The organism is Bradyrhizobium sp. BLXBL-01, assembly GCF_051853025.1.
GTDB lineage: Bacteria > Pseudomonadota > Alphaproteobacteria > Rhizobiales > Xanthobacteraceae > Bradyrhizobium.
This window is the reverse complement of record NZ_CP182471.1, coordinates 1,577,892-1,693,234: the sequence shown is the minus strand read 5'-3', so window position 1 is coordinate 1,693,234 and position 115,343 is coordinate 1,577,892. Positions and strand designations below refer to the sequence as shown.

The 115,343-nt window shown below is 59.1% G+C and carries 90 protein-coding genes, 1 tRNA gene and 3 pseudogenes (2 of these 94 cut by a window edge); 31 read left to right on the top strand and 63 right to left on the bottom strand.

Going from position 1 to position 115,343, the window contains the following annotated elements:
* Positions 1 to 1,770: the 3' portion of a type III secretion system export apparatus subunit SctV gene (gene sctV / locus ACNJYA_RS07930; protein ID WP_439402380.1), read on the top strand. The gene continues 330 nt to the left of window position 1, outside the view; 1,770 of the gene's 2,100 nt are visible here — the last part of the coding sequence; its start codon lies beyond the left edge, outside the window; the stop codon is at positions 1,768 to 1,770.
* 30 nt (positions 1,771 to 1,800) lie between these two features.
* Entirely contained in the window at positions 1,801 to 2,391 is a 591-nt protein-coding gene (locus ACNJYA_RS07925) for a tetratricopeptide repeat protein (protein WP_439402379.1), read from the top strand.
* 109 nt (positions 2,392 to 2,500) lie between these two features.
* Here ACNJYA_RS07925 and ACNJYA_RS07920 read toward each other — a convergent pair whose 3' ends face one another.
* On the bottom strand, positions 2,501 to 2,755 hold the full coding sequence (locus ACNJYA_RS07920; protein WP_439402378.1) for a hypothetical protein: 255 nt from the start codon (positions 2,753 to 2,755) through the stop codon (positions 2,501 to 2,503).
* Between the two features lie 497 nt (positions 2,756 to 3,252).
* Between ACNJYA_RS07920 and ACNJYA_RS07915 the strand changes: the two genes are divergently transcribed.
* The 4 genes from ACNJYA_RS07915 (at position 3,253) to ACNJYA_RS07900 (ending at position 8,703) form a co-directional block, all read left to right on the top strand.
* Positions 3,253 to 4,701 carry a M16 family metallopeptidase gene (locus ACNJYA_RS07915; RefSeq protein ID WP_439402377.1) on the top strand — a complete coding sequence of 483 codons (1,449 nt, stop codon included), beginning with the start codon at positions 3,253 to 3,255 and terminating at the stop codon, positions 4,699 to 4,701.
* A 59-nt stretch (positions 4,702 to 4,760) separates the two neighbouring features.
* Positions 4,761 to 6,161, top strand: a complete 1,401-nt coding sequence (locus ACNJYA_RS07910) for a M16 family metallopeptidase (protein ID WP_439403394.1) — start codon at positions 4,761 to 4,763, stop codon at positions 6,159 to 6,161.
* A gap of 1,014 nt (positions 6,162 to 7,175) precedes the next feature.
* Complete coding sequence (locus ACNJYA_RS07905; protein ID WP_109145653.1) at positions 7,176 to 7,925, top strand: hypothetical protein; 750 nt, start codon at positions 7,176 to 7,178, stop codon at positions 7,923 to 7,925.
* A 58-nt stretch (positions 7,926 to 7,983) separates the two neighbouring features.
* The gene (locus ACNJYA_RS07900; RefSeq protein ID WP_439402376.1) at positions 7,984 to 8,703 is read left to right on the top strand and encodes a hypothetical protein; all 720 of its coding nucleotides are present in this window, start codon (positions 7,984 to 7,986) and stop codon (positions 8,701 to 8,703) included.
* A 275-nt stretch (positions 8,704 to 8,978) separates the two neighbouring features.
* On the opposite strand, the pseudogene ACNJYA_RS07895 reads toward ACNJYA_RS07900, so the two are convergent.
* Positions 8,979 to 10,621: pseudogene (locus tag ACNJYA_RS07895) on the bottom strand (NEL-type E3 ubiquitin ligase domain-containing protein).
* Between the two features lie 1,164 nt (positions 10,622 to 11,785).
* On the opposite strand from ACNJYA_RS07895, the gene ACNJYA_RS07890 reads away from it, so the two are divergent.
* From ACNJYA_RS07890 to ACNJYA_RS07870, 5 genes are all read left to right on the top strand, one after another.
* A complete protein-coding gene (locus tag ACNJYA_RS07890) occupies positions 11,786 to 12,115 on the top strand; it encodes a hypothetical protein (RefSeq protein WP_439402375.1) in 330 nt (109 codons plus the stop codon).
* Positions 12,116 to 12,427: 312 nt separating this feature from the next.
* Positions 12,428 to 12,628: a hypothetical protein gene (locus ACNJYA_RS07885; RefSeq protein WP_370142130.1), complete on the top strand. Its 201-nt coding sequence runs from the start codon at positions 12,428 to 12,430 to the stop codon at positions 12,626 to 12,628.
* 1,511 nt (positions 12,629 to 14,139) lie between these two features.
* Complete coding sequence (gene modC, locus ACNJYA_RS07880; RefSeq protein ID WP_439402374.1) at positions 14,140 to 15,333, top strand: molybdenum ABC transporter ATP-binding protein; 1,194 nt, start codon at positions 14,140 to 14,142, stop codon at positions 15,331 to 15,333.
* 1,026 nt (positions 15,334 to 16,359) lie between these two features.
* Entirely contained in the window at positions 16,360 to 16,914 is a 555-nt protein-coding gene (locus ACNJYA_RS07875; protein ID WP_439402373.1) for a peroxiredoxin, read from the top strand.
* 6 nt (positions 16,915 to 16,920) lie between these two features.
* Positions 16,921 to 17,469, top strand: coding sequence for a carboxymuconolactone decarboxylase family protein (locus ACNJYA_RS07870; RefSeq protein ID WP_439365869.1), 549 nt, complete (start codon positions 16,921 to 16,923; stop codon positions 17,467 to 17,469).
* A gap of 243 nt (positions 17,470 to 17,712) precedes the next feature.
* Here ACNJYA_RS07870 and ACNJYA_RS07865 read toward each other — a convergent pair whose 3' ends face one another.
* The 7 genes from ACNJYA_RS07865 to nifH all read right to left on the bottom strand — a co-directional run bounded on the left by ACNJYA_RS07865 (position 17,713) and on the right by nifH (position 25,552).
* A complete protein-coding gene (locus tag ACNJYA_RS07865; protein ID WP_439365867.1) occupies positions 17,713 to 18,009 on the bottom strand; it encodes a ferredoxin family protein in 297 nt (98 codons plus the stop codon).
* 38 nt (positions 18,010 to 18,047) lie between these two features.
* Positions 18,048 to 19,355 carry an FAD-dependent oxidoreductase gene (locus ACNJYA_RS07860; RefSeq protein ID WP_439402372.1) on the bottom strand — a complete coding sequence of 436 codons (1,308 nt, stop codon included), beginning with the start codon at positions 19,353 to 19,355 and terminating at the stop codon, positions 18,048 to 18,050.
* An 11-nt stretch (positions 19,356 to 19,366) separates the two neighbouring features.
* Entirely contained in the window at positions 19,367 to 20,476 is a 1,110-nt protein-coding gene (locus ACNJYA_RS07855) for an electron transfer flavoprotein subunit alpha/FixB family protein (RefSeq protein WP_439402371.1), read from the bottom strand.
* 974 nt (positions 20,477 to 21,450) lie between these two features.
* Positions 21,451 to 21,792, bottom strand: coding sequence for a nitrogenase stabilizing/protective protein NifW (gene nifW, locus ACNJYA_RS07850; protein WP_370156227.1), 342 nt, complete (start codon positions 21,790 to 21,792; stop codon positions 21,451 to 21,453).
* A 477-nt stretch (positions 21,793 to 22,269) separates the two neighbouring features.
* Complete coding sequence (gene nifV, locus ACNJYA_RS07845) at positions 22,270 to 23,475, bottom strand: homocitrate synthase (RefSeq protein WP_439402370.1); 1,206 nt, start codon at positions 23,473 to 23,475, stop codon at positions 22,270 to 22,272.
* Between the two features lie 390 nt (positions 23,476 to 23,865).
* Positions 23,866 to 24,543 (bottom strand): nitrogen fixation protein NifQ, encoded by a 678-nt coding sequence (locus tag ACNJYA_RS07840; RefSeq protein ID WP_439402369.1) that lies wholly within the window; start codon positions 24,541 to 24,543, stop codon positions 23,866 to 23,868.
* A 124-nt stretch (positions 24,544 to 24,667) separates the two neighbouring features.
* Positions 24,668 to 25,552: a nitrogenase iron protein gene (nifH, locus tag ACNJYA_RS07835; RefSeq protein WP_439402368.1), complete on the bottom strand. Its 885-nt coding sequence runs from the start codon at positions 25,550 to 25,552 to the stop codon at positions 24,668 to 24,670.
* Positions 25,553 to 26,119: 567 nt separating this feature from the next.
* On the opposite strand from nifH, the gene ACNJYA_RS07830 reads away from it, so the two are divergent.
* Both ACNJYA_RS07830 and ACNJYA_RS07825 read left to right on the top strand, forming a co-directional pair.
* Complete coding sequence (locus ACNJYA_RS07830; protein ID WP_439402367.1) at positions 26,120 to 26,533, top strand: ArsC/Spx/MgsR family protein; 414 nt, start codon at positions 26,120 to 26,122, stop codon at positions 26,531 to 26,533.
* A 451-nt stretch (positions 26,534 to 26,984) separates the two neighbouring features.
* Entirely contained in the window at positions 26,985 to 27,716 is a 732-nt protein-coding gene (locus ACNJYA_RS07825; RefSeq protein WP_439402366.1) for an OmpW/AlkL family protein, read from the top strand.
* A gap of 442 nt (positions 27,717 to 28,158) precedes the next feature.
* On the opposite strand, the gene ACNJYA_RS07820 is transcribed toward ACNJYA_RS07825, so the two are convergent.
* From ACNJYA_RS07820 to ACNJYA_RS07780, 9 genes are all read right to left on the bottom strand, one after another.
* Positions 28,159 to 28,506, bottom strand: a complete 348-nt coding sequence (locus ACNJYA_RS07820) for a (2Fe-2S) ferredoxin domain-containing protein (RefSeq protein WP_439402365.1) — start codon at positions 28,504 to 28,506, stop codon at positions 28,159 to 28,161.
* Between the two features lie 1,331 nt (positions 28,507 to 29,837).
* Complete coding sequence (locus ACNJYA_RS07815; protein WP_439402364.1) at positions 29,838 to 30,197, bottom strand: DUF3024 domain-containing protein; 360 nt, start codon at positions 30,195 to 30,197, stop codon at positions 29,838 to 29,840.
* Positions 30,198 to 30,211: 14 nt separating this feature from the next.
* The gene (locus ACNJYA_RS07810) at positions 30,212 to 30,451 is read right to left on the bottom strand and encodes a nitrogen fixation protein NifZ (RefSeq protein ID WP_439402363.1); all 240 of its coding nucleotides are present in this window, start codon (positions 30,449 to 30,451) and stop codon (positions 30,212 to 30,214) included.
* Positions 30,448 to 30,762 (bottom strand): nitrogen fixation protein NifZ, encoded by a 315-nt coding sequence (locus ACNJYA_RS07805; protein ID WP_439402362.1) that lies wholly within the window; start codon positions 30,760 to 30,762, stop codon positions 30,448 to 30,450. The genes ACNJYA_RS07810 and ACNJYA_RS07805 overlap by 4 nt, the downstream gene beginning before the upstream one ends.
* Positions 30,763 to 31,105: 343 nt before the next feature.
* Positions 31,106 to 31,330, bottom strand: coding sequence for a 4Fe-4S binding protein (locus ACNJYA_RS07800; RefSeq protein WP_439402361.1), 225 nt, complete (start codon positions 31,328 to 31,330; stop codon positions 31,106 to 31,108).
* Positions 31,331 to 31,340: 10 nt separating this feature from the next.
* Entirely contained in the window at positions 31,341 to 32,840 is a 1,500-nt protein-coding gene (nifB, locus tag ACNJYA_RS07795; protein WP_439403393.1) for a nitrogenase cofactor biosynthesis protein NifB, read from the bottom strand.
* Between the two features lie 724 nt (positions 32,841 to 33,564).
* Positions 33,565 to 33,786: a putative nitrogen fixation protein NifT gene (nifT, locus tag ACNJYA_RS07790; protein WP_439402360.1), complete on the bottom strand. Its 222-nt coding sequence runs from the start codon at positions 33,784 to 33,786 to the stop codon at positions 33,565 to 33,567.
* Positions 33,787 to 33,791: 5 nt separating this feature from the next.
* Positions 33,792 to 34,964, bottom strand: coding sequence for a cysteine desulfurase NifS (gene nifS / locus ACNJYA_RS07785; protein ID WP_439402359.1), 1,173 nt, complete (start codon positions 34,962 to 34,964; stop codon positions 33,792 to 33,794).
* A 322-nt stretch (positions 34,965 to 35,286) separates the two neighbouring features.
* Positions 35,287 to 35,607: a HesB/IscA family protein gene (locus ACNJYA_RS07780; RefSeq protein ID WP_439402358.1), complete on the bottom strand. Its 321-nt coding sequence runs from the start codon at positions 35,605 to 35,607 to the stop codon at positions 35,287 to 35,289.
* 251 nt (positions 35,608 to 35,858) lie between these two features.
* Here ACNJYA_RS07780 and ACNJYA_RS07775 point away from each other — a divergent pair, with 251 nt between their 5' ends.
* A complete protein-coding gene (locus tag ACNJYA_RS07775) occupies positions 35,859 to 36,449 on the top strand; it encodes a hypothetical protein (RefSeq protein WP_439402357.1) in 591 nt (196 codons plus the stop codon).
* Positions 36,450 to 36,458: 9 nt separating this feature from the next.
* On the opposite strand, the gene ACNJYA_RS07770 is transcribed toward ACNJYA_RS07775, so the two are convergent.
* The 33 genes and pseudogenes from ACNJYA_RS07770 to ACNJYA_RS07610 all read right to left on the bottom strand — a co-directional run bounded on the left by ACNJYA_RS07770 (position 36,459) and on the right by ACNJYA_RS07610 (position 72,054).
* The gene (locus ACNJYA_RS07770) at positions 36,459 to 36,854 is read right to left on the bottom strand and encodes a Rieske (2Fe-2S) protein (protein WP_439402356.1); all 396 of its coding nucleotides are present in this window, start codon (positions 36,852 to 36,854) and stop codon (positions 36,459 to 36,461) included.
* Between the two features lie 501 nt (positions 36,855 to 37,355).
* Positions 37,356 to 37,979: a host specificity protein gene (locus ACNJYA_RS07765; RefSeq protein ID WP_439402355.1), complete on the bottom strand. Its 624-nt coding sequence runs from the start codon at positions 37,977 to 37,979 to the stop codon at positions 37,356 to 37,358.
* A gap of 1,140 nt (positions 37,980 to 39,119) precedes the next feature.
* Complete coding sequence (fdxB, locus tag ACNJYA_RS07760) at positions 39,120 to 39,416, bottom strand: ferredoxin III, nif-specific (RefSeq protein WP_439402354.1); 297 nt, start codon at positions 39,414 to 39,416, stop codon at positions 39,120 to 39,122.
* 11 nt (positions 39,417 to 39,427) lie between these two features.
* Entirely contained in the window at positions 39,428 to 39,628 is a 201-nt protein-coding gene (locus ACNJYA_RS07755) for a CCE_0567 family metalloprotein (protein ID WP_439402353.1), read from the bottom strand.
* A 12-nt stretch (positions 39,629 to 39,640) separates the two neighbouring features.
* Positions 39,641 to 40,105 carry a NifX-associated nitrogen fixation protein gene (locus ACNJYA_RS07750; RefSeq protein ID WP_439402352.1) on the bottom strand — a complete coding sequence of 155 codons (465 nt, stop codon included), beginning with the start codon at positions 40,103 to 40,105 and terminating at the stop codon, positions 39,641 to 39,643.
* A gap of 6 nt (positions 40,106 to 40,111) precedes the next feature.
* On the bottom strand, positions 40,112 to 40,507 hold the full coding sequence (nifX, locus tag ACNJYA_RS07745) for a nitrogen fixation protein NifX (RefSeq protein WP_439402351.1): 396 nt from the start codon (positions 40,505 to 40,507) through the stop codon (positions 40,112 to 40,114).
* Positions 40,504 to 41,913 carry a nitrogenase iron-molybdenum cofactor biosynthesis protein NifN gene (gene nifN, locus ACNJYA_RS07740; protein WP_439402350.1) on the bottom strand — a complete coding sequence of 470 codons (1,410 nt, stop codon included), beginning with the start codon at positions 41,911 to 41,913 and terminating at the stop codon, positions 40,504 to 40,506. The genes nifX and nifN overlap by 4 nt, the downstream gene beginning before the upstream one ends.
* Before the next feature lie 9 nt (positions 41,914 to 41,922).
* A complete protein-coding gene (gene nifE / locus ACNJYA_RS07735) occupies positions 41,923 to 43,566 on the bottom strand; it encodes a nitrogenase iron-molybdenum cofactor biosynthesis protein NifE (RefSeq protein ID WP_439402349.1) in 1,644 nt (547 codons plus the stop codon).
* Between the two features lie 90 nt (positions 43,567 to 43,656).
* A complete protein-coding gene (gene nifK, locus ACNJYA_RS07730; RefSeq protein ID WP_439402348.1) occupies positions 43,657 to 45,213 on the bottom strand; it encodes a nitrogenase molybdenum-iron protein subunit beta in 1,557 nt (518 codons plus the stop codon).
* A gap of 66 nt (positions 45,214 to 45,279) precedes the next feature.
* Positions 45,280 to 46,782 (bottom strand): nitrogenase molybdenum-iron protein alpha chain, encoded by a 1,503-nt coding sequence (gene nifD, locus ACNJYA_RS07725; RefSeq protein WP_439402347.1) that lies wholly within the window; start codon positions 46,780 to 46,782, stop codon positions 45,280 to 45,282.
* Between the two features lie 106 nt (positions 46,783 to 46,888).
* Positions 46,889 to 47,344, bottom strand: a complete 456-nt coding sequence (locus ACNJYA_RS07720; RefSeq protein ID WP_439402346.1) for a hypothetical protein — start codon at positions 47,342 to 47,344, stop codon at positions 46,889 to 46,891.
* 427 nt (positions 47,345 to 47,771) lie between these two features.
* Positions 47,772 to 48,114, bottom strand: a pseudogene (gene sufC / locus ACNJYA_RS07715) (Fe-S cluster assembly ATPase SufC); the annotation flags it as partial.
* A 5-nt stretch (positions 48,115 to 48,119) separates the two neighbouring features.
* Positions 48,120 to 48,752 (bottom strand): cupin domain-containing protein, encoded by a 633-nt coding sequence (locus ACNJYA_RS07710; protein WP_439402345.1) that lies wholly within the window; start codon positions 48,750 to 48,752, stop codon positions 48,120 to 48,122.
* A 330-nt stretch (positions 48,753 to 49,082) separates the two neighbouring features.
* The gene (locus tag ACNJYA_RS07705; RefSeq protein WP_036014930.1) at positions 49,083 to 49,286 is read right to left on the bottom strand and encodes a 4Fe-4S binding protein; all 204 of its coding nucleotides are present in this window, start codon (positions 49,284 to 49,286) and stop codon (positions 49,083 to 49,085) included.
* A 736-nt stretch (positions 49,287 to 50,022) separates the two neighbouring features.
* Positions 50,023 to 51,135: an alanine dehydrogenase gene (gene ald, locus ACNJYA_RS07700; RefSeq protein WP_439402344.1), complete on the bottom strand. Its 1,113-nt coding sequence runs from the start codon at positions 51,133 to 51,135 to the stop codon at positions 50,023 to 50,025.
* 686 nt (positions 51,136 to 51,821) lie between these two features.
* Positions 51,822 to 52,088 (bottom strand): DUF3551 domain-containing protein, encoded by a 267-nt coding sequence (locus ACNJYA_RS07695; protein ID WP_439402343.1) that lies wholly within the window; start codon positions 52,086 to 52,088, stop codon positions 51,822 to 51,824.
* A 492-nt stretch (positions 52,089 to 52,580) separates the two neighbouring features.
* Positions 52,581 to 52,736 (bottom strand): annotated as a pseudogene (locus ACNJYA_RS07690) (transposase); the annotation flags it as partial.
* 28 nt (positions 52,737 to 52,764) lie between these two features.
* Positions 52,765 to 55,494, bottom strand: coding sequence for a DUF5695 domain-containing protein (locus ACNJYA_RS07685; protein ID WP_439402342.1), 2,730 nt, complete (start codon positions 55,492 to 55,494; stop codon positions 52,765 to 52,767).
* A 616-nt stretch (positions 55,495 to 56,110) separates the two neighbouring features.
* A complete protein-coding gene (hypE, locus tag ACNJYA_RS07680) occupies positions 56,111 to 57,157 on the bottom strand; it encodes a hydrogenase expression/formation protein HypE (protein WP_439402341.1) in 1,047 nt (348 codons plus the stop codon).
* Positions 57,154 to 58,296 (bottom strand): hydrogenase formation protein HypD, encoded by a 1,143-nt coding sequence (hypD, locus tag ACNJYA_RS07675; protein ID WP_439402340.1) that lies wholly within the window; start codon positions 58,294 to 58,296, stop codon positions 57,154 to 57,156. Before hypD ends, hypE begins: the two co-directional genes overlap by 4 nt.
* On the bottom strand, positions 58,293 to 58,481 hold the full coding sequence (locus ACNJYA_RS07670) for a HypC/HybG/HupF family hydrogenase formation chaperone (RefSeq protein WP_439365825.1): 189 nt from the start codon (positions 58,479 to 58,481) through the stop codon (positions 58,293 to 58,295). Before ACNJYA_RS07670 ends, hypD begins: the two co-directional genes overlap by 4 nt.
* A 49-nt stretch (positions 58,482 to 58,530) precedes the next feature.
* Positions 58,531 to 60,786, bottom strand: coding sequence for a carbamoyltransferase HypF (hypF, locus tag ACNJYA_RS07665; RefSeq protein WP_439402339.1), 2,256 nt, complete (start codon positions 60,784 to 60,786; stop codon positions 58,531 to 58,533).
* On the bottom strand, positions 60,783 to 61,730 hold the full coding sequence (gene hypB, locus ACNJYA_RS07660; protein WP_439403392.1) for a hydrogenase nickel incorporation protein HypB: 948 nt from the start codon (positions 61,728 to 61,730) through the stop codon (positions 60,783 to 60,785). Before hypB ends, hypF begins: the two co-directional genes overlap by 4 nt.
* Positions 61,730 to 62,071: a hydrogenase maturation nickel metallochaperone HypA gene (hypA, locus tag ACNJYA_RS07655; RefSeq protein WP_036031281.1), complete on the bottom strand. Its 342-nt coding sequence runs from the start codon at positions 62,069 to 62,071 to the stop codon at positions 61,730 to 61,732. The genes hypB and hypA overlap by 1 nt, the downstream gene beginning before the upstream one ends.
* On the bottom strand, positions 62,064 to 63,155 hold the full coding sequence (locus ACNJYA_RS07650) for a hypothetical protein (protein ID WP_439402338.1): 1,092 nt from the start codon (positions 63,153 to 63,155) through the stop codon (positions 62,064 to 62,066). Before ACNJYA_RS07650 ends, hypA begins: the two co-directional genes overlap by 8 nt.
* Before the next feature lie 95 nt (positions 63,156 to 63,250).
* The gene (locus ACNJYA_RS07645; protein WP_439402337.1) at positions 63,251 to 64,108 is read right to left on the bottom strand and encodes a hydrogenase expression/formation protein; all 858 of its coding nucleotides are present in this window, start codon (positions 64,106 to 64,108) and stop codon (positions 63,251 to 63,253) included.
* Positions 64,109 to 64,723: 615 nt separating this feature from the next.
* Positions 64,724 to 65,014: a HypC/HybG/HupF family hydrogenase formation chaperone gene (locus tag ACNJYA_RS07640; protein ID WP_439402336.1), complete on the bottom strand. Its 291-nt coding sequence runs from the start codon at positions 65,012 to 65,014 to the stop codon at positions 64,724 to 64,726.
* Between the two features lie 16 nt (positions 65,015 to 65,030).
* Positions 65,031 to 65,615, bottom strand: coding sequence for a HyaD/HybD family hydrogenase maturation endopeptidase (locus tag ACNJYA_RS07635; RefSeq protein ID WP_439402335.1), 585 nt, complete (start codon positions 65,613 to 65,615; stop codon positions 65,031 to 65,033).
* A 30-nt stretch (positions 65,616 to 65,645) separates the two neighbouring features.
* Complete coding sequence (cybH, locus tag ACNJYA_RS07630) at positions 65,646 to 66,341, bottom strand: Ni/Fe-hydrogenase, b-type cytochrome subunit (protein ID WP_439402334.1); 696 nt, start codon at positions 66,339 to 66,341, stop codon at positions 65,646 to 65,648.
* 4 nt (positions 66,342 to 66,345) lie between these two features.
* Positions 66,346 to 68,136 (bottom strand): nickel-dependent hydrogenase large subunit, encoded by a 1,791-nt coding sequence (locus tag ACNJYA_RS07625; RefSeq protein ID WP_439402333.1) that lies wholly within the window; start codon positions 68,134 to 68,136, stop codon positions 66,346 to 66,348.
* Between the two features lie 12 nt (positions 68,137 to 68,148).
* Positions 68,149 to 69,249 (bottom strand): hydrogenase small subunit, encoded by a 1,101-nt coding sequence (locus ACNJYA_RS07620; protein WP_439402332.1) that lies wholly within the window; start codon positions 69,247 to 69,249, stop codon positions 68,149 to 68,151.
* Positions 69,250 to 70,028: 779 nt separating this feature from the next.
* Positions 70,029 to 71,288, bottom strand: a complete 1,260-nt coding sequence (locus tag ACNJYA_RS07615; RefSeq protein WP_439402331.1) for a serine hydrolase domain-containing protein — start codon at positions 71,286 to 71,288, stop codon at positions 70,029 to 70,031.
* Positions 71,289 to 71,364: 76 nt separating this feature from the next.
* Positions 71,365 to 72,054: a molybdate ABC transporter permease subunit gene (locus ACNJYA_RS07610; RefSeq protein ID WP_439403391.1), complete on the bottom strand. Its 690-nt coding sequence runs from the start codon at positions 72,052 to 72,054 to the stop codon at positions 71,365 to 71,367.
* 1,136 nt (positions 72,055 to 73,190) lie between these two features.
* Between ACNJYA_RS07610 and dctA the strand changes: the two genes are divergently transcribed.
* From dctA to ACNJYA_RS07590, 4 genes are all read left to right on the top strand, one after another.
* Positions 73,191 to 74,513 carry a C4-dicarboxylate transporter DctA gene (gene dctA / locus ACNJYA_RS07605; protein WP_439365812.1) on the top strand — a complete coding sequence of 441 codons (1,323 nt, stop codon included), beginning with the start codon at positions 73,191 to 73,193 and terminating at the stop codon, positions 74,511 to 74,513.
* A gap of 781 nt (positions 74,514 to 75,294) precedes the next feature.
* A complete protein-coding gene (locus ACNJYA_RS07600; protein ID WP_439402330.1) occupies positions 75,295 to 77,967 on the top strand; it encodes a PAS domain S-box protein in 2,673 nt (890 codons plus the stop codon).
* A complete protein-coding gene (locus tag ACNJYA_RS07595; protein WP_439365810.1) occupies positions 77,964 to 78,647 on the top strand; it encodes a response regulator transcription factor in 684 nt (227 codons plus the stop codon). Before ACNJYA_RS07600 ends, ACNJYA_RS07595 begins: the two co-directional genes overlap by 4 nt.
* Positions 78,648 to 78,733: 86 nt before the next feature.
* Positions 78,734 to 79,120 (top strand): response regulator transcription factor, encoded by a 387-nt coding sequence (locus ACNJYA_RS07590; protein WP_439402329.1) that lies wholly within the window; start codon positions 78,734 to 78,736, stop codon positions 79,118 to 79,120.
* 862 nt (positions 79,121 to 79,982) lie between these two features.
* On the opposite strand, the gene ACNJYA_RS07585 is transcribed toward ACNJYA_RS07590, so the two are convergent.
* A complete protein-coding gene (locus ACNJYA_RS07585) occupies positions 79,983 to 80,978 on the bottom strand; it encodes an Effector protein NopP (protein WP_439402328.1) in 996 nt (331 codons plus the stop codon).
* A gap of 495 nt (positions 80,979 to 81,473) precedes the next feature.
* Complete coding sequence (glmS, locus tag ACNJYA_RS07580; RefSeq protein ID WP_439402327.1) at positions 81,474 to 83,300, bottom strand: glutamine--fructose-6-phosphate transaminase (isomerizing); 1,827 nt, start codon at positions 83,298 to 83,300, stop codon at positions 81,474 to 81,476.
* 820 nt (positions 83,301 to 84,120) lie between these two features.
* On the opposite strand from glmS, the gene gmd reads away from it, so the two are divergent.
* On the top strand, positions 84,121 to 85,206 hold the full coding sequence (gene gmd / locus ACNJYA_RS07575; RefSeq protein WP_439402326.1) for a GDP-mannose 4,6-dehydratase: 1,086 nt from the start codon (positions 84,121 to 84,123) through the stop codon (positions 85,204 to 85,206).
* On the top strand, positions 85,187 to 86,185 hold the full coding sequence (locus ACNJYA_RS07570; RefSeq protein WP_439402325.1) for a GDP-L-fucose synthase family protein: 999 nt from the start codon (positions 85,187 to 85,189) through the stop codon (positions 86,183 to 86,185). The genes gmd and ACNJYA_RS07570 overlap by 20 nt, the downstream gene beginning before the upstream one ends.
* Before the next feature lie 311 nt (positions 86,186 to 86,496).
* Here the strand turns inward: ACNJYA_RS07570 and ACNJYA_RS07565 are convergent, their stop codons facing one another.
* The 3 genes from ACNJYA_RS07565 to panB form a co-directional block, all read right to left on the bottom strand.
* Positions 86,497 to 89,595: an efflux RND transporter permease subunit gene (locus ACNJYA_RS07565; RefSeq protein ID WP_439402324.1), complete on the bottom strand. Its 3,099-nt coding sequence runs from the start codon at positions 89,593 to 89,595 to the stop codon at positions 86,497 to 86,499.
* A 674-nt stretch (positions 89,596 to 90,269) separates the two neighbouring features.
* Positions 90,270 to 91,136 (bottom strand): pantoate--beta-alanine ligase, encoded by an 867-nt coding sequence (gene panC, locus ACNJYA_RS07560; RefSeq protein WP_439402323.1) that lies wholly within the window; start codon positions 91,134 to 91,136, stop codon positions 90,270 to 90,272.
* Between the two features lie 13 nt (positions 91,137 to 91,149).
* Complete coding sequence (gene panB / locus ACNJYA_RS07555; protein ID WP_439402322.1) at positions 91,150 to 92,022, bottom strand: 3-methyl-2-oxobutanoate hydroxymethyltransferase; 873 nt, start codon at positions 92,020 to 92,022, stop codon at positions 91,150 to 91,152.
* A 2,200-nt stretch (positions 92,023 to 94,222) separates the two neighbouring features.
* On the opposite strand from panB, the gene ACNJYA_RS07550 reads away from it, so the two are divergent.
* Together ACNJYA_RS07550 and ACNJYA_RS07545 are read left to right on the top strand one after the other, a co-directional pair.
* Positions 94,223 to 95,412, top strand: a protein-coding gene (locus ACNJYA_RS07550) for an IS3 family transposase (RefSeq protein ID WP_439402321.1) whose coding sequence is annotated in 2 segments (ribosomal slippage) — positions 94,223 to 94,472 and positions 94,472 to 95,412 — 1,191 coding nt in all. Because the reading frame shifts where the segments join, the coding sequence is not laid out codon by codon here.
* Positions 95,413 to 98,790: 3,378 nt separating this feature from the next.
* Positions 98,791 to 100,683 carry a recombinase family protein gene (locus ACNJYA_RS07545; protein ID WP_439403390.1) on the top strand — a complete coding sequence of 631 codons (1,893 nt, stop codon included), beginning with the start codon at positions 98,791 to 98,793 and terminating at the stop codon, positions 100,681 to 100,683.
* Here the strand turns inward: ACNJYA_RS07545 and ACNJYA_RS07540 are convergent.
* From ACNJYA_RS07540 to mnmA, 4 genes are all read right to left on the bottom strand, one after another.
* A tRNA-Met gene (locus tag ACNJYA_RS07540) sits at positions 100,640 to 100,716 on the bottom strand. The genes ACNJYA_RS07545 and ACNJYA_RS07540 overlap by 44 nt on opposite strands.
* A 276-nt stretch (positions 100,717 to 100,992) precedes the next feature.
* On the bottom strand, positions 100,993 to 101,346 hold the full coding sequence (locus ACNJYA_RS07535; RefSeq protein ID WP_212254348.1) for a hypothetical protein: 354 nt from the start codon (positions 101,344 to 101,346) through the stop codon (positions 100,993 to 100,995).
* A 268-nt stretch (positions 101,347 to 101,614) separates the two neighbouring features.
* Positions 101,615 to 102,253 (bottom strand): class I SAM-dependent methyltransferase, encoded by a 639-nt coding sequence (locus ACNJYA_RS07530; RefSeq protein WP_271501672.1) that lies wholly within the window; start codon positions 102,251 to 102,253, stop codon positions 101,615 to 101,617.
* 193 nt (positions 102,254 to 102,446) lie between these two features.
* Positions 102,447 to 103,628, bottom strand: coding sequence for a tRNA 2-thiouridine(34) synthase MnmA (mnmA, locus tag ACNJYA_RS07525; protein WP_439402320.1), 1,182 nt, complete (start codon positions 103,626 to 103,628; stop codon positions 102,447 to 102,449).
* A gap of 350 nt (positions 103,629 to 103,978) precedes the next feature.
* Here mnmA and ACNJYA_RS07520 point away from each other — a divergent pair, with 350 nt between their 5' ends.
* From ACNJYA_RS07520 to ACNJYA_RS07480, 9 genes are all read left to right on the top strand, one after another.
* Entirely contained in the window at positions 103,979 to 105,592 is a 1,614-nt protein-coding gene (locus ACNJYA_RS07520; protein WP_439402319.1) for a flagellar hook-length control protein FliK, read from the top strand.
* Between the two features lie 13 nt (positions 105,593 to 105,605).
* Positions 105,606 to 106,313 carry a flagellar hook assembly protein FlgD gene (locus ACNJYA_RS07515; RefSeq protein ID WP_439402318.1) on the top strand — a complete coding sequence of 236 codons (708 nt, stop codon included), beginning with the start codon at positions 105,606 to 105,608 and terminating at the stop codon, positions 106,311 to 106,313.
* A gap of 423 nt (positions 106,314 to 106,736) precedes the next feature.
* The gene (gene sciP / locus ACNJYA_RS07510) at positions 106,737 to 107,012 is read left to right on the top strand and encodes a CtrA inhibitor SciP (RefSeq protein ID WP_002714638.1); all 276 of its coding nucleotides are present in this window, start codon (positions 106,737 to 106,739) and stop codon (positions 107,010 to 107,012) included.
* Positions 107,013 to 107,190: 178 nt separating this feature from the next.
* A complete protein-coding gene (fliF, locus tag ACNJYA_RS07505) occupies positions 107,191 to 108,801 on the top strand; it encodes a flagellar basal-body MS-ring/collar protein FliF (protein WP_212254344.1) in 1,611 nt (536 codons plus the stop codon).
* 29 nt (positions 108,802 to 108,830) lie between these two features.
* The gene (fliG, locus tag ACNJYA_RS07500; protein WP_172784662.1) at positions 108,831 to 109,928 is read left to right on the top strand and encodes a flagellar motor switch protein FliG; all 1,098 of its coding nucleotides are present in this window, start codon (positions 108,831 to 108,833) and stop codon (positions 109,926 to 109,928) included.
* Positions 109,928 to 110,551 (top strand): FliH/SctL family protein, encoded by a 624-nt coding sequence (locus ACNJYA_RS07495; RefSeq protein WP_172784663.1) that lies wholly within the window; start codon positions 109,928 to 109,930, stop codon positions 110,549 to 110,551. The genes fliG and ACNJYA_RS07495 overlap by 1 nt, the downstream gene beginning before the upstream one ends.
* A gap of 3 nt (positions 110,552 to 110,554) precedes the next feature.
* Entirely contained in the window at positions 110,555 to 110,905 is a 351-nt protein-coding gene (gene fliN, locus ACNJYA_RS07490; protein WP_172784664.1) for a flagellar motor switch protein FliN, read from the top strand.
* Between the two features lie 51 nt (positions 110,906 to 110,956).
* Positions 110,957 to 112,342 carry a sigma-54-dependent transcriptional regulator FlbD gene (flbD, locus tag ACNJYA_RS07485; RefSeq protein ID WP_212254343.1) on the top strand — a complete coding sequence of 462 codons (1,386 nt, stop codon included), beginning with the start codon at positions 110,957 to 110,959 and terminating at the stop codon, positions 112,340 to 112,342.
* Between the two features lie 254 nt (positions 112,343 to 112,596).
* Positions 112,597 to 113,745, top strand: a complete 1,149-nt coding sequence (locus ACNJYA_RS07480; RefSeq protein ID WP_439402317.1) for a M20 family metallopeptidase — start codon at positions 112,597 to 112,599, stop codon at positions 113,743 to 113,745.
* Positions 113,746 to 113,879: 134 nt separating this feature from the next.
* Here the strand turns inward: ACNJYA_RS07480 and ACNJYA_RS07475 are convergent, their stop codons facing one another.
* From ACNJYA_RS07475 to ACNJYA_RS07465, 3 genes are all read right to left on the bottom strand, one after another.
* Positions 113,880 to 114,035 (bottom strand): hypothetical protein, encoded by a 156-nt coding sequence (locus tag ACNJYA_RS07475; RefSeq protein ID WP_172784667.1) that lies wholly within the window; start codon positions 114,033 to 114,035, stop codon positions 113,880 to 113,882.
* A 97-nt stretch (positions 114,036 to 114,132) separates the two neighbouring features.
* Positions 114,133 to 114,714, bottom strand: a complete 582-nt coding sequence (locus ACNJYA_RS07470) for a flavin reductase family protein (protein ID WP_172784668.1) — start codon at positions 114,712 to 114,714, stop codon at positions 114,133 to 114,135.
* A gap of 33 nt (positions 114,715 to 114,747) precedes the next feature.
* Positions 114,748 to 115,343 carry the 3' portion of an ATP-binding cassette domain-containing protein gene (locus ACNJYA_RS07465; RefSeq protein WP_439402316.1) on the bottom strand. Its footprint extends 241 nt past the window's final position, so only the last 596 of its 837 coding nucleotides appear in the window; the start codon falls outside the window, past its right edge; its stop codon occupies positions 114,748 to 114,750.

Below are 115,343 nucleotides of genomic sequence, written 5' to 3'. Positions count from 1 at the left end.
TCAGGGAATATCGCGGTCGGAATCGTCATATTCTTGATCGTGACCATGGTGCAGTTCATGGTTCTTGCCAAGGGTGCCGAACGCGTCGCAGAGGTGTCTGCGCGCTTCACGCTTGACGCGCTACCAGGCAAGCAGATGGCGATCGATGCGGAACTGCGCAACAATCACATTGATCAACACGAAGCACGCCGCCGACGTGCCGCCTTGGAGCAAGAGAGCCAACTTCATGGCGCGATGGATGGCGCCATGAAGTTCGTTAAGGGAGACGCGATCGCAGGACTAGTCGTGATCTGCATCAATATGCTGGGCGGAATCAGCATCGGTCTGCTCTCAAAGGGTATGTCGCTCGATGACGCGTTGCATCAATACACGCTTTTGACGATCGGTGATGCGCTCATTTCGCAGATTCCGGCGTTGCTGCTGTCAATTACCGCTGCGACCATTGTCACGCGCGTCAACGGGCCCTCCAAACTCAAACTCGGCGCCGATATCGTTCACCAACTTACCGCAAGTACGCAGGCGCTTAGGCTAGCGGCCTGCGTCTTGGTATTCATGGGGCTTGTTCCCGGCTTTCCTTTGCCCCCGTTTGTCGTGCTAGCCGTCCTGTTCGCTGCCGCCAGCTTCGTCAAGATCGGCGCCAAAGGCGACAAGCCTGCCGCTAAAATAGGAGCGAGCGCCGCTGCTTCGGCGCCGGCTCCGGTAGCCGCCCAGAAGCAGACCGCACATGCGGAAGCACTTCCGATCGCGTTGTTCCTTGCACCGAATCTGACGGATTCAATCGACAAAGACGAGCTGGAAGAGAGCATTTCGCGTGTTTCAAGGCTGGTCTCGGCGGACCTTGGCATCACCATTCCGCGTATCCCGGCCCAAATCGGCGAGAGCTTGTCCTCGTCGCAATTCAGGGTGGATGTCGATAGTGTGCCAGTTGAGCGCGATGTGATCAATCCCGGGCACCTGGCGCTCAACGACGATGTGGCGAACATCGAGTTGAGCGGCATCCCCTTTCAGCAAGACCCGGAAACGAATCGTGTCTGGATCGAAGAACGGCATGCAGCGGCCCTCAAGGCCGCTGGAATCGGATATCATCGCCTGAGCGAAGTTCTTGCCTTACGTCTCCATTCCACATTGACACGCTATGCACAGCGCCTGGTAGGTATCCAGGAAACCCGCCAATTGCTCGCCCGGATGGAGCAGGAATATCCTGACCTGGTGAAGGAGGTGCTGCGTACGGCCACCGTCCCTCGGATCGCCGAGGTCCTGCGCCGATTGCTCGATGAAGGCATTCCAATCCGCAATACCCGCTTGCTCCTGGAGGCATTGGCAGAATGGAGTGAGCGCGAGCAAAACGCCGTCCTGCTCACCGAATACGTTCGTGCTACCTTAAAGCGACAAATCTGCTTTCGGTATGCTAACGCCCATCGCGTCGTGGTCGCCTTTATCATCGAGCGTGAGAGCGAGGAAATCATCCGCGGCGCAGTACGGGAAACTGCCGTCGGCCCATACCTCGTCTTGGATGAATGGCAGAGCGAAAAGCTGCTTGCACAATTTCGTCAGATCCATGCCACCATCGCGCAAAGTAAGAGCCAGCCTGTCGTCCTTGGGTCGATGGATATCCGCCGTTTCGTACGCGGTTTTCTCACGCGCAACGGGATCGACCTGCCTGTTCTGTCCTATCAAGATCTCGCCGCCGACTTCACGGTTCAACCGATTGGATCCGTCAAGCTCCCCAAGGCGCCTTCGTCAGGAGGGCTCCTAGCAGCTGCAAACTAAGAACGCGCAGCACTTCCCCGTGAGTAGCCGATGAAACAAAATGAAACCAGGTGCCGCCGGCATTTGTGCTCCGCCAGTCGAGGGCCGCTGCCCGCTCTGCTTGCGATGCTGGCTATTGTGCTGCTCGCTGGCTGCGCTGCCCCAGATAAACATAGGCTCTCACCGCAGCAGACGTCCAAATCTGACCTCGCACACAGCGAAGAAATCGATCCCGCGGTGCGCGAGCGCATTTCGTACGCGCTCGGCTGGGATTCTGATGAAGGGGCTCTGCTCGATGCATTGAAGCAACAGCCGAACAACATCGATGCGGCGATTCCTCTTGCGCGAGTCCTGCTGGCCCGCAACCGTCCGAATGATGCGCTCGAGGTGCTCGACGGCGTGTTATTGGCAGCCCCTGGCGACCTGCGCGCATTGAATGCCAAAGCGGTGGTCCTCGATCACGAGGGCCGCCATCGGGAGGCCCAAGAACTATACCGCCAAGCTCTCGCAGCGGAACCCGCAAACCCGATGCTGCGCAACAATTTCGGACTGTCCCTCGCCCTTGAAGGCAAGAAGGAGGCTGGGGATGCCAGCTCAGCACCGCAGGCGGGCGGCCGGAACGCATTGGCTCGTTCAAGATAAGCGTAGCGATGAGGAGCGAGGCGGAAATAGCGAAGCTTGATGCTCAGCTTGCCGACCGCTGGGCTTACCCACCCGCTCGTCGATAACGCGGGCGTATCTTGCTTGAACATCAGGTCCAGATCGACGGTAACAAACCGCTTGTGCTCTCCCACTCTTCCAATACGGAAGCGAAATCCCGCGCAGCAGCGTCGGGCTTTCTTGAGGTAAGTGAGCGATCATGGTGCTTGATCCCGCCAAGCACGAGGACAAACGGAAGAACAAAGACGGCAAATGGCAGCGAGCGGGCAAAACGCCTTTGTATCTTGCCGCGATTGAAGACAATAGCAGCAAATGCCAAGTTTACCGAAAGTGTGGCAACGCCCACGAACGATCAGTATGATGATGACTATGACTTTATGTAGAGCGTACACGAACCACGAAGAGCGATTGGCCAGATCGACCTTGTGAGGTCAGGCTCGCACTGAATGACCTAATCCGCGCGACCGATAATCTACGTTATTCTGGCAGCTTCGTCCTGGATTACTTCGACGCAGCATACTCCAAGCTGCTGCTCGCCGAGTGCCACCTCGCGGCCACGAGAAATATTGTCAAGCCACTCACTCTTTTAGAGCGAGACGTGTGATGGCGAGCCTGCCGGGTATTGTGCTGACGACATATCGTGCTCGATTGACCTGAAGTCTCGATTGGACGCGAAGTTCTCCTGACGCGTTGCGCGCAACGTCGTTGTGTGCCGTTGCGTACGCGAGGCGCCATCCGGCGATTGGTCCGGATTTTGCTCCACTGTTTGCCAAGACGAGGCGCGGCTCCCCGCCGTGTCGGATTTTCTACCATAATGACGACTATGAAACGAAAGGCGATGCCATGAAGAACCGGCTTTCGGTCACCGGCAAGGCGGCAAGCAGCGCCGCTGAAGGGTCGGAGTCGACGACGCGCACCGCCCCGGCGGTCGAGCGCAAAACGGAGAATGGCACCGGCTTATACCTTCCTGACGAGGCTAGCGTCTTTGCCGACCCGGGCAAATCAGATCAACCAGCATGCTTCACAATTCAGAACGGCCTGCAAGTCGTCGTAATCCCGGATCATCGCACACCCGTCGTGACTCAGATGATTTGGTATAAGGTCGGTTCCGCGGACGAACCAGCTGGCAAATCGGGGCTTGCGCATTTCCTCGAACACCTGATGTTCAAGGGCACATCCAAACATCCGGCGGATGAGTTCCGCAAGGCTGTGCTGCGCGCCGGCGGCTATCAGAACGCCTTTACCGGATTCGACTTCACCAGCTACTTCCAGCACGTGCCTCGCGAGCACCTCGCCAAGATGATGGAATTTGAAGCCGACCGCATGATCGGTCTCAATCTCAAGGACGAGGATGTGCTGTCCGAGCGCGACGTCGTGCTGGAGGAATTCAATATGCGCGTCGCCAACCAACCAGGTAACCGGCTTGCTGAGCAGATGATGGCGGCGCTTTACCTTAACCATCCCTATGGCCACCCCATTATTGGGTGGCGCCAGGAAATCGAAAAGCTTACCCGAGAGGACGCGCTTACCTTCTACAAGCGCTTCTATGCACCCAACAACGCAATCCTGATTGTCGCTGGCGACGTAACCAGCACGGAGATGCTCTCGCTGGTGAAGGAGACGTTTGGCGACATCCCTGCGCAACCGTCGATTCCCGTGCAGCGCCTGCGGCCGCAGGAGCCGACGCCGGCCGCGCAGCGCAGAGTGACGTTGGCCGATTCCCGCGTCGAGCAACCAGCCCTGCACCGCTATTATCTGGTACCGTCGGCTCGCACCGCCGCCCCTGGGGAGGGTCCGGCGCTTGAGGTGCTCGAGCAGTTGATGGGCGGCGGTGTCAACTCATATCTCTATCTCTCGCTCGTCGTCGAAAAGCAGCTCGCGGTCACTGCCAAAGCGAGCTACCAATCTGCCGCACTCGATCCCTCGCTATTCGAGATTTCCGCCATACCAAAACCTGGCGTCCAACTCAGCCTGCTCGAGCAGTCCATCGACGAGGTAATCGCCGACATTGCCCGTAATCCCGTGAGCACCGAAGATCTGCAGAGGGCGAAGACGCGGCTGATTGCGCAAGTCACCTACGCCCAGGACAGTCAGGAAATGCTCGCGCACCGGTATGGCCGCGGCCTGACGACGGGACTATGCATCGAGGATATTGAACGCTGGCCGGACGACATCCGCGCTGTCGGTGCACGGCAGGTGCACGAGGCAGTGCGGAAATGGCTCGACAAGAAACGAGCGGTGACCGGCTATCTCATAAAAGAGTCTACTCCACGACACTGGGAGAAGCTCTAGTGATTTATCCTTGCACACGACGTGGGATCCTTCTCGGCGGAGCGTCGCTCTCCATCGCTATGCTCGCTTCGCCAAATTCGGGTGCCGCCGCGCGGTCACTTGGCCGAACCAGGATCAAGCGCCTAATTTCGTCTTGCGGTATAGAAGCCTGGTTCGTGAAGGATTCTACCGTCCCATTGATTACGATGGAATATGCCTTCACCGGCGGCGCGACTCAGGACCCCGCTCAAAAACCTGGCGTCGGTCACATGGTGTCTGGCCTGCTCAAGGAAGGTTCCGGCGACTTTGACTTCAGGACCTTTCATCAGCGGCTAGACCGTCGTGCCATTGAGTTGGGCTTTCATGTGACACCTGATCACTTTCGCGGTGCCTTGTGCACGCTCCAGGACAACGCGGACGAGGCCTTCGAGCTGTTACGGACGGCGCTAACCTCCCCGCGTTTCGACTCGGCCGACGTCGAACGGACCCGTGCTACTGTGCTTGCGCGCCTTCGGCACGCCTCGACCGATCCTTCGTCCCTGGCTCATCGCAAGTTTCTCGAAGTCGCGTTTAGGGATCATCCTTATGCTCGCCCAGCCGAAGGCTTGCTGGAAAGCGTGCCGAAGATCGAGGTTGCGGATCTCAAGGGTTATGTCCGACGCGTGATCGCAAAAGACACGCTCAAAGTCGCTATTGTCGGCGACGTTGATCCAGCGGTCGTCTGCAACTTGCTCGACAAGACATTTGGCGGCCTGCCGAGCAATGCAGAAGCGGTGCCGGTTGCGGAAGTCATCGCAGCAAAGCCGCCACAGCGGGTCTTCATTCCGGTCGATGTGCCGCAAACAGTTGTGACTTTTGGAGGTCCGGCCGTTCGTCGGAGCGAACCGGATTTCATGGCCGCCTATATCGTCAACCACATCCTCGGCGGCGCCGGCCTTACGTCTCGCCTGTTCCGCGAAGTCCGCGATAAGCGCGGGCTGGCCTATTTCGTCCGTGAGCACCTTGTCTGGTTGGACCATTCAGCCATTTTTCTCGGCAACAGCGGCACCTGCGCAGATCGTGCCGGCGAGACGGTCGAAGAAATCGAGAAGCAGGTCCGCCACATCGCCAAGGAAGGACCTACTCAGCAGGAGCTCGATGACGCAAAGTCCTACCTAAAAGGCTCGCAACAGGTGGCTCTCAACACATCATCTAAGCTTGCGCGAACGCTACTGCAGAATCAGATTGACAAGCTGCCCATCGACTATTTCGAAAAGCACAATGCCCTGGTCGATGGGGTGACGCTGGAGGACGCCAAGAGAGCAGCACAGCGGCTGTGGGGCGAGGGTCTGCTCACAATTATCGTTGGCCGCTCCTCGAACGACGCAACGCAGTGCACCCCCATGCGAACCGGGACCACACCCCCGCCAGGTGCCGATCAGCCAGACGCCGGGCCGACAACGCCGCTAAAATTAAGCTTTCTGGCAGCGCCGGCCGCCTAGCAAGCGCATCGCCTTTGCGCGTAGAGTGCATCTAGCACCCGCCTTTAGCTCGTGGAGATCCGTCGTTAAGCCATTACCATACGGCCGCTCGAGGCCGCTTCTACGCAAATGCGTTTAAACAACCTTTTCAGGTTGTCAAAGTGGGCGCTTTAAACCGGAGCGTACGCGGTCTGCCGCTTCAAGGAAGCGGCTAACAAGAGTGCCATGGCTATCGATTATTCCAGTAAGAACCTCCTTGACTGGTAGGACGTAGCTCGGCGAAATCCGTGTCCAACACAAAGATCGCCGTTCCGGCCACCAGACGCGCGCTTCTTCTATCGGAGCGTCCGATATCGCTTCACCTCCTATGATGCGGGTCCGCCGGCGCCCCGCTCCTCCTTCGATCTTGTTCTCCGTGGCCCGATAATCCCGCCGCAGAGCGAACAGACGCATGGTTGCTATTGCGTCACCAACGCGCTCCAGCTTTCGCATATCCCGATATTCATCAGCAGAGTGAGAGTGCGAGCTCGGTCGTTCAGGGTGATCTTTCAGAAATTAACCAGCCGCTTCGCTCTCTGCCGAAAAGACGACCGTCTGATCCAGCAGACCCTTGTGGTCTGCCAAGCGATAGGCGCACCGCGTCGCATCGCCTTGATCTGCGCTTTCATCGAGCGCCCAATCTGACGCCACGTTAGTTTCCGTCGCTCCATGAAAAGTAGATAGCGGCGGCAACGGCATCTATGAATAACCTATGTCGTTACAACGATCACTACAGGCGGACAGTTGATTCTTGCCCCGCGCATTCCAACTGCCCACAAACCTCACGTAGATCACCAATACAAGCGATTACTCCCATTCTCCGGCCTGCATGATCGGACGATGTTACTCGCTCAATGTTGAAAACGTTTATCAGTTGCAGAGCTCCAGCATCGAAGGTTCATTGCCCCTTCTTTCTGCCATGATCGCACCCAAAAGCAGAGACGCGCCGATTGCGCACTTTGCGCGCGGCAATAACGAGTGTCTCAGGAGATGTTGATGGTTAAGCCAGTTGTAATTGTGGTCGGCGCGGACAAGGGAGGAGTCGGCAAGACGACCGTATCACGAACGCTACTGGACTACTTCAGCGTCAACAACGTGCAAACACGCGCATTCGACACAGAGTCGCCCCGCGGAACGCTGAAACGCTTTTATCCCGAGATCACTGAGATCGTCGATATGACCACGACGGCGGACCAGATGAAGATCTTCGATACCTTGAACTCAGGGCTATCTGTCACTGTCATCGATGCTCGGGCAGGCCTACTGTCCTCTGCGTTGGCTTCCTTGCGGGACATCGGCTTTCTGGACTCGGCCCGGTCGGGCCAGATCACATTTGCCGTGTTCCACATCCTGGGATCATCCATCGCTTCGCTAGACGAGATCGCTGAAACCGCGACTTTCATGAGCGGCGCAAAGTACTACCTGGTCAAGAACTTCATCAACGACACTCAATTCTTCCAGTGGGATCAGGCGACATATAATTCCTATTTTCACCGCATCAAACATGCGACTGAGTTGACCATACCGAAGCTCAACGAGATGGCCTATGAGCAGGTGGAAGTCGCATCCGTCCCATTCATAGACTTCGTGGCAAACAAGGGACGGAACGATGAACCCGCGAACAACTCCTTCGTCCTGCGCGGCTATGTCCGGCATTGGCTGGCAAATGTCTGGAGCGAATTTGATCGCATCAACTTGACGGAATTGGCGGGGGCCAAGTCCGCCACCCGGGCCGGCGAAAAGTAGCGGCATATCCGGCGAGCTCCGGTCGGGCCCACGTACGGAACGAATTGATCTGCTGGCTATGTTAGCGACCCCCATCTACATCATCTGCTCTCCTAGCCCGCAGGTCGGTAAAACGCTCATCGCTCGGGCCATGAGCGAGTTCTTGCTTCTGAAAAACGGCACAGCGCTATCGTTCGATGTCAACTTGAAAGAGCCGTCATTGCTCGACTACCTGCCCAACATCACGGAGACCGCTGATGTGATTGACACTTACGGCAAGATGCAGCTGATGGACCCTCTGATCATCCACGATCGGGTACCCAAGGTCATTGACCTCGGCTTTCACGTCTTCGACGAATTCTTCAAGATGTGCGAGGAGATAGGCTTCATGAAGGAGACAGCGCGCTGCTATGTCGCCCCTATCATCCTCTTCGTCGCGGGCGCAGACCGCATCTCCTTTCGCGCTTATGAAATGCTGCGGCGGCGAATTCCGCCGGCGTCGTTGGTCACCGTCCACAATGAATTCGTGCTGCGTGGCGAATTGCCGGAAGTAATGGATCACGAGCGGGTGATTCGGATTTCCGCACTTCCCCTGTTCCTTAAACGATATATAGACCGGCTGAGCTTTTCCTTCACTGGATATCTGCGCGACGAGAAGGATTGGTCCACCGAGCTGCATCAATGGATTCGACGCAATTACAGCATGTTTCGCGATCTGGATTCGAGTGTGACGCTGCGAAGGCCTGACCGTCGACGGGGAACGGATATCGATAGCCTACGTTGCACAAGGGCTACTTAAGAGTTCGGACTGATAGCCATCTGTTCGTCCGGCCTATGAGTGGTCGTTGGACCGCTGACTTCAATGGCGTTCGCAACGCGAACGCATAAATTGCGGTATACGACTTTCCTTTGGATCTCCATCCTTACAATCGGGCGCACGGACAGCGCGGCCGGCAATCGGCGGCAGCTCATTGACCAATGGCTGATGCAGGCAGCCCCGTCCTCGAAGAAACGATGAATGCCTTGACTTTGTGAGCGATTAGGCGGGTCGACGAGGCTTCCTTCGGGAGGCGCTCATAGCTTCAGGCCCAATTTGCCGAGCACCTGATGCATGATCGCGCCTTTGATCTCGCGGGCGATCTCGTCTCGTATGTGGGCGCCGAGGACCCGTTCGGCATCGGCATCACCTGTCAGACCGTGCTCGGCCAGTCGCTCATTCAAGCGGGTTTCAAACGGTACGCCCATCGCGTCAACGAGCCGCTCCTGCATGTCAGCATTATCTTTGGGTGCGATGCGCCTCACCACGCTTTCCCATGGTTGCCAGCGCGCTGCCAAATAGTCCGGAAATTCCGCCGCTTCCTGCTGCCGCACCAATACCTCGGCCCTGGCCACATCGCCCTCGGTCACGTGAGAGACATTCATGAAGCGCATGTCAGGAGCCGTGTGCCGCAGCTCCAGCGCGTCCCGCAGCCGGGTCTGGTAGGCAAGGTAGACCTCGATCTCATCGACATCCGCGTCGGGATCGGCACGACGAAGTGAATTGACCCTCTCGCGCGCGATCCCGTCCAGCGCTTCCAAGCGAAACATGACGCGGCCGTTCTGGAGCAATTCGCCCAGTCGCCCGTCATAGACGCGTCCTCGACATCAGCGTTCAGGCGTGCAGTCTGCATGCCGTTCCAGACCAAAGTAATGCGATCTTCGCAGCTCCCGTTCGCTCCCGAAGCCAATTCGAAATACTGCTCACGCAAACGCGGCCTGACAGCTGCCTGCCGCAGATCTTCAGCGACCGCCTGACGGAACGCCTCATGATGGTGGTTCACGGTGCCCCGGAGCCGGTCGAGAAAGCGTGCATAGGCCGCGGCCCCCGCCTCATGGGCGAAGTGCTGCCAAGTGGACATTGCCGTCGGCTCGCCCTCAAGCCAGTCCGCGGCGACCTCTTGCAGGGACCGCGGCTGAACTTCCACCGCTCCATAGGTGGTCGAGAAGAAAACCTGAGGGCCGGCATAGTGTCCGGCATGCATCGCTGTTGCCAGGCCGGCCTGCACCCAATCGGCGAGCGGATTATTCTCCAGATTAACACTCGACTCACGGCCTAGGTGCGTCAGCAGGGTCTCGGGCACGCTGGTCAGCAGATTGTCGCTGGCACCGAACCATATCAGCTGGTGCGGGACCGTCTCAGGCAGGCTGGTCAACCGGTTGTGGCTGGCGCTGAGCCATTCGAGCTCGGCCGGGAGAGGCTCGGGCAGGTCCGCCAACTGATTGTGCTCGACGTTCAGACGCTGGAGCCCGGCTGGAAGGCGGGGCAGGTGGGTCAGGCGGTTACCGCGCGCGTCCAACTCCTGAAGCGTTTCTGGAAGGCGTTCGGGCAGGCTTGCCAGCTGATTGTTGTCGACATTCAGGCGGCGCACTCCGGCCAGAATCGGCGCAGATAAGGCGGTCAGGGACAGGGACGACAGATCTAGCAGCTCATTGAGATCACCCGTGCCGCGCCAAGCTCTCGTTCGACTTACTGCCTGTTGCCGATCCTCATGTTGCCCCTGTCCGTCTTCGGCAGCCCAGTCGGCCAGCAACTCGGGCCGGGCAGCCTCCTCGGCGGCGGGCCCGTGCATGTCCCTCAACGCCTCTCCCCACTGCGATGCGGCCGCGGAGCCGGGTTCGGAGCTTTCTGAATCGGAAGTTGCGGAAGGAGCACCAGCCCCGAGCTGTTCTGCGTTCATCGATATCGTTTCTTGGTGTAAAAATAGAGCGAACGCGCCGGGGCGGCGCATCTTACAACTGGTAATCCCCCACTATGGCTGACGCTCCACCGGCCAACCGAAATCTCACAACCGGGCAGTCCCGCACGACTGGCGCAAATACGCCTGCGCAAGTACCGCCGAGCAACTGCAAGCAGTGCAGCGAACGAGGCGACGTCTCGCTCGTGGACCGGTTGATATCGGAATCCACCCCGGTCTCGCCTGCGGGATCTGCGCCCTTCAGAGCCTGCAAGCGAGTAGCGACGTTCGTGATACGAAAGTTAGCTGTCGATAAGCTGACGGACAACGTAGCGATAGAAAGGCGCGGCTTGGCTGGGTCAGACACATTTTATTGCCCGCATCAATCCATCATCGACGCCGTCTCGCGGTTCCAACTGGCAAGTGTACTGACGATGCCGGCCGGGCGCCCCATGCCGACCATCTTAAAGGGCTTTCCTGGCCATCGCCCGCAGGCAAGAAAACTGGAAATCAACAGGTCGTCGTCGTCGTGATCTCCATTTGGGAAGGGACGTCAACGCCTGCCATGTGAGCCTTTATCATTTACAAATCAACAACGCTACAAGCTGGTGCAGCGTGCGATCCAAGCTATTCAATCGATCTTTCAGAGGCGTGCGCAGCGGATGTCGACAGCAATGACCGTCTGTGGAATGCTCAACTGCCTCGACCCTGCGTCCATCGACGTTTTGCCTTGTACTACCACCCGCAACCGCGCTTCTTGATTGGCTGGCGCGTGCCGTGGATCGCAGTCAGGCTGGTTTGCCCTCCTCAAAGTTCGTTCTCATGGCTTTCCCATGTTGTTGATAAGGTCCACCTCCCCGTGGATTGGTTATCGGGTAGGCGATTGTGAATGCCTATAGCAGGCCGGATCTACTTAACTGCTGGTCGGCCAACCAATCTTGTAGAGCGCTGAAATTGTGCAGGACACACGATCGGGACGCCGTGAAACCGCGAAATTCTGCCGCGATTTGTCGTCACACGCGCGGCGTAGGGTGATATTGATTGGTAAGAGTTGCACATATCTTGCTCGCCGCCTCCGGGGACGAACGCGCGGGACGTCGTAAGTCCTCGGCTCAACTATTCGGTAGATATAACCGGAGCCAAGCAACGGCCGCTCAGACGATCGCCATGCTTGATGCCCAGGGACGAATATCTGTGATGACTTCGATTGATGATACATTAAGTGAGATCAGATGGCTCCGAAACGAAATCTGGCGTTGCCGTCGATTGCTTGGCACTGAACTGCCTGGCGCGCAGCGGGAGGCCGTTGAGAAGCGTCTGCATGAACAGCTTTCTGCGTTTGAAAGACTTATGTCGACGGCGTTCCCTTTAGCCCTGAGCTCTAAAGTGTATTCGTTCAAGAGCACCACGATCGGGCGAAGCGACTCCCCTGAAGCGCCCATCGAGAACGCCGCAATCGCATCAAGCGGATGCCTTGAGAAGTCGATCAGCGGCTAACAAGAGGTTTTCCTACCTCACTTTGCTACCTTGAGCCCGGCAGTCCAGCCCAAGGTAGTCCCAAGCTGAGAATCTAAGGAAACCGTAATGAAACAACCCCTCGACGCAAATATTCGGGCGAATCTTTTGCCCGTTCCTACCCCACCGCCACCTGCCCAAAAACACCTAGTCGCCGACCACGACGGTGTAGATTGGTGCGGAGTACGGATTTCCAGCATATGTCCGGGCATTCTTCCCTCAGCTGACGCAGTTGTCGGTCGGACCCGTTACCGCGAACCAATAGCAACATGACGAAAGCCTCGAAGTCGCCGAATGGCTGCAGTGCTGATCGAAGCACAACTGCTGCCAATCGATCCGCGGATCAGTCATCAGATAGTTGAACTGCGCATCGGCAGGCTGATGCTCCAGTCCGATCAACTTGCAACCACCGAGCTGGCCAAAGCCGGAGACCCCGTCAGGCTGAACACCTCACTATCGTTCGACTTCGCAATTGCCGTGCTTCACTCTCGATGAAGGCCTACCGGGCGCCTGTTGAGAGATTGTCCCGACCGGTCGTTTCTGTCCGCGGCGGCGGTCGGCATCACGCGTCGGCATTCGCGGCGCAAGTTTTTGAAGTTTTCTGTTAGACAAAACATGGCCACGTCAGCATCGTAACGGCCTGTAAAGCGGTCACAGAAGCGGATCACGTCTGGTTTGCACGACGCCAAAACTTCCTCGGCCCGACGATCTCGCGCGCAAGCGTATCCTGTGCACCACGTCGCTGCGATCGCGATCGTAGCGAGGACGGCTGCATAGCGATGCGTATTGCAAGTCCCGCCTATTCGTCGCGCTTGATTCACAAAACCTCTCTTAAGCCGCATATACTTCACTGTTTTTTCTTGGTCCCGCCAAGCTGATCTGTTTACCGGATTGGAGCGCCTCGGCAGCGACTGGCTCGCTGTTCCGGGCGCCGCAATGATACCAGCGCTCGGAATCATCGTACCGCTAGGCGCAACACGCATTGCGAGGACCGGGATCAAACAGGAATCCGCCGTTTAGCGCTTATGTGCCGATGTTGGCTCCCAATATGGCGTTCTGCTTCGTAATGCCTACATCCTGACGTTACGATCGATTCAAGCACTTTGAACGAGCGGGCAGCGGATATCGTCTCATATCAGCGCTTCTTCCAAGCGAGCGGCTGCCGACCTTCTCCTTCGCGCAGATCGGAAGGTGCGTCGGCCGGAGGCAGGGACTTGTGCATCACTGACGCGTGCCGCACATTCGCCGAAGCACCATCTCCAACGCGAGAGGCATGGTTTCACCCTCAGGTGCCATCTCATAGCCCTGCATGTGCGGGTGGCGACGCGAACGTCCAAAGTCCTACAATACAATGCGGCTATCTAGGACGAAGGGTGGACACCGATGCAAAGCCTCCCTTGCCAATAGCCGGCCAGATACTCCTTAAAACGGCACGCCGATTGCTGGGTAAGCATCAGCAAGTTGCCGCGAAGGAAGCGGTCGCGGCGGAGCCGGGATTCCAATGAGGTTTATTCGATTCATCCTGATCGACCTAGCTTTGATGCTACTCGCACCTGAGAGTGCAAAGGCCACCATTGTGGCGACCGACGCAAACTTCAAATCGGCTCGGCAAGCTGTGGGATCCGTTATGCCGAATTCTGGCCCCGAGCCAGTATCCGGCTCCGGCGTGTTCCGACAGCTTCACCGCCAAGCCTCTCAAGCCGCGCCATTCCAACGTTCATCAGAGGCCCTCGGCACGCCAAGCAGACTGACAACCTTGCGCTGCTGGAAGGGCGCGTACTTCTCACTGGCAGGCGCTGCGGGCAACGTCCGGTTGCCACAATCCTAGCAGCGCGGAGCTGCTCAACAAGAGCTTGATACCAATCTGCAGTCCGCCCCTCCCACCCTAGGCCCCTCACGTGAGCGGAAAGGCCGTGCTGCCGCGCCATAGACTGGATCGTCGAAAGCATGGCCATCAGCTCCACTGCAGCCATTGGCCTCCTGACTTAGATGAGAAGATGCAGAACATGCGAAGCTTCATCAGAGAAGCCAAAAAGGGCTATATCGAAGTTGCCTTCAACGGCTCTCTCGGCAGCATTCCGCTAGATACGCAATTCAGCGTACCGGCCAAAGGCGTCACAGCGATTTCTGGTCCGCCCGGGTGCGGCAAAACAACACTTGCGCGCTGCATCGCTGGGGTCCAGCGCCTGCCGAATGGATTCTGTGCGATTGACGGGGAGATCTGGCAGGATGAGACTACGTTTCGACCGCCTCATCTGCGTCACGTCGCGTATGTATTTCGCTTACCGATTCTTTCTTCTCATTTGTCTGTACGACGCACACTCTTATACAACGCGTCAAAATCGGAACCGACACTGATCGATTTTGATGGTGTGGTCGAATTGCTCGCCTTGGCGCCACTGCTCGAGCGTTTGCCATCACTTCTTTCCGGAGCGGAGCGACAGCGACTCGCCCTTGGCCGCGCGCTGCTGGCGCAGCCTCGGCTCCTCTTGCTGGACGATCCACTCATTGTGCTCGACCGCTCCGCCAAACGCGAGATCCTGCCCTTTCTCGAGCGAATGCGGCAAACGCTTCCATTGCCGATGATTTACTTCGGCCATGACATCGCTGATATCGAGCGTTTTGCCGATCATCTCGTCATGATGAAGGATGGCGCCGTGACTGCGGCCGGTCCGCTCAGTGTCCTTCAGAGTGATCCGGCGCTTGCCAAGCGCGGCGAAGCGGCAGTCTGTCTTGATACTAGGGTCGGCGGCTATGACGGGCGCTATGGGCTGATCATGCTCCGCCTCAAAGCTATTCGCTTTCTGATACCTGGAGTGCCGCTTACACCGGGAGCGCAGCTGCGGCTGCGCATCGCTGCCGACGACGTCAGCATCGCGCGCGAGCCTCGGCGCGCAAGCTCTATCCTCAATGTTTTTCCAGCACGCATAAAAGCCTCTCTGCCGCACGGCGAGGCAGAGGTCACCTTGGTTCTGACTCTTGAAACAGGCCGATCTGGCGTGCCGCTTTTGGCGCGCATCACACGCCGCTCCTTTGATGCGCTACGGCTTAGCAATGGCGGGGAAGTATTCGCGGAGGTCGCGCGCGCCGTTCCGCTCGGGCTGCCGAGCGGTTGCTTGCAACGCCTGCCACATCCGCATGAGCACCTTCGACAGCTATGCCCCGATGCGAGAAGAACACCAACAAGATCCCGGCCGTGATCGATGGTCTATATGAGATGATCCGAATAATGTTCCGGGCAGCTCTTTGCCTTCCAAAAAACGATCTCGATAGGCTACTGGCCGATCTGGCTCAGGGCGCCGCGCACCAAGGCGTACGCATCGGTAGCAGGTGCAGCGACAGTCGAGGCGAGCAGATGGCACGCAGCTGATACTCGCAATCGATGTTGCCAGGGGAGAAAACATCTCGATCGCAACCACCCGCAGCAGAGCAATGTCCTGTAGTCTTCTATAAACAGCCTTGCCGAGGCCGCATCCGTCGGCCCGGCCAGCTACTTCTCGTTCTTTGGCGAATTTGCTGATTGGGAGGTGATCGGTCTTATTGCCAAGCGAGCGGGAACTGCCGACCGGCGAGCCTGACCGCGGAGTTGGCACGCTGCTGCCTTGATCGTGGCGCGCACCCGGGCCTCAACCCGAGCTGCGGCTTTTTGGTTACAACGACCGGACGACCTTAACGCGACAGTGGGGCCGCCGAGCAGGTCGGCGCCGCGATCGTCCATCGAACTCTTCGCTATTTCGGAAGCCGCCTTAGCTCTGGCGTCCGCTCCTGCGCCACTGCGAATGTACCGATTGTGGACGTTCAATGGCGAGACGTCGCAGTTCGATCAGCTGCGCGCGCTAAATAGCGCAAGCCCACGTTAAGTCCATAGTCGGCTTTGCAGTGCCTGCTGGTCGATGACGAGACCGCTACGGTTCAGGTCGGCCATCTTCCCGCCGAGCGCCTGACCAGCGCCCGCGTGCCGTCGAGCTCAAAGGCACCGCAACCGTGGCCATTGCTCTGCTGACGTATAGCGGTGTTTTGCAGGTTGTCCCAACGCTTTGTGCGAGCCTTGGTGCTCTACATGACCGTCAGCTTAGTGCTGATCGAGCCACCAAGCGCGCGAGCAGCCCGGATCTAAGCCGCTGGGTCGGCCTTGTTGCGCCCATTCTGGACCTAAGAACGGGTGGCATATAGTTTGCTCCATTAGTGACGTCACGATCTACAAAAAGCAAGTTTGTGAGGACAGCATGCTCGGAATTGGAAGTCAGTTGCCGCCATTCGACATCACAGGCGTGAAGCCCGGTTTTCATGCGCAGGAAGAAGAAGGGCAGAGTGCATTTCAGACGCTGACCGAAACGAGCTTTCCGGAAAAATGGAAGATTATCTTCTTTTACCCCAAGGACTTTACATTCGTCTGCCCGACAGAGATCGCCGAATTTGCCCGGCTTTCCAAAGAATTCACTGACCGCGATGCGGTTGTACTGGGTGGTTCGACTGACAACGAGTTCTGCAAGCTTGCTTGGCGGCGTTCACATGTCGAACTGCACAATCTACCAATCTGGCAGTTTGCCGATACAAAGGGAACGCTCGTCGATGGTCTCGGTGTGCGCTCACCCGAAGGGGTCGCCTATCGTTGCACCTTCATTGTTGACCCAGAAAACACGATCCAACACGTTTATGCGACCAATCTCAGTGTGGGGCGCAGCCCGAAGGACACGCTCCGCGTTCTGGACGCGCTGCAAACCGGCGAGCTCTGTCCCTGCAACCGCCAAATCGGCGGCGAAACCTTGAAAGTTGCTTGAGCCAGCATGTCGTGGATCGAACAAATAAGCGGCAGGATTCCTGACTTTGCGAAGGATGCCAGGCTTAACTTGGTCTCCGTCGTCGAGGATGAGACGTTTTCGCCGCAACGAAAGTACGGGCTTCTGCTAGCGAGTGCGGCTGCCACCCGCAATGCAGCCCTGGTGGCCGCGATGGAATCCGCGGCGTCCGCCGTGATGACCTCTGTAGAGATCGCCGCAGCGAAAGCCGCGGCCACTGCGGAGGCAATGAACAACGTCTACTACCGCTTCGCTCACCTCGTTTCCGATCCGGAATACAAGACGATGCCGCCACGGCTACGTATGGACGTGATCGGCAATCCGGGCGTGGACAAGACAGATTTCGAGCTGTGGTCGCTTGCGGTCTCCGTCATAAATGGTTGCGGAGTCTGCATTGATGCCCATGAGAAGACACTGAGGGCCGCAGGCGTTGATCCCGGAGCGATACACACCGCCGTGCGCTTTGCTGCGATCACGCAGTCAGTGGCGATCGCTATGGAGGCCGCTGGGCCCGTCCCCGCTCAGGCGAGAGGCTGATCTCTACTCTGCCATTCGATCAACGCAGTTGGGGCGCGCCACGCAGTAGCACCACAACGAGGCCTTTGCGGCTCCCGAACGAACGTCACGGCGGGTCATGTTGGCAAGCCACGTTGCGCAGCGTCCTCATGAAAAGCGTCGTGGTCGAATTCCCGCCGTCCGGCAAATGACATGCCACGCGGCACGGATAGCATGAGTTCCCCCTCGCCTAGCCTCGGTCGTCCGACGGCTTTTTGTTCACCATCACCCAAACTTGAACAGCACACCATACCCGCCGCGTGGATGGCTCCATTGGATGTCGCCGGTCGGCTCAGCGATAACGCGACAGGTACCGCACTCGATGCAGCCGTCAACCGCTATCTCGACCTGGCCAGCGTCGTTGAGCTCGTAGCACCGCGCGGGGCAGACTTTCAAAAGTGCAAGTAGCTGCGGCGATGGCGTTGTGTGCGCACGGACCTTGACGTGAGGGTTTCCGACGTCGACAAGATAGCGGTTGTAATACAGCTTGTCTTCGACGCGCACCGCGGGTTCGGAACTCATGCTTTGGCTTTCCATTGTTGGACTTCACACTGTTGCGGTCAGCGCCAAGCCCGCGCAAGACGACAAGCATCGCCGAATAGACCTGACCATGACCGCGCCTTGACAAAGGATTTCAGGCTCGCTTTCTCCTTTTCAGCCTTGGGCGTACCATCGACGCGCACAAAGTTCTGCATCGCCTTGGAGATGAGCTGCGGATAGGTGAGAAAGAAGTTCTGGGAGTGAGTATGCATTAGAGGCGGCAAATCCTTGTACTTCTTCAGATCTTTGATAACGAACGAATCGTCCAACATCTTCTTGTAGATTGACAGATTTGTCGCACTCATCGGTTCGCCGCGTGATTTGACCAGACCTATCGCTTCGGCGGCAATACGGCCGGAAGTCATCGCGAGATTCGAGCCCTCACGATGAATGGCATTGTTGAGTTGAGCCGCATCGCCCACCACGACCCAGCCTTGCCCATAAAGCTGAGGGATCGACTTGTAACCGCCTTCGGGAATGAGATGCGCCGAATATTCCTTGACTTCGGACCCTGCTATCAGGGGCGCCACAGAGGGATGCCTCTTGAATTGATCGAGCAGTCCGTACGGCGTTTGGCCCGTGCGCTGGAAGTCGCCGACGAGACAACCGATGCCAAGCGAAATGCACTCTTTATTGGCGTAGATGAAACCCATCCCGGTCATGCCACGAGAAATGGTGCCGGCCGCCTCGATCACGACGCCTTCATCGCCCCTGAGATTGAAGCGCGCCTCGATAGTCTCGCGAGGCAGGAAATGCATTTCCTTAACCGCGAGCGCAACGTTGTCGGCTGTCGGGCGCGCGCGTAGGCCTGCACGTGTGCCGAGCAGGCCATTGACGCCTTCGGCCAGGACGACGACATCGGCATGTATTTCGCCGTCTCTGCGATCCGTACGAACACCGACGATCCTTTCATGATCGTCCCGTACGAGCTCGGTGACGGTGGTCTCGCACAGCACGATCGCACCAGCTTCACGCACCTTGGAAGAAAACCATTTGTCAAACTGAGCACGTATGATCGTATAGCGGTTCGGCCGCTCCTCGTTGAAGTCCTCCGAACGGTAGTGCATGCCGACATGGGAGCGGTCGTCCATCATCCAGAACCGCTGTTCGATCAGGTGGCGCTCGAGCGGCGCCTCCTCTCGAAACTCCGGGATCAGCTTTTCCATCATATCGGCATATAGGATGGCGCCCTGCACATTCTTCGATCCGGGATATTCGCCCCGCTCGAGCTGCAGCACCTTCATGCCGCGTTTGGCCATCGTCAATGCCGCCGCGTTTCCGGCCATACCGGCTCCGACCACGATCGCATCGAATTTCTCTTCAATCATCCTCATCTCCTCTAGACCGCGATCCGGGCGCGCGACTCTGGCAAAAGCCGCGCGCGGAATGCAGCCGTCAGCGTCGGTAGCAATTGAATGGCATCACTGACGATCGCGAGATGGGCGAAGTCGAAGATCGGAGCGTTCTTGTCAGTATTGACCGCGACGATCAGATCCGCGCCCTCGACGCCAACCCGGTGCTGGATCGCACCCGAAATGCCCGCGGCAATATAGAGCTTCGGCCGGATGGTTTTGCCTGTCTGGCCGATCTGCCGGTCGGACGTAACCCACCCTTTTTGCACGAGAGGACGCGAGCAGCCATATTCAGCCCCAAGCAGACTTGCGAGCTCGCGCACCAACCGAAAGTTCTCAGGCGATCCTAGTCCTAGGCCGCCCGCCACCACGACATCGGCATAGGCCAGATTGGACGTTTGCGCATCGCGATCGGGCAGGAATGACAATACTTTTGTGACAATATCGTCTTCGAAAAGGCCGAGCGGATGAACGACGATACGAGCGGCATCGCGCTCGACACGCACAGGCATCGGCATGACCCGCGGGCGGACGGTGGCCATCTGCGGACGATAATTGAGGGTGTAGATCGTGCAGAGCAGCGAGCCGCCAAAGGTCGGACGCGTCGCCGCAAGCGAACCATCGGCGTCCACGTCCAGCGCGGTGCAGTCGGCAGTGAGCCCCGTCGACAGGGTCGTCGCCACGGAACCTGCGAGATCGCGACCGAGCGTCGTCGCTCCCAACAGCAGGATCTCGGGCTTGTAGGTGTTGACGAGTTCGGTTAGCGCCTTGGTATAGGATTCGTTACGGTAATCCGACAAAATATTGTCGCTCACGAGATAGGCCAGATCGGCGCCATAGCAAAAGGCTTCAAGCGCGGCGTTACGTGTGTGCTGCCCCTCCGGACCGATAACCACAGCGGCAAGATTCACTTTTAGCCTGTCGGCAAGGCCGCGCCCTGCACCCATAAGCTCCCAGGAAACGGGATGCACCTGACCACGCTCAAGCTCGACGAAGACCCAGACGTGCTTGTACGACTTAAAGCGCTCCGGCAGCTCTTTTTTGGCTGCTGCGCGGCCGGCGGCCGCTGGCATGGCCGTTCTGCTGACGTTGCTCATACTTTCAAATTCCTCCTCAACGATAGGGGCGCCGGCGCCACGGGTTGCTTGTTCGCTTCGTTACCTGAAGATCACTTTCAGTTAGCAAGTGGCTGGCTGCTCTGCCCCGCCTGCGTGCTCGGACCGGCCGCACAACAACACACGTCGTCGCAATAGAAGCACCCGTCCGACTGAATTTGGAGGGCTCTTCCAAACCGCACCGTTACTCGCCGGGTTCGACGAGCGCCACCGCGGCTCGCCAGGGCGCCGTGGTGATTTTAACCGATAGCTTCGATACCTGAGTGGGCGAGTTCGTACGCTGCGCAGGACCTGCGACCCAGTTCGGCCCAACGACTCCACAATGGCGGCGCAAACGAGGGCGATCCTGGCAACACTTCTGTCACGCAATCCATCTCGCCCCTCAAACGAAGGAATTCCGTATGGGCCGAAGCTGGCGCTCTTCATGGCACAGTTCCCATCCGCCGAGAGATGGGCACCAATCTGAGCGGGATCGGGGACCGCTTTGATGCAGATGATGTTGTGCATACCGACTGCAGGAGTAGCGCGAAGCGAATACTTATCCATTGACCGGCATCTCACCGACGCTGCGGAGCTCTGATCGCGTCAAAACCGGTATCCAAGGAAGCTAACGAGATTATGGGCCTCGGAATGGTAGCGCAGGTCTCAGCAGGTCGTAAAAGCAGCATCATAGGTCCTCCTTCAAACTCATGCGGTCGACTGCCATCTGTCGGCATCGATGGCAGGACAACAGCAAGTGTCGTACCAGTTGCAAAGACCATTGAAAGCCGGTCGAAAGTAATGTCCTGCGACACAATTCAACGAACCGCTGATACCATCGAAACGAGCAGTCAGACATGGGTCGGGAATACGACAACCGCTACCCCGGTCATGGCTTCCGATAGTTGAGAACGATAAAGAGAAGGCCTCAATATCGGATCGCCTCGGCGCCGGTCGGTCGCAATTCGCTTACAGTGTCACTCCAACTCGCTCAACGGGACAAAGGCCGCGGCCTTCTTAGGGTCTGCGACGGCATCCTTCAAAACCTTGAACACTCGCTGATCGATCGGTGACGATGTCACGAAATCTGCATAGGCTTGCTCCAGTATCGCCTTGCACCTAGCTCTGATTTCCGGCTCTTCGGCGCCAGTGAATTGCTCTTCAGCAAAATATTGTCCCATGCGCTTTAAGATGTGAAGGCGCGCGACATTCACGATTTTGGGGTCGTAATCGACGCCAAGCAGCGAGAAAAACTCCTCTGCCGACGAGGCCTTGCTGAGCCGATCCAGGATACCGGCTGGCATGGATGAGCTTATCATCGAAACTTTCTCCTTCGGATTAGCTCTGGACAGTCAGTGAGATGGGGTGGCGCCTGTTGACTGCTGCCGTCCTGCCTCGCACAGCTGGTGCGCATCGCCACGGCCTGACTCCGGAAAGCGGTGCTCTCAACTTCGCTGCCCAGATCGGCAGGTCCGCCGGTGACGAAGCCAGTCCCGATGAAGATCCGGAATCAAGGACCAAACCACGATCTAGGTTGACGCTCGTCCGGACGGTCGTCGGACCAGAAATTAGCCGCGCGAAAAGATGCCGATTGGCAGACCGGGGATGGCTGGTCATTGCGTAGGAGATCACGGCATGCATGGCGGAACGGGAAGTAAGATCTGGAGGTGCGATCGCGCCAGGGGATCTGACGTGCCAAAGCTGGACGCCGATCGCGTCATCAGCGACATCGGACACTGTCCTTGCGGCGCGTCGGTTTGCGACGGGTCGACGCAAACGTTGCTGGACACGGCTCTTCACGCGGGGTGGGTTGCCAAGCATCCGCACACGTCGCGCCAGATCGCCGCCACGGTTTCGCGCTCGACCGGCAGCTTGTGCTCGATGGCATATTTGCGGACTTGAGACAGGATCTGCCTGGCTTGATCGTCGCTGGCGACGAGCTGCAGTTCATTGAGTAACGCGGTGATCGCCGCAAGTCCGGAATGCTTGCCGAACACAAAGCGGTTGCAGCGGCCAAGCAAAACGGGATCAAGCGATTGATAAGTGCGTTGATCCTTCAAAAGGCCAGCGACATGAATGCCGGATTCGTGCGTAAATACATGTTCTCCGACGATCGCCTTGTTCATAGGAATCGCACGTGCGGCCGCGGCTGCTACCACCGTGGCGACGTTCTCGAGCTCCGGGAGAATGATGCCGGTCTCGCGCCCGTAGAGCTGCTTGAGTGCGACCGCAATTTCCTCGAGCGGTGCATTTCCGGCCCGCTCGCCCAGCCCGATGACGGTCACTGAGGCGTGGCTCGCGCCAGCCCTGATGGCGGAGAGCGTGTTCGCGGTTGCGAGTCCTAGATCATCGTGACCGTGAAATTCAAGTTCGAGATCGGTAGTCGCACGCAAATTTCCGACCAGCGCGTAGGTTGCGTCGGGATCGAGCACACTGAGCGTATCTGCAATACGAAAGCGGCGCGCGCCCGCGGCTTTTGCAGTCGCCATCAGTCTGATAAGAAAATCGAACTCGGCGCGGGAGGAGTCCTCACCACCTACGGCGACCTCAAGTCCGCGCTCACGGGCATAGCCTACCAATCGCTTCACCCGTTCTAGCGCCAGGTCGCGATGACCACCTAGCTTGGCCGCAATCTGGACATCGGAGGTCGGGATCGACATATTGATCATGGACACCTTCGCTTCGATCGCCGCGTCGACATCAGATTCCCGCATCCGGCACCAGCCTATGGTGGTCACCGGAAGATCTGCTTCGACAATGGCGCGGATGGCGGCGATCTCCTCGTTGCCCATCGCCGGCGTTCCCGCCTCGATCTCCGTGATTCCGGCCCGCGCCAGCGCCTGCGCGATAGCCAGCTTTTCCTCTGTGGTGAACGCAACGCCAGGTGCCTGCTCGCCGTCGCGCAATGTCGTGTCGTTGAGCACGGTCGGCTTGGCGCGCACCTGGTCGGGCCGAGACGATTTGGCGGCGGTGCTGGCGGCGCTCACGCGAGAGCTCCTCATTGTTTGACCTACCTACGATTCAGCAAACAGCATGCCGGCCTGCCGTCCCGGCCAACCCATTGATGACCCTACCGCTTCCGCCCTCGCCCTTCTTGAGCAAATGAATTGTCGCAAATGCGACAGGTCATGAAGCGGACGCCTTTCCTGTTGTTACGTCGAGTTCGAACGTTAGCAATTGCGGCTCGCCAGGATGTGAGAATTGTCGCCGAGACTTGGGGGCCGCCGCGGCCTTGAACACAGGTTCACTCGCTCACATGGAACCGGCGTCAGCCGCGCGCTCAACGTCCCGCGCGGCTTACCGAATCCGGCGAGGCTTTCTCGGATGGGGGCGATAGCGGACCTTTGCGGCAGTTCAGATGGTCAGTCGCCGGCAACCACCGGCCGAGCCGCCTACAACAGAAAATCGCGCCGGCGCTCGGCCATCCGGCTCTCACCGCTTTCTTCACCGAAGCAGATGTTGAAGTCGTTACATTGATTGCACACGGGTGTTGTGCACATCACGAGACCTTCATTCTCACAAAGCATGCGGTAGAAGAAGCGCTTCCAGCGCATATTGTTGAAATTGCGCGCGGCGAGCGGCGCGAAATGACGGCTCAGCAGCCGAGAGAGTTCGCCACGATTGCGCAAGCCGAGAGCTTCCCACAGATGGTCCGGCTCTATCGCGCGACGCGCGATCATCGAAGCCAGCCAGCGGCCGATATCCCCTTCCGTCGATCGTTGCTTGAGCAAGAGATCGCGCAGCATTGCGATCTCGTCGTCCTCTTCGCAGTTGAAAGCCGAAAGCTGCTTCGCGAGCTTGATCTCAAGCGTGGGAAAGTACTGCTCGAGCAAGGCCACCAGTTCAAGGCCGGACAGGCCAGCCTTCTCGGGAAGGGAGCCACCATCCATTGTGGCAGCCGCCAGGATAGACGCCACGACATGGCGATCGAATTTGCTGTCAATGGTAATATCGGCATCTGCAGGATGCACACCGGTGAGCATGCGGTAGGTTGCAATTCCCCTATGCATCTGGCTGTTGATATCAACGGCACAAGCAGCCAGCGACGGAAGGAAGTGCGCGTCAGACATAATTTTGCGGGGTCTCCACAATGGTCAGGTTTGCGCGCCGCAACCTTGTTTTGATCAGTGTCGCTCGTCAGAATGCCGGCCTCCCGGGATGGGCGGTGAGGAGACCGGCATCCGTCGCGCGCCTTTACGAGGCCGCGAGTTCGGCGGCGGTCTTGCCGATGATGGATTCGTCCACCGGCTTCATAATGCCGTGCTCCATCAGCATGTCCTCGAGCTCGTCCATGGAGATCGGGGTGGGGATGATGCCCTTGCCGCCATTATTGTGAACCTTGTTTGCAAGATTGCGATAGTGATCAGCCTGCTTGGAATCGGGTGCATATTCGAGAACGGTCATCCTGCGCAGTTCTGCATGCTGCACCACGTTGTCGCGCGGCACGAAGTAGATCAGCTGAGTGCCTAGCTTCTTGGCCAACGCCTCTGCCAACTCCAGCTCCTTGTCGGTCTGCCGCTCGTTGCAAATCAACCCGCCCAGCCGCACGCCGCCAGAGTTCGCGTATTTCAGGATGCCCTTGGAGATGTTGTTCGCGGCATACATCGCCATCATTTCACCGGACATCACGATGTAGATTTCCTGCGCCTTGTTTTCGCGGATTGGCATAGCAAAACCGCCGCAAACAACGTCGCCAAGCACGTCGTACGAAACATAGTCGATGTTCTCGTAGGCGCCGTTCTCTTCAAGAAAATTGATCGAGGTGATGACACCGCGGCCGGCACAGCCGACACCTGGCTCAGGACCACCGGACTCTACGCAACGAATGTCCTTGTAGCCGACCTTCATGACGTCTTCCAGTTCTAGGTCCTCCACGCTGCCGGCGCTCGCGGCAAGGCTCAAAATCGTGTCTTGCGCCTTGGCGTGCAGAATCAGGCGGGTCGAGTCCGCCTTCGGATCGCATCCTACAATCAGGATTTTCTGACCCATCTCGGCTAACGCCGCCAGCGTGTTCTGCGAAGTGGTGGACTTGCCAATTCCGCCTTTGCCGTAGAACGCGATTTGTCTCAGTGAAGACATGTTGCTCTCCATCAACCGATTTGCCAAAAGTTGTGCGCTTCTTGTGCGAGCTTAGTTCTCTCACAGAAGCGGGGGCACACGGGTTCAAGGGAAGGAGCGCATCGCTCGCCTTGGGCGTCGGCGTGCACTCAGCCCTCACTCAGTGTTGCTGCAGCTCATTAGCAACAGCCGTGCCAGCGCCTGAACCACACATTAAGCGCCTGATTACACATACAAAAGCCAACCGGCGGCGCGTGATCGTTGGCTGTTGCCGATGTGACCGATTCTGTGCGGCTGTCGGAAAACAAACAAACAACCACAAACATCAACGACAAACGCCGGAATCACGGGATCTATTCCGATCTCTCCAGTTGTGGAACGGAACTTGCTGTTCCTCTCGCAAGCCGAGCGATTTCGGGAGAATGAATATGCCGGACGGCTCGAAACCTGGCGGACCAGCGGCGAGTGTTGCAAATGCGTAACGGCGCTTGGTGCGCAGATATCGGAGTTGACCGAAGAACTTCGAATGGGCTCGCGGTAGCCGCACAGGCTTGCCTCAGTCAGCTCAGCACCCCAAATAGGTAGGCCATGGCGACAATCATCGTCTATCAGAAGACCGGCTGCGCTAATAACGCGCGTCAAATTCAAGCGCTCAAGACCGCCGGCCACGACGTGGTCGTGAAAGACATCTTGAAGCAGCCATGGCACACGGACGAACTGCGCACCTTCTTTCGCAATATGCCCGTTAACTCCTGGTTCAACCGAGCCGCGCCCCGGATCAAGTCAGGCCAAGTCAATCCCGATGCTATCGACGCGGCAAGCGCACTCGCATTGATGGTAAGGGATCCGCTCCTAATACGACGACCGCTGATCGACGTAGACGGGGCACGAAGTGCCGGACTCGATCGTGAGCCAGCGCTGTCGCTGCTTGGCGGCAAGACGCAAGATAATCTCGAGGTATGCTTGCACGAAGGACACTGCACGCCCTGCCGGCAGGCGTGAAGACGCTGAGCGTCCCTGCCAGCCACAAGCAAGGCAACAAATGTGGCTTCTCACTTCGGGCTTGCTTCACGCGAAGTAAGCGCGGGAACCTCCGCCAAGACGGCACGCGACTGATTGCTCGTAGCGGCATCGCCAGCGCCCGCTGCTTTGTAACCTGTGAGAGACGTAGCCGCATTCTGTAACCTTTATCACGCGCGACCTCCGCGGCCCTTCTTGAATCGGAGCGCCAATGGCGCGAAGCAGATTCGTCAAAGGATTCGTTTAAACTGACTACTGGATTCAATAACGATCAAAATAGAACATGTTTCGCGGCCGTGATCCGAATGCAACTCAGCGGGACAATTGGCTTACGGTCGCTTTGTTTTTGATCGGTATCAAATACTACTCCGTTCATCGTATGTGACAGAGATCTCGCGCGGCTGCTCGCGCGAGTTTTGGAATGGAGACTTAGATGAGAGTACTAACAGTTCTGGCGAGGGCATCGGTCCTCGCGCTTGCGAGCTCGTTGGCTAGCAATTCGGTCCGAGGTGCGGATCTGGGCCCGGCGCCGGTCTACTATAAAGCGCCTCCAATTGCGGCGACCAGTCCCTGGATGATCCGCCTGCGCGTGCTCGGCGTTCTGCCGGATACCGCAGGTAGTTCAGTCAACGTTGCCGGAACGCCATCGCTGTCGTCACCAAGTTCAGGGCTTTCGCTCAGCGAGCGAGCCGTACCAGAGCTCGATATCTCCTACTTCTTCACAGAAAACCTAGCCGCTGAACTTATTGTCGCCGCGACTCGCCATCACATCAGCGGCAATGGCGCACTCACGGGGCTCGATATCGGCACCGCCTGGCTGTTGCCGCCAACACTAACCCTGCAGTATCACTTCACCGATTTCGGCCCGCTGAAGCCGTATATCGGCGCGGGCATCAACTACACTGCATTTTTCAACCAATCGGCAGCCAATTTGTCGTTCGGCGGCCTTACCGTCACGGATCTACACATTAGAAACCAATTCGGCGCGGCGGTCCAATTCGGCTTCGATTATATGCTTGACCGTCACTGGGGCCTCAACCTGGACGTGAAGAAGCTGTGGCTGCGGCCGGAGTACTCCGCGACCGTAAACAATGCGATTGCCGTCACCGGGCGCGCCAATATCGACCCATGGCTCGTCAGCGGCGGCGTCGCTTACAGATTCTGAGGGCGAGAACAGGGTCAAGGAGACTCCGTTTGATCGACTTGGACGCTGCGAGCGCGTCAAGCGTGTCTCCTACCCTCACCGTGTGCGGTGGGAAGCCAGCTGACACGTCATCGCCGCGTCAGCTGGCCAGAGGCAGACAATCATTCCAAGCATTGCTCTCGCTGTGAGCTACGGATCGGGCGGCACGTAAGTGACGATACACGAACAGATTGGCGCGTTATAATTCTATTACTGCTTGGGCGCGCGTTGCAAAGGAGCCACTTTGCCTATTGGCCTCATGAGGCGATGCGCCGCGCCCATGCCAATGACCTACTGTTAGCGACCCGAAGCTCGAGTTGGACGGTCAACCTCAGACGATCCGAGCTCCGAGCGGCCGAGCAGCTCCTGGACGAGCACGCCGTCCATGCTTGCGGCGTCCGGTCAAGTGGTCGCCAGGAAGCCTCTAACTTCGCTTGAGCACCATCACAAGGCGGTCGACACGTTTGCCCTGCTTGAGGTGAGATTTGACGATCTCGTCAACGTCCTCCAGCGTGGTCACGCGGTACCAGATTCCGCCGGGATAGACCACCAGCAAGGGACCAGAGTTACAAAATCCAAGGCAGCCCGCCATCGTGAAACCGATATCGTTGAGGCCTTGCGCTTCGATCGCCTTGCCCATTCGATCCCACAGGGTTTGCGCGCCTGAGGCGCCGCAACTGCCATGCGGATGTCCTGGTTGACGCTGCGTGTTGCAGGCAAAGACATGATGCCGATACAGCTGCGGGAGCTCCATTTCTTCTTCTGAGTTCATGCGCCTATCCTCTGTTAATGCTGAAGGAATGGGGTGCGAGCACGTAACGCCCGGTAGTCTCTTACGATTGAACGCACCATGACTCCCAGTCGCGCTTGCGGAACAGGCGCGATGAGCCGGCGCCATAGTGGTTGTCGTCGCCAAAGATGCGCGATAGGTGCCTGCCCGTCCCAGCGCCGCCTATTGATCAATTTCAAGCTCTCTCCTGTCATGTCGATCTGTTTGTCCACCAATCGCTTATCTCGATCCAGTTAAGGTAAGTTGCACATCAGATGTGCAACGTTCGCTTCTGCAACGATCCTTTGCTTTGGGCGGCGCGCGCCTCGCAATTGTTGGCGAAGTAAGCGATCTGTCGTTGGCTTCTCGCTTCTATCAGCGGTCCCCAACCGGCTAACAGCCCACGGCTTCTTTCAGCTCAATGGCATCGGCCGGAAAGACGGCAAAACCCTCTGACCTATTCGCTCATCAAGTCCCGCCGGTTGCTGTTCGCTCATCTCGGCCTCGCAGTTTCCTGCCTGAAGACATCGACCGCAGTCCGACTCAGCCGAAAAATCCCGCGGCCACGAGTGAGCGGCCGATAAGCCGAGCTGGCACGGGTGTTGAGGACATCAAACCATTGGTCCGGCGTGAGCTGTGCCGGACGCTCGCTGATTTGTATCACCCTCCCGTTCGGGGCGAAGCGGACGTGGATGACGATTTCTTGCGAGTTCATACGATCTCTTTTTTGTAACACTCTCGATCACGGGCCGAAGAGACCGACGATCTCGATTATAACGTGCTTGGCCTCGGGCACTCGGCGCCCTCCTCAAGCCGAGCCATTGACGCCATACTTTTTATGATTGAGCAGGCTTCTCCGCGCTCGCCTAGAACATTTCTCTTCCCCCTTCTCGAGTACATGGCGCCGGTGACAATCAGCGCGCTCCTGCATTTTTGTGGGCCACCATGTACAAAGCACCTGTCCTTGGTCCGCTCGCTCATCTCTTGCGATGATAAGTGTGCGCCCATCCAGCTCACACTCCGCAAACTCAGTGCTCACCGCACAACGTTCCTTTTGGCCAACAGGACGCTAGTCGGTCGCTTTGGGTCGGCCGTAATCTGCACGCCGCGATACGATCGATCGAGCATATGAAGATCGAGACGATGAAATTGTGGGAGCGGCCGATTTGATCGTCTGACGCATCCCAGCGGCCCCAAGAAAGCTGCGGAAAACGGCGCCGTAGCCAAAAAAAGGACCATGTCCGCGCTAGCCGCAGCAAGCGGTCGTTCGATTTCGATCAATTCTTTCGCGGTGAACGCCATCGGGGCCTCTCTTCGACTAAAAGGCTGGTCCCTTATTGCCAGAACAGACGCTCAGGATCCGCGTTCAGTTCGTCGATTGCAGAAGGCAAGCGGAGGTAAAGGCTGTAAAACTCCCAGATTCCCCGGGCATGATTCTTCCGAAAAAGCTTCCAGATCCCGCTCACGGTGTCATAGAGAATTAGGGCGACATCGATGAGGGCGCCATCTGTGTCGACATTGCGCGAACAACAAGGGCTCTCGACGAGGTAGCCGCCCCTCACCGGCGCCACTTTCGGCGAGACGTAAAGGTAGCGCTTTCGCGCGCTCAAGCCGCGCTCAATTCGTTTGCGATCGAGCTCGTTTGGGTGAGGCAGCAGCCCCGTCTTTGCTTTCCTCATCAGCGCCGCATTCATGGCGAAAGCCTCCTTCAAAGCACTGTTATTTCGTCTTCAAGACAGCCGATGAGCAGCGCCTCACCAAAATCGACAATATAGACCGGCACGTTCGCTTCGTTGTGGATAGCGACTTTGATGATTTCGCCGGTTGCTCCGGCGGCGAGCAACACTCCCTCGGGCTCCGCATTCGGAAATGAGCTATCGTTGGTGAGGTCGACTGCGGCTTTGACTCGCTGGCCCCGTCGATATTTCGGAACGCCTTGCTGAGTCATGACTCCTCCGGTAATGGCAGATCATCGATCTCCTCGAAGGTGTCGGCCGGCTCTAGTTCTTTGCGTTTCATGCCAACGCGGTGGCCGCTGTCCAGGAACTCCACACCATAGATGTAGAATTGCTGTAAGAAAGTGCCGATCGAGACGACGTAACCCACCTCCCCCTTCTTGACTAAGACGTCACCAATCTCCTTGCCGGGATAGGTCCCATCGTTTCGGATGGTGCGATTGGCTCGGAGCTTTTGGCCAAAGCTGAAGACGGGTGCGTCGCTGAGCTCGACGATGTCGCTGTCGCGAACAATGCTATTCATATTCCCCTCCTCATGCGCAGCTCGCTCTAGAGATGCAGAGAAGCCGCCCAGCTCACGTCGGCGACACTCTGCATCATTTCGTGCTCACGCGCCGTATCGTCAATCACGTCGACCATGGGAGGGCTGCCTGGGAGGCCGCTCTCCTACCACGAAGCGCCCTCGCACCGCCGAGATTGCCGCCAGGCCGTGCTGCCGCCAAGCAGCACGGCCGCAGGACAATGCAGAGCGGTCGCCGTCTCGAAGAGCGCGAACGCCGGCGCCTGCGACGCCGTCAGCCGCGAGGGCGACGCTTGCGGCGGATTCAGCACCAGGTCTTACCTTGCCGCTCATGAGACCTCGGGCTTTAGCCTGGCGCTTGATAGCGAGGCAAGGACCTGTCAACCACGCAGGTATTGTCGACCGGACAGGCGGCTGCACATTGCGGCTCGTCAAAATGGCCAACGCATTCGGTGCATTTCGCCGCTTCAATGACAAAGTTCCCCTCCTTCTCCGATATAGCAACGTTCGGGCATAAGGGTTCACAGGCTGAGCAGGCCGTGCACTGCGAGGCGATGATTTTGAATGGCACATATTCCCCCTTACGCCGCAGAGATCCGAGCTCCTAGCGGAATCGCGGCGTCGCCGCGCTCTACATGCTGGACTTCCCCGCGTCTCACCTTGTCGAGATAGGATCTAAACCAAGCGATCGCCGACTTCTCAATGAACTCATAGGCGAATTGATCGACCGGCTCGATTCCCGCCTTGATCAAATTGCTTTTCGGGCACCCGCCAATCTTGGCCACGAAGACCGCATGGCAGTCGCGGATATCGCGCATGATGGAGGAAAGTCTATCTTCCTCGCCATAACCGCTCTGGCAGTAGACTTCCACACGCCGTCGACCAACGAACTTGGCGCCGGATGTGGAAAGCTCGTACACTTGGAATTCCTTTGCATGCCCAAAGTGCTCGTTGATCAACCCCGACCCCTTGCTTGCCACCGCCACCAGAAGAGTGATCGCGCTGATCTCTCCGGAAAGCTTCTCAAGCTCCTTTTGGCAGGCCTCGGCTTTGGAGACGCGCTCATTCTCTACCCTTTGCTGATAAGCCTTGCGCATGTCTAAGTCATATTGGACGTCCATTTTCATAACCTGATCAGCGGTGAACTCTGGGCCGCCATCGTCCCCGAGTAGACCAATCGCGTCGGCGCGGCACTGGCGACAATGCCGCATCATGTTTATCTGCCCTTCACAAGCATCTTGCAGCGCTTTCAATTCTTGCGCCGTCGGGCCGCGCTGACCTTTGATGCCAAATGCTGTGCCATGCTCGCGTGCGGAGATCAGCGGCATGATATTGTGAAGGAAGGCACCGCGCGACGTGACCGCCTTGTTGACCTCGAGCAAGTGGTCATCATTGATGTTGGGGATCATCACCGAGTTTACCTTGCACAAGATACCCCGTTCGCTAAGCATCTCGAGGCCTTGCAGCTGGCGATCAGTGAGTATCTTTGCCGCCTCGATGCCCGTGTATCGCTTGTGGTTGAAGAAGATCCACGGATAAATCTCGGCCCCGATTGCGGGATCAACCATGTTGATGGTGATGGTGACATGGTCAACCTTGGACCTGACGATGGTGTCAACATAGTCCGGCAGTGTGAGACCGTTGGTTGACAGACACAGCTTGATGTCGGGAGCCACCTTGGAGACCAGCCGAAACGTTTCGAACGTCTTTGCTGGATTGGCCAGAGCATCGCCCGGTCCAGCGATGCCAAGCACGGTCATCTGCGGAATGGCGGTCGCGACCGCGAGCACTTTTCTCACGGCCTGCTCAGGGGTGAGCTTCTCGCTCACCACGCCCGGACGCGATTCATTAGCGCAGTCGTATTTTCGGTTGCAGTAATTGCACTGAATGTTGCAGGCAGGCGCGACAGCGACATGCATGCGAGCGTAATGATGGTGCGCGTCTTCACTATAGCAGGGATGATTTTTGACCTTTTCCCAGATTTCGCTCGGCAGACCGCCTTGGTTGGCCTTTGAGCCGCAGCTCGCCTCACCGGTCTTGGACAAAGCGCAGCAGCTCTTATGATCGGTGGCAGGCTGCATCATCTTGCTGTGATCTACTGTAGCTTTGACATATTTTCCGCGTCCGACGACAGCGTTCATTCGCTTCTTCCCTGGAGACATCGTCGCCCTCCCAGGACCATCCTTGAGCGAGCCTCAAGAAGCTGGGTAGCAACTTGCATGCCGTGGCCAGAATGGTGCAATTGCAGCCGCAGGCCACGAGTTAGGCGACGTTAGCACTGGCGCATGCCACAACAGCAATGATGAGCCTGTTGGCAAAGCGACAGATACGTCGCCATCCTCACCTAGAGCTCCGTGCCTTACGCATTCATTCTCGCCCTAAGCTCACCCGAACCCGGCTCCATCGAATGTGTTTGCCGCGTTGCGTCTCTCGCAGGCCCGATACACGCCGAGACTCCGGACTCGACAAGGGCAGTAATGGGCACCACCTATCCTGCTGGACACCCCAGCGACGGGGCGCGGCTCAACTGACCGAGCGATTGACTGCTTCATCAATTCCCTTGCTGCGGCGCTATCTTTGCTAATGTCGATATGCTGGGTCGCCGCTGACCGCATTGCCCTTAACGCTGCGGCGGCGCAAACTTGCTGGCGAAGAAGCCGGCCAATGCGTCTGGCATGGTCGGCAGAACGGATCTGCGCCATTCAGCGTGGCCAGGACGATATGGAATGATGCTCGGGGGCCTCAAACCAACGAGAGCCGCCCATGCAGACGCCGCAACGACAAAGTCGATTTGCGGGAGTGTCTTCACGGATCGAGCCCGGTCTCGTCCCGCTTTTTCGCATTGATTGTGATCGGCAGCCGGGTCTCGCTCGCCATCTCAGGCAAATCGAACACCCAGCCATTAGCCACTTTGATCCAGCCGCCCCATAGCGTCTCGTACTCGGATTCCACGATTTTCTCTTCGAGATCCTTTTTTGGCACGTAGATGGACAGGCCCTCCGGAGACCGGCGGATCATGATTTTCACGAGGACTACTCCCAAGCTGTGCCGCGGGAGACGGCCCGCATGCGAGCTACAATGTCGGACACAGCGCACACGACCTCATCGACCTCCGCGGACGAGGTCTCACGCGACAGAGAAAAGCGCACGGCGCCGTGCATCCGCCACGTCGGCACCTGCATGGCACACAGAACATGCGATGGCTGCATTGAACCGGAGTTGCAGGCTGATCCGAGCGACACAGCTATGCCCGCCCGATCGAGATGGTGGGCGATGGCTTCGCCTTCGAGATGGTCGAAGGCAATATTGGCCGTGTTCGCCAACCGACTGCTGACATCGCCGAGCACAACGCACTCCCCATTGCGCAAGATTCCATGTTCGAGGCGGTCGCGCAAAGCGCCAATACGAACGCGCTCGGGTTCAAGCCGCTCCGCCGCGAGGTCGGCAGCCTTTCCCAGGCCGACGATCCCGGGAACATTCTCGGTCCCGCCGCGGCGCCCTCGTTCCTGTGATCCGCCGCAGATTAGCGGCCGGAATTTGGTCCCTTTGCGCAAATATAACGCGCCGACCCCCTTGGGACCGTGCAGCTTGTGCGCGGATAGCGACAGCATGTCAATCGCGCTTTCCTTTAGGTTCAAACGCACCTTACCAATTGCCTGGACCGCATCTGTGTGAAACAGCGCGCCCGCCTCACGGGTCAATCCGGCCAGAAACTCCACAGGAAACAGCGTTCCGGTCTCGTTATTGGCCCACATAACGGAGGCAATGGCTGTGCGTGGCCCAAGCGCGCAGCGAAACGCCTCGATATCGAGCCGGCCGCAAGCGTCTACGGGTACTATGTGCGTCTTGACTCCCCTTGTCACTAATTGCTGAGTTAGCGCAAGTACAGCGGAGTGCTCAACCGAAGTAGTGACAATCTCGTCTCGCTCTTCCTGCGTCGCCAGCGCAGAGAGGATCGCGGCATTATTGGCTTCGGTCCCTCCCGAGGTGAATACGATTTCACGATCGTATGCGTTGCCTAACAGGTCCCTCACGCTTCGCCGGGCCTGCCTCACAGCAACTGCGACGTCGTTGCCAAAGGCGTGCCTGGATGAGGCATTGCCGAAGTTCTCGATGAAGAACGGCAACATCGCTTTCACGACCGACGGATCAGTCCGTGTCGTTGCATTGTTATCGAGGTAAATCGGCACGCGATCTTCGCTCAATCCACTTCCCACCAGGACCAGCAACGAGGATTATCTGACTAAATCCGCGGATTTTGCCGACGAGCCGCGCCTGCGTACGTCCCACGCTCGCCCTCGAAAACTTACACGACGTACAGGCACCGGCCAGTCTTGCCATGAACATGCTGCCACCGCCGCCAATCAGCTGCCAGTCGGCACCGTGTAGAATGAGGGATGATATCTTCGAGCGCACCGCGAATGTGACGCTCCCGCTTTGTTGTAGTGGACGACGATTGCCTCAGTTGTTTTGGCTCGGCCGGCGCAGTTCGATGTTTTCTTCTCATCACTTGAACAATGTTTTTCATCAGCGGAACGATTTCCCGCAGGAGCAGTTCGCGGTGGCGTTCGGGTTGTGAAAGGTAAATCCAGAGCCCTCCAGCGCCACGACGAAATCGATCGTCGTACCGACTAGACGATCGCTGCTCTTGTTATCCACGAACACCTTCAGCCCATCGCATTCGATCACAGTATCGTCAGGATTCGGTTCCTCGGCCAGACCCATCTTATATTTGAATCCACTGCAACCGCCTGCTTCAATCATGACGCGCAGACCGCCGGACGGGCGGGTGGACGATGACATCGCACTCTTGATCGCATTCACTGCGCTATCGGTCAGGTTGATCACGTCTTTCCCTCATCAGCTTGAACGCAGCTAAAAGCAAGTCACGTGCCAGCGCGCAGACGCTTGATGATGCGCGCCTTCGCACGTCGGCTTTGGAACAGGCGTCGGGTTTCTTACAAGGCTACGAGAGGCGCTGCCGGCCAATGACGCGTTGTCTTCTTAGGGTGGGCCGCTACGCTGCGCGGCAGGCAATTTGCATCGGATCTGGCGCCAACCAACGGGTCGGCTAAGAGCTTAGATCAAGGACGCATTTAATGACTGCAATCGAGAACACCGCACTTGGCAGACTTGAGAAGGAGGGCCGCCTGCTTAACGCCGTACTCAAAGGTGCGACTACCAAGCCGGGCCGGTTCGGCTTTCGTGGCGACGTCGCACTGAAGTTCCAGACTCAGGTCGCGGACGAGAAGCGACCGCCGGACTATTCGATCGAGCAGGTTCTAACGTTCGCGCAGGACGGAGTGCGAACTATTCCGGTGCTGGCCGGCTACCTACACTCCTTTGCGTATCTTGCTGACGTCGCGACCGTCCTTGACGGCACCTTAAGCCCAACCGGCGGCTACTTCATGTTTTGCAACAACATCGATTTGCTGGCGAAGTACAGAGTGAAGTTCGGCGATATTAACTTCCACGTCTTACCCTGCGATGAATCCACCGTTTGGAAGGAGATGATGGACCTGGTGGGGCTGAACAAGGATGATATCAAGAAGCTCGATCCGCGGGGTAAGCTTGATTGCCTCCTCGATGCCACGAAGGATCTCGATCTGTCGTGTGAGGAGATCTCGTATGACGACGGGCTAAAGAGGATGGAAGCCGTGAAAAACCGCAACGAGAACCGGCCGGTCTAAGCGCGGTCGTCAGTTATTTGTCCATGCATCGTCTTCGACAAGATGCACGCCAACGATGCAGATATCGCCATCCAGAACTGCCAACGCGATCGGCGTGAGCGCTCTACCCTGACATGGACCTTCGACGCACCGCCCGGTGCCGAGTTCGAAGGTCGAACCGTGCTTGCCGCACATTAAGCGGATGCCACAAGGATCGAGGAATTGGTTCTGCTCCCAGTCCAATCTGACGCTGTTGTGCGGGCATTTGTTGACATAGCCAAGCACCTTTCTGCCCCAGCGCACCACAATGATGGACCACAGCCGATACTTGCCGTCATCTTCGACGACCATAAGATCGAATCCCATGGCATGGCGGCTCGGAATGTCGTTAAAGCCGCAAATCGCATAGATGGGATTTGGCTGCATTCATCGCTCGTCTATTGCAGGGCGCTTCTATTGCAAGGCGCTTTTCATTGTCGTCGTGCAATCAACGTGCAAAAACTGTACAAGTGCCGGCGCGGATCGCGTCTGCGGTAATTCAACTTGCAAGCCCATTTTGCAGCTCACCCCATTACTCACGCATAATTCAGGCAAGTTCGTTCGACAATTGGGCCGTGCTGCCCTTCCATGAAGCCCGCCTAGCTACAGCTTTCGGCTTCAAGCATTCTGCACGATTTGCCGGATAGCTACATGCGGTGCCTGGTCGTTGCTGCTCGTTGATGGCCACGGCCGTGGCAACCCCGTTAGGGCCCTCGGGTCGCGTATCCCCCGCAGCATCGTAAGAGCCTTGGGAGAAAGGCTGAACAGTCGTTTCGGCCGCCGGGGCGACGCTGCGAGCGTCGCCCCCCTTGAAGTAAGAGCATTGCGTCCGCTATAGAACGCTCGAAAGTCCATCATTTCAGGCCCGGTGCTGCTAATGCAGTCAATTTACTCGAGGGGCATTCGCCTAAGGGCGCGCTCCAGGTAAATTGAAGCGCCGTCGTCGGAGGAATCCGAGTCGTAGCTTCTCTGAGGATCGACATCACTTCCCCCAGCTTTGGAAAGATACTTCGTAGGCTTGTCTACACGCTGCCACTTGTCATTCTCGTTCTTCGTCCACACTTCGGGATTTTGGTGAGGATCAAGCACCCAGTGGTTACGGCCCACGTGAACAAAACCCATGTCCGCAAGGCGGGGTTCCATGCCTGATATCGCCGGCTTCGACATGATCAGCGGATGGTCGCCATCCTCTCGCAGTAGATGTTCTAGCAAGATGTCGCCAGCGTTCTCCACAAGCGGATGAGTCACCCTAAGATCTACCACGGACGTGATATCGTTGCGCCCAAACTGTTGTTGAAATTGGTCTCCTTTGATCCGAACCGGGCCTCCTGCTCTCAATAGCCCGACAATTTCGTCGCCCAACCGGTAGCTGTAAAATCGTGCTGGCTTATTTGGATCGTCGTAGGTGTAGACGTAACTTCCAGCAACCGTTGCTGCGCGCTCAGCCTTCTCGGACACGAAATCTGAGTATTCTTGTGGGTTCTCGGCGATCTCCATGATATCGCTGCGCAAGAACCTCTCGACTGCTCCCCTGAAGGTTTCGCGGTCGGGGATCTTTCTAATGGGCGGTTCGGAAACGAGAGAGTATGACGCCGCTGGTTCGGATGACGACCCACCTGGCTCCATCCCTGCAACTGTTTCCGCAAATCGGGGACTATCTCCCGCTTCCGACGAATCGTCAGTACCGGTTGTGAACTGGCTGGATGAGCCAACGATTCTGCCATACATCAGACCGCTCTCCTATGAGCAAAGTTGCACGCAATCGAGCTCGCTCCACGCGCGCTCTGCCTGTGAGGATAGAATTCCTAGCTGACCACAACCTGACCAAAGCACTCAGCGTTTACGGTGACTACCCCACGCAGTCTGCGCGTGAGTTACAGAAGCTCACTGCGACGAGTCGCGATCTGTGGGTGGAATCGCACGTAATATCGCAGGCACGATCCGCCGAAGAAACCGACGCCTATGATAATGACTTTGCACGTTCCTAATAGCAGATGGGTTACCCTGCCCGACCACGTACATCGACCCATGAACGCGCAACGAGAATTAGAGACCTGCATGCCGACTGTTCCGCATCCTGATTTTGCGAGTGTGCTCGATGCCCATGTGCTCTATTGCAACGACCTGTACTGGGCAGCGAAATGTCGTCCCCACTGGGCGTTTGCGAAAGACCAACTAAGGTGTTCCGGCGCATCCCGTCTTCTATAGAATCGACCATCTCGGCAGACACCACTGTCCACGATCGGCGGCGCGGCGGGAAAGTAAGCTTCTCCTGATCCGCAAGCAGACATGCACAGCATCCGCCCGGATCAAATCGCCCGATGTAGTGGCTAACTGCCTTTGAGAGTAGGCTCCTCGGCCTCAATCATGACAGCTTCATTCCAATTAGTGCGGCGCGAGGCGCAGCTCGCCTCCTACGAATACGCGAACCTTGGGGACGAGTGGTTCGTGAGCAACGGATATTATGCCGGCATGACATAGCCCGGGGCCCAACCATCGCCGGGTAATGCTTACGCTTTCGCCGCTCGATCTTGCTATTCGATGTTTGATGGAGATCCTTCTGGCATGCCGTCCTCACCTGAGTTCACCTGATCACAATTGCGCCTTGCCTCACGTATATCTCGCCTGCCGCGACAGGACGAGTGTGTTCGCTCACGCCGCTTCAGGTACGGCCGAAGTGTGCGTCTGGCAGTTGGCCGGGCAAACCCTGGCGCATGCACCGCAGCCGATGCAGGCCCCTTGATCATTCAGAACCATAATTTTCTTTTCGATCTCATCGTCCTCGTCGTCGAGGTTGACAAGTTCGCCGCCTTCACTGATTCCTTTCAACGTCATGACATCTCGGCCGCACACCTTGAAACAGCGGCCACAGCCGATGCACTTCTTGGCGTCGATCGTGATCAAGTATTGTGGCGTCCAGTCGCGTCCGTCTCGTGTTTGGAACGACATGCATTGCCCCCTCAGGTATTCTCTAGCGCCTTCAAGGCGAGACTCTTGCGCTCATGTTCGGCATAGGCATCGTACGCTTTCTGCGCGACCACCATGATCGAGGTCCAATTGATGGGCAATTCTTCCGAAAGGTCGTGCAGATCCATCTTGGCCTGTACCGCCTTGGCGGACACCTTCCTTAGTTCGGCCTTCAGTGTTTCACGATCGCCCATGAGTGAGTACCCTCAATAGTTCGCCACGTCTGGAAACTTCCGGATCAGGTCGATTCCGTCCCTGACATATTTATCCCCCTCCTGCGCCAGCTTGACGAAACTGTCGAATCCGAAGCGATGCACGTCGCGCAGCTGCTTGTTTACGGCGACCAAGCGCCCTGCGATGAGCACTATGCGTCCGAAGCCTTCATGATGAAGCTTCAGAATCGGCTGAATCATCACGCCGGTCTCCCTCTCTACTGACAGCGCAACCGCATTGAAGAACAACTCAAGCCGCCACAGTGTTTTGGGATCGGGATCACCGATAATCGGCAATGCGCGCCGTTTTTCCATGTTCAGGATATAGGGTTCGAGCAGATCACGATCGCTCCTCCCTTCCCAGGCTCCGCTGGTATCCTGAGCACGCCAAATCTTGACCAAATCGATGAGGAATGGCACGTCGACCAGGCTGGCCTGCTGCTCTATTTTTGTGGTCATATCACCTCATTCATCAAACTCGAACGTTCTCCGCTGGTCCTTTGCCATGACCTTGCGCAGCCAGGGAGGTGGTGTTCCCTTCAGCACCCGCTCGAGCTTTTCTAGCAACACCAGAATGTTTTCTGGTTTACTCACCTTGATAGGATGAATTTTTTTGGCCACCACTCGCGCAGCCGCTGCACCACCAATGGCAGCGACGTAGAGGATTGCGCAATCCTTGACGGCCTCGATCTTTGGCGCCAACTTATCATCGCTGCCGTCTTCCTTAAGATCGCCCTCAAACTCGATCGCTTCAACAAACACGTGCCCGCCGGGAGCGACATCGTAGATTGCGATATTCTTTGCCCAACCAAAATGAGCATCGACGCGTCTCAGGTCCTGAGTGGCAAACGCAACTTTCATGCAACCGACCTCTCAGTCGCGCCGGTGGAGCTGCGATAGCCTGGGCATAGTGGCAGTCCGCGCGCAGTTCGCCACCTATCTGGCGTAGGCTGATCGTTTTTGTCGCGATGCGCAATCACGAGATTAGCGATTTCGAAGATCATATGACGGGTACCACGATAGCCTATTGACAGCTGGTGTCCCGCGCCAAGTCGATCGAATATCGGAAAACCTGCACGATAGAACGGCACCTTCAGCCGCGCCGCCGCTTGCCTTCCCTGCGAATGCGTGATCAGCAGGTCGCAACACCTCTCTTTTGCAAGATTTTCCAGATCTTCGAGATCGCCAATGATCACCTCCTTGGTCTGGATCCGCTCGATCACCTCCGAATGAGTAGTCGTCACGGCAACGGTCACCTGCGCGCCCATGTCGCTCAGCATGCCGGACAAATCGAGCAGAAGGTCTGGCTCAGCACCGATTGCGAGTTTGCGGCCGCCAATATGGAAGTGTGCATCCAGCATGGCATCTGCGAGCTGACTGCGCTGGCGTCGATATTTCAAGGGTATCGGGCGGCCGCTGATCTCGCTCAAAAACGTCATGAACTCATCATTCGGACAGAGACCGCACAGCCGCTCGAAGATACGAAAAGGCACGCCGGTCTTTGCCTGCATGACCTCTGCAGCTCGCCGCATCTGCGCGCCGATTGCAATCGTGCAGCGCGCGCGGCCCATATCCGCAATTTCGCCGACGCCGATGCCGCCGATGGTCGTTGGCGTAAACTCATCGGGGATATGCCCATCGAGCGATCCCGCCAGGTCAGGGAGGAAGGACGGTGACAACCCGAAATCCTCCAGTATGACACGGAGTTCATCAAGATCGCCGGGCGTGAGGTGACATCCCGGCAGAACATTCACCCTCGATGGATCCCTCAGGCGACTGGCATTTGGCTCATCCACCAACACCTCCACAATGCGCGCGACAGCCTTCTCCCAGCCGTCCTGGAACGAGCCCTTGAAATCCGGTGTCGAGACGTAAACGAACGGCAACTTTGCGAGTTGCAGATGCTTGCTCCGGATCAGCTTGAGGTAGGCATCCACATCGTCGCCGTTGGTCTCGGTGACACCGGTCGAGCAGATTCCGATGATCTTTGGTTTGGCTCGGTTGTAGATGTTCAGTATCGCCTGCTCGAGATTCTCATAACCACCCAGTACAGTCGTGACCTCGCTCATCGCGGTGGTCTGCAGCGGTACAGCCTCTTTGAAATGCCGGACAAAGAGCGTGAGCCCGAAGGATGTGCACCCCTGGGAGCCGTGCAGAAGCGGCATCGCCCCGCCCAGCCCCATGAAGGCGAATGCGCCGCCGATCGGCTGGCTCATCTTCAGCGGGTTGACAGCGCAGGCTTTTGTCGGCGCGGTGACGATGGCCATGACGCCTCCCTACTCTGCGGCCTGTCGCATGGCAGATGGCTCGGACACCAAGATGTCCTCGATACGTCTTTTGCAGCAGCCACCGACTGCATTGGTATGCTTCCTGACCGCTTCGACGCTCCTCAGGCGATGCGCGTAGATTGCATCCTCGATCGTGCCCAGATCGACCTTGTTGCATATGCAGATCTTCCTGGCGCGGCGCGACTCTTCGGCGAGCGCCGGGTCGGCGAGCGCGGTCGCGGGCGATTGCATCTGCTCCATCGCCTTGGCCAACGCCTCCCATGGCGCAGGTCGACGTAGCTGCTTCCACATCGGACTGGAGAGCGACTTATCGATCTCCTCCACCAGCTTGACCATTCCGACATAGCCCATATAGGCGTGGCAACGCTCCTGGTTGATATCGAGCCAAGGCACCGCTGCTTTCAGCGCGACGAACTGCGACTTGCCGCCCGATAGCATGATGTCCGCTTTTGCGCCCTTCAACATCTCGTACATTTCGCGCGGCGTCATATTCTCGATCATGTGGGCATCATGCCCCATGAGCTCCTTAATGCGCTCCTTATCTTCCTTGGTCGATTTTTTCACGCTGGTACCGACTAACTCAAGCCCGGCTTCCTGGAGTGCCGCAACGACCGACCATGACTTGACGCCGCCGGTCATTAGCAAGGCCTTTTTGCCTTCGAACCGTGGCTTATACGGCTCGATCGCACCCCAGGCCCACGCTTCCTCGCGCGCGATCAACGATTCGGTGCGCCCGAGCAGATCTGTCGGGGCGCCGCGTTCAACCAATAAGCGGGCAATCTGCCGTAGCGATTCGCTCGAATCTTGAATACCGTAGAAAGACCCCTCGAAGAATGGAATCCCGTAGCGTTGCTCCATCTTGCGTGCAACGTTGATCATGGACTTTGAGCACACCAACATCGACGCCCGTGCGCGATGAGATGAAGCGACTTCGCGATATTTGCCATCGCCTGAGATGCAGCAGAGAATTCGTACTCCAAGCTCGTCTAGCAATGGCTTCACTTGCCAGAGCTCTCCCGAAAGGTTGTATTCTCCGATCAGATTGATGTCGTACGGGGTGGTGTAGTCCGGTTCTCGCGTACCGATCACATAGTCGAGCAAGGCCTCGCCGGCCAGCTTGTTGCCGAGGTTCTTCGAACCGATGAAGCCCGGAGAATTGATCGGGATCACCGGCTTTGAGAATCTTCGAGATGCCGCCTTGCAGACTGCGTTGATGTCGTCGCCGATCATCGCCGGGATGCAGGTTTGATAAACGAAGATTGCGGCCGGATCGTACTTGTCGATGATTTCCTTGATCGCCTTGCAAAGCCGCTTCTCGCCCCCGAATACAATATCGGTTTCGCTCAAATCGGTTGTAAATGCGGTGCGCCACAGATCCGAGCCGGACGACGCTGCACCCCGATTGTCCCAGGAATTGCCCTCGCACGCGATCGGACCATGTACCAAGTGAGCCACGTCGGTGAACGGCTGCAGCGCAACCTTGGCGCCATCGAAAGCACAGCCGCCGGCAGCACTACCCGGCTGCAGCTGTTTTGTGCAGCCGTTCCTGCGTTCAGCCTCCGACTTACTGCCATTCTTGGCGCAGCCCGGCTCGTCGAAGATATTCTGGACCGTGGCCGCCAGTGAACTCATCCTGTTTCCTCTCAGGGCGAACAAATTGCAAAGTCGACCATGTGCCGTGCCATCGCCCATTGCATGGACGACGGCACGCGCAGTCCCTCATCAGCGAATGATGTCGAAGCTGTAGTCCGTTTTGCCAAGAACGTTGGTGTTCTTGTCGATCTCGTCGAAGATCTTGTCCAGGATCTTCACCAGCACATTCAGGCCGCCCTGATAGCCCCATAGGGGGGAGCGGTGATGGTGATGCCGATCAAAAATCGGAAAGCCGATGCGGATCAGTGGCGTTCCGGTATCACGCTCCAGGTACTTCCCGTAGGTGTTGCCAATCAGAAAATCGACCGGCTCGGTAAACAGAAGTGAGCGCATGTGCCAAAGGTCTCGGCCGGGATAGGCTTGGCAGCCCTGTCCAAATGGCGAGCTTGCAAGCAGCGCCTGCATTTTTTCCTGCCATGCCTTGTTGCCGTTGGTAGACAGCACATGAGTCGGTTCGGCGCCGAGTTCGAGCAGAAACGCAGCCAACCCATAGCAGAGATCCGGATCGCCATAGATCGCGAACTTCTTGCCATGAACATGCGCGCTGGAGTCGGCGATGGCGTCCACCAGGCGGCCACGTTCTAGCGCAAGTTGCTCGGGAATCTCCTTGCCGCTGAGGCGTGACAGCGCGACGATGAAATCATCCGTTGCAGATAAGCCCACCGGGTAGTTGAAGGATAGGACGTCCTGGCCATGCTCCGCCACGAATGTGAGCGTCTTTTCCGTGCACCACTGTTGCATGGAGATAGTCGCCTTGGCATGAATCGCGTTCGCCGTATCCTCCAGCGTCGTACCACCGTCATACATCCGGAATTCGCCATCGGTCGGAGTATCAAAGACTTCGGAATTGTCGGCGAGAACCGTATGCTGGATGCCCATCAATTCCAAGACGCGCTTGATCTCGCGAAGGTTCCCGACGGTATAGCCATCGAATCCGCCAATGATGTTGATCGCCCCATTCGGTTTGCGCTCAAGCTTCGGCGCTGTTCCGGCCTTGCCGTCCCAAAAATGCTCCAGAATGCCCTTGAGCGCATTATCATAGCCCGTGACGTGGCTGCCGACGAACGCCGGCGTGTGGGCGAACGGCACGTCGAAGTCCGCCGGAACCGAGCCCTTTTCTTTCGAGGTCTTGATGAAGGCGTTGAGGTCATCGCCGATCACCTCGGCCATGCAGGTTGTGGAAACCGCAATCATCTTGGGCTTGTACATGTTGTAGCTGTTCGCGAGCCCGTCGGTCATGTTGTTCAGACCGCCGAATACGGCAGCGTCTTCCGTCATTGACGAAGAGACACAGGAGCTGGGCTCCTTGAAGTGCCGCGACAAATGACTGCGGTAATAGGCCACACAGCCTTGCGAGCCGTGGACGAAGGGCAACGTACGCTCAAAGCCAACAGAGGCGAATACGGCGCCAAGCGGCTGGCACGCCTTGGCCGGATTTACCGCTAGCGCCTCCCGCGCGAAATTTTTTTCGCGATATTCGGCGGTTTTCGTCCATTCCTTGATACGTTCGACCTCGGCAGGATCGCGAGGGTTCTCGAATATCTTCTTCTTGGCCAGCATCTGCTGGTATTCTGGACCGCGGAACAGTTCGACATGATCGAGCACGTGCTCGGCACTCTGCGCCATTGGTGAAATCCTTCGCTATCGTCGAGATTGTTATCGCCTCGGCTTTCCCGAGCGAGTTGACTTGCTTTATTCGGCAGCCTGGAGCTTGGCGCTCGATGCTTCCTTCCAGGGGGCCTTGGTTTTCTTCCAAACCGGCGAATTGACCGCCATGTCCATGTCGCGGGCAAAGATCGCGAATCCGTCATAGCCGTGATATGGACCCGAATAGTCCCAAGAGTGCATCTGCCGGAACGGCACACCCATCTTTTGAAAAACGTACTTTTCCTTGATACCCGACCCGACGAGGTCAGGCTGGAGCTTTTCGACGAAGCGCTCGAACTCATAGCCATTGACGTCATCGTAGATAAGCGTGCTGTCCTTCACGTAGTGCTGAGCTGTGCGCTGATAGTCGTCGTTGTGACCGAACTCGTATCCGGTGCCAATGACTTCCATCCCCAGGTCCTCATATGCGCCAATCACATGACGCGGACGGAGCCCGCCGACGTACAGCATCACGGTCTTGCCCTCCAAGCGAGGCCGATATTTAGCGATCACCGCGTTCGCGAGCGGCTGATACTTCTCGATTACCCGCTCGGCGCCTTCCTTGATCTTGTCGTCGAAATAACCCGCAATCTTGCGCAATGACTCTGCGATCTTTGATGGTCCAAAGAAATTGTACTCGCACCACGGAATACCGAACTTCTCCTCCATGTGGCGTGAGATGTAGTTCATTGAACGGTAGCAATGCAGAATGTTGAGCTTTGCCTTCGGCGTTGCTTGGAGCTCAGCCAGTGAGCCGTCGCCGGACCACTGCGCGATTACCCGCAAACCCATCTCCTCCAGCAGAATTCGGGATGACCAAGCGTCGCCGCCGATATTGTAGTCTCCGATAATCGCAACATCGTACGGCGTCGGCTCGAACTTGGGTTTGGCATCATCCTCGAGATGGCCGAAAATCCAATCGCGCACCGCATCGTTCGCAATGTGATGGCCCAGTGACTGCGACACGCCCCGGAAGCCCTCACAACGGACCGGCACGATGGTCTTGCCTCCATACTCCTTGGATTTCGCTCGTGACACGGCTTCGATGTCGTCACCGATCAATCCGATCGGGCATTCCGATTGGATCGTGATGCCGTTGTTGAGTGGAAACAGCTCTTGGATTTCATCAAGAATTTTGACCAGTTTTTTGTCGCCTCCGAATACGATGTCCTTTTCCTGGAAGTCGGAGGTGAACTGTAGGGTCACGAAGCTATCGATACCTGTGGTGCCAACGTAATAGTTGCGACGCGAGCCCCACGAGTACTGACCGCAGCCGACGGGGCCATGGCTGATATGAACCATGTCCTTGATTGGTCCCCAGACCACCCCCTTTGACCCCGCATAGGCGCAGCCTCTGATCGTCATCACGCCCGGTATGGATTTGATGTTGGACTTCACGCCGCAGTCTGACTTTCCGGCCTGGTGAACATTGAGGTGCTTGGCACGCCGTTTCGCGGTTTTCTCCGGATAGACCTTCAGCACCTCCTCGATCAGCTCTTTGTTGCGAGCCCTGATTTCTGCGATGCTCTGGGTCGTGGCGAGACTCATCTGATGTCCTTCAAAGGTTAGCTGTTGCGAGGGCGGCTTCTTGATCCAAGACTTTTGCAACCAGCATGCCAGCGTCTCGTGAGCACCAAAACTGCAACAATCAAAGCTACTTAGCGCGCCTCATGCGGTGACAAGGGCGTTGTTGCGAATCCGACATGGCGCTTTCGCAGAGAACTCTTGGTGTGGCCCCGTTCGAAATGGAACAAGGCGGGCTCTGCCTGAAACTTCCCACCCGGTTCTGGAGCCTATCCGCGACTGCAGTGCTCTGCGATTGAAGGCGGAAGTCGGCCGCAAGGCCGGCTGGCCGACCCAGGCTTACCAATGCTTCTAACTTACTGAAATTAAAGATGCTCACCTGCTGCGATGATGATGACGTGCACGATCCGAAGCTGCAGAGCTCAACGCGAGCTGCCTTGCCACGTGTACGCTCGCCGGTCACGCGAGCAATTTGCCACACCTTGATAAGGGCATGCACGAGCACATCGATCTCTTCGCGTGTATTGTAAAGTCCAAGGGACACACGGCACGTCGCCAGCAGGCCGAAAAACTTGAGCAGCGGCATCGCACAGTGCGCCCCGCCCGCACGGTTACACCGGCGCGGTTCGGCCGGCGTCCCGATCAGGCGCACGAAGTTGATGGCCTGAGCCCCTCCTCCGGGTAAGCGAGCAGCATCTTCTCGGGACGTGAGGATCTGCAACTTGACTATTGAATTGATGTAATCGACAGCGGCGACCGACGGGCTTCGACGATCGGCGACGTACCCGCTTTGAACCGGTGTGGTGGATCGCCGTAAATGACACTGGAATGCCCGACCACGCAAATCATCTCCTCGCCGCTATTGAAGGGCGACATCGAGGCCAGTGCTCAGACTTGCCGTAAAGTACCTAGAACCCCTGTCGGAACATACAGTTTTTGACCCGTCATGACTTAGAAATCGCAATCGATGTCGCAGAAGTCGGCGTTCAGATGGACGCATTCATTGCGAACCGTCGACCCGGCGAACGCAAGCCGTTGATTGCGTTGGCGAGGATACGCAGCGCGTCGATGCAGAGGCCAGCATCGATCTCGTGCAGGACGCACAGGCTCGGCTCGAACAGTGCCATCTGCAAAACCTCGTTGCGCTTGTTCTCGCCACCGGAGAAGCCGAATTGAAGCCGCGCTTGAGCATCTCCTCGGCAATGTTAAGCCAACCGTCTCTTTTCAGAAATTCGCGGGTGGAGAATTCCTGCTCGCCGCGCGCCTTGCCCTGGGCGTTCAGTGCCCCGCGCAGAAAGTTCATTGTACTCACGCCGGAAACTCGACAGGATACTGGAATGCCAGGAACACGCCTTGGCGCCTCAACCCGCCGCCGAATCGGTCTGGCGCGGCGTCGTCACCCAGATCACGCGCGCCACCTGCTGGGTCGGGTTGTCGAACATGTGCGGCACGACGCTCGGAAAGCGAAAGCTGTCGCCGGCTTCCAGCACATGGGCCTGATTGTCGAGCCACAGCCTTAAGCTGCCCGAGAGGATGTAGCCTGCCTTCTCGCCGGTGTGCTGCAGGAAGTCGGTGCCGGAGGAGGCGCCGGGGTTGAGCGTGAGCTCGTAGAGCTCGAGCTCGCCCTTGCCTTCCGGGGTCAGCGCTTCCTTAACGACGCCGCTGACGGTGAGCCGCAGCAGCCGCCGTTTGGTCTTGCGCACGATGTAGCGCTGCCCGTCGGCGGGATCGCTGCTCTCGAAGAAATAGGAGATGGGGACGTCGAGCGCGATGCCGAGCAGGCGCAGCGTGCGGATCGACGGCATCGCGCGCGCGCGTTCGAGCTGGCTGATCATTCCGGTGGACAGGCCGGTCTTGTTGGCGACGTCCTGGATCGAGAGGTCGGCGCGCTGCCGCAGCAGCCGCACGGTTTCACCCAGGCGCTGGTCGACCGAATCGTCAGCTTCGATCGTGGAAGCGTCCCTGTTGCCGTTGGTATCGCCGCGACCATCCATGTCGCTCTCCCATGCATCTTCTCAGCCTCAGGGCATCGCGCCTCGTGGCTTCAGTCAGAGTGAAAAGCTGACGCATTCTAACAATGTGGCGACGGCTGTTTAGTCGTGAAGAACTTTTGCCAGAAAAATTTAGAAGCACTAAAGCCCACTCCTGTCCCTTTGCCGGGGTCTGGGGGCGGCGCGGTCGTTATGTCCCAACGCTCTGCGAGCGGCTCGCGCAAGTCACCACGAACTCGCGGCTAGCAAGTGAGAAAAACAGGAGACGGATAGGAAAGGCGGCTTTGTCGATAGCGTCTTCCTTTTGTTTCGTGCGGGAGCTCCTCTCGTCGGCTACCCGACCTTTGCCGGCACGCAGGTATCAGGCACCGGGCAAACGACGGCGCATTGTGGCGCGTCAAAATGCCCTTCACATTGGGTACACTGGGACGGATTGATCACATATATGTCGTTCTTCAGGCTGATCGCGGCATTGGGACACTCGAACTCACACGCACCGCAGACGGTGCACTGGGATGCGATTATCTTGTAAGCCATCACTGCGATTCCATAAGCAAAAGGTGCGGGACAGCTTCTTGCTATCAAGTCTTGTGCCAGACAGTATGAGCTTGCTTTGTCTGGAGTATTTTCGATAACGCAAATCGCCGCGTCGACACGCTGTCGCAAATCCTACACTGGGCGTGGCGGCTGATCTCGATGCTTTGATTTGCGCATGGTCAATTCACAGCAGTTAGCGATCAGATGAACCACCTTCGCCAGACTCAGCGGAACGATCTGAGATGCTCCCCAACGCCCGCCGTGCCACGGCTAAGATCGATGCGTCGCGCGGTATCATAGAGTCCCCGCGGGTCTAACCCAGGGCCGCATCTTGTTGATTCCACCCACCGGGACAGCCGCGGCTTACGCGACAGCATCACGGGCAGCAACCGGCAGGTCCTCACCAGGCTCCCTCCCCACAGCCAGTCAGAAGGTCGCGGCGGCCGCTCCAGATACAATCACACCCGTGATGCGCGTCCCTCTCGGGGCCCGCGGGACGCATTTTCAGTTGCCCCGGATTGCCGGCAAACCGGCATTCACATGCGCTGTATGGGGCAAAAGTACACTCTCTCCCCCTCGCCCGGGCGATTGAAACCAGGTGTTCGTCTGGTGATCCTCCGCTACGCTTCGCGGTCAGGGTAGATGCCGGCAGCGGTCAGGCGATTGATGTGGCCGAAAACAAGCCACCCAAAACGGTGGCTTAGTCACGGAGGAAACAGCATGAGGGCCTTTGGGATCACGCCGCAGCCTGTTCGATCGGTGAGAAGGGAAGCCCGAGGCTTTCGGCCACCGCTTTGTAAGTTAGCCGGCCCCGATGGACGTTGAGGCCTGCGCGCAAATGTGGATTTTCCAGTACGGCGGAAAACCCCTTGTTGGCCAGAGCCAAACCAAACGGCAGAGTTGCGTTATTCAGTGCTTGACTCGAGGTCAGCGGAACGGCGCCGGGCATATTGGCCACACAGTAATGAATGATGCCATCTACTTCGTAAGTCGGATCAGCGTGAGTGGTTGGGTGTGATGTCTCAAAGCAGCCGCCCTGGTCGATAGCGACGTCCACGAGTACTGCCCTCTTACGCATCGAGCTCAGCATGCTCCGCCGGACCAGCTTCGGCGCGCTCGCACCTGGAACGAGCACGGCACCAATCACCACATCCGCCGCAAATACCTCTTCCTCTACGGACTCGATGGTTGAAAACCTGGTGCGAACGCGCCCTTCGAATAGCTCGTCCAGCTCGCGGAGCCGGATTAACGAACGATCGATGATGGTCACTTCTGCGCCCAGACCGATCGCCATGCGTGCAGCGTGCGTACCGACGACGCCACCTCCGATCACCACGATTCGTGCAGGCTGAACACCGGGCACCCCACCGATCAGCAGCCCTCGTCCGCCTGTACTCCGCTTTAGGGCGCTACCCGCCGCTTCGACCGCAAGCCTACCCGCGACCTCGCTCATCGGCGCCAGCAATGGAAGACCACCATGCGCATCAGTTACCGTCTCATAGGCGATCGCGGTGCATCCAGATTCCAGGAGGCCGGTAGCCTGGTCCAGGTCGGGAGCCAGATGCAGATAAGTGAAGAGGATGTGATTCTCACGCAGCTGAGACCATTCGGACGGCTGAGGCTCCTTGACCTTTACGATCATCTCGCTCAAGGCGAATACCTCAACGGCGGAAGTTAGAATCGTTGCGCCAGCATTGCGATAATCGTCATCGGTTGCACCAATGCCAGCGCCCGCATTGGTCTCGATCATCACGCTGTGGCCTGCTGCCACGTATTCGCGGACAGCTCCAGGAGTAAGGCCCACGCGATATTCGTGCGCCTTGATTTCCTTTGGGACTCCGACCTTCATTTGAAAACTCCCTGCCTGACGCGCCCTTCTTATCGGAAGCGAGCAGCGATATCGCGACGCAGCCGATAAAATCGGTGCAGGAATTCAGCGATATTTGACAGGCTTCGCAGGATTTCAAACTAACGGGTGCCGAGCGGACCGTGGGACCTTGCTCCCTGAACTTAACGCGTCGACACGCGCGATAGTGATAAATCGTTCCGAATTGCTGTTTCGGCTCGGTGCGGAAGGTTCTTGCAGACCTCGTCGAGAACCACCGGTAAGAGGCAGTGCTGGGGCCATCCAACATTTGGCGATCTCCCTCATTTTCTGCCCCAAGCGGTAGATTTCGCGTTGGGAAGCCTCACGTCAAACACTACTCAAAGATGATTAGTCGAGCGGTCACCATGGAAAAGGAAGCTAACAAAAACGCAACAAGCAGATGTCTGTTTGACGCTTCGCGCTGCTCTTTTCTTGAATTGAATAAAGAGCGACGCCCGGCTGCGTGTGACGCCGATGAATCACTGCAGCCTGATGCTTTTGCTTTGCGTCCGACGCACCTGAGGTGACGCATCGCGTGGCGTGCTCGATGCTCGAACGGGGGAGGTCCGGATCGGAGGGCAGGGCCAGGTCCCTCAACCCGGCACGGCCGGTCCATTTATCTAAGCATGCCTCAGACTGATGTCTCTATCGTGCTCGACCTTCGCACGCTAGCGCGATTGTGCTCTCTGTCGCGCGAACGCGTAGACCGGATTGATACCACAATAGGCGTAGGTGCCTGATGCAGTGGCCATACACTGCTCATAGGTCGAAAACTGGCAATTGCCCGGATATCCCCAGGTACGTCCCTGCAGACAATATACGTCCTGCGGGGCCGGGGGGATGTACGAGCGAGCCCGCGAAGCCGCGCTCGAAGCCGATCCGAAGCTGACGAGCATGGGGATTGCAAGCACACCGATAAACAGACGATTGCGCATGATCTCGCCTCCGCTAAATCTCGCCGAAGGATAGAGGATTCGGATTTGATGTTTTGATCTTAGTCAATGGCAAATAGCCGGTCGCCATCGTGGGACGATCACCTTAGTCTAGAAACTCAAGTGTGACAGCGCTCCGAGTTCAGAGCAGCAATCTGGCTGCTTTTAGAGAAGAACGCATTTTTCCGGCGTGATGCGCCGCATCGGGGCGCAAAAGAACGAGGGAAGTAGCGAATCGGCATATATTACTCGCGCTCGCGCATGCGCGTTTGTGGCGATCAGACCGCCTGACTCACTGCGCTTCGAGCGCGAGAAATTGATTGGGCGATTGCTTCCGCGGATATCGACGTGGCCAGCCGCCAAGCGCCCCGTTTACAGGCCGAACATATGACCGCACCGTCGTCCCTTGTTCAACCACAGAAAGATCTTGCGGGAGAGGGCGGCCATGGCATTCACTCTTTCCATATTTCAACGGATATTGAATTTGTCGTCGATGCCCTCCGGCACGATCATGTGGATGTGCGGATGGTGGCTCATCGCCGAACCCGAGTAATGCAGCACCACGTTGATGCGGACACTTGCGCCGAGATGCTCGGGATTTGCGGGGATAATCGTCATCGCCTCGGAAGCAGCGTGAAACAGCAGGCCATAAGTGCCGGTCGCACCCGATAATCGGAGTCTAGCGAACCTGCCCCCCCGGTAAGCGCGCCGCAGGCAAGCGGATGACGATCTGGCTGTCCGTGATGTTGACGACTTCCTCGCGCTTTCTCCCGTCATCGTACCGCAATTCGAACGTCACTCCCGATGCAGATGGGGCAAAGGGCTCAGGCGTAAGGCTGATCCACCCCTCCCCCAAATTCAGAATGATCGGTCGATCCGCCCGAAAGCGGGCGTCGAGCAGCACCAAGTCCAATCCGAGAGACTGGAGCCGAACGTTGAGCCGTCGACGCACGCCATCACGTGGCCAAATACGCAGGGTGTGAGCGAACGTCTCCATGATGCCACCGTGACAAACCTGCCCAAAGATGGGATCGTCGGCAACGATCGTCGCAGCAGCGCGGACCGCCCCACAAAATCCCAGGTCGATCTCGCACGAGTAATACCACGTTCCACGGTGATGCGGTTGACCGAGCCATGTGGTCCCGCTCGGCGCCGGCTCGAAGCCGCCACCGGCTGCGCCGTCATTCTCCTCGCCGGGATACCAATAGCCATGACCGGCCGACGCAGGGCCGCTGTTCAGCAAAGCCCACGCGCTGAGTTGTGACGCATAGCCGAGACGAAGGAGCGGATGCGGGTCGTCTGCATCGTTCAGCGCATGATCAAGCAGCGCCCAGCCACCCATCTGCGCCATGTAAGTTAGCGTATAGGCGTCGCCCGCCGTGCGGCGATAATCGCTGCCTAGGTAGTAATAAGCAGGCTCCAACCAGCCACGGCAGAACAGATTTGCGGCGATCTGACGCTCCGCGAAAGCACGCGCTGCCGCCTTCGAAATCCCCATGGCGACAGGGTCGTCCAGGGCCGAGCGCGCCAGTGCCTGCGTTGATTCGAAGGCTGTGGAATCGAACGGATATTCAGACTTGAACAGGTCCGCCTTCGGATCGACGAAGGCGCGCACCTTACGCGCCCAGTGCGCCTCCAACGTCGCCGCCTCACGCGTCAAGCCCGCGCTCGTGAGTGCCGAAACCAGTTCGGGGATCACACATTCGTTGGTGCAGCCGGTGTGGTAGGCAGACCAAATCACCACGCGCATCGGCACCGTGAACATGGCCAGCGCCGTACCGTAGGCGCGTACCAAATAATCTCGCGCGCTCTGGCGGGTGGGTATCGCGGGATGGTCACGCGCGATGCGGTGCATGGCCAAATACATCGCGAAGATGTGCGGATAGTCATAAGGCCGCCAGATATGCAGGCGGCCCTTTGGGCCGGGATCGCTGCTTTCCCTGTTCTGCTTCCAATCGGGTATGCCGTACAGGCCGTACGCGTATGCCTCCTGTGTGGTACGTTGCAGCCCGCCCCAGAGGAACGTATCTATATACCGATCCAGCGCCGCCACTTCCGCCACATCAGGATGCTCGGCATTCTTGGTCGCGAGGTAAGCGGGCTTGCTCAGCCCGGGATCGTCGCACGTCACCTCGTAGACGCGCCAGCCCTTGATCCGATCGTAATTGTCCGGGCCAAGCAGGACCTGCGTCTCCATATTCCACTCGCCAAACAAACCGTCGTACCATTTGGACGGGTCACGATGCTGCCGCTTCACGATGAAGGTTGCGCGCTTCTTCATCATCGTCTCGACGGGCTCGGTAGCGAAGAATTCAAGAAAGGTCTGGCGCGCACCCGGCTGGTGTAGGGTCAGCCGGTTCTCGCCCAATCGCGAAAAGCGAATCCGCCACAGTCGCCTGCCAGCCCGATCCGGCAACCGTTGCACCACCGTATCGCCGGTAAATTCCGCTTCGATTCGCTCCACCGGAATGGAGGACGCGAGCGCGATGTCGACATGCAGGTCGTTGGGAACCGTCATGCCAGGCATTACTTCCACGTCCACCAGACCGGCGTCCGCGATAGCCGTGCGCGCCGCCTCGTAATCGGCAACCCACTGGAAGCGGAGACGGTAACGCCGTTGCTCGTTCGGCGACAGGAACAGGGAATGGGTGGGCTGGCGCCAGCGAGTCCCGCCTGCCCCTGCCTCGTCGGCGGCCGCCCCGGCTAAGATGTAGGCGCACCACGTCCCACTGGCTTCGGCCGAATCCGTGTGGATATCCCAATATTCCAGTGACGTGTCCGCTTCCGGTAAGAGCATGAGGAAGGGACCGGTGCTGTTGCCGCGAATCCAGAGGATGTGCGATCCATGCCCCGAGACGAAGCTGTGCTTCAAAACAGCCACCGATACCGGTTGCCCTGCCGGAAATTCGGTGTTCATCGGCATGGGTAAATAGAGGTCGCCAACCTCCACGCTCGTCATGCCATCGTTCCGCAGCATGATCTCCCACGTCAATCCAGCCTCGTCGACTGCGAGGCGAGTCGTGAGAAGGACGCCGGCATCGCGGGCTGCTAGTTCAAGGGCCGCGCTATGCATCGGCTTCGTTGCATCAACGCCGGTTCGAAGCGTATGCCATTCGGATCCGGCACGCCGAACTCTAGCGTGAGCCGTCCCCAGCACGGCTCCAGCCAGAACATAATCCGTGTCATACGCATCGTTACGATACCGCAACGAGGTAATGCCGTCTTGTGTGCACCCAACGATGAAGGGAGAGTCGGCCGCCTTCAACACCATGACAACCTTGCGCTGCGACCGATTGGGTGTAGGCACCGTAAAGCCTCCTAACAACGCGCTACCCAAGAAGCTACTGCCCAACAGCATCGTACGACGCGTATACGTCCAGGCTTTAGACATGCCTTTGGTCTTCGCCATCAACCGTATCCGGTATCGCTGATAAAGAGCTGGAGCCTATATCCAACAGGCGAACTTCTCGCCGGACCTCCGGGGAGTCGTGGATCATCCCTGTGGCGGCAACTTGGCAGCCACAGGCTCGCTCTCGAGAGTTACGCTCGTTCTGCGGGCGACGACCTTCCAGCCGGCCCTTTCTGCTGCTGAGGCTGGCTGTATGGGAGTCGGCGGCCGTTAGGCGGATTCGGTTGCTGCTCGTGCGAGTTTTGGCCGTGCACGATCAACCTTGTGCCGATCGAACGCCTTCTCGAGAAACAGGGTCGCAAACCATGGAAAGTCAGGCGCTACCAGCGGGCGCGGGTTAACTTATCGGGACGATGGCTTTGGTGATTGGGGCCGTGCTCACGCCGCGTAGAAGTTTCAGATGGCCGCGCTCGCCCATGGCGGTGAAATCATGAATGTGCCGGTTAGCCTTGGGGCGGGCATGCGAATCCTTCCACTCGACCAAAGGACGCTGGGCGTGTCGGAGGCGAGCACCTTCGCTGCGGGCCACCGCCGAGGTCGTGGACGTCGAAGGCTTGAAGGAGTTGTATCAGTCGAGGTTTCTGAAACGACGTCAGCCGCAGAGTGCGCACCCTGTTCAACATATCCGAGGCAATTGTTCGCCCCACAGCCAGTCGACGACGCGTCGGCCGCCGAAACCGGTGGTCATCTGCACAAATTTGTGATCGTCAGCCACCGCCTCGCCAATATCAGCTGCATCGGACGCGAGCGGGTGCGCCTTCATGGCAGCAAGCACGGCATCGGCCGAATCAGGCGCGACGATCGCAACGAGCTTGCCCTCGTTGGCGACATGGATCGGCTCAAGTCCAAGAAGTTCGCAGGCAGCCGTAACCGCAGGCTTCACCGGAATGGTTGATTCCTGCAAATGGAACCCAACGTCGGATTGATGCGCAATCTCGTTGAGAGCCGCAGCGAGCCCGCCACGCGTGGGGTCGCGCATCACCCGGATGCCGCCAGGGCCGGCGGCAATCATGACCGCTACGAGATCATGCAAGGCTGCTGAGTCCGAGACGATTTCGGTTTGAAAAGCGACGTTCTGACGTTTTGACATAATCGCCACCCCATGGTCGCCGAGGCTTCCGGACACCAGCACACGATCCCCGACCCTTACCTTGTCGGCGGACAGATCCAAACCATCGGCCACAAGCCCGATCCCGGCCACGGAGATGAACAGACCGTCTGCTTTGCCACGCTCGACGACTTTGGTGTCTCCAGCAATGATGTGAACGCCGCCCCCGCGAGCTGCCGCGCCCATCGAATCCGCGATCGACTTCAGATCCGAAAAACGGAAACCCTCCTCGATGATAAAGCTGGCTGACAGATAGAGCGGACGCGCACCGGACATCGCGACATCATTGATCGTGCCGTGCACAGCCAATGACCCGATATTGCCGCCGGGAAAGAACAGTGGGGTAACCACATAGCCGTCGGTCGTCATCACCATCCTGCCTGCCGAAACGTCAAACGCCGACTGATCATTGCAGCGAGCGAGCCATTCATTACCGAAGGCTTGGTGAAAAAGGTCGGAGATCAGCTGTGCCATGGCACGGCCCCCGGATCCGTGGGACAGTTCAACGCGCCCGTTCTTTACGTCGAGCTTGCGTGGATAGGCTTTCACGCTCATGACCTTTGCCTCACCTGTTCACCACGAACTCGGCCATAGGTCCAATACGCCGCACAAGCGCCTTCTGATGACACCATGCAAGCGCCTATGGGCGTTTCCGGCGTGCAGATCTTTCCAATCAACTTGCAATCGGCGGGCCGTTTGGCGCCACGCAGGATCGCGCAGCACTCGCATGCCGGATCGTCTGCGACACGCATGTCATGGATCGCAAAACGCGTCTCGGCGTCGAATTTTGCGTAAGACCGCTTCAGCTTCAGTCCGCTGTTGGGTACGAGTCCGAGCCCACGCCATTCAAACTGATCACGCAGTTCGAATACCTGCGACACCTCGTCCTTGGCCCGCAGATTGCCTTCGCGTGTCACTGCACGGCGGTATTGGTTTTCTACCTCGTAGCGGTGTTGATTCACCTGCCGCACCAGCATCAATATAGCTTGCAGTATGTCGAGGGGTTCAAATCCCGCGACTACGATCGGCTTCTCGAACTGTTCTACCAGAGGCTCGTAAGGCTGCGTACCGATAATGGTGCTGACATGCGCAGGTCCGATGAAGCCGTCAATTGGGACGCCGCCGGTGTTGCGGATCTTCGGGTTATCGAGAATACTGTGCATCGCAGAGGGTGTAAGCACGTGATTGCAGAACACGCTCAGGCCCTCCAACCGCTTGCTCTCGGCAATCCGGATCATGACCGCCGTCGGGGGCGTCGTGGTCTCAAAACCGATGGCAAAGAAGACCACCTCGCGGCCCGGTATCTGTTCGGCGAGCCGGATAGCGTCCAGCGTCGAGTAAACCATCCGAATGTCAGCGCCCAGCGCTTTGGCTCGCAACAGGGACTGTCCTTGCGACCCGGGAGCACGCATTAAGTCGCCGTAGACGCAGAGAGTGACCTCTGATCGCTCGACGAGCCGGATCGCCATGTCGATTCGGCTCGCGGGCAGAACGCAGACGGGACAACCGGGCCCGTGGATCATCCGGACGTTCGCGGGCAGCAGATCCTCGAGGCCGTAGCGGGAGATCGCATGAGTGTGTCCGCCGCAAAATTCCATGAACCGATAGGCTCTTTGCGAACTGACCTCAGCATCAATCGCACGCGCAAGTCCCTGCGCGATGGTTTTGTCGCGAAATTCGTCAGAATATTTCATGATCGGCATTCCTGCGCGGCGGTGCTTAGCTCCTGCAGGAGCTCCAGCGTGCGCTTGGCTTCCGCCTGATCGATCTTAGCGAGCGCATAGCCGGCATGGACGAGGACGCAATCGCCGACATCGAGCTCGTCGACGAGAGCAATCGATATCTCCAGGCTGATGCCATCGATGGACACGAGAGCCATGTCGTTGGGTAGGATTTTCGCGATCTTCGCCGGAACCGAAAGACACATATCAGGCAGTTATTCCCGTGGCGGACGACTGTTGAGCAATCTGTAGAGCGGCAATCCAGGCCTGGCCAAGGCTCAAACCGCCGTCACTGGGCGGCAGCCGCCGCGGCACCAATGGGGTAAGACCGGCTGCGCTGCAACCGCGCGGGATCTCGTCCGACAGCACCGTGTTCAGGAAGCAGCCGCCGCTCAGAACGACGGTATTGACGCCGGTTGTTCGCGCAGCGCGCGTGACCCAGTCGACACAGGCGGCGGCGAAAGTGCCATGAAACAGCCCCGCTCCACCTGCGGCGTCAATGTCATCAGCAATCAACCGCGAAAATAGCGGACGAAGCGACAGCACGCCGCCGTCGATCGTCCAGCCGGCTTCGAGAATCGTTGCCCGCCGCACCAGCGCTTCGAGCTTCATCGCTGCTTCGCCCTCATAGCTCTGCAAATGCGCAATACCCAGCAGCGCGGCTGCCGCGTCGAACAACCGCCCCGCACTGGTGGTGGCGGTCCCGCCCGGCTGATCGAGCAAGTCCGACACACACACCGCTTGCCGTTGCGCCGCAAAGCGCTGCCCGATTTCGTTAGCCCTGCCGAGCCCGTGTAGTACTGCGCTCGCCATACGCCACGGCTCGCGGGCTGCACGATCTCCACCGGGCATCTGCAGGGGCGCTAAGTGCCCTATGCGTCGGAACCACGTCCCTTCGCACAACAATAGTTCGCCACCCCAGTTACCGCCGTCGGCGCCGAAGCCATGGCCATCGAGCACCAGCGCAAGCGCTGGTCCCGTATGGCCATGCTCGGCGATTACTGCGGCAGCGTGTGCGTGGTGATGCTGGACCGCGACCAGCGCGTGAGCATTTGCTTCCGCAAACCGGGTAGAAGCCATATCGGGATGCAGATCATGGGCGTAAGCCACAGGCTCCACGTCAAGGATCGATGTGAGATGTCGTATCGTCTTCTCGAACGCACGGATGCCTTCGGCCGTATTTAGATCGCCAATATGCTGAGAGACGAACGCTTGGTTGTCCCGGGTGATTGTGACGGTCGACTTCAGTTCGCCGCCGACGGCGAGCACGGGCGGGACCGATCTCGCAAGCCGGATCGGCTCGGGAACATAGCCACGAGCACGACGAACGAATTGGGGCCGGCCAGCCATCACCGAAACCACGGAATCATCAGCACCCGTCAAGATATCGCGATCATGGGTCACGATAAGATCGGCGATTCCGTCGAGCCGCCGCAGCGCCTGCGCGTTGTCAACCAGCAGCGGTTCGCCGCAAAGATTGGCACTGGTGGCCACCATGACGGGGCTGCAACCCGCACGCACACCTCGCGAGCGAAGCGCATGGAAGATGAGGTGATGCAGCGGCACTACGGGCAGCATGATACCCACTCGCGATAACCCAGGAGCTATGGCGGGCGCCAGATTGTGGCGCGATGGCAGGAGGACGATAGGGCGTGCTACGGATTCTAGCAGTGCTAGCTCGGGCGCGTTCGCTTCCGCGATCTCGCTGACGCGCTCGATGGAATCGACCATAATCGCGAACGGCTTCTGAAGGCGGTGCTTTCTCCTGCGCAAACGCTGCACGACCTCTTGATTACGCGCATCGCAAAGAAGCTGGTATCCGCCCAGCCCCTTTATCGCCACGATCTGCCCCCGCGCGATTGCCGCGACAATATCGCTGATCCCATGGCTGAGCCGAGGACCGCATGCTGGGCATGCGATCGCCTCCGCGTGAAACCTGCGGCTTGCCGGATCGGCATAGTCAGCCACGCACGCGGCGCACAAACTAAACGCCCTCATCACAGTGTTGCGACGATCGTACGGAAGCTGTTCGGCGATGGTGTAGCGTGGGCCGCAATGGCAACAACTGATGAAAGGGTAAAGGTAATGCCGATTTTCTGGATCGAATAGCTCTTTAAGGCATCGTTGGCAGACCGCGGCATCAGCGACGATCTGCGTCGACAATTTGCCGGCTTCGCTCGTACCGATCGAAAAACCCTTCTCCGCGAGCGCGGCAGTCTCGCGAACGCAGACGTCGACTATGCGTGCCAATGGAGGCGCCTCGAGCGGCAACGCGGCGACAAACTCCAACGCACGGTGGCCCTCAACCTCGATGATAACGCCCTCAGCGCCATTGATGACAAACCCCGCCAATCCGTACCGAATGGCAAGTCCATAGACGTAAGGACGAAAGCCGACCCCTTGCACTGCCCCAGTCACGATGACGCGCAGCCGTGTTCGGTCGCAGGTGGCTGCGGCGTTCATCGCCCTGTGTCCTCGAAGGCGCGCCTCAGACGGCCCGCCTGTCTATCGATCCAGGCGTAGAGCGCGGCAAAGCCTTCGCCAGTCCGAGCCGAAACTACAATCACGTCGATCTTCGGGTTGACCCGTCTGGCGTATTCGATGGCCTTGCCCAAGTCGAATTCGAGCGCCGACGCTAGATCAATCTTGTTAATCACCATGAGCGACGAAGCGGCAAACACATCGGGATACTTCAGCGGCTTGTCTTCACCTTCAGTAATCGAGAACACTACGATCTTGCAGGCTTCGCCAAGATCGAAGGCGGCGGGACAGATCAGATTACCCACGTTTTCGATGAAGAGAATACCGCCTGAGAGCAGCGGCAGGCGGCGATAAGCCTCGCCAATCATTGTAGCGTCGAGATGACAATTCTTGCCGGTATTGATTTGAACAGCTGGCACGCCGGCGGCCTGAATCCGTCTGGCATCGTTCGAGGTCTGCTGGTCCCCTTCGATGACCCCGACCCACCGGCTGCACTTGAGCTCGGACACCGCGCGGACGAGCAGCGTCGTTTTGCCGGCACCGGGGCTGGACAAAACATTAAATACAAGCAGGTCATCGGCTGCGAAGAGCGCGCGATTGTTCGCCGCTATTCCATTATTCTTGTGCAGGATATCGCGCTCAATCTCAACGAGCCGTTTCCGGCTCCTGCCACAGCCCCTCAAATCAGGCGGAACGACGCCGTTCGGAAGCGCTTGCGCGTTATGCGCCTGGTGATTGGCTGAGCTAGGACAGCGATTATAGCTCTCACCAGAGTGGTTTGACGGCGGCGGCCGTTGGTCGCCCGGCGGAAGAGCAGAATGGCAGTCGCGATCTTCCTGAAGGGATCGTTCATGGCTCTCCGCATCATTCACCTCGGCGCGTTTTGTGGACGGCGTCCGTTCGTGGCAGCCGCAAACAGTACACATCAATCGATCTCCAGCTCTTTCACCCGCATCTGTTCGCCCGCGGTCACCTGCAAGTGATAGCTGCCGCAGCAAGGGCAGCACTCACCGCGCCGAGCGATTTCGACGCTCTTCGAACAGCTCATGCACCAGGCAACGCCTGGCAGTTCGACGATATTAAGTGCCGCGCCCTCGGCAACGGTCCGCGTTGCAGCGGCAGCAAAGCAAAACCTGATCGCTTCAGGCGCCGCATGACTCAGCGCTCCCATCTCCAGACAGATGCTCCGCACCCGCGAGGAGGATCGCTCGTGTACCTTCTCCTCGACAATCTGAATGATGCCAAGACAAATCGCCATTTCATGCATCGCGAACTTCGCTAAGGTTGAGGGTGAACGCGACGCACGGATCGAGCGATGCAATCACCGCATGGACTGCATCTCCGCGTTTTCGAGCCGTCAGCACCGCGCCTTGCAGATTCCGTACAAGCGGCCCGCGCCGGTGAAAATTCCACTCCGTCGGCGCAAGAAATTCGAAGCGGGATATTCTACCCTGAGCGTCGAGTTCAACCGCGTGGTAGAGACGGCCCCTGGCGCATTCGACCGCGGCCGCTGCACGGCGCGGCCCTAGCTTATATCTTTCGATAATCCCATGCTCCGCGGCGCCAATCTGAGCGCCGGCCTTAAGCCAGGCACATAGCCGCACGATTTCATTAAATCTTGCCATCAGCCGCTCGGCCGCACCGAAGGGTCCCACCGGGACCCGATCCCGGCTGATCTGGCGCGCCCATGGACCCGTCTCGGGCACATGTCCGTCAACATCGGGACAATGGCAGAACTTCGAGTCATCCCCGAGCAATCGTTTCGTGATGTTGGGGTCGTCAGCAACAGACAGGAATGAGTGCCCCGCCGGAATTGACTTCACGTCGACGTCATTAAGCGCCGCAACGCGAACCGCCAGCGGGCTACCAGACCTCAGCGCCTCCCCCTCATGTAGACCGAGCGCGGCAAGCGCAGCGACAATCCGCGCGGTAGCTTCGCGTTGAGCAGAGCTCCAGGCTGGCTGTGCGGAGCGGACAAATGCTGACAATTCCGACATCAGGGAGCGGATCCTCGCCGCACTGGCGACATCTAACGTAAGATGTCCGACAAAAAGGCTCCGGGCCAACTCCGCGATCCGCTCAGTAACGATAAGTGTAATACGCTGCCGTCTTGTTGCGCGGGTGATCACCTCGTCGCGCGCCGTCTCGATCGCGGACAAGAATGCAGTTTGCTGCGCAGCGACACACAACGCGAAAAGCCGCGGCAGCACGTTGATCACTGTCGAGGGCTCCTTGCCGGCGAACATCCGCGCCAGCGGCGGCCGGACTCGCGGCAGGATCTCGACCGAGGCGACTACGTCGGCAGCTAGCAATACGCGGACATCGATTTTGTTGCGGGCAACGAGACTCATGGGCAACGCTCCGTCATCATCCCGCGCAAGCTAAAGTCCACGCGCTTGCACCGTCTGCGGGATCCCACCCGATGCCGAATGCCCAAGAGAGCTCTTCATGTGAAGTACGCCTCAATAATTTCCTGCATGCGCTCGGCTGAGTCCTGGAAATCCTCATCGGCAGCCAACGTAACAATCGGCACGCCGCCGACCTCCAGCGTATCAAGGATGATGTCGTCCGTAGAATTGAAGAACTGCACGGACCAGACATTCCTAATCCTGGTCGCCTGTACTCGGCAGGTGCCGTAGCCGTGCAACATGAGTTGGACCGGTCCATTGCCCAAGCTTTGCTGTAGGAATGCCAAGTCGATAATGCTCATCGGCAGTGACGTCAGATTGATAACATGGGCGTGCATGCCCAATTGCCAGACCCTCGCCCGCTCCCGTATTTCGGCCAGCACCGGTTGAACGTTCATCGCGCCATTCGGCGGCGAGCCGATCACAAGCTCGGCCGACGTCAGGTCAGTTGCGGCACGCCGGACAACCTGCGGAATCGACCCGACCTCAACATATTCATGCGCGGGCTCAGTGCCGATGCGCAAGCGCCAGATTCCCGCAAGCACAGACTCCCGGATTTGCGCCAAAGAGCCATCTGGCAGCGCAACCACGCCGGCCACCTCACCTTCTCCGAGCAGTTCGTCAATCAACTTGCGTTCGCCATCGCCGAGATTTGCGAGTCCGTACAGTTGTGTCCGAGCACCGCTTCTCTGACCGCGAACGGCAGCGGCGGCGTTTGCTAACAGCAAGGTGGCGTTCGGATAGTTCCTTCCACGCTCGTCCGCGTCGCGCCAGGCGGGGCCGGCGAGCGAACTCATTAGACCGGTATGGAATACATCGAGACTCGCAGAGCCAGTGGCAAGCTCGTTCGTCGCCCGCTCAGCGCCGCCGGGTAGAACGGGGGTCGCTGGTTTCATGATGCGATGCTCCGTTGTCCGCACCGAGCGGCAATGCACTTGCCGAAGCAAGGGCTGGCGGCGTGTGCCCTAATGATCGGTACGGAGATGCGGTTGATCGCAAGCAAACGGTCCGATCTCTTGCTGAGCAGGCAGACTTCATCGTGCCTAGGGCATAGAGTCCGCATCGACCGTCTACGTCGGCCGAGCCCGCCGACCCGTGTGCCACTAACGCCGCGGGAACCCACTGCGTCTTGCATGCCTTGTCGAAACTTCTTGACAACTTCAGGAAGGAAGAATGCGAGCTGGATGATCCGGAGCTCGGTCCCGGACAGCGGCATCGCAGTCACCGTCACTTGAGCGTGCGCGGCTAGGCGCGCATCGACGCTGACGCCCTCCACGTCGGACGGAGGGCGTCGCGCCGAACCATGCTGCGCCGGCTGCAATTTCATCAAACGCCTTTCTGATGATGTTCGGTTCTGCTAGCAGAGCGTTAGCAAGGCGCATGCCAATCACCGTCTGGCCGCGGCTCGCGCTCGGACCAACGGCAAAGCGCCTGATATTTTCCAGTCAAACGTTACGTGCGACTGGAATTCGATTGTGAGAACCCTCACTCGGCGCAAGCGAGCAGAACGGCTACCGTAAGTGCTCCGGCAATTGTGGCTCGTGACCGATCAAGTCTGCAAAGAATCGATTGCTGTCCTGGCCGTTGAGGCTGGCCTCAAGCCCGTCAAGTGCTTCCGAGATCAGCCTTGCTTCATTGTCGTCCAAAACCCGCACCGCGCTGTCGATATGGACGAGCACCTTGGCGCCGACCGGTACATCGGGGAGCAGCATGACCGAGACGCGCCGCTGTTCATTGCCATACTCGCACAGCGCCGTGATACCGTCGGTCTCGGCAATCGTCATTGGCAAGCCAAGGCACATTGTCAGTCGCAGGCCGCTAGACGGGCTGCACCCTCATCTCATAACTCGCATGGTCAATATTGTTTGCCAACAGCCGTTCTGATGCAGGCAGCGGCCCGTTCCGCGGTTTCACCGGCGAGCCCCACTGCGCTAGAAGCTTACAAGCCAGTTCAATCGCAGGCGCAATCTGAAAGCGCACCGGCGCTGTCAGAGGACCGCCCCAATTCTCCACGTCCAACGGCTGACAGCCGATGAGAGCGAGCTGTCGCGGGCGGCGGCCAAGAAAGTCGGCCGCGCTTAAGACCTCCTGAAAACCGGTCTGATGTAGGCTCACTTTCTTGGCACCAGTAAATCTTGGCACTTCGTCATCTCGTACAAGCTCCAACTGCCCGGGCAGCAATCCATAGTCGATGGCATCGAACACGATCAGGCAATCGGCCTGTTCAAGAAAACTGACAAGGTAGAGCCCTTGGGTGCCGCCATCGAGGACGGTGACATTATTGTCGACCGCGTAGCGGCTATGAAACTCCTCGACCACACGCACGCCGAAGCCCTCGTCGGCCCACAGGATGTTCCCGATGCCAAGCACGAGGATCCTTTTTTTGTCTTTCGAATCGAGCATCCGCTTCCCGGTCAATCGCCACACCCGCGCTCAGCCGGTCTTGGAAAAGAAGCTGCGGCGCGAGATGATGTCTTCCCTGATCACCGCGTAAATGTGGACCAGCGCGAACATCACGATCACCCACAGGCCGAGATGATGCAGGGTGTGGACGTCCTGACTGTTCGGCCAGATTGAAAACACCCAGCCGAACATCTTGTACTGCCAGCTGTCAGTACCGGCACCTTGCCCATACAGTGCAAAGCCTGTGACGACCATGAAGGTGATCGTCTGTGTAAACATGAAGAACATTGCGAGCTGAGCAAGGCGATCGTGCCCGAGGTGCCTGTCAGGCCCCCCTGTAAGAAACGCATACCAGCGAATCTCCTGATACACCTCCCGCCAAAAGCACCCGCGCCAGAGCGGCACGCAAAAGATCTGCATGGCATGCGCATTTCCCATCAAGGCCCAGTAGATGCGTAGAAGAAAGCCAATGCTGGCCACATATCCCGCCGAGAAATGGGCAAAGCGGATATAGCCGAACAGGAAATCATCGCTTGCCTCTCCCTTCATTGCTGGTGTGCCGGTCCCAATAAGGTAGCCAGTTAAACTTAGTACCAGAATGGCCGCCGCGTTAGCCCAATGCCACAGTCGCACCGGCGCATAAACGTAGGAGACGCCACCGCCAATGCTGCGATCAGTCGGTGCCGCACCGTCGGCGGCGAGGAGCTTCCGAGCCCTATCCAGCATGGACTTAACGCACTTTGACTGAAGCCATTTCTTGGCCCTCAGGACTCATCACGTGAGTCGAGCAAGCCAAGCACGGATCAAAGGAATGGATGGTGCGCAAGATTTCCAGGGGCCGCTGCGGATCGGCCATCGGGGTACCGATCAGCGAGGCTTCAAAAGCGCCGATATTGCCTTTGGGATCCCGAGGAGATCCGTTCCACGTCGTCGGAACGACACATTGATAATTGTCGATCTTAGCGTCCTTGATCTTGATCCAGTGGCCGAGTGCACCGCGAGGCGCCTCAGTGAACCCGTAGCCCTTGGCCTCCTTACGCCAGCTTTCCGGGCCCCACCTGCTAACGTCGGCAGTTGCCGTATTGCCTGCCTTGAGCTGGACTATGAGCTTATCCTGAAAATAACGCATTTGTTGCGCCGCCCACTGGCATTCGAGCGCCCGCGCCGCTGTACGGCCAAGCGTCGAGAACAGCGCAGTCAGAGGGAGATTGAGCCCCTTGAGCAGTCTCTCGGCGGGCTCCTTGAACTCGGCTTTGCCTTGCGCATAACCAATGATGTATCGCGACAACGGCCCGACCTCGACGGCGTGGCCACGCCACCGCGGCGCTTTGATCCAGGAATACTTGCCGCCTTCGTCGAGTTCCTTGATATCTGTCTTGCTGCCTTTGAATTCTGGCCCAAGTTCAAAACTCGGCTCGCTGATGCCGTCCCAGGGATGGAGCCCACCGCTATCACTGGGGTACTTATACCATGAATGCGCGACGAATTCCTGGATCTGCTCGGGATCACCATGGTCGATCGGCAGTATCTCATTGAGATTGCCATTAAGAATGACCCCGCGCGGCAGCTTGAGACTTTTCGCAGAACAGTCATTGGCGTTTTCGGGGATGTCGCCATAGGACATCACGCTTTTGCTCGACAGGCCACCGCCGTGGAGCCAGTCCTTATAGAACGAGCAGATTGCAGCAATGTCGGGCAGATAGACCTGCTCGACAAACTCGATTGAGCGGTCGATGATCAAAGATACGATATTCAGTCGCTCCATATTGATCGCGCCGACCGCACCGATTCCATCGATGTTGATCGCGCAGGGCACGCCGCCGACCAGCCAGTTCGGATGCGGGTTTTTGCCACCATAGATAGCTTGGATCTTGACGATCTCCTTCTGAAAGTCGAGCGCTTCCATATAATGAGCTACCGCCATCAGGTTTGCTTCTGGTGGTAGCTTGTAGGCCGGATGCCCCCAATAGCCATTCTTGAACGGACCGAGCTGCCCTGACCCGAAGAATTTGCTGAGCCGGATCTGCAAATCTTTAAAATAGCCGGGGGATGACAGCGGCCAAGGCGAGATAGACTGTGCGAGTGCGGAGGTTGACTTGGGATCGGCCTTGAGCGCGGAAACCACGTCGACCCAATCCAGCGCATGCAAGTGATAGAAATGTACGAGGTGATCATGCACGAGCAGGCACAACTGCATGATATTACGGATCGAATTGGCATTCTCCGGAATCGTAATTCCCAGTGCATTTTCAACCGCGCGCACGGAGGCGAGCGCATGGGTGCCGGTGCAGACCCCGCAGATCCGCTCGGTGAACGCCCAGGCGTCGCGCGGATCGCGCCCGCGCAGGATGACTTCGATGCCACGCCACATCGTCCCGCTTGAGACCGCATTGCGAACTACATTGTCGGAATCGAGATTGGCTTCCACGCGGAGGTGGCCTTCGATCCGCGTCAGCGGATCGATGACGATTCGCCTGCCGGAACGATCGAGACTGAACCCATTCGGCGTCTGGACGACCACCGTCGTGTCTCCTCAACTCGGTTCGCCTTTATCGGCCGCGCGATCCGGCTTGTGGGTTAACCGCTTCACGGCGGTGACCGCCGCATGAGCAGCGACCGTTAGCCCGACCACCCCGGCAGCGGCCATGCCGATCTTGTCGGCGTTCTCCTCGATGCCGAACTGCTTGATGGTTGTGAGTCGGTCGTAAAATGACCCTTTGTCCCAGAAGCTGTCCTCAGAACAACCGAGGCAGCCGTGACCGGATTGAACAGGAAATGAGACGCCACCGTTCCACCGAACGGCCGAACAGGCATTGTAGGTGGTTGGCCCCTTGCAACCCATCTTGTACAAGCAATAGCCCTTGCGGGCGTACGTATCGTCCCACTCTTCGACGAATTGGCCAGCATCGAAATGGGAACGCCGATAGCACTTGTCGTGAATGCGCTCGGAGTAAAACATACTTGGACGTCCTAGGCGATCGAGCTCCGGAAGTTTTCCGAACGTGACTATGAAAGTCACGAGACCACTCATGATCTCTGCGATAGGAGGGCACCCAGGCACCTTGATGATCGGCTTGTCGGTGATCACCTTATCGATCGCCGCCGCGCCAGTCGGATTGGGCTTGGCCGCTTGCACGCAGCCCCAGGACGCACACGTGCCCCAAGCGATGATCGCCATGGCCCCTTCCGCCATCCACCTGAGCTTTTCAACGAACGGTTTGCCGCCGTCAATGCAGAACATGCCCCCCTCCTTCAACGGCGGATTGCCTTCGACTGCGAGCACATACCGGCCTTTGTACTTGGCACGAGTTTCTTCCAGGATGGCCTCAGCCTGGTGTCCAGCCGCCGCCATGAGCGTATCGTCGTAGTCGAGCGAAATCATCGACAGCAGCGCGTCTTTAATCAAGGGATGGGCCGAGCGGATAAAGCTTTCCGAGCAACAGGTACACTCGAGCCCGTGCAACCAGATGACGGGCACACGCGGTTTGGTTTCCAGGGCGTGGGCAATACTGCTTGGGGTGAGCGAACCAAGCCCCAAGCTCGCGGCCGTCACACTACAGAATTTATGGAAATTACGACGCGTGATACCCTGGCGTCTGATCACGCTGTAGAACGTTTCCGTTGCATCATCCATGAAACCTTCCAAGTGAGTAGTCGTGGCCGTTACGAATTGCTGACGGTTTAGCAAGAACCAGGCCAGCGAAGCGAAACACTTAAGACATCAACCGACCACTGAGATTTGCTAAATTGTGAACCCAGCCACCCACCAGTAGCTTTGCCATGGATCTGTCATGCTAATGGTGTTCAGTTTCGGAGATGTGAGCACATGAACAAATCAGTACGATGGCTCACCTCTGCACGGAGACTATCCTACAATCGCTACACTCATCAGCCTGATTGTCGAATAGAATTGGTGCAGTTGACGGGCACGGCACTGCACGCCCCCAATCAGGCTTGCCGATTACTGACCAACGAGGCGTTCAAGCTCTCATGATCGCGACTGCACAGGCAGCCTGTCCAAAAGCGGCCGTCGAGCGAGGAAGAGAGGCGGCAATGGACCGAGCTGCGATGCGCCCCGCTGACGTTGCTTTAGGGTCTGGCTCGATTCGATCTGACTTTGGTAATAGCGGCTGGTCGCACGTCATCGCTACGGCGATGTAGGCAAGAGATAAAGTTATGATCAAGAAGCGTTCATCACGCAAGCCAATCGTTGGAAAGGCGCGACGTCTGGGCGCATCGCGACACTCACCGGCTTGCGAGGGCTTCTTCGGAAGGCGATCGCGTCTTGAAGCATTGGTCCAATCAATCCGACACGGATAGATGGCAACGGCAAAACTCAGTCGACATCCATCCGTACTAGCAACACTGTCTACCTACTACCCAAAACGGATCATCAAGCCTTTTGGCGGAAAGTCATCGGATTATCGCGGCATAGACGATATACTGGACTTGTTCGCGGTAGTACTTCCGGATTTCCCCGGGCGCTGCCGTTCCGACCACCACGACCAGACGCTCTTTTGGGTCGCAGAAGAATTGTGTGCCGTAGGCGCCGGTCCAGGTGAACTCTCCTGGATTGCCCGGAACCGCTGAGAGCCCCCCGGTTAGCCGTACAGCCACTCCAAGCCCGAAGCCGAAGCCGGCACGATGCGGCTCAACATTGGCGACTTTATTTTTGATCTCTGGCCCAAGGTGGTTGGAGATCATGTGGCCCACCGTCCTCGGACCAAGAATTCGCTGCCCGTCCAGCTCCCCGCCATTGAGCAGCATTTGTCCAAAGCGCACGTAGTCACCCACTGTCGCAAATGCGCAGGCTCCCCCGCAGTCAAACTTCGTCTGGCTTTCGAGGAGTTCGATTTCTTGCGGCTTTCCCGTCAGGGGGTCCTCCGAAAATGGACGCGCGAGGCGCTCGCGTTGCCATTCCGACAAATGGAAAGTGGCATCTCGCATTTTGATGGGCTTCCATAGGTTGCGGGTGAGATAGTCGCCCAATCGGTGTTCGCTGACCTGTTCAATGACAGCTCCCAGCACATCGGTCGAGAAGCCGTATTCGAATTCAGTCCCCGGTTGGTGCGCTAGCGGCAGCTTGGTAATCGATTCGATGAAAGCCTGCTTATCGCCCCTTAGGGGCGGATCGGCGAAACCGGGATAGAGACGCGCCACTTGGTCTGAGCTGCCGGGCGCACCGTAGGTGAGTCCGGATGTGTGACGATAAAGATCGTGGATGTAGATCGCAGAACTCTGTGTTCGCAATTCTAATGAGCCGTCATGCTGCGGCACTGCCACCTTCATGTTTGCGAATTCCGGGTAGTAATCCGTAAGCTTGGCTTGTAGAGGCAGGCGACCTTGCTCCATGAGGATGAGCCCCGCAACGGCCACCATCGGTTTGGTCATAGAAGCAAGCGCGAAGATCGCATCGAGCCGCATCGGCCTTCCTTTTGCGGGGTCGAGTTGGCCGTACGCTTTGTAGTGAATCAACTTTCCGTCTCTTGCGATTGCAACCACCGCGCCTGGCACACGTTTACTTGCGATCTCACGAGCGAAGAAGTCGTCTAGCTTGGCAAGGCGCTGCTGAGAAACGTCTAGCTCATCGGCCGCTGCTTCGGGCAGAGGCGCGGAGTGCACCGAATTGAAAGCGAATCCAGCAGCTGCCGTGGCGATAGCAAGCTTGTTCATTGTACCCTCGGAAGGTTGACTGGGCGCAGTTTGCTAGACTGCTGCCCGGCATTATCGGATATGTCGGACGGCAGCGCTAAGACGATTCGGTGCCCCTCCTGGCACAGTGTCTGTCGATGAGCGCCAAAGTGAAGATTGTCGCAAAGGCGAACATCACCATACCGCCCGCAACCAAACTTGCCTCACGCCAGCGCGACGCTTGGACGAAGTCTACGACGTAGGCCGACAACACCTTGGTGCGCCCAGGAATATTGCCGCCGATCATCATGACGACGCCGAATGTGCCGATCGTATGAGAAAAGCCAACCACGGCGGCTTTAATGAATTCCAGTCGCGCCAGTGGCGCGGTGATGGCAATGAAGGCATAGAACGGCGGAACGCGCCCGGTCGTTTCCAAGGGGAGATCGCCTATCGCAACAAAGGCGTTACGGATCGGCTGCACGACCAACGGCAGCGCCGAGAGGACCGATCCGACCACGATTCCGGCGAAGGTAAAGGCAAGCGTGCGCTCGCCCCAGAAAGAGGCGAGAACGCCACCCGGTCCGTGGGGGCCGAGCAAAACGAGGACGCAAAAGCCGAGAGCCGTTGGCGGCAGCACCAGCGGCAGGACGATCATCGTGGCCACCGCCTCGCTCGCAAAGGTCTTTGAGCGCGCTAGCCACCAAGCGAGGGGCACGCTAATCAAGAGAAGGATTGCGGTCGTCACACTGGCGAGCTCAATCGTGAGCGCAAGGGATTGCGAAATCTCTGCCCAAACCACATCCATCTGCGTCAGCCCGCCAGGGAGCGCGGGCCGACGTATCGTGAGAGTGATGGCCTGCACGTGCGGCTCACGCGGCGAGGTGGCGCGAATCGCCAGTTGGTCGCGCCGCAGCTCGTGGCGGCCGCCAAATTCACGCGCTTCGTTTGTGCGAGCAAGAGCAGCATCGCAAGTCTCATCGACAACTCCAGTGGCAGGTCCGCTTCGGTTCATATGACGGCGGCAACTTCTCATTTGTCATCAGCAATTCCTGTGCCGGGTGCGAACAGTGGCAGCTCTATGAATGCGAGAGACATTCGCGTGGACGGCGACGTCACTTTGGAGGGGACCTAACACTCTGTCAGGTTTTCGGCATCTTTGTTCCCGAGCAGACAGCGACGGCCCTGCAACGAAGCGTTAGAATTTGTCGGCCGAAGAGATGCCTGTGTAATTGGTCGACGGCTCACCGCGCCGGCAGTGGAGCGGACCGCAGGAAGCCCGCCGTTTGTCAGGAACACGAACGCGTTAGCTGAGAACTCGTTGTAAGGCTGCTTCTGCGACGGCGCAAAAGGCGCGAGGGGCCGCGAGCGAGACGTCCTCGTGACCGCCCTGGCCAATGCGGATCGTCAGCACAGGCCTGGAGACAAACGCCCCGTGCGCACCGAGCTTTGCCGCCACCCACAACGCAGTTCATCCATCAAAGGCTTTTACGAACAATCTTGTTCCCCAAGCCGCGCTTCCATCCGGCAAATGTGTGCAATCCAAACTATCGATTTTACGGATGCCCCGGGTTGTTGCATCGATCTCAGCACTGTGTGCATATCGAGCACGCTAAGGCTCCCAGTCGAGACGTAACTCCGCCGATGCGCGCTACGCTGCAATTATTTGTTCGACCTTGCGAATGCGGTCCGCGCTCGACTCAGCCAATGCCGCCCAGGCAGACGACTTGTCCACGACTGATCAAATCGGCCGCAGTTTAGGCATCTGGTGCATATCTTGCTTAACGAGAATGGACAACGTAACTACACGCCTGCCTTTGGAATGACGCGCCGGCTCCCGGAACCGTCTTCAATCGGACACGGCTAAAATGATGAGTCTCGTATGACGCTGCCGCCTCTGAAGCGCGGCGGCTCACATTCGAGTATATTCGGGAAGGAAGCGTCATGACCACCATGGCAACTGCGGCGCCTGCACGCGCGTCGCAAGTTTGGTATAAGATACTCTACGTTCAGGTGCTGATCGCGATCTTTATGGGCGCCGTAGTCGGCTGCCTCTGGCCATCTCTAGCCACCAACGACTGGATCAAGGCTCTCGGTGACGGGTTCATCAAGCTCATCAAGATGGTGATCGCGCCGATTATCTTCTGCACCGTCACATCTGGTATTGCGCATATTCAGGATGCGAAGAAAGTTGGGTGCGTCGGCGTCAAGGCGCTGTTCTATTTCGAGATCGTGTCCAGCTTTGCCTTGCTGTTGGGCCTTGTTATGGGCAATCTCGTCCAAATCGGCCATGGCCTTGCGGTCAAGCCGGATGCTGCGGCGGTCGCCAATTACGTCAAGCAGGCGGAAGCTTCGAAGACCGTCGACTTTTTTCTCAACATCATTCCCGATAGCGTGGTCGGCGCCTTCGCTCGCGGGGATGTTCTGCAGGTTCTCCTGTTCGCGATCCTTTTCGGCTTTTCTTTGATGGCTCTGGGAAAGCGTGGGGAGCGGCTGCGCGGCATGATTGACGACGTCGCGCACGCAGTGTTCGGCGTAATCGCTATTGTAATGAAAGCGGCCCCGGTCGGCGCCTTCGGCGCCATGGCGTTCACGGTCGGCAAGTTTGGGCCGGCAGCACTCGGTAATTTAATCGGTCTGATCGCGCTTTTTTACTTAACAGCCGCGCTGTTTGTTGTGGTGGTGCTCGGCCTGATCGCGCGCCTCGTCGGCTTTTCAATTTTCAAGTTCCTAGTCTATATCAAAGACGAGATTCTGATCGTGCTCGGTACTTCGTCCTCCGAAAGCGCGCTGCCGCAATTGATGGAGAAGCTCGAGCGGCTGGGCTGCTCGAAGACGGTCGTCGGACTGGTGGTGCCAACTGGCTATTCCTTCAACCTCGACGGCACTAACATCTATATGACACTTGCAACATTGTTCATTGCCCAGGCACTCGGGGTGGATCTCTCCTTTAACCAGCAGCTCACGATCTTGCTCGTGGCTATGCTAACGTCGAAGGGAGCAAGCGGCGTCACCGGCGCTGGCTTCATCACCCTCGCTGCGACATTGTCGGTGGTAAACCCGGCGCTTGTGCCGGGCATGGCAATCGTTTTTTCGATCGACAAGTTCATGAGCGAGGTGCGCGCCCTGACCAACATCATCGGCAATGGCATCGCGGCCGTGTTCGTATCCTGGTGGGAAGACGAGCTAGAGCATGGGACGCTGCAGGCTCGGCTCAACCAGCCCACAGCTTCGACCACTATCGACCCTACAAGCACAATGAAGTAGGTCCCGAATCTCAACCGCCACCATCCGAACACGAATTGACTCAAATCGGCAAGCCGACTTAAGGCGAGCTGGCACTTTCTCCTGCGCTCTCCAGCGCACAGCTGTTGCTCCCGCGTCGCGGCCGGGCAGCTCCCCCTGAAAAGCACGCGATCAAAGAAATAGCGGCTTCCTCAGGGCGCCTCTTTGGCGGTCCAGGCTAGCTCCATTTGAACTGCGGCGCGCCGCCCACGGCACCGTCGGTTCGGTGTCATGTCGGCGCTCGATTACAGCGAAACCAATTGGAGACGCCCCCTTCGCAGCTAGGCGCGATGGCCTAATCGCACACGTAGCACTCGTGCAACTTTTCGTTCCTGTCTCGGCACGTGAAGGTTGCGCTTTCCTCCGCAGACTGTGCCGGGGTCGGCCGCTTGTTCCTGTTCTTTGCCGGTTCGGAGGCGCGCCTGATCGTTTAGCTTCAACCTCTCGGCTGAACTAGATCCTCGGTCCTCGTTCCGGGCGCGTAAGGAGGGCGCATTGGGGGCAGGCTCGAACGAATGCCGTAGGGCTATCGGCCGGGGCGGAAAGCAGAAGCTTCAGCTTCGAGTGCTGCCCGTCAGCGGCACCTCATCGAAAGTTTAGGACAACTATACTCATGTTTATAATGCGTTTTTTCCCCGCACGTGCTGAGTTCGGCAGCAGGTGATCAATCTCGGACACGCTCGACCAAAGCGTCGAAGATCGCCCCATTTTTGCCTAAAATGCTATAGCTCTCCCGCCGGAGAACAGGCCGGACGGTCTCAAAATGTCTATCCAGATCAGCAGTCTTAAACGTTCAGCCCCTCAGTTGACCTTCGGCGGCATAACGCTAGCCGCTGTTACACTAAGTTGCGTATACCTTAATGCCCATTTCGCCGCGACGGCGTTCGCCTATTTGTTAGTAGTCTTGCTATTTTCGTTGATGGGCAGCTTCATCGCGTCATCCGCGCTTTGCATCATGGCGATCGCTGCTCTCGCATACTACTTTGCGCCGCCGGCGTTCAGCCTGCAAATCGATGACCCCCGCGATCTTCCAGTGGTCGTCGCATTCTTTGTTGTCTCAATCGTAGGAACGTACCTGATCGGAAAGCTCCGCCAGGAAAGAGAGGCTGCGCGTGTGGCTGCGGTCAAGCTTCAGCGTAGCGCGGCGGATTTGGAGGATCGTGAAAAACGGTGGCGAGCAATCTTCGAGCACAATCCGGCCATGTACTTCATGGTGGATGAAGCCGGCACTGTCCTTAACGTCAATACATTCGGCGCGACACAACTCGGCTATGCTCCTTCAGAACTGATCGGCCATTCCGTGCTCGGCATATTTCTTGAGGAGGATCGCGCATTCGTTCACAAATGCATTCGGGCATGCCTTGAGGATATTGGACAATCGCGCACGTGGGACGTCCAGAAAGTCAGGAAGGACGGCTCCGTGTTGTGGGTACGTGAAAACGCCAAGGCCATGCTTTGGGCCGACGACCGGCCCATCGTCCTTATCGCCTGCGAAGATGTCACAGAGCGAAAGCGGACCGAACTTGCCCTGCAGCGGAGCGAAGCGCATTTGGCTCAAGCGCAGGAGTTGAGTCATACAGGCAGCTTCAGCTGGAACGCCACCACTGGCGAGGCGTTCTGGTCAAAGGAAACTTTTCGGATTTTCCAATTAGATCCTCAAACGATCCCCTCGCCGCAGCTTGTCGTTGATCGCACTCACCCAGATGATAGGGCTTCGGTTAAAGAGGTTATCGATGCAGCGATGCGAGACTTAAGCGGTTTCGAGCACGAGTATCGATTGCTGCTGCCAGACGGCTCTGTGAAGCACATCCGTGCAAAGGCACGGCTCACGAGAGCCGCTTCTGGTGAAATCGAGTTTGTTGGGGCAGCTACCGATATTACGGCAGCGAGGAGAGCAGAACAGCAGTTGCGTCGCAGCGAGGCCTATCTGGCCGAGGCCCAGCATCTCACCCACACAGGCAGCTGGTCCTGGGACGTCCACGGGCTGGATTTCGTTTATCGGTCCGCGGAAGTTGATCGATTGTTCGGCTTTGAACCACAAGAGCCGGTATCGATAGAGATCATTCGCTCGCGCATCCATCCGGAAGACTTGCCACGGTTACAGGAGGTGCAGCGCCAGGCGAGAGAAAAGGAGCAGGAGCGGTTCGAATATGATTTCCGTATTCTTCTGCCAGATGGCAGGACAAGGCGCATACACTCCGTTGCGCATGTTGTCGCCGCTAGCGATGGTAAGGTCAGCGAGCTGATCGGAACCCATATGGATGTCACCGATCAACACGCAGCTAGGGAACGCCTGGAAAACACACTTGTCGCGCTGCGCGAAAGCGAACAGCGCTTTCGCGACTACGCCGAGACAGCTTCCGACTGGCTCTGGGAGACCGGTCCAGATCATCGGGTCTCCCGCTTATCCGAGCACACCAGCACTGCAGGAATTTTGGCCACAGGATTGATGGACCTGCTTCGCTGGGAGATTGCGTGCGACGTCGAAGACGAGCCCGAAAAGTGGCGGCAGCATCGGGCGACGTTGCAGGCGCGACAGCCGTTTCGGGATCTCGTCTACCGTACCGTGAATCGCATGGGATCTCCGATCTACGTCCGCACCAGTGGCAAGCCTTTCTTCGACGGAAACGGTAATTTTCTCGGCTACCGTGGCGTCAGCACTGACATCACAGCCATCATTCGCGCCGATCAGGCCGAACAAGACCTGAGAAAGGCACAGGCGGAGCTTGCACATGTGACGCGTGTAACGACGTTAGGAGAACTGACAACCTCCATCGCCCACGAAATAAACCAGCCACTCGCCGCTATTCTCACTAACGCCGATGCGTGCCTCGGCTGGATGGCTCGCGAAACTCCTGATCTTGCCGAAGCGCGCTCTTCAGTGGAATGGATCATCGAAGATGCGATCCGGGCAAGCGAGGTGATCCGGAGTGTTCGCGCACTCGCGAAGAAAGGCGAGATTGAGATGGTGCCGCTCGGCATTAATGATGTGGTAAGGGACGCCATCGCGCTGGTAACACGAGAGCTGGTGAGCCACCGGGTGACGTTGCGAACCGAGTTGGCGACCGTGCTGCCCAGGATCCTCGGTGATCGAATTCAGCTACAACAGGTGATCATCAATCTGGTAATGAACGGAATCGAGGCGATGGACGCAATTACAGACCGGCCGCGCGAACTTCTGATTCAATCATCCAAGGACGATCTGGGGCGCGTGCAGCTTGCCGTGGCCGATTGCGGCGTCGGGATCGCTGAGAAGGACGCTGACCACGTGTTGGACCCCTTTTTCACCACGAAGTCGAGTGGCCTTGGAATGGGACTTTCGATCTGCCGATCTATCGTGGAAGCTCACGGAGGGCGGCTGTCGCTTCTTCATAAAGATGAACCGGGCGCGACCTTTCAGTTTGTCCTGCCCGTGCATAAGGAGGCCCTCCAGTGACAGGACCATTTGACTCGCTAGGTGAGAGTAGCAATGCCGAGGCCTCGACGAAGGCGATCGTCTTTGTCGTTGAGGATGACATCTCCGTGCGCCGCTCGCTTACTAACCTTTTTCGCCAGGTAGGATTGGAGGTCGTTGCGTTCGGATCGGCCCGGGAGATGCTGCAGAGCACAATTCCGGACGTCACAAGCTGTCTCGTTCTTGATGTCCGGCTGCCAGGCCTGAGCGGCCTTGACTACCAGACCGAGCTGGCCAGGTTGAACATACACATCCCGATCATTTTCATCACCGGTCACGGCGATATTCCCATGACCGTCAGGGCCATGAAGGGAGGTGCGGTCGATTTTCTCAGCAAGCCGTTCCGCGATCAGGAATTGCTTGATGCCGTCGTTGCGGCGACCGAACGCGATCGCAAAAGACGGGAAGCTCAGCGAACCGTCGCGAACCTGCAGTCTCTATTTGAGACCTTAAGTCCGCGAGAGCAGGCCGTGATGAAACTGGTCACGGCCGGCCTGATGAACAAGCAGGTAGCCGCCGAACTTGGGCTCGCCGAAATTACCGTCAAGATCTACCGGGGTCACGTCATGAAAAAGATGCGTGCCCGGTCGCTGGCCGAGCTGATCAGAATGAGCGAGACGCTGGGACTTCGTGCGAATCGTCCTGAACAAACGCAAGTATGATTTTACAGTTTCATCGCTCCAGCCCATGTTCGCCGAAGGTGGCTAACGCTTTGGCAGCCACTGTTCCTGCGTCAGGAGGGCTCATCTTGTCCACGCCTTTGATCTCCGTCGTTGACGACGACGCCTCAGTCCGCGCGGCGACAGGGAACCTCTTGAAATCGCGTGGCTACGTCGTGCAGATATTTGCGTCGGCCGAGGCGCTCCTGCGGTCGCCGCAGTTGAACGAGATATCCTGTGTCATTACCGATGTGCAGATGTCGGCTATGAGCGGGCTGGAGCTACTGGCGCAAATGCGGACGCGTGGCTACGAAGCACCTTTCATTTTCATTACAGCGTTCCCCAGCGAGCGTGTGCGCACGTCAGCCCTGGAGGCGGGCGCAATTGGCTTCCTCGCCAAACCATTTGGCGGACAAGAGTTACTTAAGTGCCTCGACAACGCACTGAAGGCATATAGCGCCCGAGGCGACATCTGATTCCAACCTGCAGCTTGAGTTCATGCCCGATCTAAAAGCTCGTGGGCAACAATCAAGTCAGCTGGCAAGGTATTCTCAGTCCAAACCCCGGCTTACCTCAAATATGCTAGCGGCTAGCAATTTCTTCCGCCTCCAGGCTTTACGGATTTGGGCGGCTGCAGAACAGACTATCCTGCGAAAGACGCTGGCACGGACTCATTCCACGCCTACGCTCATGGTAATGCTGCCCAGAGCCGCCGTTGCGCCTAAGCACTTCTTAGCTCCATCTGGAGCGAGGTTATTTATTCCATTGCAGAGCGGCGTTGTCCGAGTGCGCCCGGAACGCACGAGATTGGCTATGCTGGGCCCCACCGCGGTGACGACAAAAATGGAGCTTCGCCCGTAGCCCTCACGTCTTGCGCACCGCTTTTCTGGTGAGAGTGTTCTGCACGACCCTCGTGCTCACCGGATCGTTACGTCCGTTGACGCTTACGGGCCCGGGTTGACCATTGGGCGCAGCTTCGCTGTACATTGTTGCGACCGACTCTCGTCAGGCGTCCACGCCATTATTTGTTCGCAACCTTCATCGCCGGACGACTTGTGGTCCAAGCCGTCCAACGTGCTCGGCGCCACACGTCCCGCCCCCCCGGTTTGGCGGGGGGGGGGGGCAGAACAGGTCGTCGCCGCAGGCGAGCATTCTCTGCAATAGGCTTGTTCAATAGGCCCTATTTCGCGGGCGCGAACAATCAGCAACTGCTCAGCCAAGGAGAACTGAGGAGAGAGCATTCTGAGCCAAACAAGACTCTCTGAGCTAAACGGCGCCGGCGCAGAGGAGTGCGGAGCAGACTAGATCACTTCGGGCCAAATGCCCGGTGATTCATGGTTACATGAAATCATCCTCGTAATCGTATGTTGGAGCACTCGCTGGCATCTCGATTTTACGGTCTTGGCTGTCGTCCGCTTTGCGAAGATACCGCGAAGCGGTGCCTTCTCGCTGCCACTTGCCGTCATCATTCCTCAGCCACTTGTCTGACTTCACCGGGTCGAGAACCATGTTATCGGCGTCAACCTCGACGAACCCCATCTTTGCAGCACGGGCTCTTGCCTCCGGATTAGCCGGACGCAAATTCAGCAGTGGCCGTTCACCGGCGATTCCAATTTGATGCTCGAGCAGAATATCGCCAGCGTTCTCGACAAGCGGATGAACGACCTGAAGATCTACAGTAGCGGTCGTCCCAGGTCGGCCGGGAAACAGCTCCTGCCACTTTTCGACGTCGAAATTCGTCATGCTGTCGCCCCCTTCCATTCGTAGAAGGCCGACACTCTTGTCTCCTAATTGATAGCTGAAGTATCGCGCGTTATTGGAATCTCGAGTTGTTCCATACTCCTCTGCGACCTCTGCAGTTCGCGCCGCTTTCTGAGAGACGAAGTCCGAATACTCGTGCGGGTTATCGGCGATTTTCCTGATTTCGTCGCTGTGATAGCCCTGTGCTGCCATTCTGAACGACCGCTTATCGAGCTCTACGATAGGCGGGCTTGACTCAAGCCAATAGGGCCGTGTTGTCGAAGACGAAGTGCCGCTGGAGTTTGACGGGGCTAAACGCAGCTGCCGAAACGCATCCGCGAAACTGTCTGCGTCGTTTTGCTCATCAGCTTCGTCAAGGGGAGAGGATGTGAAATAGGACGAGCCATTGATCCGATTATACATGCAATTGGTGCTCCGGTCGGACATGAATTTCCACGTCTGGTTCAGGCTTGCTAGGCCCTGCGGCGCAGATAGGGACTCAGGCTTACCAAAATCTGACGTGATGCTGCCGGCCGCCCTCACGTTAGCTGACAGAGGGCCTGCTTCTAATGGAACGGCGGCGCGCTTGCGCATTGCCATTCACTAGGTTGGATGAGAAGCGAGCAGTGCGAGGATCCTCCTCCGTTGGGAACGGTCGATCCACGATTCACTGCCGATGCCAATTTTATCCATTGCATCGATCGCGATACTGGGCAGAAGGGCATTGTAGAGCGCGCGCTTCATGACAACTGCATCGCGACCCGTCCAATCCCAGCATACGGTTTGGAGCATCATCAGGGCAACAAGGGTGGAACTCCTGGCATCCTGAGGCGGATTGCAAATGGCTCCTGAACGGCTTCACCAGCACATTGCAAGCCGACAGGCACCCCGAGCCGCCGCGAGGGTGGCCGATCCTACTACCCGAGGCGAGCTGACGGTAGTATCGCTCGAGGTAGCGAAACCCCACGGCATCTACCAGCGACTCCGGATCAGGAACTCGTCGAGATCCATGACCCACAAACCGAGGAAAGGAGACAAGCCGAACGCGTCGGCACCGAAACCTGACGCTTCGATAGCAACACTGCAGCCTCATTCCACAGTGACGGATTTCGCGAGATTGCGCGGCTGATCCACGTCCGCGCCGCTTACGAGGCCGGTATGGTAAGCCAAAAGCTGGACCGGAATGGCATAGACCATCGGCGTAAAGCTTGCGACCATTGTTGGCAGAACGATGGTCACGAGCGTGTCCACCGTCGCTTCCGAAGCGCCCCTCGCATCGGTGATCAGGATGATCTTGCCGCCGCGAGCCGCCACTTCTTGCATGTTCGAAATGGTCTTCTCGAAAACGCCGTCGTAAGGCGCGATCACCACCACAGGCATAGCCTCATCGACCAGTGCGATCGGCCCGTGCTTGAGCTCGCCGGCGGCATAACCTTCTGAGTGGATATACGAAATTTCCTTCAGCTTGAGCGCGCCCTCCAACGCCAGCGGAGCCGATGTGCCACGGCCGAGGTAGAGTGCCGCCCTCGCGCCGGCGATACAGCGCGCGAGCTTCTCAATCTGCGGCTCGACCAACAAGGCCGCAGCGACCAACCGCGGCACCTCGATGAGCTCTTGCACGAGCTTCAATTCATCGATTTCAGACAGCTTACCTCGCTCTCTCCCTGCTGCGATGGCAAGCACCGCCAGTACCATCAGCTGGCAGATGAATGCCTTGGTGGAAGCGACGCCGATCTCCGGCCCCGCCAGCGTCGGCAGAACGGATTCGCTCTCGCGCGCAATCGTCGACGTCGGGACATTAACTACAGATATCGTATGCAGGCCCTGGTCCTTGGCGTATCGCAGCGCAGCTAGTGTGTCGGCCGTCTCGCCCGATTGCGAGATGACGATCGCGAGATCGCCCCGGCGCAGAGGCGCCTCCCGATATCGAAACTCAGAGGCTACATCGATCTCGACAGACAAACGCGCCAGCCGCTCGAACCAGTATTTGGCGATTTGCCCGGCGTAGCTTGCCGTGCCGCACGCAGTGATTGAAATGCGCTGAATGGAATTGAAGTCGAAGGGCAATGCGAGCGGCAGCGCTACCCGCTTGGCCGCCACATCGAGATAATGCGCCAATGTCTGGGCGACCACTGTCGGCTGCTCGTGGATTTCCTTAGCCATGAAGTGGCGATAATTCGCCTTGTCCGCAAGGAGAGACGAGACAGCAAACTTTGATGTTTCCCGTCGGACGACACAGCCGTCTGCACCATAGATCACGCACGTCGCGCGCGTAAGCACGACCCAGTCACCGTCCTCAAGATAGGTAATGGTGTTGGTCAGAGGCGCGAGCGCGATCGCATCAGATCCTAGATACACTTCGCCGTTCCCATGTCCGATCGCAAGCGGCGACCCCTTGCACGCACCGATCAAAAGATCGTCGTGGTTCTTGAAAAGGAATGCCAACGCGAAGGCACCGCGCAAGCGCGGCAACGACGCCTCCACCGCATCCTGCGGTGAGTAGCCGTTTTTGAGGTAGAACTCGACGAGATGCACCACAACCTCGGTGTCCGTCTCTGAGTAAAACTCGGCTCCATTTCGTTCCAGCTCCGCTCGCAGCTCGCGGAAATTCTCAATGATCCCATTATGAACGACCGCGACATTTTCCGTCGCATGCGGATGAGCATTGCTCTCGGTTGGCTTTCCATGAGTCGCCCAGCGGGTGTGACCGATGCCGCTTTGACCTACAGGGGGACTATAGCGCAACTGCTCCTCAAGGTTTCTCAGCTTACCTTGAGCGCGGCGGCGGTCGATACGGAGACCTTCGAGAGTCGCGAGACCCGCTGAGTCATAGCCACGATATTCCAGTCGCCTGAGCGACGCGACCAATTTCCCAACGACCGGTCCACGTCCCAGAATGCCAATAATTCCACACATATTGATCCATGCAGCCCAACTTCGAGGAGTCCGGCGTCCGCGCTATAGGAGCCCCGTGATAGAACTCGCTTGCCCGATAACAACGGGTTTCAAGCTCGGAATCTTCCACGGGCGGCTCTAGCTTGAATTGTCTAGTCTCCTGAGAACGAATTTCCGGCGCGGCTCAAGAGACTTGTCATACTCGGACTGAGGCGACTTACGTTCGGTCAAGATTAGAGGATCGGCGTCGAAGCTCCATAGTACTAACGTAAACTTTCGATATCGAAACGTTCGACCGTCTATACCAACGTTTACCAGTCCTTCTCATTTTGTTTTACGTCGGCTGTGCATCGCCTGCTGCCAGCTATTTGGGACAGGCGTGCACTATAGTTGTTATGTTGGCCGTTAAGACTGGGTCTCCTATTCGGAAGCCGCAACCCGCCGCTCCTCTGCGCCTCCCTGAGAGCGCGCGGATGCATACATGCGCGTGAGGATAGATAAGGCTCACAGCTGGACGCTATCTGGCTCATTGGAAATATAACCAGCCGGAAAGCGCGCCTGAGCGAGCGTACCGACGCTTACAATTCATCTCACCTGCATAGGATCATCGCCGTTGCGACGTCGCTTGAGTTTCATCCCTTCAAGATCAATGCGTTGGCATAGATCGGCCCACCTATAAATCAACGTATATGGTGTTGTATTCCTTCATGAGGTGTATGACAGGGGCTAACGATCGCGCTTCTTTAGTGAGATTGGAGCGCGCGTGCGCATCTCGATTTTCGGGAAGCGACTAAGCAATGGCTTTTCATAGCGAACTCTTTCGGCGCAAGTAAGCGAGATCATGGTGGCTCACAATTCAAACCGACGCGTCGCGATGATTACTGGTGTCACCGGGCAAGATGGCGCATATCTCGCCCAGCATTTGCTCGGTCTCGGTTACACCGTGCATGGGGTCAAGCGCAGGTCGTCGTCCTTCAACACCGCGCGCGTCGATCATCTCTACAAGGACCCGCATGCCGCCGATGTGCCGTTCTTAATGCACTATGGAGACATGACCGATTCGTCCAACCTGATCCGGCTTGTGCAGCAGATTCGGCCGACCGAAATCTATAATCTGGCCGCACAGAGCCATGTCCAGGTCAGTTTCGAGAGCCCGGAATACACCGCCAACGCCGACGCGATCGGTGTGTTGCGCCTCTTGGAAGCTATCCGCATCCTCGGCATGGAAAAGGAGACGCGCTTCTACCAAGCCTCGACTTCCGAGCTTTACGGCCTCGTGCAAGAGGTGCCACAGAAAGAAACCACGCCATTTTATCCGCGTTCGCCCTATGGCGTCGCCAAGCTCTATGGCTACTGGATTGCGGTGAACTACCGTGAGGCCTACGGTATGTTCGCGAGCAACGGCATCCTGTTCAATCATGAGAGCCCCACCCGCGGCGAGACTTTCGTGACCCGCAAGATCACCCGCGCCGTCGCGAGCATCGAGGTCGGCCTCGAGGACAAGCTCTATCTCGGAAATCTCGACGCCAAGCGCGACTGGGGCCATGCCCGCGACTACGTCGAAGGCATGCACAGGATCCTGCAGGTGGACGATCCCGGTGACTTCGTGCTTGCGACCGGCCAGACGCGGTCTGTCCGCGAGTTCGTCGAGCTGGCGTTTGCCGAAGTCGGGCGCAGCATCGAATGGCGTGGCACGGGCATCGAGGAGGTCGGCGTTGATAAGGCTTCTGGCAAGACCCTGGTACAGGTCGATCCCACCTATTTCCGTCCAACCGAAGTCGATCTCCTGATCGGGGACGCCAGCAAGGCGCGCGCGAAACTCGGCTGGGCGCCGAAAACGTCGTTCTCGCAAATGGTGAAGGAAATGGTCGCCAGCGATCTCGTCCAAGCCAGACAGGACGCAGCAAATGGCAATCGCGGCGTTTGAGCTGAAAGGCAAGACCGTTTTCGTCGGCGGCCATCGCGGCATGGTCGGCGCGGCGCTGATGCGCCGACTGGCACGCGAGCAGGTCGATCTCTTGACGGTGTCACGAAGCGAGGTTGACCTGCGTGACCAAGCCGCGGTGACCGCCTGGTTTGCAGCGAAGAGGCCGCAGGCCGTGTTCCTCGCCGCAGCCAAGGTTGGGGGCATCGTCGCCAACAACACGCTGCGCGCCGAGTTTCTCCACGACAACCTCGCAATATCGAGCAACGTGATCCAGGCGGCCCATGCCAACAGATGCGAGAAGCTGATGTTCTTCGGCTCCTCCTGCATCTATCCGCGCCTGGCGCCGCAGCCGCTGCGAGAGGACTCGATGCTGACCGGCCCGCTGGAGCCGACCAACGAGCCCTATGCAATCGCCAAGATCGCTGGCATCAAGATGGCCGAGGCGTATCGCAGCCAGTACGGCGCCGATTTCATCAGCGTGATGCCGACCAATCTATACGGGCCTGGCGACAATTACCACCCAGAATACAGCCACGTCATGGCCGCGCTGATCCGCCGCTTCCACGAGGCCAAGATTGCGGGCGGAAGCAACGTCGTGGTGTGGGGTACCGGCAAGCCGCGCCGCGAATTTCTCTACGTCGACGATCTCGCCGACGCGTGCATCCATTTGATGAAGACCTATTCCTCTCCAGAACCGGTCAATATCGGCACCGGCGAGGACATCAGCATCGCCGAGTTATCACTCATGGTTGCGGCCGTCGTCGGCTTTCGCGGTGAGATCAGCTTCGACACGTCGCGCCCCGACGGAACGCCGCGCAAGCTGCTCGACGTCAGCCGGCTATCCGGGCTCGGCTGGCGCGCCACCACCTCGCTCGACGAGGGCATTCAGCTGGCATACCGGGCGTTTCGCGCTGAGAGCGATCGACGGCACATGAGTGATCGGCTTGTTCTCGAAAAGGAGGCCTGCATCACGGATTAGAGCAACCCCACCAACGATCCGAATGGCGGACCGAGCCATTCACGATGATTGGTAAATCCACCTTTTTATCAAGAGAGCACTAACTGTCTTTTGCCCCCTGCGGTGGGTCGAGCTTGGTTCCGAAGCCGTGAATATCCGCCACCGCTTCGCCTAGCGGCCAGCAGCGGACCACCGAAGTGTTCTTCTCCGAGCAGATGAGGCGCCCAGCTCGGCACCAAGTGCGCGAAGATCTCGACGTCCCAGGAAACTTGAAGCGGACCTAGGCTCCTTCGCGCGCACCACGGAGCAAACCCACATCTATTTGATGGTCATTACCTAGCCATCTCGGCATCAGCAGCGCCGGTGAAGTCGAGCTCGGCTAGGTTCGCGCGGTCGGCGCTCGCGTCGCCACGGTGATCGGACGCGATCGCCACGTAGAGCGCTGGGAGAACGAACAGCGTGATCAGAGTGCCGATAGACATTCCGGCGGCGAGGACGAGCCCGATCGAGAAGCGGCTCGCCGCTCCAGCTCCCGTTGCAGTCAACAAGGGAATGAAGCCCGTGACCATCGCCGCCGTGGTCATCAATATTGGGCGCAATCGGACGCGCGCCGCCATCTCTATAGCCGAGCGACGGTCAAATCTCTCCTTGAGCTGCAGCTCATTGGCGAACTCAACCATCAGGATGCCGTGCTTAGAAATCAACCCGACAAGTGTCAACAGTCCAACCTGGGTGTAGATGTTCATGGTCGCCCAGCCAAAGAACGGCGGAATCAACGCGCCGACAATTGCCATCGGCACGCTGATCATGATGATGAGCGGGTCGCGCAGACTTTCGAACTGAGCCGAAAGCACCAAGAATATGATGATGAGTGCAAATGCAAATGTGATGGCCAGTTGATTACCCTCTTGCACATACTGGCGCGCGTCGGCCAGGAAGTCGTGGCTGAAGCCTGCGGGTAGTTTCTTCGCCTCGGCTTCCAGGAAATCCACAGCCTGTTCGATCGTGACGCCGGGCATCGGCACTGCCTGAAAAGTCGCGCAATTGAGCTGGTTGTAGTGGGTGAGCGCGTTCGGATCGGTGGCGGTCTCGATGGAGACTACGGTAGATAGTGGAAGCATTGAGCCTGTCGCGTTCTTTACGTAATAGCTCCCGATGGCTTGCGGCACCAGACGTTCCCCTCGGGGAACCTGCGGGATCACCTGGTACGAGCGGCCCTGCAAATTAAAGCGGTTGACATAGTTTCCCCCCAGTAATGTGGCAAGCGCATTGCCGATGGTCTGCATGGTGATGCCAAGCTCGTTAGCCTTGGATCGATCGACCTTGATTCGTACCACCGGCTGGTTGAACTCGAGGTCGGAGTCGCTCACCATGAACAGGCCGCTCTTACGCGCCGCATCCTTCAGCTTTGACATCTGCTCGTAGATGGATTGGAAGCCAAGGGTCGAATTGATCACCATCTGCACTGGTAGCCCGTCCGAACCGCCCGGAAGCGGAGGCAAGCTAAAGGCAAACGCGTTGATGCCTTCAATTTTTGACAGCTCGGACTGGACGAGGGACTTTAGTACAATCGATGATCGCTTGCGCTCGTCCCAGGGCTTGAGCAGCATGCCCGCGAGGCCACTCTGCTGGCCGCTAACGCCATTGAGCACGAAGCTCAAGTCAGCCTCTGGAAATTTCTGGAACGCGTTTTCGAGCTTGGTGCCGTAATAGTCGAGGTAGTCGATATTGGCGTATTTCGGCGCCTTCGTTAAAGCGAATACGATCCCTTGATCCTCCTCGGGGGCGAGTTCTTTGGAAGTGTGCATATAGAGAAAGCCGACGAGGCCAAGCATGGTTAGCGCAAACAGGCCCGTAACCGGTCGATAGTCAAGCGAGCGGTCGAGCTTGCGGCCGTACCACTGTGTCATGGCGCCGAACCCACGGTTCACAAATCTTGCAAACCGCCCCCCCTCGTCGCGCTTCAGGAGGAGCGAGCACATCATCGGCGATAGCGTCAAAGCGATCACGCCCGAGACGATCACCGCTCCCGCTAGCGTAAACGCGAACTCGCGGAACAGCGCACCGGTGAGGCCGCCCAGAAATCCGATTGGAGCATATACCGCAGCCAAAGTAATCGTCATGGAGACAATGGGGCCGACGATCTCACGCGCTCCCGCTGTGGCCGCCTTTCGCGGCGTTGCACCTTCTTCCAAATGGCGGTGAATGTTCTCAACCACCACTATCGCATCGTCGACTACGAGACCGATAGCGAGTACCATTGCAAGGAGGGTCAAGAGATTGAATGAAAACCCCAGCAGGAACATCATGCTGCAGACACCAACGAGCGACAACGGAATAGTGACAACAGGAATGATGACCGAGCGCAGCGAGGCCAGGAACAGGAAGATCACGACCACAACGACCACGACGGCCTCAATGAGCGTCTTCTCAACTTCATCGATCGATGATTGAATGAATTTGGTGGAGTCGTACGCTACTTTCATCCTCAGTGACGGCGGCAGGTTGCGCTCGATTTCTGGAAACAGCCCTCGAACGCCTCGCGCTATGTTTAGAGGATTTCCTTGCGGGCTCGCCTGCACGCCGACAAAGACCGCGTGCTCACCATTCATCGCGACACTAGCGTCAGCAGTCTGCGCGGCAAGCTCCACTACCGCAATGTCCTCCATGCGCACAAAGCCACCGTCATTGGCCTTCACGATCATGCGCTTGAAATCTTCGACACTCCGCAGATCCGTATTTGCCGTGACATCGGAGATAGTGAAATAGCCCTTGGTCTGGCCCGCCGCGGCCTGGAAGTTGTTAGCGGCGATTGCAGCCGAAACCTCAGCAGGCGACACGCCGTGCCCAGCCATTTTCGCACTATCGAGCCATAGCCGCATCGCAAAATTCTGGCCGCCCAGAATGTCTGCCGCTGCAACGCCGTCGACCGTTGAGATAACCGGTTGCACGACGCGTGAGAGATAGTCGGAGATCGCACTTGCCGCCAGTTCCTCGCTGGAGAAGGCGATGTACATGACAGCAGTCTTCTGACCCGTCGACTTCGTGACAACTGGATCGCTTGATTCCTTCGGGATCAGGTATTTGACTGAGTTGACCTTGGAGAGCACCTCCGTGAGCGCTTCGTTGGGATCAAAATTGAGCTTGATGTAGACTTTGATGGTCGAAGTACCAAGCACAGACGAGGAAGTAATGTAATCAACCCCCTCGGCGGACGCGACAGCCTGCTCCAGGGGAGAGGTGATGAACCCCTGAATCATGTCGGCAGAAGCGCCAGGATAGGAAGTCGTGATATTGACGACCGTATTAGATAGCTTGGGATATTGCCGGATCGGCAGTACGGCGGCCGCGCGCAAGCCGATCAGCAAAATCAAGGAACTGACGACGATAGACAATACCGGACGTTTGATGAAAAGCTCGGTAAATGCCATATCGACTCATGTATCAAGAGTGGGATGCAAATTCGCCGCAACTTATAAAGCGGAATGATCACCAATGCTGCGGCTGTGCTAGAGCCCCCGGCATGAGGGACGCGCTATTGGCTACTCTAAGAGCTCACGTGGTCGCGGGTGCGGACGCCCTATCCTTCGCTTCCATGTTCATCGCCCGAGTGAATGTTGTTCCGCTGCTCTGATGGCTGATTCCCCATCTCGATGATCCGCGCCTGCTATAAGGACCCTGTCTTCTCAACCGGAGGTCCGGACTCTAGATGTTCGTCGTAACACCTGATTGGAACTCAACGAATTATAGCAAGGCAGCAGCCCAGGTTTCGCACTGACCCGCAGACCAATGATCGAGGTTCGACGTCGAAAGTACAGGCGACGTGACGGGTGCTCAACTCTACAAAGGTCAATGGGTGATATAGCCTGGGCTGTAGAGCACTATACGAAGGTTTGTCGAATTGATCGCTGATCGCCGTAGAGCAAATCTCGTGATGTTGTCGGACACAAAGTTTTAGGTCCCACAATATTCCGTACGCACCGGCTACCTATCCTCGCTAAGTCGCTAAACAAAGTCGCGTTGGAGTTGGCCCTTCGCTACCAGCTCGACGCGCCTTTCGGAGATGCTTTGAGCATTTCTTGCCGCTCAATATGCTGCGCGCGGTTTAGCCACGCATTGCGCTACCGAGTTGGCAACCCAGTAAGACGTTGTCGATCAGCCGCGTTGAGCCAACGTAGGCTGCCGCACAAAGCGCCGCCGGGCGCCGCAGTGGACTATCGGCGGTTTTGAGCGTGTCACCGTCGACAAGTTCAAGATACTGCAGTCTGTCAACTGCCTCTAAATGCCCCCTGGCGACCGCAATCAGCTTTTCTACGTTGCGCTCTCCCGAGCGAAATTCGTCGAGCGCGGCGGATAGTCCCCGATTGATCGCAAGGGCCCGCTGACGCTCTTCTTTGCTGAGATAGCGGTTGCGGCTGCTCATTGCGAGCCCATCCCGTTCGCGAACGGTTGGTACAGTGACCATCTCGATCGGGAGATTGAGATCAATTACCATGCGACGCACGACTGCGCATTGCTGAAAATCCTTCTGCCCAAAAAATACGACATCGGGCTGCACCATATTAAACAATTTGCATACGACGGTCGCGACACCGCGAAAATGCCCAGGCCTGAAGACTCCGCACAGAGGTTTGGCGAGGTCGCCCGGTTCAACGAAGGTTTCGAAATGGCTCCTATAGACTTCCTGTGTATCCGGCGCGAAGAGGATCGCAACACCGCCATCACGGCACAGTTCCTCGTCACGTAGAAAGTCGCGCGGGTAGCTGCTGAGATCCTCGTTTGGTCCGAACTGAGTGGGGTTGACGAAGATGCTGACGACGGTGACGTCGCATTGCGCCTGGCTCGCCGCGATCAGCGCCATGTGACCATCGTGAAGATAGCCCATTGTCGGCACCAATCCGACCCGTCGATCGGCGCCGCGGGATTTAGCGAGATTACTGCGAAGTTCAGCAACCCTCGTGATTGTTTGCATGTGGAGCTCTATATCAAGCTGGGTTGGACGGCGCCCAGGTGGCAATTGCCTCTCCGACGCCTTCGGGAAGCCTATAGGACTCTTGCGGTCCCGGGAATGCACCACCGCGGACATCCGCGGCCCAGCGCGAGAGCGCATCATGCAAATGCTGAAAGCCTTCTGCATAGGCGCGAACGAATTTGGGGCGATGACCTCCAGTGAGGCCCAGCACGTCGTGAAACACGAGCACCTGGCCCGAACAGTCCGGGCCGGCGCCGATCCCGATTGTCGGTATTGTCAAGGACTTGGTCGCTCGAGCAGCAAGCTCGGCCGGAATGCCCTCCAACACCAAAGCGAAACAACCGGCCTCCTGCAGACGGTGAGCATCATCGAGCAAACGTAACGCTTGATCCGCTTTCCGACCCTGCACTTTGAAGCCGCCCATCACGTTGACGCTCTGGGGCATAAGACCGAGATGACCCATCACAGGAATCTCGCAATCGACGAGGGCCCGTACCATTTCGATTCTCTTGCCACCGCCCTCGAGTTTCACTGCAGCTGCGCCTCGCTGCAAGAATCCGCCGGCATTGCGTATCGTTTCCTCGACGCTGACGTGGAAGCTTAGAAATGGCATATCGGCGACGACTAAAGCACGAGGCTTGCTGCGTACCACGGCTTCCAGATGATGGTTCATCATCGCAACACTCACTGGAAGCGTATTTTCGAATCCAAGGCAAACGTTACCCACACTGTCACCAACGAGAATGATGTCGACGGACGGATCCGCGATACGCGCCGCAACCGCGTCGTAGGCAGTCGTCATGACGAGACGCCGACTGTCCTGCTTCCACCGCTGCAGCATGGGAATTGTGATGCGATCGATCGGCTGCTCCGAAACGTGGCTCATTTGGACCTCAGTTCGATTTTGCGGTGCGAATGTGGCAAAGCTTGAACTTCGCTTAACTCGCCGACGACTTCGAAGTCATAGCTATCCACAGCGACGAAATGATCGAATATGTCGGGTGATCAGCAGTCTAGGCGCTGCGAAACGCAGGTGAACCTCTCGGCTTTAACTCAACTAATTTGCTGCTCATCCAAGAAGGAAAAACAGCAAATAATGAGTTAGTCACGGGATTAGCAGATCCGCGCAACTGCGGCGTTGAGATCACAGCGACGCGAGCCCTGCGCTGAGAATTGGTGGAAGGGCCGCTGCGAGACAATGGGTGGCATCGAGGGGTGATGGAACCGTGGTAATGAAGATTGCCTCCGTCTCATGCTTCGCAGCGTATACTGTTCTCATTTGAAGAATGTTCGGCCTGCGGCGCAAACGGTACTTCCTAGGGAGCGGGGAAGAAAATTGTCAACTTGCGCAAGAGAAAAAGAAATCGACGGCTCAAAAATGGCCCGGAAATGGATGAAAATCCTTTTGGTTGCGCCATCATCGCCGCGAGACTTTCTTCGCTTGTCTGTTAGTTATGCAGGCCTGCGTCGGCTTCCGCCGATTCGCCGACCGGCTACCGCGGTCGGCGACCTAGAGCAGCTCATGGGCTGGATTGACGATGTGCAGTGTAGAATTCTTTGAGGTCCGCCGAGGTGACGCAATAACTGCGGCCTGACAAAGATCGTATTTCCAAGCAGCGCAGCAACAGATCTCGATCGCTAAAGAGCCCCTATAGAGCTTGGTGCCGATTTACTCGAGGCCGAGGCGTTCGCCCGCTTTTGGGGAAGCAAAGGTTCGTAGCGGGGTCCGCTGTCGGTCATGACCTGCTAACCTTGACGCCGACGCTTGTGGCGTCCCCGCCTTGAGGAGGGCCGCGGCGCAGCCCTGACGATCGCTCTTCATCGCCTTGCTGAACGTATTTCGGGAGGCATCCTCGATTCAGGTGTCGACATAATCCTGGCCAGTTCTTCGCCGCGTACCCGCAGGCTGCTCTTTCAACCGGCCGGCACGGTTGGACTTGGCCAGCTTTTTTATATCGATGTGTCAGCTCACCGGGATGTTCACGTTCATAGCGCCGCACCGGCTCGGCCGGGTCAATCTGCGCAATCGGCGTAGCGCAATCGTCGCACTCCGACTTCGGCGCATGTGGCAGGCAGAGTTTGGCTCGGCGTTCAAAGAAACCTTATAGAGCGATCACGCTCCATCGACGCCTGCCCTTGCGGAACGCTTGACCCACTTGGCGACGGACTTGGCCGAAATATTGAATTGCAGCGCGGTTGGCCTTTGTCAGGCTACTATGATCACGCTCGGCACCATGGCTTCCCGATCTCTCGGCGTCAGAGCCGTATCCTTATGCGTGCCTATCAAGTCTCCAGGAGTGGGCTAAAGCTTCTCTAACTCCAGCTTCCTCGTTCACGACCTGTTGGACAATCTACCGAAAGCTCACACTAGTGGGCTCACAGACATGCTACCCGAACCGGCTGACACTCATGCGCCCCCTCTAAAAGCGCGCGTATGCGCGCAGCGATCTGCCGTGCTTCCTTCGGCCGCAGGTTGGGTTTCATGCAATCGAGTATGGTTAGCATTGCCTGAACTTCGTCCATGTTCAATGTGGCGACCTTGCGATCTGATAGCCCCAGAGACTGATCGGAGGCACGGACCTGATTGGATACAAGCACCGCAAGCGCTTGCGACCGCAGGGTCGTGATATGCCGCTCCAATATATGCATTTTTCGCCTGTAGCTGCCTTAGGCATGGTGTTGCAAGCGCTGGTGGCCAACCCGGTCACAAAGACTGGGGCTGGCCACCTTTGCTCCCATGAGGCTCAAATTCTCAAGGGTGACTAAGTTATATCTGCGAGAAGTAATGAAGGGCACCTACCAAAATAGGTCGGCCCCATCTCATCGGCGCCCCTCTAAACTGAGTCTTTGCCTTAAAGCAATTGGAGACACCAGCATGACCAGACACGTGGGCGTGGATAGAAAACAGTGCATAAAAGACAATGTCAGGCCAAACGCACATGAGAGGCGCAAGAATGTTGGCAGGGCAAGTCCAGACGAAGCGCGGTAGAATGAGAAGATTATCCGAGACCTTGAAAGCCGCTGACCTTGCCCCCGGGGCTTAATCCAGTTTGAAGTTCGTTCTGGCCCACGACGAGGACCAGAGCATGAAGCGTAGCCGCTTTACGGAAGAGCAGATTATCGGGATCTTGAAGGAGCACGAGGCCGGGGTGTCAGTCGCCGATCTATGCCGCAAGCACGGCGTGAGCGACGCCAGCATCTACAAATGGAAGGCCAAGTACGGCGGGATGGACGTCTCCGAGGCCAAGCGGCTGAGGACGCTGGAGGACGAGAACACGAAGCTGAAGCGGCTCCTGGCTGACGCCATGCTGGACAATGCGGCGTTGAAGGACCTTTTGGGAAAGAAGTGGTGACGCCCGCGGCCAAGCGGAAGGCTGTCGCGCATCTCGTGGATGCCCACGGGATGAGCGAACGGCGGGCGTGTAAAGCCATCGGCTGCTGCCGCATGACCATGAGATATCGGACGACCCGAGCGGATGATGCCGGCGTTCGCCAGCGCATGAAGGCGATCGCCCAGGAGCGCCGCCGCTTCGGCTATCGGCGCCTGCATGTTCTGCTCAAGCGGGAGGGCTTTGCGATCAACCACAAGAAGCTATTCCGGCTGTACCGGGAAGAGAAGTTGGTGGTGCGCCGCCGTGGCGGCCGCAAGCGGGCGATCGGGACCCGGGCGCCGATGACGGTGCCGATGGCACCGAACGACCGCTGGTCACTGGACTTCGTCTCCGATCAGCTCACGGATGGCCGCCGCTTCCGCATCTTGACCGTGGTCGATGACTGTACCCGCGAGTGCTTGGCGCTGGTGGCCGATACCTCGCTCTCCGGGGCCCGGGTGGCGCGGGAGTTGGATCGGCTGGTCATGGAGCGCGGCAAGCCAAAGATGGTGGTCAGCGACAACGGCACCGAACTTACCAGCAACGCCATCCTGACCTGGGCCGATCGGAGCCGCGTCGCCTGGCATTATATCGCTCCGGGCAAGCCCATGCAGAATGGCTTCATCGAAAGCTTCAACGGTCGGCTCCGGGATGAATTGCTGAACGAGACGCTGTTCACGTCGCTGGCTCAGACCCGCGTCGCGCTCGGATGCTGGCGCGCCGATTATAACTACACACGACCGCACTCACAGCTCGGATGGAAGACACCCTCCGAGTTCGCCTTCACCAGCCACCCGCGCCGGGATCTGGCGCTGCGCTATGCCGATGGCTCCGCGCCAGCTCCCGTCGCTACCACCGCCCAACTGGGCAAATCCAATGGCTTGAGCGAACTCAGAACTGGATAAAATCTGGGGGCAAGGTCACCGCGACAGGGAGTACCGCGTTGAAGAATCGACGACGCTGTGAGCGTCGTCGCCGCCACACATGGCGGACACAATTGCATCAAGACAACAGCGGACCGGACTAAGCCAAAGCAGTCTCCCTTCCCTTCCTGAGTATTGGCGAAAATTGATCGGAAGCAGTGTGGGTGCGACTCGGCGCCGTTTGGTTGCGCTGGAGCAGACGCTGTCCCTACCCCGCACTGCCAGTTGAACTTAGCAGAACTTGAATCAGCACTTTTCCCCCATGCATGCAGTTGGCAACGCTTTTCCTGCCACCCAGCTAACTGCTCCAAACTGAGCTTTAAGCGGCGGCAAGAAGCTGATGACTTGTAAAAACAATCAAAATCGAAAGGAGAACTAACCCGCGAGTTGGAAGCATTGCGGACGCGACTCGGCGCCTGGCAGCCTGGGGGGCATCATGAGGCACTATTCTGCCGCATCCGCAATGCAATGAGCTTAACGGAAGCGTGACTCGGCACATGGTGGTCCTTCAGCTCATGCGCTGTCCCTGCCACGCCCCGTTAAACCCAACGGTTTTTATCGGGGCTCGCTTACCGAAAGCTGACAGACCTGCGCAATCTATAAAACGAAGGCGACCCATGTGGGCGGGCCGCTTGCCGTTGGCAGCGATATCGCCGTTACGCCTCAGATCAGCCATTCGGCGCGTTTGCGATCAGCGGCAACCGCATTGGGACGACGCGCCGGATTGACACTCAGCCAATCCAGCGCGTTTAATGACTGATCGACGTATGACTTCACGCCCCCTGGCTCGTGGGCTCTTCGACCATGCAGGAATTGGCCATTCGGATTGCGCACACTTGCTTTCGAATTCGAATACCTCGCGCCGTTACCGGCTCGTGCTCCAGGCTGAGTTCGCGTGTGGAGGACGATTGGGTTCCGATTCGTCAAAATGCTTAATGAGCTCGTCAGCCTATCTCCCTGTAAGGCGCGAAAGCTAGACGCAATTAGCGAGTTCGAGAGAAAGCAGCGCGGATGCGACTCGGCGCCGATGTCCACCAGGGAGGGTGGATAAATGCGCTATCTGTCGCATCCGCTTCGCCGGAACGCTGGGGGCGACGTGACTCGGCACCCCCCATTGGAGGATGGAAGGCGCTGTCTCTATCACGTGCCGCTGGCTTAGTAGTCAGCCTCGGGGATCACAAGGCTAACCCACCCGGCTTTCCCGTGAGGCCCGCCGCCTCAGGGTACAGTGGGACTTTAGCGAGAGAGCGGCCTCGGGCAACCTACCAGTATTGGTAGTCATGCACAGCACGGCGGCGCAAATGGGCAAGCATACCGCGTTTAACTACCTGCATGAAGGCAGTAGGCTTCGGCCGGTTCGGCGGTATCGGCCGCTCCGTAACTTCGTTATCCAGAGCGTCTTCGCGTATAAGCACTGGAGCTCCCTCACTACACCGCGGCCTTTGTCGGGCCGATAGCTCCCGGCGCTGTTCGCCATTCTGGCAAAGTTCTCGTTGCCCACCGCCTCTACGCTGCCCTTGCTTTGCGAGAGATCAAGGTGCGGCGGCGAGCGTTGGCTTCGAGGCGTTTGTCCCTCGGGCTAGCGTCTGCGGCAGGCTTCCTGAGCGATGAAGTTCGCGGCGAACAGCTCGATGTCAGGCACAGCCCTTGATTTTTGTAGAGGCGCAAGCGTCTGCATGCTCTTCTTTCACCAAGCATCGGTCAATTCATTCTCTCGCGGGCGACCAAACGGCTTGCGTTCCCAAAATGAAGCCACACGAGCAACGCAATGACGACTATGCGTGCCGCAATGCAGTCGCGCCTTTTGCGTACAGTCAGCGCGTGGCTCCGAATTTCCCGCAGGATCTTCCGCGATGGATCCCGAGAATTCGCGCGGCCTCAACCTGTGAGGCTGCGGGGCGATCAGCGTTGATGTTATCTGTGCTCAGCATAGCTTTGAATTCGCGTCTGCCGGTTCCTCAACGGCATGCCACCTTTTTGGTTCGCCGAAACTCGGCGGAACGACTCGCAACATCGAAAAGTGCGCATGCGCGGGATCGGCTGCGAAAATACGCGCGGAAGAGAAGTGCTGCCGCCGTCGTCGAGCGGCCTGCCATGATCTGTTCGGCGAAGGCGATCGAAAAGGACCCTTAGCTGCGCAATGCTAAGGTAGACTATCTGATTTACGCGCTTGCCTCTTCGGCTCGCCAAAAACTGCGATGTCTCGTACGCGCGGCAAAGATCCGTCGCCTGCCGAACCGCAATCGGCGGCGTTTTGGCGGCACCACGATAATTCAGCCTCCTCTGCAGCTTAAGCGAGGTCAAAGGAAGCTGTGACCCATCCGATCTAAGAAGGCGCAAATCGACGTCGCTGATCCAGATCAGAGAAACCGTCCCTTGGTGACAAAAGCGATCTCCAGCGGCGTTCGACATGGGGCGGCGGCCTCGACTCATGCTGACGCTTGCCAAGGAACGTGTCCGCCAGCTTATGCAGCAGATCGCGAGAGCATCCCAAGGTTCTGGCTGACAGCAATCGACAGCCAGGATCGGGCATGGCTCACCCATTAGTGTGTTGAGGTATTCCGAGCCCAGAAGGTTCGAATTAGAGGGGAGGCAGCGCGGGCCGGCCCTCCGCGCTGTTCAAAGCTCTGAAACTGCCAACTCCGCGCTGCCAGCGGAGTTAAATGACGATGTGACTCGGCGCTCGTCAAAGAGGCCCTCGGAAAGCGCTGTCCCTATCACGTGCGCCACTAACTTCGCTCGCCAGCGTCGCGGTACTGCAACGCTGCCACCTCGCACCCTTGGGCGGCTGCCCGGGGCACCCTGCCTTTTATCGTCGAGACGTCCCGCAAGGCACCTGCCAGATTTGGTCGGCTGAGCTGGCTTGCGAGGGAGAAACTGAAGCGTTGTGCCGACCACTCCTGCCCCCGCACCCAATCCTGAAGCCGCTTATCGCGAGGGGGCAATTATGAGCTTCTGGCTTGTTCACCGTAGGCACGCATCCGATTCCAGACTTCCGCATCATTGGAAGCGCACCTGGAGATAAAGACGCAATATCCAGGCCATAGGTCGAGCCATAGCAGTCTGTCTGATCGTTGCGAGAACGGCGAAGGCCATTTCCGCTCGCTAGGTAGACCTGCCTAAGGACGGTTGAACCATCCACCGCCTCCTCGCCCACGGTCTAGCTAAGGACTCCAATCAGCCGAACTGGTGGCGAATTCGACAGCGGAAATAGAGTCCTGTGGCGAAGCCCGGGGTTTCCAATTCGGTATCGGCTAGATGGAGAGGTTGTACGGTTTCTAGCAGTATCAGTTCCACGCACGCAAAGCCGTTCGCTCGTGTCTTTTTCTTCGCCTGGGCATCCGATTGCACGACGAGCTCATGGCGGCCGTTACACTTGGTCATGATCCGAGCAAGGATGCTCGAGATGATCAGTTCCCCCCACGTCGTCTTGTCGAGTGGCGCCAGCGCAGGTGCGTGCACCTCGTTGGGGTGCGCGATAACCTAGAGGTTCGATCGTGGGGGAGGCCGATTGCAAATTTTCCTTGCAGACGAATCCAGACAAGGCGATCTTACGTCTCGCGCGAGTACTTGCCCGTGTGGCCGCGAGGGAAGATCATGAAAGACAGCTCATCGATCGAAGCGAGGAAAAGAGCGACGATCTATGCTCGATTCTCAACCGATCTTCAGAACGAGCGATCGATTGAGGATCAGCTTTCACTTTGTCAGATCTATGCCGAGCGCGAAGGATTAATTGTTGTCAGTACGCATGAAGATCGAGCTCGTTCGGGCGGGTCTGTCATGGGCCGCGAAGGCCTTCTACGGATGTTGGACCAAGCGCGGGAGAGATCCTTTGACGTGGTGATCGTCGAAGCGCTCGATCGCCTCTCTCGCGACATGGAAGATCTGGCTGGCATTCATAAGCGGCTGTCATTTCTCGGGATCGAGATCCGGGCGGTCCACGAGGGCGTCGTTAACACCGTGCTGGTGGGCCTTCGCGGCTTGGTCGGACAACTTTATCGCGAGGACAATGCGCACAAAGTGCGTCGCGGCCAAGCGGGTCGGGTTAAGCAAGGTTTGGCTGGCGGGGGCCTGACGTACGGATACGCAGCGGTCCCTGGAAGAAGTGGTGAACGAGTGGTTGTCGAGGCCGAGGCACAAGTGATCCGGCGCATTTTTCAGGAATACGTGGACGGTCGTACGCCTCGGGAAATCGCGTATGATCTCAACAACGAGGGGGTACCACCTCCGCGGGGGCGAGGCTGGAATGCGTCAACAATCAATGGCAATCATGAGAGGGGCGCCGGCATTCTAGTAAACGAACTTTATGTGGGACGCCTTGTCTGGAACAAAGTCAGGATGGTGAAGGACCCCGACTCCGGAAAACGCCTGTCACGACCTAATCCGAAGAGTGACTGGCAAATGGCTGAAGTTCCACATCTTGCAATTGTCAATCCAGGGCTATTCACGGCTGCTCAGCAACGCAAGGAAGAGCGCGGTCACATCCACCCCAGCCACCAACGTCGGGCTCGTCGGATGCTATCCGGACTGCTCCGGTGCGGCTCATGCGGTTCGGGTATGGCAACCAATGGACGCGATAAGTCAGGGCGCATTCGTATTCGCTGCTCCGCTTCGAAAGAGAGCGGCACATGTTCTGATGCCAAGACCTTTTATCTAGACGCGGTCGAGAGTGCAGTCCTCAGCGGGCTCAGGGCCGAACTGCGTGCACCGAAGGTGTTTTCGGAATACGTACGAACGTATCTGGAGGAGCGGAAGCGCCTCCTAGCTACATCACATGCAAAGCGACACCGCCTTGAGCAGCAGCTAGGGCAGTTGAGTCGAGAAATCGAACGACTGGTGGATGCGATCGCGAAGGGACATGGCGATCCGTCCGTTCTCGGGCCGCGATCAACTACCTTAGATGCCGAACGAAAGCGGATATCTGAGGAGTTGCAAACCGAACCACCCGCCCCGAACGAAATTGTGCTGCATCCGGCCATCCTCAAAAGATATGAGGAGCAACTCGGTAGGCTTGAAGAAGCAGTGGGTAAAGGTGTCAGTGCAGGCGACGGAGAGGCCGCGGAAGCCATTAGAGACTTGGTCGAGACGGTCACCGTGTTCCGCCAACCGGGACACCCAGGTGGTTTAGCCGTCGAGATAGCAGGCCGGCTGAACTCCCTGCTCGGCGAAAAGGCCTATCCAAATCAAGTCAAAGGAGTGTGGGGAAAGGTGGTAGCGGGGGAGGGACTCGAACCCCCGACCCCAGGATTATGATTCCCGTGCTCTAACCAGCTGAGCTACCCCGCCACAGGGATCGCGGCGGCGAATAAGGCCGATCTCGCGAACGCGCGGCATATAAGGAAGGGGGCGGGGGTAAGTCAATCCGCCTTCGCTAAAGCTTCCGCCTTCGCCAAGGCTTCGGCGCGACAAGTCGGCGCGACAAGTCCGCTTCGGCCCGATTTCTCACCAGAATTTGCGATTTTTTACGGCGCCGGTCTCGTGGAGGGTCCCCCTCACCCGGAATCCGCGCGTCGCGCGGATTCCGGCCTCTCCCCGGCGGGGAGAGGCGAAGGGAAGCGGCCCTTATTTCGGCCTGACGTTCGGGTCGCCGCCGGGGCTGCCGGGGGGCGGGATCACCGGGGTGTTGCCGCCGGTGCTGGGCGCGGGGGCGTGCATATCGGGATCGACGCCCGAGGGCGGGCAGAGCACGCCGTCGGTCTTGGCGAGCTTGTCGCCGAGCGGTTCCCGGGACTGGCCGGTCGTGGTGCCGTCGGGGGTGGTAGCCAGCCGATCGGATGGCGCACAGCCGGCGGCGCGTTGCGGGGATGGCGGCGCGGTCTGTTGTGGCGGCGTCGCCGGGGCGGGCGGGGCCTGCGCGATCGCGCTGCCAGAGGCGGCGATCAGGAGGCCCGCAAGAATGAGGTTTGTCGTGCGCATGGGACGGAAACGCGCGGGGAGGGCGGGCTGTTCCCGGCGCGGAGTGCGATGTGATCGGGCCCCGTCTCCGGTTTCCTGCCTTGTCATTGCGAGCGCAGCGAAGCAATCCAGAGTCCCTCCGCAGAGACAGTCTGGATTGCTTCGCTGCGCTCGCAATGACGGGATGACTGGCGAGATATCGTGCTTGGAGAGAGGCCTCTCCCCAACCCTCCCCCGCTCGCGGGGAGGGAGCGCACTGCCGTCTTGGCGGCGTGCCGGGCTCTCGCAGCTAGGCCTTGCGGTAGCGGATCAGCGAGAAATGGCCCATCGGCGGCATGGGCCTGCGCTCGGTGAGCGCGACGCCGCCGTGCCTTGTGGCCCAGCCCTCGAGGCGGGCCCACGGGAATTCCGGGCGCCAGCCGAGGCGGCGGGCGATGGGCGCGAAGGCGAGCTCGAACAGCTTGCGAGGGCCGCTCTCCGCACCGATGTGGTTGACCAGGATCAGCTCGCCGCCCGACTTGAGCACGCGCACGAACTCGTCGAGCGTGCCTTCGGGATCGGGCACGGCGGTGATGACATATTGCGCCACCACGGCGTCGAAGAAATTGTCGGGAAAGGCGAGGTTCTTCGCATCCATCACCGAGAGCACTTCGACGTTGGACAGACGAAGCGCGCGGACGCGCGCCTGCGCCTTGCGCAGCATCGGCTCGGAGATGTCGACGCCGCAGACCTTCGTGGTGCGCGCGTAGTCGGACAGCGAAAGACCCGTGCCGACGCCGACGTCGAGGACGCGGCCGCCGATGCGGTCGGCTTCCGCGATCGTCGACTGACGGCCGGCGTCGAACACCTTGCCGAACACGAGATCATAGACCGGCGCCCAGCGGCCATAGGCCTTCTCGACCCCGGCCCGCGAGATGTCTGCTGCCATGCCCCCTGCCCTTGCTTACTTCACCTCTCCCATAGGGAGAGGTCGGATCGCATCGCAAGATGCGATCCGGGTGAGGGGTTGCAGTCTCAACGGGAGTTGCGGCCCCTCACCCGGATTGCTTCGCAATCCGACCTCTCCCCGCTGGGGAGAGGTGAACCCGGCCCTACCAATTGCGCTTAAAATCGTCATTCCGTCAGCCGCGCACGGCTTCCGCGAGCGGGCGCGGTGTGCCCGCACTGAGCTTGGCTGCGGCGCTCTGGATGAAGCCGCCGCCGAGCACGCGGGCCTGGCCTGAAGGTGCGTCGTAGAACACGCAGGCCTGTCCCGGCGAGACGCCCTCTTCGCCGGCGACGAGCTCGACCTCGTAACGGCCATTGCTGCCGCGCAGCCAGGCTGCTTGCGGACTGCGGGTAGAGCGTACGCGCACGAACATCTCGAGGCCGGCACCGATGGCGCGGTCGATGTCGCCATCGCCGATCCAGTTGACGTCGCGCAGGGAGATGCGATGCATCTTCAGCGCATCGCGCGGGCCGACCACGACGCGGCGGGTCGCAGCGTCCAGCCGCACCACGAACAGCGGCGAGCCGGAGGCGATGCCGAGGCCGCGGCGCTGGCCGACGGTGAAATTGGCGATGCCGTGGTGCCGGCCGAGCACGCGGCCCTCGAGATCGACGATGTCGCCGGGGTCCATCGCATTGGGGCGCAGGCGCGTGATGATGTCGGTGTAGCGGCCGGTCGGCACGAAGCAGATGTCCTGGCTGTCGTGCTTGTCCGCGACCGCAAGCCCGAAGCGGCGCGCGAGCTCGCGCGTCTCGGGCTTGGTCATGTCGCCGAGCGGAAAGCGCAGGAAGTCGAGCTGCTCCTGCGTCGTCGCGAACAGGAAATAGCTCTGGTCGCGGTCGGCATCTGCCGCGCAGACCAGCGCGCGCGAGCCGTCGGCCCGACGGCGCGAGGCGACGTAATGACCGGTGGCGAGCGCCTGGGCGCCGAGCTCGCGGGCGGTCTTCAAGAGGTCACGGAATTTGACGCTGCGGTTGCACTCGATGCAGGGCACCGGCGTCTCGCCGAGCGCGTAGGAATCGGCGAAGTTGTCGATGACTGACTCGCGAAAGCGATCCTCGTAATCGAGCACGTAATGGGGAATGCCGAGCTTGGCCGCGACGTCGCGGGCGTCGTGGATGTCCTGACCGGCGCAGCAGGCGCCCTTGCGATGGGTGGCCGCGCCATGGTCGTAGAGCTGCAGCGTGATGCCGACGACGTCGTAGCCCTCGGCCTTCAGCAGCGCAGCCGTCGTCGAGGAATCGACGCCGCCCGACATGGCAACGACGACCCTGGTGTCCTCGGGACGGCCTTCGAGATCCAGACTGTTGAGCATCGGCCCTGAAGCGTTGTGACGGCGGCGAAGCGCGATCCGCGATTGCTGTGCTTTCTCGGGGGACGGCGGCGATCCCCCGGAACCTTGGTTCCCGAAGAGCACGACTGCCCAAGTCGAAAGCGGCTGAGAGTAACCTCTTTAATATAGGCGGCATTCCGGTGAAGCAATCACGCGGGCCCCCCGCTTAGGGCAATTCTTGCCGGGGCGGCAGAAATGGCGGGGTCGCTGCCAGCCGCCCGGCATTGCCCCTGCATCATCAAAACCTTGATTATATTGATGAAATACCCGATTTCGGAGGCTGGCCCACTCCTTGCTCCCTCTGGTCCGAAGTTGCTTGCAAGGGGTTGCCTGTGGTCGGTCGGATGTCAGATGTCGTGGCAAGCGTGCAAATCCAGAGCGCGCAGCAGAAGCCTGCCCGGTCGCAAGCCCCGAAGGACACGCCGGCAAGCGATGATTTCGGCTCGCTGGTCGACAGCAACACGCAGGCCATCAGCAACAACGCGCCGGCGCAGGACACCCCACCGCGCCGGAGCGAGCAGACCTCGTCCGCCCCGGCGCCCGAGCGGCCTTCGCGCGACAGCTCGTCCACGGACCAGTCGTCGCAGAGCAAGGCGAGCGACGACACCGACCCGTCTGCGCCGGTCGAGAATGACAAGGCCGAGGCGTCCAGCGATCCGGCCAAGGACGCCGGCAAGGTCAAGGAAAAATCCGAGACGGCGGACGCCAAATCGGCGGACAAATCCGACGAGACCGAGGGCGAAACGTCCGACGGCACCGAGGTCGTCATAGCCGCGGTCGACGCGGCTGCCGCCGCGCCGCCCGATGTGACGCAGACCGCCCTGCCCGATCCCGGAATCATCGTTGCCGCGCCGGTCGTCCCGGTCGATCCGAATGCAGCTGCGAACCAGGCTGGCGATGCCGCCGCCGCGCCGCTGGCGATCGCCGCGGCTGCTCTTGCCGCCAGTGCCTCCACGGCGGCGCAGATCGCCGGCACCAAGACCGATACCGCGACGACGAGCGACAAGAGCGCCAAGGCCGCGGGCGCCGAGGTCGATGCCGACACCACGACGACGCTCGGCGAGGCCGCGGCCGGCACGACCGAGACCACCTCGACCGATGCAAAAGCTGGTGGCGGACTGATCGCCGCCGTCAGCCAGGGCACGCCCAAGACCGCGTTCAAGGACGCCGCCACGGCGCAGGCCAACACCGACGTCTCCAATATCGGCCAGGATACCGGCAAGGCGAACCTCGCCACGGCGCAGGCACCGGCCGCCAATGCCGCACATGCGCAAGGCTTGAAGCCGCAGGCCGATAACGTCGCGACCGAGGCGAAGGCGGGCCCCGCCGACCGCGCCGCCGATCCGGCCCAGGGCGCGCCGGCCGCGCCCGCGCATACGGGCGCGCAAGCCACGATCGCTCCGACGGATACCAGCGCGCAGGCCGCCTCCGCCGTGCAGGCGCCGCTGACCAATACGACCTCGGCCGCCACGGCATCGACCGCGACGCTCACCGCGACCGCGGCGACCCACAATGCGGCGGTGCCGGTCAGCGGCATCCCGATCGAGATCGCGGCCGCCATTCGCGCCGGCAAGTCGCGGTTCGACATCAGCCTCGATCCGGCCGAGCTCGGCCGCATCGACGTGCGCATCAACGTCGACCGCGCGGGCAACGTCACCTCGCATCTCACCGTGGAGAAGCCGGAGACGCTGCAGATGCTGCGCCAGGACGCGCCGCAATTGCAGCGCGCGCTCGACGATGCCGGCTTCAAGACCGGCAGCAACGGGCTGTCCTTCAGCCTGCGCGACCAGAATTCATCGGGCCAGAACTCCGGCCAGAACAACGACAATGGCGGCAATGCCCGCCGCCTGATCGTCAGCGAGGACGACAGCGTTCCCGCAGCGCCCATCGGGCGCGGCTATGGCCGCATGCTCGGATCGAGCAGCGGCGTCGATATCAGAGTGTGAGGAGTATCAGGCAATGACCACCACGAATGCCGCCACTGCGCCCGCGGTCGTCTCCGGAACGACCGACATTCCGAAATCCTCGTCGAATTCGTCGATGAGCTCGACCACGGGGTCGGCGCTCGCCGGCAATTTCCAGACCTTCCTGACCCTGCTGACGACGCAGCTGCAGAACCAGAACCCGCTCGATCCGCTCGACACCAACCAGTTCACCCAGCAGCTGGTGCAGTTCGCCGGCGTCGAGCAGCAGCTCAAGACCAACGATGCGCTGTCGCAGCTCGTCACCCTGCAGCAGACCACGCAAGCGACCCAGGCGCTGGGCTTCGTCGGCAAGACCGCGCTGGTCGACGGTTCGACCGCGACCATGAAGAACTCGTCGGCGACCTGGCATCTCAACGTGCCGACCGATTCCACCGTCGACATCACCATCGCCAATTCCAGCGGCCAGACCGTGTTCACCGGCAAATATAGCGCCGCCGCCGGCACCGACATCCCCTTCACCTGGAACGGCATGGGCAATGACGGCACGCAATGGCCGGACGGCAAGTACACGATCTCGGCCACGGGCAAGGACGTCGCGAACAACAATGTCGGCATCGCCGCGCAGGTGCAGGGCGTGGTGTCGTCGGTCGACCTGACCCAGTCGCCGCCGCTGCTCACCATCGACGGCGCCAGCTACACGCTGAGCCAGGTGAAGAGCATTATTGCGACGACGAGCAATTGAGGCGAACGGGCGAGCCACATCCGAGAAGTCATCCCCGCCTAGTGCGCAATTGCGCACGGGGGCGGGGATCCATAACCCCAGGACGTTGTTTTCGCATGAGGTCGTAACCCCGAGTCTTCGTCAAACTACTCCCTGGGGTTATGGGTCCTCAGATGCGCAATTGCGCATCATAGCTCGCGCTCCGCGCGCCCCGGGATGACTATCAGGACCTCCGCAACACCACCGCAGGCCCCGTTCGTTAGTAAAGTATTTACTTTTTGCCCCGCTCAGCCGGCCGAGATTGCGTCTGCCGGCCGCCGCGCAGGCCGCGTTCCCGCAAGTTTCAACGAGAATTGTATTGAACCCTTAGGCTTAGCGGATTTTTAAGCCGCGGGGGTTACGGTTACGGCGTGAGTTCAGTGGTTGAGAGTTTGTGAGTACGCCATGACAGAACCCCATCGCCCGAGGGTGAAATACGTCATCGGGCCGGACGGCAGTCCGTTGACGATCGCGGACCTGCCTGCACCCGGCACCAAACGCTGGGTCATCCGCCGCAAGGCCGAAGTCGTCGCCGCTGTCCGTGGCGGACTTCTCTCCCTCGAGGAGGCCTGCAGCCGTTATACCCTGACGGTCGACGAATTCCTCTCCTGGCAGTTTTCCATCGACCAGCATGGTCTGGCGGGTCTTCGCACCACCCGCATCCAGCAATATCGCCAGTAGGCGATCCGGAAATCTGCGGCTTTTGACGAAAATCGGCCTCGCCCTGCGAGGCCGATTTTTTTCATGATGCACTTTTGTCCGACCTCTTAACCTTCGTTAACCATATCGAAACCATCACCTAGGCAATAATTGCCCAGTCGGCCGCTCGGTTGCGGGTCGGATTGGTCGGGGCGGTTGCTTGCAAGGTCTTGGGGACTTCTTAAAAAGTATCGGCGCCGCCCGGTTCGGGGCGATGATCGCGGTCACCGCCGCGCTCATCGGCTTCTTCGCCTTCGTCATCATGCGCGTCACCACGCCGCAGATGACGACGCTGTTCACGGACCTGTCCGTCGAAGATTCCTCCAGCATCATCAAGGACCTGGAACGCCAGGGCATCCAGTTCGAGATCCGCAATGAGGGCTCCATTATCATGGTGCCCAAGGACAAGGTCACGCGGCTGCGGATGAAGCTCGCCGAGGGCGGCCTGCCCAAGGGCGGCGGCGTCGGCTACGAGGTGTTCGACAAATCGGACGCGCTCGGCACCACCTCCTTCGTCCAGAACATCAATCATCTGCGCGCGCTCGAGGGCGAGCTCGCCCGCACCATCCGCGCCATCGACCGCATCCAGGCCGCCCGCGTCCACCTGGTGCTGCCCGAGCGGCCGCTGTTCGCCCGCGAGGCGCCGGAGCCGTCGGCCTCGATCGTGGTGCGCGTCCGCGGCGCGCTGGAAGCCCAGCAGATCCGTGCCATCCGCCACCTCGTCGCCTCCGCCGTCAACGGCCTGAAGCCGCAGCGGGTCTCGATCGTGGACGAGGCCGGCCAGCTGCTCGCCGACGGCGCCCAGACCGATCCGGAGCAGGCGCTCGGCGACGAACGCCGCATCTCCTTCGAGAAGCGGATGCGCAAGCAGGTCGAGGACATCGTCTCCTCGGTGGTCGGTTCGGGCCGCGCCCGCGTGCAGCTCTCCGCCGATTTCGACTTCAACAAGGTCACCCAGACCTCGGACAAGTTCGACCCCGAAGGCCGCGTGTTGCGCTCGAGCCAAACCCGCGAAGAGCAGAGCATGACCGCCGACAACAACGGCCAGGTCACCGTCAACAACGAGCTGCCCGGCAACCAGCAGAACAACGGCGTCGCGGCCAAGGACCAGAGCAAGAAGACCGAGGAGACCAACAATTACGAGATCTCCCGCACCACCAAGACCGAGGTGACCGAGGCCGGCCGCGTCAACCGCATCTCGGTCGCGGTGCTGGTCGACGGCATCTACACCAAGAACGACAAGGGCGAGCTCGCCTACCAGGACCGCACCAAGGAGCAGCTCGACCGCATCGCCACCCTGGTGCGCTCGGCGATCGGCTTCGACCAGAAGCGCGGCGACCAGGTCGAGGTCGTCAACCTGCGCTTCGCCGACGCGCCCTCCACCGCCCCGATCGGCGAGCCCTCAGGCTTCCTCGGCATGCTGCAGTTCACCAAGGACGACGTCATGTACTTCGTCGAGCTCGGCGTGATGATGCTGCTCGGCCTCGTCGTGCTGTTCCTGGTGATCCGCCCGCTGGTCAAGCGCATTCTCGCCTCGGACGAAGTCGCCGCCGCCATCTCCGGCGTGCTGAGTGGCCCCGCCGCTTCGGAAGAGGCTGCGCCGGCCAGCCAGCCGCTGCTGCCGAGCGGCGCCGCCAGCGCCATCGACGTCGCCACCATCCAGGGCCAGGTCCACGCCCAGTCAGTTCACCGCGTCGGCGAGCTCGCCGAACGCAATCCCAACGAAACCGTCGCCATCATTCGCCAATGGCTCACCGAGCCAACCAAGTAACCGCCAAGTAAATCAAGAAGTGATCTGACATGGCCGCCTCCTTGCAAAACGCCAACTCCAACGACATCACCAGCGTGATCTCCACGCTCGGTCAGCGCGCCGGCAGCCGTGCCGCCGACGGCAAGGGCGCCGCGCAGCTGTCCGGTCCGCGCCGCGCCGCGATCCTGATGCTGGCGCTGGGCGAGCAATATGGCGGCAAGATCTGGGGCCTGCTCGACGACGACGAGGTGCGCCAGCTCTCGCTGGAGATGTCGACGCTCGGCACCGTCGAGGTCGACACGGTCGAGGACATGCTGCTCGAATTCGTTTCGCGCATGTCGGCCTCGGGCGCGCTGATGGGCAATTTCGACGCCACCGAGCGGCTGCTGCAGCAATACCTGCCGCCGGAACGCGTCAACGGCATCATGGACGAGATCCGCGGCCCCGCCGGCCGCAACATGTGGGAGAAACTCTCCAACGTGCAGGAAGAGGTTCTCGCCAACTACCTCAAGAACGAATATCCGCAGACCATCGCGGTGGTGCTGTCGAAGCTGAAACCGGAGCATGCCGCGCGCGTGCTCGGCATCTTCCCCGAGGATCTCGCGCTCGACGTCGTCAACCGCATGCTGAAGATGGAGGCGGTGCAGAAGGAGGTGATCGAGAGCGTGGAGAAGACGCTGCGCACCGAATTCATGTCCAACCTGTCGCAGACCCGCCGCCGCGACGCCCACGAGGTGATGGCGGAAATCTTCAACAATTTCGACCGCCAGACCGAAACCCGGTTCATCACCTCGCTGGAAGAGGACAACCGGGAATCGGCCGAACGGATCAAGGCGCTGATGTTCACCTTCGACGACCTGGTGAAGCTGGATTCCGGCTCGGCCCAGACCTTGATGCGCAACGTCGACAAGGACAAGCTCGGCGTCGCGCTCAAGAGCGCCAACGAGGACGTCCGCAACTTCTTCTTCGGCAACATGTCTTCGCGCGCGGCCAAGATGCTCCAGGACGACATGGCCGCGATGGGGCCCGTGCGCCTGCGCGATGTCGACGAGGCCCAGGCGCTGCTGGTCAATCTCGCCAAGGACCTCGCCGCCAAGGGCGAGATCATGCTGACCAAGAACCGCGCCGACGACGAGCTGGTGTACTGATGGCCGCTCCGGCAAAATTCCTGTTCGATACCGACTTCGCGGCGCCCGAGCGCTCGCCGCGCGAGAAGGCCGCGACCGCGGCCGAAATCGCGCAGAAGGTCGCGGAAGCCGAGGCGCGCGCCTATCAGGACGGCTTTGCCGCCGGCCAGCGCGAGGCCAAGGCCGAGAGCGACCGCCGCGTCGCGCTCGCGATGGAAGAGATCAACATCGCCATCCGCGGCGTCGCCGCCGGAATCGGCAACATCGAAACCAGGATGGAGACGGAGGCCGTCGAGGTCGCGGTCGCGGTGGCGCGCAAGCTGTGCGCCGACCTCGTGGCCGCCGAGCCGCTCGGCGAGATCATCGCGCTGGTCAAGGACTGCTTCTCGCATCTGGTCGCGACGCCGCATCTCGTCGTCCGCATCAACGATGCGCTCTACGACAGCGCACGCGAGAGGATCGAGCGGCTCGCCAAGCAGAGCGGCTTCGAGGGCCGGCTGGTGATCCTGGCCGAGCCGGACATTGCCACCGGCGACTGCCGGATCGAATGGGCCGATGGCGGCGTCGTGCTGGAGCGCGGCGCCATCGCGGCCAAGATCGACGAAATGGTCGGACGCTACATCGCGTCCCGCAGGGGGAGCTAAGCCATGAGCGACACTGACGGACAGGTCCCGCTGCCCGATCTCAACGGCCCGATGCCGCCTGCCGGCACCGATGTCGGCTACAACGAGGACGAATATGCGGCGCGCGCCGCCGCCGACCTCGAAGCGGTGTTCGACGTGCCGGTGCAGGTCTCGGCCGTGCTCGGCCGCTCCAAGATGGACGTCGGCGAGCTCCTGAAGCTCGGACCCGGCACCGTGCTCGAGCTCGACCGGCGTGTCGGCGAGGCCATCGACATCTACGTCAACAACAAGCTGGTCGCCCGCGGCGAGGTCGTCCTGGTCGAGGACAAGCTCGGCGTGACCATGACGGAAATCATCAAGGCCGACCGCGGCTGACACGCAAGGACATGACGCGCGCCGGCGCGAACAGACGGACAGGAGACTGACATGCGGCTTCTCATCGTTGGCACATTGAAGGGCCAGCTCACCACCGCCACCAAGATCGCGATGGAGAACGGCGCCACCGTGACCCATGCCGAGGATCACGAGCAGGCGATGCGCGTGCTGCGCGGGGGCAAGGGCGCCGACCTCCTGCTGGTCGACGTCGCGCTCGACATCCGCGACCTCGTGCTGCGGCTGGAAGCCGAGCACATCCACGCCCCGATCGTCGCCTGCGGCATCACCAACGACGCCCGCGCCGCCGTCGCTGCGATCCATGCCGGGGCCAAGGAATACATCCCGCTGCCGCCGGATCCGGAACTGATCGCCGCGGTGCTCGCCGCCGTCGCCAATGATTCCCGCGAACTGGTCTATCGTGACGATGCGATGGCGAAGGTGATCAAGCTCGCCCAGCAGATCGCCGGCTCCGACGCCTCGGTGATGATCACCGGCGAATCCGGCACGGGCAAGGAAGTGCTGGCCCGCTACGTCCACACTCGCTCGGCCCGCGCCAAGCGTCCGTTCATCTCGATCAACTGCGCCGCGATCCCCGAGCATCTCTTGGAATCCGAGCTGTTCGGCCACGAGAAGGGCGCCTTCACCGGCGCGGTCGCCCGCCGCATCGGCAAGTTCGAGGAGGCGACCGGCGGCACGCTGCTGCTCGACGAAATCTCCGAGATGGACGTCCGACTGCAATCCAAGCTGCTGCGCGCCATCCAGGAGCGCGTGATCGATCGCGTCGGCGGCACCAAGCCGGTACCGGTGGACATCCGCATCATCGCGACCTCGAACCGCAACCTGGCGGAAGCCGTGCGCGAGGGCACGTTCCGCGAGGACCTGTTGTTCCGCCTCAACGTCGTGAACTTGAAGATTCCGCCGCTGCGCGAGCGTCCCGCCGACATCCTCGAGCTCGCTCAGCATTTCGTGAAGAAATACGCCGAGGCCAACGGCGTGCCGATGCGCCCGCTCTCGGCCGAGGCGCGCCGCGTGCTCTCCGCCAACCGCTGGCAGGGCAACGTCCGCGAGCTCGAAAACACCATGCACCGCGCGGTGCTGATGGCGCAGGGCGACGAGATCGGACCCGACGCCATCATCACGCCGGACGGCGACCGCCTCGACCTCGCCAAGACCGCACCGGCGGTAGCGCATGCCACCATGGCCGCCGAGCAGGTGACGCGCGCGCTGGTGGGGCGCACCGTCGCCGACGTCGAGCGCGACCTGATCCTGGAGACGCTGAAGCACTGCCTCGGCAACCGCACCCATGCCGCCAACATCCTCGGCATCTCGATCCGCACGCTGCGCAACAAGCTCAACGAATATGCCGACGGCGGCATTCCGATCCCGCCGGCGGGCACGCCCGGTGAATATCCGCGGATGCCGATGATGGGGGCGTGATCCCTCGAAGCACACGAGCTGACGACGAATGCTCGGGCTAGACCCGGGCATTTTTGCTTGATGCAGGCCGCCAGCACGTCATTGCGAGCGCAGCGAAGCAATCCGGAATTCCTCCGCGGAAAGACTCTGGATTGCTTCGCTGCGCTCGCAATGACGCGTTGAGAGCGCTCGTCGCATAACGGGATCGCGCCACGCGACTAGGCCATCCGCGCATCAGGCCCTATAACCCGCCCGAAAACCACGCGAGGAACCACATGTCTGAAGCTCAAATCACGGATTGGCTGGCGTCGCAGAAGCAGGCGATGATCGACCTGCTCCGCGACGTCGTGAACATCGATTCCGGCTCCTACGACAAGGAAGGCGTCGATACGGTCGGTGCGCGGTTCGAGCGGCATTTTGCCGAGCACGGCATTCCGTTCCGACGCGAAGCCAACGCCACCTTCGGCGACGCGATCCATGCCGAGGTGGCAAAGCCCGGCAGCAACGAGAAGCCGGTCCTGTTGATGGGGCATCGCGACACCGTGTTCGGCAAGGGCGAAGCCGGGCGGCGGCCGTTCACGATCCGGGATGGCCGCGCCTATGGACCCGGTGTCGCCGACATGAAGTCCGGCCTCGTCATGAACGTGTTCGTGGCCACCGCCTTCCACAAATTCGGCGGCTCACCGCATCCGATCAAGGTGCTGATCACCTCGGACGAGGAGATCGGCTCGCCCTCCTCGCGCCCCGTGATCGAGCGCGAGGGACGCGCGGCCCGCGCGGTGTTCAATTCCGAGCCGGGCCGGCCGACTGGCAACGTCGTGACCGGGCGCAAGGGCGGCATCTTCATGCACATGGCCATCACCGGCAAGGCCGCGCATTCCGGCGCCAATTTCGCCGCCGGCGTCAGCGCCATTGGCGAGCTCGCGCACAAGATCGTGCAGATCCACGCGCTCACCGATCTCGACAAGGGCATCACGCTCAATGTCGGCCTCGTCTCGGGCGGGCAGTCCGTCAACACGACGGCGCCTTACGCGGAAGGGCAGATCGACTTGCGCTATGTCGATCCGGCCGATCGCGCGCGGATCATGGCTGCGATCGAAAAGATCGTCGCGACCTCCTATGTGCCGGGCACCAGCGCGACGCTGTCGATCAAGGGCGAGTTCGTGCCGGTGGTGCAGAGCGCGGAGTCGAAGGCCCTGTTCGAGGGCTACCAGGCGGCCGCAAGGCAGGTGGGCCTCACCACGCTGCAGGGCGAGTTCTCCGGCGGCTGCGCCGATTCCGGCTTCACCGCCGCGGTCGGCACGCCGACCATCTGCGGCCTCGGCCCGGTCGGCGGGCTCGCGCACACGCCGGAGGAATATCTGGAGATCGACAGCATCGTGCCACGCGCGCAGGCGCTGGCGCTGGCGATTCTAAGGGGGTGATTGCCGCAACCGCGGTGCCGTAGGGTGGGCAAAGGCGCACTTGCGCCGTGCCCACCATCTGGCTTCGCTGGGTAGAAACGGTGGGCACGCTTCGCTTTGCCCACCCTACGAAACTAACCCACCCTACGAGACCGTTACGAATAACTCGGCGCGTCCGGCTTGCGGAAAATGTGGATGGGATCGCCCGGCACGATCGGAGAGCCGGAGAACATCGCATAGGCGTAGAGCGCGAGATAGGCGATCGCGAGCGCGCCGATGGCGTAGAAGGCCCAGGTCGCGATGCGCTTCATCGTTCCGCTCCAATGCCGACCCGGCGGGACGGCTCCAGGCGCTTCTAGAGCGATGAGGCGGAAAAGACCAGCCTTGCGCGAGGCGCGCCGTCGGCGGTCAAATGCCGCGCCGGCCGCGCGCGGGAAGACTGACATCAGCGAGCCTGGCCGCGTCTTCGTCCTGATCGACCGCCACGTACTGGCCGTGCCAATAGGCCAGGGCGGCGGTGCGGGTCGAGCTCCTGATGTCCCTGACACGGCCGATGACGATGCCGTGTGAGTGGCGCTCGACGATCTCCTCCACTTCGCAATCGAAGGCCGAGAGCGCGCCGACCAGCAGCGGAACACCCGAGACTGCCGTCACCCACTGGCTGCCTGCAAAGCGATCCGCGCCCTTCAGCCCGCCCTTGCCGGCAAAGCGTTCGGCGACGTCAAGCTGGTCGGCATTGAGGATGTTCACGCCGAAAGCGCCGTGGCGGCGGATCAGCGGAAACGACGAGGCGTCGCGGTTGATGCTGACCAGCAGCGTCGGCGGCTCGACCGACAGCGAGGCCACCGAGGTCACCGTCATGCCGGTGATGTCCTTGCCCCGCCCGGCGGTGATGACGCTGACGCCGCCGGTGAGGTGGCGCATGGCGCCGCGGAAATCGGCGGACGAGACGGGAATTTCGGTCATGAGATCGCGGGGCACTACATTCATGGCGTTGCTCCCCGAAAGCGGGGTTCCCTTTATCTAGGTACGATCGTCCGCCGACAACAGGTGGCTCAGGATCGAGCCTTCGAGGCCTGCCAGCTCGGCCGAGCCGCGCTGGCGCGGCCGGGCGGCGTTAACCGTGACGTCATGGGCGATGCGGCCGTCCTCGATGACAAGTACGCGGTCGGCCAGCGCGACCGCCTCGGCAACGTCGTGGGTCACCAGGATTGCGGTGAAGCCCTGGTCGCGCCAGACCCGCTCCAGCAGACGCTGCATCGAGATACGGGTCAGCGCATCCAGCGCGCCGAGCGGCTCGTCGAAGGCGAGCACGCGTGGGCGCGAGACCAGGGCGCGGGCGAGCGCGACGCGCTGCTTCTGGCCGCCCGACAGCACCGAGGGCCATTGGTCGCGCTTGTCGGCGAGGCCGACCTCGATCAACGCCTTCTCAGCGCGCGCATGCGCATCGGTTGAGGCACGATCGCGGCCGAGGCCGACCTCGACATTGGCGAGCACGCGGGCCCAGGGCAGCAGCCGCGGCTCCTGGAACATCACGCGGATGTCCTCGGGCTGGATCTCCTGACCGAAGCTGATGCTGCCGGCATCGATCTTCTCCAGCCCGGCGATCAGGCGCAGCA

Coding starts and splice junctions, on each gene's coding strand:
- ACNJYA_RS07925 (WP_439402379.1), top strand. CDS start 1,801: ATGAAACAAAATGAAACCAGGTGCCGCCGGCATTTGTGCTCCGCCAGT.
- ACNJYA_RS07915 (WP_439402377.1), top strand. CDS start 3,253: ATGAAGAACCGGCTTTCGGTCACCGGCAAGGCGGCAAGCAGCGCCGCT.
- ACNJYA_RS07910 (WP_439403394.1), top strand. CDS start 4,761: ATGCTCGCTTCGCCAAATTCGGGTGCCGCCGCGCGGTCACTTGGCCGA.
- ACNJYA_RS07905 (WP_109145653.1), top strand. CDS start 7,176: ATGGTTAAGCCAGTTGTAATTGTGGTCGGCGCGGACAAGGGAGGAGTC.
- ACNJYA_RS07900 (WP_439402376.1), top strand. CDS start 7,984: ATGTTAGCGACCCCCATCTACATCATCTGCTCTCCTAGCCCGCAGGTC.
- ACNJYA_RS07890 (WP_439402375.1), top strand. CDS start 11,786: ATGCTTGATGCCCAGGGACGAATATCTGTGATGACTTCGATTGATGAT.
- ACNJYA_RS07885 (WP_370142130.1), top strand. CDS start 12,428: ATGGCTGCAGTGCTGATCGAAGCACAACTGCTGCCAATCGATCCGCGG.
- modC (WP_439402374.1), top strand. CDS start 14,140: ATGCGAAGCTTCATCAGAGAAGCCAAAAAGGGCTATATCGAAGTTGCC.
- ACNJYA_RS07875 (WP_439402373.1), top strand. CDS start 16,360: ATGCTCGGAATTGGAAGTCAGTTGCCGCCATTCGACATCACAGGCGTG.
- ACNJYA_RS07870 (WP_439365869.1), top strand. CDS start 16,921: ATGTCGTGGATCGAACAAATAAGCGGCAGGATTCCTGACTTTGCGAAG.
- ACNJYA_RS07865 (WP_439365867.1), bottom strand. CDS start 18,009: ATGAGTTCCGAACCCGCGGTGCGCGTCGAAGACAAGCTGTATTACAAC.
- ACNJYA_RS07860 (WP_439402372.1), bottom strand. CDS start 19,355: ATGATTGAAGAGAAATTCGATGCGATCGTGGTCGGAGCCGGTATGGCC.
- ACNJYA_RS07855 (WP_439402371.1), bottom strand. CDS start 20,476: ATGAGCAACGTCAGCAGAACGGCCATGCCAGCGGCCGCCGGCCGCGCA.
- nifW (WP_370156227.1), bottom strand. CDS start 21,792: ATGATAAGCTCATCCATGCCAGCCGGTATCCTGGATCGGCTCAGCAAG.
- nifV (WP_439402370.1), bottom strand. CDS start 23,475: ATGAGGAGCTCTCGCGTGAGCGCCGCCAGCACCGCCGCCAAATCGTCT.
- ACNJYA_RS07840 (WP_439402369.1), bottom strand. CDS start 24,543: ATGTCTGACGCGCACTTCCTTCCGTCGCTGGCTGCTTGTGCCGTTGAT.
- nifH (WP_439402368.1), bottom strand. CDS start 25,552: ATGTCTTCACTGAGACAAATCGCGTTCTACGGCAAAGGCGGAATTGGC.
- ACNJYA_RS07830 (WP_439402367.1), top strand. CDS start 26,120: ATGGCGACAATCATCGTCTATCAGAAGACCGGCTGCGCTAATAACGCG.
- ACNJYA_RS07825 (WP_439402366.1), top strand. CDS start 26,985: ATGAGAGTACTAACAGTTCTGGCGAGGGCATCGGTCCTCGCGCTTGCG.
- ACNJYA_RS07820 (WP_439402365.1), bottom strand. CDS start 28,506: ATGAACTCAGAAGAAGAAATGGAGCTCCCGCAGCTGTATCGGCATCAT.
- ACNJYA_RS07815 (WP_439402364.1), bottom strand. CDS start 30,197: ATGAATGCGGCGCTGATGAGGAAAGCAAAGACGGGGCTGCTGCCTCAC.
- ACNJYA_RS07810 (WP_439402363.1), bottom strand. CDS start 30,451: ATGACTCAGCAAGGCGTTCCGAAATATCGACGGGGCCAGCGAGTCAAA.
- ACNJYA_RS07805 (WP_439402362.1), bottom strand. CDS start 30,762: ATGAATAGCATTGTTCGCGACAGCGACATCGTCGAGCTCAGCGACGCA.
- nifB (WP_439403393.1), bottom strand. CDS start 32,840: ATGCAGCCTGCCACCGATCATAAGAGCTGCTGCGCTTTGTCCAAGACC.
- ACNJYA_RS07775 (WP_439402357.1), top strand. CDS start 35,859: ATGACTGCAATCGAGAACACCGCACTTGGCAGACTTGAGAAGGAGGGC.
- ACNJYA_RS07770 (WP_439402356.1), bottom strand. CDS start 36,854: ATGCAGCCAAATCCCATCTATGCGATTTGCGGCTTTAACGACATTCCG.
- fdxB (WP_439402354.1), bottom strand. CDS start 39,416: ATGTCGTTCCAAACACGAGACGGACGCGACTGGACGCCACAATACTTG.
- ACNJYA_RS07755 (WP_439402353.1), bottom strand. CDS start 39,628: ATGGGCGATCGTGAAACACTGAAGGCCGAACTAAGGAAGGTGTCCGCC.
- ACNJYA_RS07750 (WP_439402352.1), bottom strand. CDS start 40,105: ATGACCACAAAAATAGAGCAGCAGGCCAGCCTGGTCGACGTGCCATTC.
- nifX (WP_439402351.1), bottom strand. CDS start 40,507: ATGAAAGTTGCGTTTGCCACTCAGGACCTGAGACGCGTCGATGCTCAT.
- nifN (WP_439402350.1), bottom strand. CDS start 41,913: ATGGCCATCGTCACCGCGCCGACAAAAGCCTGCGCTGTCAACCCGCTG.
- nifE (WP_439402349.1), bottom strand. CDS start 43,566: ATGAGTTCACTGGCGGCCACGGTCCAGAATATCTTCGACGAGCCGGGC.
- nifK (WP_439402348.1), bottom strand. CDS start 45,213: ATGGCGCAGAGTGCCGAGCACGTGCTCGATCATGTCGAACTGTTCCGC.
- nifD (WP_439402347.1), bottom strand. CDS start 46,782: ATGAGTCTCGCCACGACCCAGAGCATCGCAGAAATCAGGGCTCGCAAC.
- ACNJYA_RS07720 (WP_439402346.1), bottom strand. CDS start 47,344: ATGCCGCTGCTCAAGTTTTTCGGCCTGCTGGCGACGTGCCGTGTGTCC.
- ACNJYA_RS07710 (WP_439402345.1), bottom strand. CDS start 48,752: ATGGATGGTCGCGGCGATACCAACGGCAACAGGGACGCTTCCACGATC.
- ACNJYA_RS07705 (WP_036014930.1), bottom strand. CDS start 49,286: ATGGCTTACAAGATAATCGCATCCCAGTGCACCGTCTGCGGTGCGTGT.
- ald (WP_439402344.1), bottom strand. CDS start 51,135: ATGAAGGTCGGAGTCCCAAAGGAAATCAAGGCGCACGAATATCGCGTG.
- ACNJYA_RS07695 (WP_439402343.1), bottom strand. CDS start 52,088: ATGCGCAATCGTCTGTTTATCGGTGTGCTTGCAATCCCCATGCTCGTC.
- ACNJYA_RS07685 (WP_439402342.1), bottom strand. CDS start 55,494: ATGGCGAAGACCAAAGGCATGTCTAAAGCCTGGACGTATACGCGTCGT.
- hypE (WP_439402341.1), bottom strand. CDS start 57,157: ATGAGCGTGAAAGCCTATCCACGCAAGCTCGACGTAAAGAACGGGCGC.
- hypD (WP_439402340.1), bottom strand. CDS start 58,296: ATGAAATATTCTGACGAATTTCGCGACAAAACCATCGCGCAGGGACTT.
- ACNJYA_RS07670 (WP_439365825.1), bottom strand. CDS start 58,481: ATGGCTCTCGTGTCCATCGATGGCATCAGCCTGGAGATATCGATTGCT.
- hypF (WP_439402339.1), bottom strand. CDS start 60,786: ATGAACGCCGCAGCCACCTGCGACCGAACACGGCTGCGCGTCATCGTG.
- hypB (WP_439403392.1), bottom strand. CDS start 61,730: ATGTGTACTGTTTGCGGCTGCCACGAACGGACGCCGTCCACAAAACGC.
- hypA (WP_036031281.1), bottom strand. CDS start 62,071: ATGCATGAAATGGCGATTTGTCTTGGCATCATTCAGATTGTCGAGGAG.
- ACNJYA_RS07650 (WP_439402338.1), bottom strand. CDS start 63,155: ATGAGTCTCGTTGCCCGCAACAAAATCGATGTCCGCGTATTGCTAGCT.
- ACNJYA_RS07645 (WP_439402337.1), bottom strand. CDS start 64,108: ATGAAACCAGCGACCCCCGTTCTACCCGGCGGCGCTGAGCGGGCGACG.
- ACNJYA_RS07640 (WP_439402336.1), bottom strand. CDS start 65,014: ATGTGCCTTGGCTTGCCAATGACGATTGCCGAGACCGACGGTATCACG.
- ACNJYA_RS07635 (WP_439402335.1), bottom strand. CDS start 65,615: ATGCTCGATTCGAAAGACAAAAAAAGGATCCTCGTGCTTGGCATCGGG.
- cybH (WP_439402334.1), bottom strand. CDS start 66,341: ATGCTGGATAGGGCTCGGAAGCTCCTCGCCGCCGACGGTGCGGCACCG.
- ACNJYA_RS07620 (WP_439402332.1), bottom strand. CDS start 69,249: ATGGATGATGCAACGGAAACGTTCTACAGCGTGATCAGACGCCAGGGT.
- ACNJYA_RS07615 (WP_439402331.1), bottom strand. CDS start 71,288: ATGAACAAGCTTGCTATCGCCACGGCAGCTGCTGGATTCGCTTTCAAT.
- ACNJYA_RS07610 (WP_439403391.1), bottom strand. CDS start 72,054: ATGGATGTGGTTTGGGCAGAGATTTCGCAATCCCTTGCGCTCACGATT.
- dctA (WP_439365812.1), top strand. CDS start 73,191: ATGACCACCATGGCAACTGCGGCGCCTGCACGCGCGTCGCAAGTTTGG.
- ACNJYA_RS07600 (WP_439402330.1), top strand. CDS start 75,295: ATGTCTATCCAGATCAGCAGTCTTAAACGTTCAGCCCCTCAGTTGACC.
- ACNJYA_RS07585 (WP_439402328.1), bottom strand. CDS start 80,978: ATGCGCAAGCGCGCCGCCGTTCCATTAGAAGCAGGCCCTCTGTCAGCT.
- glmS (WP_439402327.1), bottom strand. CDS start 83,300: ATGTGTGGAATTATTGGCATTCTGGGACGTGGACCGGTCGTTGGGAAA.
- gmd (WP_439402326.1), top strand. CDS start 84,121: ATGGTGGCTCACAATTCAAACCGACGCGTCGCGATGATTACTGGTGTC.
- ACNJYA_RS07570 (WP_439402325.1), top strand. CDS start 85,187: ATGGCAATCGCGGCGTTTGAGCTGAAAGGCAAGACCGTTTTCGTCGGC.
- ACNJYA_RS07565 (WP_439402324.1), bottom strand. CDS start 89,595: ATGGCATTTACCGAGCTTTTCATCAAACGTCCGGTATTGTCTATCGTC.
- panC (WP_439402323.1), bottom strand. CDS start 91,136: ATGCAAACAATCACGAGGGTTGCTGAACTTCGCAGTAATCTCGCTAAA.
- panB (WP_439402322.1), bottom strand. CDS start 92,022: ATGAGCCACGTTTCGGAGCAGCCGATCGATCGCATCACAATTCCCATG.
- ACNJYA_RS07545 (WP_439403390.1), top strand. CDS start 98,791: ATGGCGGCCGTTACACTTGGTCATGATCCGAGCAAGGATGCTCGAGAT.
- ACNJYA_RS07535 (WP_212254348.1), bottom strand. CDS start 101,346: ATGCGCACGACAAACCTCATTCTTGCGGGCCTCCTGATCGCCGCCTCT.
- ACNJYA_RS07530 (WP_271501672.1), bottom strand. CDS start 102,253: ATGGCAGCAGACATCTCGCGGGCCGGGGTCGAGAAGGCCTATGGCCGC.
- mnmA (WP_439402320.1), bottom strand. CDS start 103,628: ATGCTCAACAGTCTGGATCTCGAAGGCCGTCCCGAGGACACCAGGGTC.
- ACNJYA_RS07515 (WP_439402318.1), top strand. CDS start 105,606: ATGACCACCACGAATGCCGCCACTGCGCCCGCGGTCGTCTCCGGAACG.
- sciP (WP_002714638.1), top strand. CDS start 106,737: ATGACAGAACCCCATCGCCCGAGGGTGAAATACGTCATCGGGCCGGAC.
- fliG (WP_172784662.1), top strand. CDS start 108,831: ATGGCCGCCTCCTTGCAAAACGCCAACTCCAACGACATCACCAGCGTG.
- ACNJYA_RS07495 (WP_172784663.1), top strand. CDS start 109,928: ATGGCCGCTCCGGCAAAATTCCTGTTCGATACCGACTTCGCGGCGCCC.
- fliN (WP_172784664.1), top strand. CDS start 110,555: ATGAGCGACACTGACGGACAGGTCCCGCTGCCCGATCTCAACGGCCCG.
- flbD (WP_212254343.1), top strand. CDS start 110,957: ATGCGGCTTCTCATCGTTGGCACATTGAAGGGCCAGCTCACCACCGCC.
- ACNJYA_RS07480 (WP_439402317.1), top strand. CDS start 112,597: ATGTCTGAAGCTCAAATCACGGATTGGCTGGCGTCGCAGAAGCAGGCG.
- ACNJYA_RS07475 (WP_172784667.1), bottom strand. CDS start 114,035: ATGAAGCGCATCGCGACCTGGGCCTTCTACGCCATCGGCGCGCTCGCG.
- ACNJYA_RS07470 (WP_172784668.1), bottom strand. CDS start 114,714: ATGAATGTAGTGCCCCGCGATCTCATGACCGAAATTCCCGTCTCGTCC.